115 protein-coding genes and 1 tRNA gene (2 of these 116 cut by a window edge) are annotated in these 111,746 nt (G+C 57.2%); 60 read left to right on the top strand and 56 right to left on the bottom strand.

What is annotated here, in order from left to right; all coding sequences use genetic code 11:
* From ABJN86_RS08375 to ABJN86_RS08355, 5 genes are all read right to left on the bottom strand, one after another.
* Nucleotides 1-241, bottom strand: partial view of a sugar ABC transporter substrate-binding protein gene (locus tag ABJN86_RS08375; RefSeq protein ID WP_348366258.1) — the 5' end (the start) only. The gene continues 1,067 nt to the left of window position 1, outside the view; the window shows 241 of its 1,308 coding nt (coding positions 1-241); its start codon is at nucleotides 239-241; its stop codon lies off the left edge, out of view.
* Between the two features lie 328 nt (nucleotides 242-569).
* A tRNA-Thr gene (locus ABJN86_RS08370) sits at nucleotides 570-645 on the bottom strand.
* A 52-nt stretch (nucleotides 646-697) separates the two neighbouring features.
* Entirely contained in the window at nucleotides 698-2,182 is a 1,485-nt protein-coding gene (locus ABJN86_RS08365) for a heme biosynthesis HemY N-terminal domain-containing protein (protein WP_348366256.1), read from the bottom strand.
* Between the two features lie 10 nt (nucleotides 2,183-2,192).
* Entirely contained in the window at nucleotides 2,193-3,416 is a 1,224-nt protein-coding gene (locus tag ABJN86_RS08360) for a hypothetical protein (protein ID WP_348366255.1), read from the bottom strand.
* Between the two features lie 100 nt (nucleotides 3,417-3,516).
* The gene (locus ABJN86_RS08355; RefSeq protein ID WP_348366253.1) at nucleotides 3,517-4,188 is read right to left on the bottom strand and encodes a uroporphyrinogen-III synthase; all 672 of its coding nucleotides are present in this window, start codon (nucleotides 4,186-4,188) and stop codon (nucleotides 3,517-3,519) included.
* A gap of 49 nt (nucleotides 4,189-4,237) precedes the next feature.
* Between ABJN86_RS08355 and tsaD the strand changes: the two genes are divergently transcribed.
* From tsaD to ABJN86_RS08310, 9 genes are all read left to right on the top strand, one after another.
* Entirely contained in the window at nucleotides 4,238-5,335 is a 1,098-nt protein-coding gene (tsaD, locus tag ABJN86_RS08350; protein ID WP_348366917.1) for a tRNA (adenosine(37)-N6)-threonylcarbamoyltransferase complex transferase subunit TsaD, read from the top strand.
* Nucleotides 5,332-6,303: an NAD(P)H-dependent glycerol-3-phosphate dehydrogenase gene (locus ABJN86_RS08345; protein ID WP_348366251.1), complete on the top strand. Its 972-nt coding sequence runs from the start codon at nucleotides 5,332-5,334 to the stop codon at nucleotides 6,301-6,303. The genes tsaD and ABJN86_RS08345 overlap by 4 nt, the downstream gene beginning before the upstream one ends.
* Nucleotides 6,275-6,547 (top strand): YciI family protein, encoded by a 273-nt coding sequence (locus tag ABJN86_RS08340; protein WP_348366250.1) that lies wholly within the window; start codon nucleotides 6,275-6,277, stop codon nucleotides 6,545-6,547. The genes ABJN86_RS08345 and ABJN86_RS08340 overlap by 29 nt, the downstream gene beginning before the upstream one ends.
* The gene (locus ABJN86_RS08335) at nucleotides 6,547-6,963 is read left to right on the top strand and encodes an EVE domain-containing protein (protein ID WP_348366248.1); all 417 of its coding nucleotides are present in this window, start codon (nucleotides 6,547-6,549) and stop codon (nucleotides 6,961-6,963) included. The genes ABJN86_RS08340 and ABJN86_RS08335 overlap by 1 nt, the downstream gene beginning before the upstream one ends.
* Before the next feature lie 253 nt (nucleotides 6,964-7,216).
* On the top strand, nucleotides 7,217-8,212 hold the full coding sequence (locus ABJN86_RS08330; RefSeq protein WP_348366247.1) for a TRAP transporter substrate-binding protein: 996 nt from the start codon (nucleotides 7,217-7,219) through the stop codon (nucleotides 8,210-8,212).
* Between the two features lie 91 nt (nucleotides 8,213-8,303).
* Nucleotides 8,304-8,834, top strand: coding sequence for a TRAP transporter small permease (locus tag ABJN86_RS08325; RefSeq protein WP_348366246.1), 531 nt, complete (start codon nucleotides 8,304-8,306; stop codon nucleotides 8,832-8,834).
* A 2-nt stretch (nucleotides 8,835-8,836) separates the two neighbouring features.
* Nucleotides 8,837-10,117 carry a TRAP transporter large permease gene (locus tag ABJN86_RS08320; RefSeq protein WP_348366244.1) on the top strand — a complete coding sequence of 427 codons (1,281 nt, stop codon included), beginning with the start codon at nucleotides 8,837-8,839 and terminating at the stop codon, nucleotides 10,115-10,117.
* Between the two features lie 84 nt (nucleotides 10,118-10,201).
* The gene (locus ABJN86_RS08315) at nucleotides 10,202-10,879 is read left to right on the top strand and encodes a GntR family transcriptional regulator (protein ID WP_348366242.1); all 678 of its coding nucleotides are present in this window, start codon (nucleotides 10,202-10,204) and stop codon (nucleotides 10,877-10,879) included.
* A gap of 80 nt (nucleotides 10,880-10,959) precedes the next feature.
* The gene (locus ABJN86_RS08310; RefSeq protein WP_348366240.1) at nucleotides 10,960-11,352 is read left to right on the top strand and encodes a DUF1761 domain-containing protein; all 393 of its coding nucleotides are present in this window, start codon (nucleotides 10,960-10,962) and stop codon (nucleotides 11,350-11,352) included.
* Between the two features lie 281 nt (nucleotides 11,353-11,633).
* On the opposite strand, the gene ABJN86_RS08305 is transcribed toward ABJN86_RS08310, so the two are convergent.
* The 3 genes from ABJN86_RS08305 to ahcY form a co-directional block, all read right to left on the bottom strand.
* On the bottom strand, nucleotides 11,634-11,975 hold the full coding sequence (locus ABJN86_RS08305) for a DUF2853 family protein (protein ID WP_348366238.1): 342 nt from the start codon (nucleotides 11,973-11,975) through the stop codon (nucleotides 11,634-11,636).
* Between the two features lie 136 nt (nucleotides 11,976-12,111).
* On the bottom strand, nucleotides 12,112-12,810 hold the full coding sequence (locus tag ABJN86_RS08300) for an extensin family protein (protein WP_348366237.1): 699 nt from the start codon (nucleotides 12,808-12,810) through the stop codon (nucleotides 12,112-12,114).
* A 30-nt stretch (nucleotides 12,811-12,840) separates the two neighbouring features.
* Nucleotides 12,841-14,226, bottom strand: coding sequence for an adenosylhomocysteinase (gene ahcY, locus ABJN86_RS08295; RefSeq protein WP_348366235.1), 1,386 nt, complete (start codon nucleotides 14,224-14,226; stop codon nucleotides 12,841-12,843).
* Nucleotides 14,227-14,334: 108 nt separating this feature from the next.
* On the opposite strand from ahcY, the gene ABJN86_RS08290 reads away from it, so the two are divergent.
* From ABJN86_RS08290 to ABJN86_RS08280, 3 genes are read left to right on the top strand one after another with little or no spacing between them, the layout of a single operon-like run.
* Nucleotides 14,335-14,925, top strand: a complete 591-nt coding sequence (locus ABJN86_RS08290) for an HD family hydrolase (protein WP_348366233.1) — start codon at nucleotides 14,335-14,337, stop codon at nucleotides 14,923-14,925.
* Nucleotides 14,922-15,410 (top strand): GNAT family N-acetyltransferase, encoded by a 489-nt coding sequence (locus ABJN86_RS08285; RefSeq protein WP_348366232.1) that lies wholly within the window; start codon nucleotides 14,922-14,924, stop codon nucleotides 15,408-15,410. The genes ABJN86_RS08290 and ABJN86_RS08285 overlap by 4 nt, the downstream gene beginning before the upstream one ends.
* Nucleotides 15,407-15,823 carry a VOC family protein gene (locus ABJN86_RS08280; RefSeq protein WP_348366230.1) on the top strand — a complete coding sequence of 139 codons (417 nt, stop codon included), beginning with the start codon at nucleotides 15,407-15,409 and terminating at the stop codon, nucleotides 15,821-15,823. The genes ABJN86_RS08285 and ABJN86_RS08280 overlap by 4 nt, the downstream gene beginning before the upstream one ends.
* 179 nt (nucleotides 15,824-16,002) lie before the next feature.
* On the opposite strand, the gene ABJN86_RS08275 is transcribed toward ABJN86_RS08280, so the two are convergent.
* Nucleotides 16,003-16,875, bottom strand: a complete 873-nt coding sequence (locus ABJN86_RS08275; protein ID WP_348366229.1) for a LysR family transcriptional regulator — start codon at nucleotides 16,873-16,875, stop codon at nucleotides 16,003-16,005.
* 103 nt (nucleotides 16,876-16,978) lie between these two features.
* Here ABJN86_RS08275 and ABJN86_RS08270 point away from each other — a divergent pair, with 103 nt between their 5' ends.
* On the top strand, nucleotides 16,979-17,143 hold the full coding sequence (locus ABJN86_RS08270) for a hypothetical protein (protein WP_348366227.1): 165 nt from the start codon (nucleotides 16,979-16,981) through the stop codon (nucleotides 17,141-17,143).
* A gap of 33 nt (nucleotides 17,144-17,176) precedes the next feature.
* Here the strand turns inward: ABJN86_RS08270 and ABJN86_RS08265 are convergent, their stop codons facing one another.
* The 3 genes from ABJN86_RS08265 to ABJN86_RS08255 all read right to left on the bottom strand — a co-directional run bounded on the left by ABJN86_RS08265 (nucleotide 17,177) and on the right by ABJN86_RS08255 (nucleotide 18,766).
* Nucleotides 17,177-17,500 carry a hypothetical protein gene (locus ABJN86_RS08265; RefSeq protein WP_348366226.1) on the bottom strand — a complete coding sequence of 108 codons (324 nt, stop codon included), beginning with the start codon at nucleotides 17,498-17,500 and terminating at the stop codon, nucleotides 17,177-17,179.
* Nucleotides 17,500-18,054, bottom strand: coding sequence for an ActR/PrrA/RegA family redox response regulator transcription factor (locus ABJN86_RS08260; RefSeq protein ID WP_348366224.1), 555 nt, complete (start codon nucleotides 18,052-18,054; stop codon nucleotides 17,500-17,502). The genes ABJN86_RS08265 and ABJN86_RS08260 overlap by 1 nt, the downstream gene beginning before the upstream one ends.
* Nucleotides 18,055-18,145: 91 nt before the next feature.
* Nucleotides 18,146-18,766 (bottom strand): SCO family protein, encoded by a 621-nt coding sequence (locus tag ABJN86_RS08255; protein WP_348366223.1) that lies wholly within the window; start codon nucleotides 18,764-18,766, stop codon nucleotides 18,146-18,148.
* 96 nt (nucleotides 18,767-18,862) lie between these two features.
* On the opposite strand from ABJN86_RS08255, the gene ABJN86_RS08250 reads away from it, so the two are divergent.
* From ABJN86_RS08250 to ABJN86_RS08210, 9 genes are all read left to right on the top strand, one after another.
* On the top strand, nucleotides 18,863-20,251 hold the full coding sequence (locus ABJN86_RS08250; protein WP_348366222.1) for an ActS/PrrB/RegB family redox-sensitive histidine kinase: 1,389 nt from the start codon (nucleotides 18,863-18,865) through the stop codon (nucleotides 20,249-20,251).
* A gap of 65 nt (nucleotides 20,252-20,316) precedes the next feature.
* Nucleotides 20,317-21,897, top strand: a complete 1,581-nt coding sequence (locus tag ABJN86_RS08245; protein ID WP_348366220.1) for a PAS-domain containing protein — start codon at nucleotides 20,317-20,319, stop codon at nucleotides 21,895-21,897.
* 43 nt (nucleotides 21,898-21,940) lie between these two features.
* Nucleotides 21,941-22,471 (top strand): tRNA (adenosine(37)-N6)-threonylcarbamoyltransferase complex ATPase subunit type 1 TsaE, encoded by a 531-nt coding sequence (tsaE, locus tag ABJN86_RS08240; protein WP_348366218.1) that lies wholly within the window; start codon nucleotides 21,941-21,943, stop codon nucleotides 22,469-22,471.
* Complete coding sequence (locus ABJN86_RS08235; protein WP_348366216.1) at nucleotides 22,468-23,484, top strand: phosphotransferase; 1,017 nt, start codon at nucleotides 22,468-22,470, stop codon at nucleotides 23,482-23,484. Before tsaE ends, ABJN86_RS08235 begins: the two co-directional genes overlap by 4 nt.
* A complete protein-coding gene (locus ABJN86_RS08230; protein ID WP_348366214.1) occupies nucleotides 23,477-24,172 on the top strand; it encodes a nucleotidyltransferase family protein in 696 nt (231 codons plus the stop codon). The genes ABJN86_RS08235 and ABJN86_RS08230 overlap by 8 nt, the downstream gene beginning before the upstream one ends.
* The gene (gene addB / locus ABJN86_RS08225; protein ID WP_348366212.1) at nucleotides 24,165-27,101 is read left to right on the top strand and encodes a double-strand break repair protein AddB; all 2,937 of its coding nucleotides are present in this window, start codon (nucleotides 24,165-24,167) and stop codon (nucleotides 27,099-27,101) included. Before ABJN86_RS08230 ends, addB begins: the two co-directional genes overlap by 8 nt.
* Nucleotides 27,098-30,436: a double-strand break repair helicase AddA gene (gene addA, locus ABJN86_RS08220; protein ID WP_348366210.1), complete on the top strand. Its 3,339-nt coding sequence runs from the start codon at nucleotides 27,098-27,100 to the stop codon at nucleotides 30,434-30,436. The genes addB and addA overlap by 4 nt, the downstream gene beginning before the upstream one ends.
* A gap of 63 nt (nucleotides 30,437-30,499) precedes the next feature.
* Nucleotides 30,500-30,820 (top strand): thioredoxin, encoded by a 321-nt coding sequence (gene trxA / locus ABJN86_RS08215; RefSeq protein ID WP_348366208.1) that lies wholly within the window; start codon nucleotides 30,500-30,502, stop codon nucleotides 30,818-30,820.
* A 172-nt stretch (nucleotides 30,821-30,992) separates the two neighbouring features.
* Complete coding sequence (locus ABJN86_RS08210) at nucleotides 30,993-31,592, top strand: ferric reductase-like transmembrane domain-containing protein (protein WP_348366207.1); 600 nt, start codon at nucleotides 30,993-30,995, stop codon at nucleotides 31,590-31,592.
* 54 nt (nucleotides 31,593-31,646) lie between these two features.
* Here the strand turns inward: ABJN86_RS08210 and ABJN86_RS08205 are convergent, their stop codons facing one another.
* Entirely contained in the window at nucleotides 31,647-32,972 is a 1,326-nt protein-coding gene (locus tag ABJN86_RS08205; RefSeq protein WP_348366205.1) for an ammonium transporter, read from the bottom strand.
* Nucleotides 32,973-32,995: 23 nt separating this feature from the next.
* Nucleotides 32,996-33,334: a P-II family nitrogen regulator gene (locus ABJN86_RS08200; protein WP_348366203.1), complete on the bottom strand. Its 339-nt coding sequence runs from the start codon at nucleotides 33,332-33,334 to the stop codon at nucleotides 32,996-32,998.
* 256 nt (nucleotides 33,335-33,590) lie between these two features.
* Between ABJN86_RS08200 and ABJN86_RS08195 the strand changes: the two genes are divergently transcribed.
* Entirely contained in the window at nucleotides 33,591-35,807 is a 2,217-nt protein-coding gene (locus tag ABJN86_RS08195) for a PBP1A family penicillin-binding protein (RefSeq protein WP_348366202.1), read from the top strand.
* Here ABJN86_RS08195 and ABJN86_RS08190 read toward each other — a convergent pair.
* Both ABJN86_RS08190 and ABJN86_RS08185 read right to left on the bottom strand, forming a co-directional pair.
* Complete coding sequence (locus ABJN86_RS08190) at nucleotides 35,804-36,397, bottom strand: ABC transporter substrate-binding protein (RefSeq protein WP_348366200.1); 594 nt, start codon at nucleotides 36,395-36,397, stop codon at nucleotides 35,804-35,806. The two genes, ABJN86_RS08195 and ABJN86_RS08190, sit on opposite strands and share 4 nt — an antisense overlap.
* Nucleotides 36,390-37,142 (bottom strand): VacJ family lipoprotein, encoded by a 753-nt coding sequence (locus ABJN86_RS08185; protein ID WP_348366198.1) that lies wholly within the window; start codon nucleotides 37,140-37,142, stop codon nucleotides 36,390-36,392. Before ABJN86_RS08185 ends, ABJN86_RS08190 begins: the two co-directional genes overlap by 8 nt.
* Before the next feature lie 197 nt (nucleotides 37,143-37,339).
* Between ABJN86_RS08185 and ABJN86_RS08180 the strand changes: the two genes are divergently transcribed.
* Genes ABJN86_RS08180 through ABJN86_RS08160 form a run of 5 tightly spaced genes read left to right on the top strand, consistent with a single transcriptional unit; the run spans nucleotide 37,340 to nucleotide 42,839 of the window.
* Nucleotides 37,340-39,076: a type I secretion system permease/ATPase gene (locus tag ABJN86_RS08180; RefSeq protein WP_348366196.1), complete on the top strand. Its 1,737-nt coding sequence runs from the start codon at nucleotides 37,340-37,342 to the stop codon at nucleotides 39,074-39,076.
* Nucleotides 39,073-40,374, top strand: coding sequence for an HlyD family type I secretion periplasmic adaptor subunit (locus tag ABJN86_RS08175; protein WP_348366195.1), 1,302 nt, complete (start codon nucleotides 39,073-39,075; stop codon nucleotides 40,372-40,374). Before ABJN86_RS08180 ends, ABJN86_RS08175 begins: the two co-directional genes overlap by 4 nt.
* Nucleotides 40,375-40,386: 12 nt before the next feature.
* Entirely contained in the window at nucleotides 40,387-40,851 is a 465-nt protein-coding gene (locus ABJN86_RS08170; RefSeq protein WP_348366193.1) for a RidA family protein, read from the top strand.
* Nucleotides 40,848-41,603, top strand: coding sequence for a glycerophosphodiester phosphodiesterase family protein (locus ABJN86_RS08165; protein WP_348366191.1), 756 nt, complete (start codon nucleotides 40,848-40,850; stop codon nucleotides 41,601-41,603). Before ABJN86_RS08170 ends, ABJN86_RS08165 begins: the two co-directional genes overlap by 4 nt.
* A gap of 51 nt (nucleotides 41,604-41,654) precedes the next feature.
* Nucleotides 41,655-42,839: a GNAT family N-acetyltransferase gene (locus tag ABJN86_RS08160; protein WP_348366189.1), complete on the top strand. Its 1,185-nt coding sequence runs from the start codon at nucleotides 41,655-41,657 to the stop codon at nucleotides 42,837-42,839.
* A 119-nt stretch (nucleotides 42,840-42,958) separates the two neighbouring features.
* Here ABJN86_RS08160 and ABJN86_RS08155 read toward each other — a convergent pair whose 3' ends face one another.
* Complete coding sequence (locus ABJN86_RS08155; protein WP_348366188.1) at nucleotides 42,959-43,447, bottom strand: peroxiredoxin; 489 nt, start codon at nucleotides 43,445-43,447, stop codon at nucleotides 42,959-42,961.
* Between the two features lie 78 nt (nucleotides 43,448-43,525).
* Here ABJN86_RS08155 and ABJN86_RS08150 point away from each other — a divergent pair, with 78 nt between their 5' ends.
* The 8 genes from ABJN86_RS08150 (at nucleotide 43,526) to ABJN86_RS08115 (ending at nucleotide 51,617) form a co-directional block, all read left to right on the top strand.
* Nucleotides 43,526-44,728 (top strand): FAD-dependent oxidoreductase, encoded by a 1,203-nt coding sequence (locus ABJN86_RS08150; protein WP_348366187.1) that lies wholly within the window; start codon nucleotides 43,526-43,528, stop codon nucleotides 44,726-44,728.
* A complete protein-coding gene (rsmD, locus tag ABJN86_RS08145) occupies nucleotides 44,725-45,291 on the top strand; it encodes a 16S rRNA (guanine(966)-N(2))-methyltransferase RsmD (RefSeq protein WP_348366185.1) in 567 nt (188 codons plus the stop codon). The genes ABJN86_RS08150 and rsmD overlap by 4 nt, the downstream gene beginning before the upstream one ends.
* Nucleotides 45,292-45,407: 116 nt before the next feature.
* Complete coding sequence (gene recQ, locus ABJN86_RS08140; RefSeq protein ID WP_348366183.1) at nucleotides 45,408-47,447, top strand: DNA helicase RecQ; 2,040 nt, start codon at nucleotides 45,408-45,410, stop codon at nucleotides 47,445-47,447.
* Between the two features lie 45 nt (nucleotides 47,448-47,492).
* On the top strand, nucleotides 47,493-48,287 hold the full coding sequence (gene yaaA, locus ABJN86_RS08135; protein ID WP_348366181.1) for a peroxide stress protein YaaA: 795 nt from the start codon (nucleotides 47,493-47,495) through the stop codon (nucleotides 48,285-48,287).
* Nucleotides 48,288-48,402: 115 nt separating this feature from the next.
* A complete protein-coding gene (locus ABJN86_RS08130) occupies nucleotides 48,403-49,887 on the top strand; it encodes an FAD-binding oxidoreductase (protein WP_348366180.1) in 1,485 nt (494 codons plus the stop codon).
* A 3-nt stretch (nucleotides 49,888-49,890) separates the two neighbouring features.
* On the top strand, nucleotides 49,891-50,298 hold the full coding sequence (locus ABJN86_RS08125; protein ID WP_348366178.1) for a DUF4383 domain-containing protein: 408 nt from the start codon (nucleotides 49,891-49,893) through the stop codon (nucleotides 50,296-50,298).
* Nucleotides 50,295-51,356 (top strand): hypothetical protein, encoded by a 1,062-nt coding sequence (locus ABJN86_RS08120; protein ID WP_348366176.1) that lies wholly within the window; start codon nucleotides 50,295-50,297, stop codon nucleotides 51,354-51,356. The genes ABJN86_RS08125 and ABJN86_RS08120 overlap by 4 nt, the downstream gene beginning before the upstream one ends.
* A complete protein-coding gene (locus ABJN86_RS08115; protein ID WP_348366175.1) occupies nucleotides 51,357-51,617 on the top strand; it encodes a hypothetical protein in 261 nt (86 codons plus the stop codon). It abuts the gene before it with no gap.
* Here the strand turns inward: ABJN86_RS08115 and ABJN86_RS08110 are convergent.
* Nucleotides 51,614-52,234 carry a hypothetical protein gene (locus ABJN86_RS08110; protein ID WP_348366174.1) on the bottom strand — a complete coding sequence of 207 codons (621 nt, stop codon included), beginning with the start codon at nucleotides 52,232-52,234 and terminating at the stop codon, nucleotides 51,614-51,616. The genes ABJN86_RS08115 and ABJN86_RS08110 overlap by 4 nt on opposite strands.
* 138 nt (nucleotides 52,235-52,372) lie before the next feature.
* Nucleotides 52,373-54,190 carry a translational GTPase TypA gene (gene typA, locus ABJN86_RS08105; RefSeq protein WP_348366172.1) on the bottom strand — a complete coding sequence of 606 codons (1,818 nt, stop codon included), beginning with the start codon at nucleotides 54,188-54,190 and terminating at the stop codon, nucleotides 52,373-52,375.
* A 260-nt stretch (nucleotides 54,191-54,450) separates the two neighbouring features.
* Between typA and ABJN86_RS08100 the strand changes: the two genes are divergently transcribed.
* Nucleotides 54,451-55,308 (top strand): SGNH/GDSL hydrolase family protein, encoded by an 858-nt coding sequence (locus tag ABJN86_RS08100; protein ID WP_348366171.1) that lies wholly within the window; start codon nucleotides 54,451-54,453, stop codon nucleotides 55,306-55,308.
* 4 nt (nucleotides 55,309-55,312) lie between these two features.
* Here ABJN86_RS08100 and ABJN86_RS08095 read toward each other — a convergent pair whose 3' ends face one another.
* The 7 genes from ABJN86_RS08095 to dapE form a co-directional block, all read right to left on the bottom strand.
* Entirely contained in the window at nucleotides 55,313-56,086 is a 774-nt protein-coding gene (locus ABJN86_RS08095; protein ID WP_348366169.1) for an L-iditol 2-dehydrogenase, read from the bottom strand.
* A 31-nt stretch (nucleotides 56,087-56,117) separates the two neighbouring features.
* Nucleotides 56,118-57,452 carry a lytic murein transglycosylase gene (locus tag ABJN86_RS08090; protein ID WP_348366168.1) on the bottom strand — a complete coding sequence of 445 codons (1,335 nt, stop codon included), beginning with the start codon at nucleotides 57,450-57,452 and terminating at the stop codon, nucleotides 56,118-56,120.
* A 64-nt stretch (nucleotides 57,453-57,516) separates the two neighbouring features.
* Nucleotides 57,517-59,760: a ribonuclease R gene (gene rnr, locus ABJN86_RS08085; protein WP_348366166.1), complete on the bottom strand. Its 2,244-nt coding sequence runs from the start codon at nucleotides 59,758-59,760 to the stop codon at nucleotides 57,517-57,519.
* A gap of 30 nt (nucleotides 59,761-59,790) precedes the next feature.
* Nucleotides 59,791-60,753 (bottom strand): YHYH protein, encoded by a 963-nt coding sequence (locus tag ABJN86_RS08080; protein WP_348366164.1) that lies wholly within the window; start codon nucleotides 60,751-60,753, stop codon nucleotides 59,791-59,793.
* 2 nt (nucleotides 60,754-60,755) lie between these two features.
* A complete protein-coding gene (locus tag ABJN86_RS08075; protein WP_348366162.1) occupies nucleotides 60,756-61,397 on the bottom strand; it encodes a PEBP family protein in 642 nt (213 codons plus the stop codon).
* A gap of 94 nt (nucleotides 61,398-61,491) precedes the next feature.
* Entirely contained in the window at nucleotides 61,492-62,064 is a 573-nt protein-coding gene (locus ABJN86_RS08070; RefSeq protein WP_348366161.1) for a TIGR04282 family arsenosugar biosynthesis glycosyltransferase, read from the bottom strand.
* Entirely contained in the window at nucleotides 62,057-63,205 is a 1,149-nt protein-coding gene (gene dapE, locus ABJN86_RS08065) for a succinyl-diaminopimelate desuccinylase (RefSeq protein ID WP_348366159.1), read from the bottom strand. Before dapE ends, ABJN86_RS08070 begins: the two co-directional genes overlap by 8 nt.
* Before the next feature lie 296 nt (nucleotides 63,206-63,501).
* Here dapE and ABJN86_RS08060 point away from each other — a divergent pair, with 296 nt between their 5' ends.
* Nucleotides 63,502-65,082 carry a Hint domain-containing protein gene (locus ABJN86_RS08060; protein WP_348366158.1) on the top strand — a complete coding sequence of 527 codons (1,581 nt, stop codon included), beginning with the start codon at nucleotides 63,502-63,504 and terminating at the stop codon, nucleotides 65,080-65,082.
* 136 nt (nucleotides 65,083-65,218) lie between these two features.
* Entirely contained in the window at nucleotides 65,219-65,866 is a 648-nt protein-coding gene (locus ABJN86_RS08055; RefSeq protein WP_348366156.1) for a Hint domain-containing protein, read from the top strand.
* On the opposite strand, the gene ABJN86_RS08050 is transcribed toward ABJN86_RS08055, so the two are convergent.
* From ABJN86_RS08050 to ABJN86_RS08040, 3 genes are read right to left on the bottom strand one after another with little or no spacing between them, the layout of a single operon-like run.
* On the bottom strand, nucleotides 65,863-66,198 hold the full coding sequence (locus ABJN86_RS08050; protein ID WP_348366155.1) for a hypothetical protein: 336 nt from the start codon (nucleotides 66,196-66,198) through the stop codon (nucleotides 65,863-65,865). The two genes, ABJN86_RS08055 and ABJN86_RS08050, sit on opposite strands and share 4 nt — an antisense overlap.
* Before the next feature lie 57 nt (nucleotides 66,199-66,255).
* The gene (locus ABJN86_RS08045) at nucleotides 66,256-66,681 is read right to left on the bottom strand and encodes a thioredoxin family protein (RefSeq protein ID WP_348366153.1); all 426 of its coding nucleotides are present in this window, start codon (nucleotides 66,679-66,681) and stop codon (nucleotides 66,256-66,258) included.
* Nucleotides 66,682-66,697: 16 nt separating this feature from the next.
* Nucleotides 66,698-67,411: a cytochrome c biogenesis protein CcdA gene (locus tag ABJN86_RS08040; RefSeq protein WP_348366151.1), complete on the bottom strand. Its 714-nt coding sequence runs from the start codon at nucleotides 67,409-67,411 to the stop codon at nucleotides 66,698-66,700.
* A gap of 199 nt (nucleotides 67,412-67,610) precedes the next feature.
* On the opposite strand from ABJN86_RS08040, the gene ABJN86_RS08035 reads away from it, so the two are divergent.
* Nucleotides 67,611-68,657, top strand: coding sequence for a transporter substrate-binding domain-containing protein (locus ABJN86_RS08035; protein WP_348366150.1), 1,047 nt, complete (start codon nucleotides 67,611-67,613; stop codon nucleotides 68,655-68,657).
* Between the two features lie 3 nt (nucleotides 68,658-68,660).
* On the opposite strand, the gene dapD is transcribed toward ABJN86_RS08035, so the two are convergent.
* Nucleotides 68,661-69,488, bottom strand: coding sequence for a 2,3,4,5-tetrahydropyridine-2,6-dicarboxylate N-succinyltransferase (gene dapD, locus ABJN86_RS08030; protein ID WP_348366148.1), 828 nt, complete (start codon nucleotides 69,486-69,488; stop codon nucleotides 68,661-68,663).
* Between the two features lie 87 nt (nucleotides 69,489-69,575).
* On the opposite strand from dapD, the gene ABJN86_RS08025 reads away from it, so the two are divergent.
* Nucleotides 69,576-70,385 (top strand): TIGR00730 family Rossman fold protein, encoded by an 810-nt coding sequence (locus ABJN86_RS08025; protein WP_348366146.1) that lies wholly within the window; start codon nucleotides 69,576-69,578, stop codon nucleotides 70,383-70,385.
* 3 nt (nucleotides 70,386-70,388) lie between these two features.
* On the opposite strand, the gene ABJN86_RS08020 is transcribed toward ABJN86_RS08025, so the two are convergent.
* The 4 genes from ABJN86_RS08020 to ABJN86_RS08005 form a co-directional block, all read right to left on the bottom strand.
* On the bottom strand, nucleotides 70,389-71,273 hold the full coding sequence (locus ABJN86_RS08020; RefSeq protein WP_348366145.1) for an esterase-like activity of phytase family protein: 885 nt from the start codon (nucleotides 71,271-71,273) through the stop codon (nucleotides 70,389-70,391).
* The gene (gene mepA, locus ABJN86_RS08015; RefSeq protein ID WP_348366143.1) at nucleotides 71,246-72,082 is read right to left on the bottom strand and encodes a penicillin-insensitive murein endopeptidase; all 837 of its coding nucleotides are present in this window, start codon (nucleotides 72,080-72,082) and stop codon (nucleotides 71,246-71,248) included. Before mepA ends, ABJN86_RS08020 begins: the two co-directional genes overlap by 28 nt.
* Nucleotides 72,083-72,108: 26 nt before the next feature.
* Nucleotides 72,109-73,512: an MFS transporter gene (locus ABJN86_RS08010; protein WP_348366142.1), complete on the bottom strand. Its 1,404-nt coding sequence runs from the start codon at nucleotides 73,510-73,512 to the stop codon at nucleotides 72,109-72,111.
* A gap of 100 nt (nucleotides 73,513-73,612) precedes the next feature.
* Nucleotides 73,613-74,140 carry an acyl-CoA thioesterase gene (locus ABJN86_RS08005; RefSeq protein WP_348366140.1) on the bottom strand — a complete coding sequence of 176 codons (528 nt, stop codon included), beginning with the start codon at nucleotides 74,138-74,140 and terminating at the stop codon, nucleotides 73,613-73,615.
* Nucleotides 74,141-74,267: 127 nt separating this feature from the next.
* On the opposite strand from ABJN86_RS08005, the gene ABJN86_RS08000 reads away from it, so the two are divergent.
* Nucleotides 74,268-74,555 carry a YggT family protein gene (locus tag ABJN86_RS08000; protein ID WP_348366138.1) on the top strand — a complete coding sequence of 96 codons (288 nt, stop codon included), beginning with the start codon at nucleotides 74,268-74,270 and terminating at the stop codon, nucleotides 74,553-74,555.
* Between the two features lie 16 nt (nucleotides 74,556-74,571).
* Here the strand turns inward: ABJN86_RS08000 and msrA are convergent, their stop codons facing one another.
* From msrA to ABJN86_RS07985, 3 genes are all read right to left on the bottom strand, one after another.
* On the bottom strand, nucleotides 74,572-75,222 hold the full coding sequence (msrA, locus tag ABJN86_RS07995; protein WP_348366136.1) for a peptide-methionine (S)-S-oxide reductase MsrA: 651 nt from the start codon (nucleotides 75,220-75,222) through the stop codon (nucleotides 74,572-74,574).
* 84 nt (nucleotides 75,223-75,306) lie between these two features.
* Nucleotides 75,307-76,365, bottom strand: a complete 1,059-nt coding sequence (locus ABJN86_RS07990; RefSeq protein WP_348366134.1) for a M48 family metallopeptidase — start codon at nucleotides 76,363-76,365, stop codon at nucleotides 75,307-75,309.
* A 3-nt stretch (nucleotides 76,366-76,368) separates the two neighbouring features.
* On the bottom strand, nucleotides 76,369-77,433 hold the full coding sequence (locus tag ABJN86_RS07985) for a YjgN family protein (protein WP_348366132.1): 1,065 nt from the start codon (nucleotides 77,431-77,433) through the stop codon (nucleotides 76,369-76,371).
* A 77-nt stretch (nucleotides 77,434-77,510) separates the two neighbouring features.
* Here ABJN86_RS07985 and ABJN86_RS07980 point away from each other — a divergent pair, with 77 nt between their 5' ends.
* Together ABJN86_RS07980 and ABJN86_RS07975 are read left to right on the top strand one after the other, a co-directional pair.
* Nucleotides 77,511-77,660, top strand: coding sequence for a hypothetical protein (locus ABJN86_RS07980; protein ID WP_348366131.1), 150 nt, complete (start codon nucleotides 77,511-77,513; stop codon nucleotides 77,658-77,660).
* Nucleotides 77,657-78,358: an HAD family hydrolase gene (locus ABJN86_RS07975; RefSeq protein ID WP_348366129.1), complete on the top strand. Its 702-nt coding sequence runs from the start codon at nucleotides 77,657-77,659 to the stop codon at nucleotides 78,356-78,358. The genes ABJN86_RS07980 and ABJN86_RS07975 overlap by 4 nt, the downstream gene beginning before the upstream one ends.
* A 142-nt stretch (nucleotides 78,359-78,500) precedes the next feature.
* Here the strand turns inward: ABJN86_RS07975 and ABJN86_RS07970 are convergent, their stop codons facing one another.
* Nucleotides 78,501-79,727, bottom strand: coding sequence for an argininosuccinate synthase (locus ABJN86_RS07970; protein ID WP_348366127.1), 1,227 nt, complete (start codon nucleotides 79,725-79,727; stop codon nucleotides 78,501-78,503).
* Between the two features lie 144 nt (nucleotides 79,728-79,871).
* Here ABJN86_RS07970 and ABJN86_RS07965 point away from each other — a divergent pair, with 144 nt between their 5' ends.
* Nucleotides 79,872-80,627, top strand: a complete 756-nt coding sequence (locus tag ABJN86_RS07965) for a hypothetical protein (RefSeq protein WP_348366125.1) — start codon at nucleotides 79,872-79,874, stop codon at nucleotides 80,625-80,627.
* Nucleotides 80,624-81,871 (top strand): threonine ammonia-lyase IlvA, encoded by a 1,248-nt coding sequence (gene ilvA / locus ABJN86_RS07960; protein WP_348366123.1) that lies wholly within the window; start codon nucleotides 80,624-80,626, stop codon nucleotides 81,869-81,871. The genes ABJN86_RS07965 and ilvA overlap by 4 nt, the downstream gene beginning before the upstream one ends.
* Here ilvA and ABJN86_RS07955 read toward each other — a convergent pair.
* Nucleotides 81,863-82,192, bottom strand: coding sequence for an Hpt domain-containing protein (locus ABJN86_RS07955; RefSeq protein ID WP_348366121.1), 330 nt, complete (start codon nucleotides 82,190-82,192; stop codon nucleotides 81,863-81,865). The two genes, ilvA and ABJN86_RS07955, sit on opposite strands and share 9 nt — an antisense overlap.
* Before the next feature lie 107 nt (nucleotides 82,193-82,299).
* On the opposite strand from ABJN86_RS07955, the gene ABJN86_RS07950 reads away from it, so the two are divergent.
* Nucleotides 82,300-83,616, top strand: a complete 1,317-nt coding sequence (locus tag ABJN86_RS07950; protein ID WP_348432223.1) for a SpoIIE family protein phosphatase — start codon at nucleotides 82,300-82,302, stop codon at nucleotides 83,614-83,616.
* Between the two features lie 9 nt (nucleotides 83,617-83,625).
* On the opposite strand, the gene ABJN86_RS07945 is transcribed toward ABJN86_RS07950, so the two are convergent.
* A complete protein-coding gene (locus ABJN86_RS07945) occupies nucleotides 83,626-84,066 on the bottom strand; it encodes an NUDIX hydrolase (RefSeq protein ID WP_348366118.1) in 441 nt (146 codons plus the stop codon).
* Between the two features lie 100 nt (nucleotides 84,067-84,166).
* Between ABJN86_RS07945 and ABJN86_RS07940 the strand changes: the two genes are divergently transcribed.
* The 7 genes from ABJN86_RS07940 to ABJN86_RS07910 are packed head-to-tail and all read left to right on the top strand — an operon-like array spanning nucleotide 84,167 to nucleotide 92,423.
* A complete protein-coding gene (locus ABJN86_RS07940; protein ID WP_348366116.1) occupies nucleotides 84,167-85,165 on the top strand; it encodes an Hsp33 family molecular chaperone HslO in 999 nt (332 codons plus the stop codon).
* A complete protein-coding gene (locus ABJN86_RS07935; protein WP_348366115.1) occupies nucleotides 85,149-85,751 on the top strand; it encodes a CoA pyrophosphatase in 603 nt (200 codons plus the stop codon). The genes ABJN86_RS07940 and ABJN86_RS07935 overlap by 17 nt, the downstream gene beginning before the upstream one ends.
* Nucleotides 85,748-86,893, top strand: a complete 1,146-nt coding sequence (locus ABJN86_RS07930) for a CCA tRNA nucleotidyltransferase (protein ID WP_348366113.1) — start codon at nucleotides 85,748-85,750, stop codon at nucleotides 86,891-86,893. The genes ABJN86_RS07935 and ABJN86_RS07930 overlap by 4 nt, the downstream gene beginning before the upstream one ends.
* Nucleotides 86,890-87,480 carry a LysE family translocator gene (locus ABJN86_RS07925; protein WP_348366112.1) on the top strand — a complete coding sequence of 197 codons (591 nt, stop codon included), beginning with the start codon at nucleotides 86,890-86,892 and terminating at the stop codon, nucleotides 87,478-87,480. Before ABJN86_RS07930 ends, ABJN86_RS07925 begins: the two co-directional genes overlap by 4 nt.
* A 39-nt stretch (nucleotides 87,481-87,519) precedes the next feature.
* Nucleotides 87,520-89,361: an ABC transporter ATP-binding protein gene (locus ABJN86_RS07920; protein WP_348366110.1), complete on the top strand. Its 1,842-nt coding sequence runs from the start codon at nucleotides 87,520-87,522 to the stop codon at nucleotides 89,359-89,361.
* Nucleotides 89,358-91,229 (top strand): ABC transporter ATP-binding protein, encoded by a 1,872-nt coding sequence (locus tag ABJN86_RS07915; RefSeq protein ID WP_348366108.1) that lies wholly within the window; start codon nucleotides 89,358-89,360, stop codon nucleotides 91,227-91,229. The genes ABJN86_RS07920 and ABJN86_RS07915 overlap by 4 nt, the downstream gene beginning before the upstream one ends.
* Nucleotides 91,230-91,235: 6 nt before the next feature.
* Complete coding sequence (locus ABJN86_RS07910) at nucleotides 91,236-92,423, top strand: class I SAM-dependent RNA methyltransferase (RefSeq protein ID WP_348366107.1); 1,188 nt, start codon at nucleotides 91,236-91,238, stop codon at nucleotides 92,421-92,423.
* Here the strand turns inward: ABJN86_RS07910 and dxs are convergent.
* The 6 genes from dxs to ABJN86_RS07880 are packed head-to-tail and all read right to left on the bottom strand — an operon-like array spanning nucleotide 92,420 to nucleotide 97,632.
* The gene (dxs, locus tag ABJN86_RS07905; RefSeq protein WP_348366105.1) at nucleotides 92,420-94,348 is read right to left on the bottom strand and encodes a 1-deoxy-D-xylulose-5-phosphate synthase; all 1,929 of its coding nucleotides are present in this window, start codon (nucleotides 94,346-94,348) and stop codon (nucleotides 92,420-92,422) included. The two genes, ABJN86_RS07910 and dxs, sit on opposite strands and share 4 nt — an antisense overlap.
* 12 nt (nucleotides 94,349-94,360) lie before the next feature.
* Nucleotides 94,361-95,221, bottom strand: coding sequence for a polyprenyl synthetase family protein (locus ABJN86_RS07900; protein ID WP_348366103.1), 861 nt, complete (start codon nucleotides 95,219-95,221; stop codon nucleotides 94,361-94,363).
* A 4-nt stretch (nucleotides 95,222-95,225) separates the two neighbouring features.
* Nucleotides 95,226-95,468, bottom strand: a complete 243-nt coding sequence (locus tag ABJN86_RS07895; protein WP_348366101.1) for an exodeoxyribonuclease VII small subunit — start codon at nucleotides 95,466-95,468, stop codon at nucleotides 95,226-95,228.
* The gene (locus ABJN86_RS07890; RefSeq protein ID WP_348366099.1) at nucleotides 95,461-96,402 is read right to left on the bottom strand and encodes a histone deacetylase family protein; all 942 of its coding nucleotides are present in this window, start codon (nucleotides 96,400-96,402) and stop codon (nucleotides 95,461-95,463) included. The genes ABJN86_RS07895 and ABJN86_RS07890 overlap by 8 nt, the downstream gene beginning before the upstream one ends.
* A 9-nt stretch (nucleotides 96,403-96,411) precedes the next feature.
* Entirely contained in the window at nucleotides 96,412-97,119 is a 708-nt protein-coding gene (locus ABJN86_RS07885; protein WP_348366098.1) for a response regulator, read from the bottom strand.
* Complete coding sequence (locus ABJN86_RS07880) at nucleotides 97,120-97,632, bottom strand: MarR family transcriptional regulator (RefSeq protein ID WP_348366096.1); 513 nt, start codon at nucleotides 97,630-97,632, stop codon at nucleotides 97,120-97,122.
* A 150-nt stretch (nucleotides 97,633-97,782) separates the two neighbouring features.
* Between ABJN86_RS07880 and ABJN86_RS07875 the strand changes: the two genes are divergently transcribed.
* The gene (locus ABJN86_RS07875; RefSeq protein ID WP_348366095.1) at nucleotides 97,783-98,652 is read left to right on the top strand and encodes a branched-chain amino acid aminotransferase; all 870 of its coding nucleotides are present in this window, start codon (nucleotides 97,783-97,785) and stop codon (nucleotides 98,650-98,652) included.
* Here ABJN86_RS07875 and ABJN86_RS07870 read toward each other — a convergent pair.
* The 4 genes from ABJN86_RS07870 to ABJN86_RS07855 all read right to left on the bottom strand — a co-directional run bounded on the left by ABJN86_RS07870 (nucleotide 98,649) and on the right by ABJN86_RS07855 (nucleotide 101,353).
* Nucleotides 98,649-98,837 carry a hypothetical protein gene (locus tag ABJN86_RS07870; RefSeq protein WP_348366093.1) on the bottom strand — a complete coding sequence of 63 codons (189 nt, stop codon included), beginning with the start codon at nucleotides 98,835-98,837 and terminating at the stop codon, nucleotides 98,649-98,651. The two genes, ABJN86_RS07875 and ABJN86_RS07870, sit on opposite strands and share 4 nt — an antisense overlap.
* A gap of 80 nt (nucleotides 98,838-98,917) precedes the next feature.
* Nucleotides 98,918-99,253 carry a DUF1294 domain-containing protein gene (locus ABJN86_RS07865; protein WP_348366092.1) on the bottom strand — a complete coding sequence of 112 codons (336 nt, stop codon included), beginning with the start codon at nucleotides 99,251-99,253 and terminating at the stop codon, nucleotides 98,918-98,920.
* A gap of 3 nt (nucleotides 99,254-99,256) precedes the next feature.
* Nucleotides 99,257-100,201, bottom strand: coding sequence for a DMT family transporter (locus ABJN86_RS07860; RefSeq protein ID WP_348366090.1), 945 nt, complete (start codon nucleotides 100,199-100,201; stop codon nucleotides 99,257-99,259).
* The gene (locus ABJN86_RS07855) at nucleotides 100,202-101,353 is read right to left on the bottom strand and encodes a HupE/UreJ family protein (RefSeq protein ID WP_348366088.1); all 1,152 of its coding nucleotides are present in this window, start codon (nucleotides 101,351-101,353) and stop codon (nucleotides 100,202-100,204) included. It abuts the gene before it with no gap.
* On the opposite strand from ABJN86_RS07855, the gene ABJN86_RS07850 reads away from it, so the two are divergent.
* The gene (locus ABJN86_RS07850) at nucleotides 101,352-102,158 is read left to right on the top strand and encodes a DUF4198 domain-containing protein (RefSeq protein ID WP_348366086.1); all 807 of its coding nucleotides are present in this window, start codon (nucleotides 101,352-101,354) and stop codon (nucleotides 102,156-102,158) included. The two genes, ABJN86_RS07855 and ABJN86_RS07850, sit on opposite strands and share 2 nt — an antisense overlap.
* Before the next feature lie 87 nt (nucleotides 102,159-102,245).
* On the opposite strand, the gene ABJN86_RS07845 is transcribed toward ABJN86_RS07850, so the two are convergent.
* Nucleotides 102,246-102,953 carry a glutathione S-transferase family protein gene (locus ABJN86_RS07845; RefSeq protein ID WP_348366084.1) on the bottom strand — a complete coding sequence of 236 codons (708 nt, stop codon included), beginning with the start codon at nucleotides 102,951-102,953 and terminating at the stop codon, nucleotides 102,246-102,248.
* 72 nt (nucleotides 102,954-103,025) lie between these two features.
* Between ABJN86_RS07845 and ABJN86_RS07840 the strand changes: the two genes are divergently transcribed.
* Together ABJN86_RS07840 and ABJN86_RS07835 are read left to right on the top strand one after the other, a co-directional pair.
* Complete coding sequence (locus ABJN86_RS07840) at nucleotides 103,026-103,751, top strand: YafY family protein (protein ID WP_348366082.1); 726 nt, start codon at nucleotides 103,026-103,028, stop codon at nucleotides 103,749-103,751.
* 279 nt (nucleotides 103,752-104,030) lie between these two features.
* Nucleotides 104,031-104,372, top strand: coding sequence for a DUF2794 domain-containing protein (locus ABJN86_RS07835; RefSeq protein ID WP_348366915.1), 342 nt, complete (start codon nucleotides 104,031-104,033; stop codon nucleotides 104,370-104,372).
* On the opposite strand, the gene ABJN86_RS07830 is transcribed toward ABJN86_RS07835, so the two are convergent.
* From ABJN86_RS07830 to ABJN86_RS07820, 3 genes are all read right to left on the bottom strand, one after another.
* Nucleotides 104,369-105,196: an NlpC/P60 family protein gene (locus ABJN86_RS07830; protein WP_348366081.1), complete on the bottom strand. Its 828-nt coding sequence runs from the start codon at nucleotides 105,194-105,196 to the stop codon at nucleotides 104,369-104,371. The genes ABJN86_RS07835 and ABJN86_RS07830 overlap by 4 nt on opposite strands.
* Nucleotides 105,193-106,590, bottom strand: coding sequence for a leucyl aminopeptidase family protein (locus tag ABJN86_RS07825; protein ID WP_348366079.1), 1,398 nt, complete (start codon nucleotides 106,588-106,590; stop codon nucleotides 105,193-105,195). Before ABJN86_RS07825 ends, ABJN86_RS07830 begins: the two co-directional genes overlap by 4 nt.
* Before the next feature lie 77 nt (nucleotides 106,591-106,667).
* Entirely contained in the window at nucleotides 106,668-107,048 is a 381-nt protein-coding gene (locus ABJN86_RS07820) for a hypothetical protein (RefSeq protein WP_348366077.1), read from the bottom strand.
* 143 nt (nucleotides 107,049-107,191) lie between these two features.
* Here ABJN86_RS07820 and ABJN86_RS07815 point away from each other — a divergent pair, with 143 nt between their 5' ends.
* Nucleotides 107,192-107,839, top strand: coding sequence for a carbonic anhydrase (locus ABJN86_RS07815; protein ID WP_348366075.1), 648 nt, complete (start codon nucleotides 107,192-107,194; stop codon nucleotides 107,837-107,839).
* Nucleotides 107,840-107,842: 3 nt separating this feature from the next.
* Here the strand turns inward: ABJN86_RS07815 and ABJN86_RS07810 are convergent, their stop codons facing one another.
* The gene (locus ABJN86_RS07810; RefSeq protein ID WP_348366074.1) at nucleotides 107,843-109,495 is read right to left on the bottom strand and encodes a mucoidy inhibitor MuiA family protein; all 1,653 of its coding nucleotides are present in this window, start codon (nucleotides 109,493-109,495) and stop codon (nucleotides 107,843-107,845) included.
* 66 nt (nucleotides 109,496-109,561) lie between these two features.
* Entirely contained in the window at nucleotides 109,562-110,584 is a 1,023-nt protein-coding gene (locus ABJN86_RS07805) for an aspartate-semialdehyde dehydrogenase (protein WP_348366072.1), read from the bottom strand.
* Between the two features lie 151 nt (nucleotides 110,585-110,735).
* On the opposite strand from ABJN86_RS07805, the gene ABJN86_RS07800 reads away from it, so the two are divergent.
* Nucleotides 110,736-111,746, top strand: the 5' portion of a protein-coding gene (locus ABJN86_RS07800) for an ABC transporter ATP-binding protein (protein ID WP_348366070.1). It continues 909 nt past the right edge of the window; 1,011 of the gene's 1,920 nt are visible here — the first part of the coding sequence; its start codon is at nucleotides 110,736-110,738; its stop codon lies beyond the right edge, outside the window.

The following is a 111,746-nucleotide window of genomic DNA, read 5'->3' as shown; positions in this document are numbered from 1 at the left end:
CGAACTGGCCACCTTTGGTGGTGATGTCCGTAGTAACGCGGGAACGCAGTGTGCCCTCGTCCAAAGTTACCCAGTTCAATGTAATGCCTGGGTTGGCTGCCTCAAACTCTGGTGTGAGTTTTTGCATTTCGACCATGTGGCCGTTGTTTACAGTAGCGATAGTCAGCTCACCGGCAGTGGCAACAGATGCACCAGCTACACCGAGGGCTAGGCCCAGCGCTGTGTTACGAAGAGATTTCATGTTTTCCTCCCTGAAATCACGGTTATCTAATTCCGTACTCACTAGGGTGCGTTTTCCCTCGCGTGATAGCAAATACCTTTTTCGCAAGGGTTGATACTTTTTTTACGTTTTAAAGAGGCATACGCCGAAAAAACTGGCATAAAAATATAACTTGAGGCGCTAACTGCCTCAAGTTCGACCAATTGCGTGTTCAAAATGTATCAAATCCGAGTTTGAACAATATGTCGCATACGACAACAGAATCACCTGATTCTTTCGTCATGGACCAAAAAACTTCACTAAGGCTTCTGGCAACAGCACCCCAAACCCTCGTCAATTTATTGCAAACTGGTGCCCCAAGACGGACTTGAACCGCCGACCTTGTCCTTACGAAGGACCTGCTCTACCAGCTGAGCTATTGGGGCCGCTAAAGGGGCATCGGGGTGAGGATTGCCCCTCCCCCCAACTCAAAAAGCCTTAGCTGGCCTTTTCTACCTCACCATCAGGTGTGGCTTCAGCACTCGCCTCAACGACCACAACGTCGTCGTCTGATACGATCTTCGCGTCCTCACCGGTGGGAGAGTTTTCAGGCGCACCAACGATCAGAGGCAACATTGCTGTACCTGCAGGCATCGTCACCGATGTCTCAGGCGCGTCCTTCCAGCTCAGCGTATCGAGGCTGCCACAGCTTGAGCATGTCGGCGACCAAACAGAATGAACGCTCAGGCAATTATCGCAAACCCACTGCGGGCCTCGTGGCGCAGATAACGCACGTGTAAGCCAGCCACGCACAACGGCATCATCCGATCCCTCACCACGTTCGACCGCCGCCATAATGGTCAGCACACGTGCGGTTGGGCTCGTTTCTGCCAAGTCGCCAATGGCGCGGCGCGCCTCGGGGAATTGCTCGGCGGCAATGTTCAGTTCAGCCAGCAACATCTTCGTCTCGGCGTGGTCAGGCAGCGCCTTAGTAAGTGCCCCAAACCGCTTGATGCGAGCTTGTGGGGTCTCATCAGGTGCAATCTCGGCAAAACCGGCAGCCAAATCTGGATGCGGACGTGCCGCCCAGGCCTTCTTGAGAACACGCGCAGCGTACTTCGGCTTGTCTTGCTCAATGTATCCACGGGCAGCCAATATGGCGGCGGGGATCAAGTCAGGCGACAGGCGGTTTGCCTCAATTGCGGTTTCACGCGCTTTAACACTAGAGCCTTCATCCATGTCCTTGGCTTCCGACAAGGCAAGAACAGCCTCGCGGCGGCGATGCACGTCACGCGGCAGGTTGCCGTGCTTCAACTTGGCATTCAACGTCTTGCGCGCGCCTGACCAGTCTTCGTTTTTGGCTTGCAGTTGCAACAAAACATCTTGGGTCTCTTCGTGCTTTGGCTTCAACGCGAACGCTTTTTCCGCCAGCTTAAGTGCCGTTTCGGTGTCCCCCTCAGCCAGCCTTTGCTTCATGATGCCGCGCACCCCCACAAAACGGGTGCGCTCGTCGGCCAAAAGATGCTTGTAAACGGTCTGCGCTTTTTTCGTATCACCCGCGGATTCGGCGGCTTGCGCGGCCAGCAAGTTGGTCAGCTCTGGCCGGGCTAGGTACTTCTCGGCCTTCGCGGCTTTCGCCATTGCCGTGCGCCCCTCGCCGGACGCCAAGGCCATCAAGCCATCCGCCAGCGCCTCGTAGCCTTTGCGCTCGCGGTTGCGGGTGAAGTAGCGGCTGATCGCGGTCTCATCCCCGTTCAGGAAGCGGAACGTCGCAACCAGCAGGCCGACCACTTTGAGCAAAACCCAGAACGCGGCCAACATGACCACAAGGCCAATGATCGTCATCAAGGGGGTGAGGGTGAATTCGGTATTCGCCACAGACACCCGAACACCACCACTGGTTTCCAGCAGCATGCCCAACCCTAAGGTGATTGCCACAATGACGGCCACAAACACGAGAATTTTCACAAGAGACCAAAGCATAATAACTATCCTAATTCGCGTTCAGCGCGTCTGAGAGGCTGTTAAAGGCGGCAAGCGCATCGCGACGCGTCGCGGCAACCCCTGCCCAATTTTCAAGTGCGGCCTTACCCTCAGCGGGCAGCGCTTCGATGGTGTTCAAAGCAGCATCCAGATCACCCGCCTTGATCGCGGCTTCAGCGCGAGACAAAACCGCATCAGGGTCGTCGCCATCGCGAGGCGTCAAAGACCGCGCCCCAAGCTGATCCTTAATAAAGAATGCCAGTTTGTCGGTCGCGCTCTCTCCAGCCGTCGCCTTTAAGGACGCCGACAGCGCGTCACGGGCGCCTTGCTCGAATTGCTCCTCAAGAGCCGCCGCCGTAAGAATGCCGGTCTCAGCATTTGTAGCAAGTACTTCCGGCACATCCACCGCCGCCGCGACCTCAGGCACAATCGCAGCAAACGGCGCGCCGTTCTCTAGGGCAGTGCGCAAAGCGTTCAAGGCCCCACGCGCTTTCGCCTTAGCTTCGGCTTCAGCCGCGTTTTCTTGTTGGGCCTGCGCGGATGCAATCTGGTCTTGCGTCAAGGTGCGCATCTTTTCCAGAGTGGTTTCCAGCAGCTCCATCTCGGCACGTTGCGCTTCAAGCGTTGCCTGAACATCTTCCGGCAACGGAGCGACCTCCCGCGTTGGGATTTCATCAATACGGGTGCTCAAAGCCGCGCGCGCGTCGGTATTTTCCGACTGGGCGGCATCCAGAGCTGCTTGCAGTCCCGATATCTTCTCAGATTGCTCGGCCAGCAGGGCCTCAAACTTGTCGCCTCCGCCAAACACTGGCCATTCGGCGGCCTTGAAGTAGATCGCGCCACCAAATCCAATCACTGCGGCTAGCGCACCGCCAAGCAAAGGGCCCAAAAAGCCGCCGCGACGCTCGACGGCAGCCTGTACAGGTGCCGCAGCTTCTTCGACTTCGGCTTCAACAACCTCGTCCGCCTCAACCTCTTCAATGGCATCTATTGCTTTGTCGGTTTCGGCGTCGGCGGCCTCAACCACCTCATCAGAGATCACGGCATCCTCGACGGCTTCCTCGACATCAGGGTCCCCCAATGTCACGCCCTCAACCTTGGTGTCGGCCATGGCCGCGTCTAGCTCGTCAAATTCGGCGTCTTTAACCACGCCAGAAATAGCGCTCGCCTTGGACGAATCCGCCTTTTGTTCAGACACGTCGGTCTTCGACGGAGTTTTTTTCTTGCGTGCCAAGCGCCTATTCCTTCTTCGCTTCATGAGCAGGGCGACTCTTACAAACCGAGCGCCACGCCCGACCTTAAACCAACAGTTTGCTAACCCTCAAGCAGAACACCTACTTTCGTGCCGCTTCAATTGCGCGCAACATCGATGGGCCGTCCGGTCTGTCTGCAATTTGGGCAACCACCAACCCCAAATCCCTACAAGTCTGCGCAACCGCGTCACTCATGGCAACGATGGTCACCTGACGGCCTAAGCTGCGGGTTAACTGTTCAGCGAAAAATGCGGCGCTTCGAGGGGAAAATAACGGAACAATCACCCTATCTACACCCTCCAGAATCGCGCGCGCCTCCCCGCTTAGGGGTTCAGTCACCTGCTCATAGACCACCATCGGAGCAACCAAATCCCCCAGGTCACCTGCAACGTCACGCCCTCTCGCGTGAACCAAACTCTGCCCTTGCGCGCACTGTATAAGCAGGCGTTTCAAATCTTCGACATCACCGCCGGCGCTGGTAGCATCAAACCCAGCATCCCCGGCAGTCTGTGCGGTTCTATCCCCGACGCAGTAGGCCTGCCCCCGCCAAGCCTGAGCCTTCGCGAATCCTGCAACGCCGTTCTCGGATGTAAAAACGACCGCATCAGGTGCAGACAACAAGGGCTGCACATCCACCCAAATTGTTTGCGTCACTGGGGATATGAGGACCGGCGCAGGTAGCATGGCCGCAAACCGTTCGGACGCCGCCCTAGGGCGGGTCAACAACACGGTGGGTGGGATTGTCTGATCCATGCCAAAGGTGTTAACCGTTGCCAAAGCCCCGCACAACAGGCCCAAACCCTTGGCGAATTCCCTCACTATACTAGGCATCGAAAGCAGCTGCGACGACACCGCCGCCGCCGTAGTGCGTCAAACGGACGGCCAAGCGCCCGAAATCCTGTCGAACGAGGTCTTCGGCCAGACAGAACTGCACGCCGATTTTGGCGGCGTTGTCCCCGAGATCGCGGCCCGCGCCCACGCCGAGAAACTCGATGTTATGGTTGAGGCGGCCCTCAAAGCGTCCGGCGTCCTCCTAAAAGACATCGACGCCATCGCCGTCACCGCCGGTCCGGGCCTTATCGGCGGCGTCATGTCGGGCGTGATGTGCGCCAAGGGCCTAGCGGCTGGCGCTGACAAACCATTGATCGGGGTTAACCACTTAGCGGGCCACGCCCTGACGCCCCGCCTGACAGATCAGTTGGCGTTCCCCTACCTGATGCTTTTGGTCTCGGGCGGGCACTGCCAATTCCTGATCGCGCATTCTGCCACCAAGTTCCAACGCCTCGGCGGCACGATTGATGATGCGCCAGGCGAAGCCTTCGACAAGGTCGCCAAGCTTATCGGGCTGCCACAACCCGGCGGCCCATCCATCGAGGAGGCTGCAAAGTCTGGCGATCCCAAGTCCCACAAACTGCCCCGCCCCTTATTGGATCGGGCGGGTTGCGACATGTCATTTTCGGGGCTGAAAACTGCGGCACTACGCGCACGCGATGCGCTAGTTGCTGACCAAGGTGGGTTGCACCAACAAGATCAGGCCAATCTATCTGCCAGCTTCCAAGCCGCCGTCGCGGACGTGTTAACCGAAAAAACCCGCCGCGCCCTTGCACAGTATCTAGAGCTAGCGCCCGCCGCACCCGCCATTGCCGTTGCAGGGGGCGTCGCGGCCAACCAGACAATTCGCGACAACCTATCTAAACTTGCCGATGATCACGGCGTCCGCTTCACCGCCCCGCCGTTGAAGCTGTGCACCGATAATGCCGCGATGATCGCATGGGCAGGTATGGAGCGCTTCCGCCTGCAACTTATAGACGACCTAACTCTCACTGCGCGGCCTCGATGGCCGCTCGACACGGCTGCCCCCGCAATGTTGGGATCAGGCAAAAAAGGAGCCAAAGCATGAGCAAAATAGTAATCGCAGGTGCAGGCGCATTTGGCTCCGCTTTGGCTGTCGCTTTGGATATGGCTGGCCGCGACGTGACGTTGGTGGGCCGATCCGTCGATAAGTTCCAAGCAAGCCGCGACAACCCGCGCCTTAAAGGTGTGCCGATCCCAGACAGCATCGCTCTCTCCACAGAGCTGGCTGTCACATCAGAGGATCTGCTCCTGCTTGCCGTGCCAACGCAATCCCTGTCAGGCTATCTCGCGGATACGCAACCTGCTCCGCGTGCCGCCATTGCATGTTGTAAAGGTGTGGACCTCGCAACGGTACGCGGGCCAACGGCAATCATCGATGATCTGGTTGACGCGCCATCCGCCATTCTAACCGGCCCAAGCTTCGCCGCTGATATCGCACGCGGCTTGCCCACAGCCCTTGTCATCGCGACACAAAGCGACATCGGGCCGGAACTGCAGGAGCACCTCTCCACGGATACCCTGCGCTTATATCTATCCGACGACCCTATCGGCGCGGAACTTAGCGGTGCGTTGAAAAACGTTATCGCTATTGCTTGTGGCATCTGTATGGGCGCTGGCCTCGGCGAAAGCGCCCGCGCGGCGTTGATGACACGCGGCATGGCGGAGATGTTGCGCATGGCCGTTGCCATGGGGGCAAAGCCTGAAACCTTGGCAGGTCTTGCCGGTTTTGGTGACCTCGCCCTTACTTGCGCGTCCGAGCAATCTCGGAACTTTGCCTTCGGCCTGTCGCTTGGCGGCAAAGGCCCTGCCCCAACAGCGACCACCGAAGGACGCCACACTGCCCGCGCAATCGTGAAGCTGGCTGAAGATAAAGGTGTTGATATGCCCATCGCCAAAATGGTCGCGGGGGTGGTAGAAGAGAAACTAACACTGGAACAAGCGCTGTCGCTCCTTTTGTCGCGGCCGCTGACAAAGGAATGGCCCTATGCTTATCGCACTGATCTGCACCGATAAACCCAATCACTTGGAAACCCGTAAGGCTAACCGCGATGCGCATGTAGCCTACCTTAAGTCCTCCGAATGCGTGCGGCAGGCTGGCCCTTTCTTGGATGCCAATGGCGATATGTACGGATCTTTGATCGTGCTGGAGCTGCCCGACATGAATGCGGGCCACGCTTGGGCTGCGGCTGATCCATACGCCAAAGCGGGTCTGTTTTCCGAGGTTCGCTTGGAACAATGGAACAGGGTTATCGGGTAATGCGCTACTGGCTGTTCAAATCCGAGACATCCACTTGGTCATGGGACCAGCAGGTCGCGAAAGGGGATGCGGGCGAGGAATGGGACGGTGTGCGCAACTATCAGGCCCGTAACTACATGCGGGAAATGAAGCTTGGGGATCGCGGATTCTTTTATCACTCCCAAAAGGATCGCGAGATCGTAGGGATTGTGGAGGTTTGCGCCGAGGCCCATCCCGACAGTAGCACCGATGATGACCGGTGGGACTGCGTGGACATCAGAGCCATCGAGCCTTTGAAGCGCGGCGTGCACCTTGATCAGGTCAAGGCCGATGACAGGCTGGATGAGATGGCACTGGTCAAAAGCTCGCGCCTGTCTGTGCAACCAGTCACCAAAGCCGAGTGGGACATCATCTGCGAGTTGGGCGGTTTGTCATAAGGATTCTCTTGATTGGCCACATTTGAATTTCAGAGATTCTCCTCGCGCCTAACAACTGGGCTTGCAAAGCCGGCAAAACGAATAGAAATTTCGTTTAAAATCAATTCACTGAAATAAAGTGATCGCAAACAATTTGACGCTAAATTTTCATTGGTATACTAGAATACATTATGCAGTTGACGTCGCGCTGGGGAGAGCGAGTCTCGTCGGACAGGCGTCAATACGCGAACACCAAGCGATCAGGGAGGATCGAATGACTTTTGTATCTAAATTTAACACTACTGTAGCCAGCGCCGTAGTTGGCGGTTGCGTTGCAGTCGCCGCGACAACAGCCGGTGCAGCTGAACTTCGTGGCTGGAACGTACACGTAGAAGATTACCCAGTTTCCATCGCTATGGAATCCTTCATGGCTGAGGTAGCTGAGCGTACAAACGGCGAAGTTACTGGTAAAACATTCCACAACGGCGTTTTGGGCAACCAGCCTGACGCAATCGAGCAAATTCGTCTCGGCGTAATCGACTTTGGTGAATTCAGCCTTGGACCAATGGGGACTTCTATCCCAGAAACCAACGTTGTTTCTCTGCCGTTCATCTTCAAAAGCATCCCACAGATGTATGAGCTGATGGACGGTGAAGTTGGCGAAGCTATCGGCGCTGGCATGATGAAAAAAGGTATGGTTCCACTGGGTTGGTACGACGCGGGCGCACGCTCCTTCTACAACTCCAAGACCCCTATCAATACACCTGCTGACGTTGAGGGTCTGAAGATCCGCGTTATGAGCAACGACTTGTTCGTAAAAATGGTTGAATCCATGGACGGCAACGCAACACCAATGGCGTTCGCTGAGGTTTACCAGTCGATCAAAACAAGCGTTGTAGACGGTGCGGAAAACAACCCACCATCCTACGAGTCCACCAACCACTTTGAGGTTGCTAAGTACTACTCGCTGACAGAGCACCTGATCATCCCAGAATGCCTGTGCATGAGCTTGAAGACTTGGGAGAAAATGACTCCAGAGCAGCAAGAGATCCTCAAAGACGCTGGTCACAAAAGTGCGTTGCAACAGCGTGAGCTGTGGCAGGCTCGTGAAGCAGCAAGCATGGAAAAAGTCCAAGCTGGCGGCACAATCGTGAACACAATCGCAGACAAAGCGCCATTCCAAGCTGCAATGGCTCCTGTTTACGAAGGCTTCTTGGCTGACAACCCAGATTTGACTGAACTGGTTAACCTGATCCGTAACGCTAACTAATTTGGCCTTACGATAAGCCCGCCGCATCATGGTGTGCGGCGGGCTTTTTACAACCTATCCCCTAAAATTTCTAATTCTCTCGGAGACACTGATGTCGGATCAATCCCCTTTTATTCAGCGCCTAGAGCTGGCTTTAGATTGGGTACGCTCCTTGTGCATCCTGATCTCTTCCATCGCGCTCGTGGTTCTTATTACCACCTTTGGCTGGCTGGTCTTCGGGCGCTACGTCTTGAACGTGACCCCAACTTGGGTGGAGCAACTGGCGCTTTTGCTGATCTGCTACATCGCATTTGTTGGCGCGGCTGCAGGCGTGAATGAAGACACCCATATCGGCGTGAGCCTGTTCCGCGATATGATGCCTGTCACGGTCCAAAAGACGATCATTATCTTCATCGACATCATCCTAGCGGCTTTTGGCGCAATCATGCTGAGCGCAGGTGTGACGTTGATGCAATTTGGCTGGGACTCGAACCTGCCGATGCTTGAAATTCCGGAAAGCTTCCGCACGTTGGCGATCACGTCATGTGGTGCGTTGATCTTTCTGTTCGCAGGCTCTCGTGGCCTTATCCGTATTCTTACTTTCTCGGCTTGGTTGCCGGAAGCTGACTTGAAGGAATCCTAAGCGTGGGTTTGGCTATTCTACTTTGCGTCTTCGGCGTAGGCGTTGTTATCGGTGCACCTGTTGCATTCGCTATGGGTTTCGCGGCCCTCGCTGCATTCTGGTACGAGGGATTCCCTCTGCTCATCACTTTCCAGCGGGCTACGGCTGGCGTGTCGGTCTTCTCGCTGCTCGCCATTCCGTTCTTCGTCTTCGCGGGCGAGATCATGCTCCACGGCGGCATTGCAGGTCGCTTGGTTAAGTTGGCATCCGCTTTGGTCGGTCACCTCAAAGGTGGCTTGGCGATGGTGAACATCTTCTCAAGCATGTTGTTCGGCGGCATCTCCGGCTCCGCTGTGGCAGACATCTCGGCGCTTGGTTCTTTGTTGATCCCTGTGATGAAGGAACGTGGCTACCGCCCTGACTTCGCGGTCAACGTGACCGTAACCTCCTCTATCGCGGGCATCGTGATCCCGCCAAGCCACAACATGATCATCTTCGCGGTGGCGGCGGGTGGCGGTATCTCCGTGTCCAAGCTGTTCCTTGCTGGCGTTGTTCCGGGCATCCTGATGTGCGTCTGCCTTGCGATTGCTGCTTACATCTTATCCGTGAAGCACAAGTACCCCTCCGAGCCATTCCCTGGTTGGGCAGAGGTTCGCCGCAGCTCCTTCGATGCGATCCCCGGTTTCTTTACGGCTGTAATCATCGTTGGCGGCACATTGTCCGGCATCTTCACAGTTACCGAATCCGGTGCTTTCGGGGCCGTCTACGCGGTGCTTCTCACGAAGTTCTACTACAAAGACCTTAGCTGGGAATCTTTCGTCAAATCCGTCACCGGTGCCGTGCGCACAACGGCGATGGTTATGATCTTGATCGCCTTTGCTAGCTCTTTCGCCTACCTGCTCGCCTTGTATCAGGTTCCCGCCAAGCTCAGCACGGCTTTGGTGACGATCTCCGACAATCCAATCATGATCTTGTTGATGATCAACCTGATCTTGCTGATCCTCGGCATGATCATGGACATGGCAGCTTTGATCTTGATCTGCACACCTATCTTCCTGCCTATCGCTAAGGGCTTGGGGATGGATCCAACGCAGTTCGGTATCATGATGCTTATCAACCTTGGTTTGGGTCTTTGTACTCCGCCGGTTGGCACCTGCCTCTTCGTTGGCTGTGCGGTCGGTAAGATCAAGATTGAGCAGGCGTTGAAATCCATCTGGCCTTTCTATGTTGCAATTTTTGGTGCATTGATGTTGGTCACATTCGTTCCTCAAGTATCTTTGTGGCTGCCGTCCCTCAGCGAGTAAGACGGCACCCCATTAAGGTGGGACGATGAATTAATCACGGCTGCTCTTTTGCGTAGCCATAACGTTTAAGACAGGACCACCTGTATGGCACAGTTTATCAACTTGGAACGTCGCACAAACGTCGATGAAATCTTCGACAAGTTGTACAGCGATATCGTGACACTTAAACTGATGCCGGGTACTAAAATATCGGAAGCCGAGATCGCCAGTCAGTTCTCGGTTTCCCGCCAACCCGTTCGGGACGCTTTCGCCCGTTTGGGCAACATGGATTTGCTTCTAATTCGGCCCCAAAAGGCCACCGTGGTACGTAAGTTTTCCGCCAATGGCATCGCTCATGCCCGCTTCATCCGCACCGCAATCGAGGTCGAGGTTCTGCGAAATGCCATCGTCAAATGGCCGGAAACAGATACCACCCGCATTCGCGACATTATGGACGAGCAGGCTAAGGCCATTCCGACAAAAGACACCAATAGGTTCCACGAGCTGGACTTGGAGTTTCACAACGCGCTTTGTGTCGCCGCAGGCTTTGAGACCGCGTTTGAGATAATCTCTGAGATGAAAACCCGTGTAGACCGCCTTGGGCGCTTGTCGCTTGAACAACCCACCGAGATGAACGTCCTGTTGGCAGACCACCGGCGCATTATTGCAGCACTTGATGACAATGATACCGCGGCCTTGGATCACGCCATTCGCAAGCACCTAGGTCGCCTCGATGCCTTTATCGGGCGTATCCAGCAAGAGCATTCAGAGTACTTCGAGTAACGCCCCAACTCATACGAAACATTGGGCAAATCTCACTGCCCCTGCTATCTTCCTGAGACGGTTATTCAGGAGAACTAATTATGGGCCTATTTTCAGTAATTCTGGCAGCTTTTGCGGCGTTTGCCTTTGGCGCAGTCTGGTACATGGCGCTTGCCAAGCCGTGGGCCGAAGCCGCGGGCATAAAGATTGACCCTAATGGCAAGCCCGAGAACCAGACTATGACGCCCTACATAATGGCTGGGGCCGCTATGATACTCGTTGCCGGAATGATGCGGCACGTGTTCGCCGCCTCCGGCATCGACGCGCCCGTATCAGGTTTGGTAACAGGTCTAGGCATCGGGCTATTCTTTATCTCCCCGTGGATCATGATCAATAACGGCTACGGCGGGCGCCCATTCAAGTTAACGCTTATCGATGGCGGTTATGCGACCTTCGGATGTGCGATCATCGGGTTGGTCTTAGGCCTGTTCTAGGCGTAGCCAAGCGACATCAGACAAACAAAAAGAGGGTCCCGCCCCCACGGAACCCTCTTTAACCCCACGCGTTTGGTTTCTCGCACCACGTGACTGTGAAACTGATCTGGCCTCGATGGCTCAGCACCTTATGCCTAGCCTGCTCGCGGAAACATTACAAATAAACTATCCGCGCAATTCGAGCCCCATTTCGCTCAATTTTTCCTAGACGTCGGCCTAGAATGCAAGGCGCCCGCTCGGAAAACCGGCGGGCGCTCAAGTCTTTACAAAGGTTCGCAGGCTTAGCCGTACACGGACTCTTTGTTGAAGTGCTTTGTCAGCATGTAGTAAACCACAGCGCGGTACTTGTTGCGCTCGGATTTGCCGTAAACTTCGATAACCGAGTTGATTGCTTCCATCAGCTGTGGGCTGTCGGACAGGCCAAGCTTCTTGATCAGGAAGTTGTTTTTAACCGTTTCAAGTTCTGCAGGCTGGCTACCGGCGACTGTAGAAGCGTCAGCATTGTAGATCGCTGGACCACAACCGATAGTAACCTTAGTCAACAGGTCCATATCAGGCGTCATGCCGCATTTGTTTTTCAGATCGTCTGCATAAACCGCGATCAATTCGTCACGTTTTCCCATTGAATATCTCCCACCAATGATCGGCCACTATGGCCCTGTATTAGGCCCCAACCGGGCCTTCAAGCGGACAATACGTACTAAACCAGCCAATCCAAAGGAAAAAATCACTATCTTTTCCCCGCAAGCAAGAACTGACTTAACGACACGTCCCCCATCCCTGATTTTGAAGATGGAAATGATCCGCATGAAGCGCGTTAAACTCAGGTCCCAGAACAGTCGAGAACCACTCGCACCCCGCATCGCGGATCGCCCGCATGAAGCCTTGTGCCCCCTCACTGCCTTCCCAACCCGCCAATAGATCGACTGTTGTGCCATCCTCCAAAACCACCCCGCGAATATCGATGGAGGCGGCCGTGGCATGCGTGCTCATCCGGTTTGTTGCCCCACGAATAGCGCGACAATTGTAGCTGCCGATGTGGCGCAATTCGCGCACGCTTTGGCCTAAATGCTCTTGTGCAGCGGGTTGCACCCCATGCCGCTCCCACATGGCCAGCCTCAGGGCTGTTTGGCACGCTGTCTCGACACCGCGGATGCTTGCAGCCCCGACGCCAGTTAGTTTCACTCGGTTCGCAATGCCGCAACGCTCATCCGATCCAACAAGTGGCGACATGCTCTCGAACTGCCCCGATTGCGACAGCAAGCTGAGGCAAGCATCAGGATCATCCCACACACGGCGCAGCTTGAAGTGGGTAACCGGCGTCACCGGATCGCTGACCACCAATTCGCGCAAAGGGTTCCATTCGCGTGGCACAAGGCTTTGCGGGTCCGTAAAGGCCCAGTGAACGCCAAACGCCATCGCAGCGAAAACCGCGATGGCGCCTAGAATGTTCAGCAATATGCGTAAAGTGGCGATAACGCCGCCTCCTTAGTAGCGGTAGTGCTCTGGTTTGAACGGGCCGTCTTGTGGCACGCCAAGGTAGTCGGCCTGCTCTTTGTCCAGCTTCGACAATTTAACGCCGATACGGTCAAGGTGCAGACGCGCCACCTTCTCATCCAAATGCTTCGGCAGGATGTAGACGTCGTTCTTGTAGGAATCGTTGTTGTTCCACAATTCCATCTGCGCCAACACTTGGTTGGTGAAGGAAGCGGACATCACGAAGGACGGGTGGCCAGTGGCGTTGCCAAGGTTCAGCAAACGACCCTCGGACAGCAGGATCAGACGGTTGCCGGATGGCATCTCGATCATGTCCACTTGCTCTTTGATGTTGGTCCACTTGTGGTTCTTCAACGAGGCCACTTGGATCTCATTGTCGAAATGACCGATGTTGCCAACGATCGCCATGTCCTTCATCGCGCGCATGTGCTCGATGCGGATCACGTCCTTGTTGCCGGTGGTGGTGATGAAGATGTCGGCGTCGCCAACAACGTCTTCCAGCAACACAACTTCAAAGCCGTCCATCGCGGCCTGCAATGCGCAGATCGGGTCAACTTCGGTGACTTTCACACGCGCACCAGCACCGCTCAGGGACGCCGCAGAGCCTTTGCCCACGTCGCCGTAGCCCATCACAACCGCAACTTTGCCGGCCATCATGGTGTCCGTGGCGCGGCGGATGCCGTCTACCAGAGATTCTTTGCAGCCGTATTTGTTGTCGAACTTCGACTTGGTGACAGAATCGTTCACGTTGATCGCGGGGAACGGCAGCTGGCCTTGCTTCACCAATTCATACAGGCGGTGAACGCCGGTTGTTGTCTCCTCGGAGACGCCTTTGATCTGGTCGCGCATCTTGGTGAACCAGCCCGGCGTCGCCGCCATGCGTTTCTTGATCTGCGCTTGGATCGCCTCTTCTTCTTCGGACTCAGGAACGCCGAACGCTTCGCCGCCCTCAATGCGGGCACCCAGCAAGATGTACAATGTTGCGTCGCCGCCATCGTCCAAGATCAGGTTCGGGCCGTCTTCAAACATGAAGGATTTATCGAGGTAGTCCCAATGCTCTTCCAAGCTTTGGCCTTTAATCGCAAATACCGGCACGCCAGATTGCGCAATTGCTGCTGCCGCGTGGTCTTGCGTGGAGAAGATGTTGCAGGACGCCCAGCGAACATCCGCGCCCAAAGCAACGAGTGTTTCGATCAAAACGGCGGTTTGGATGGTCATGTGCAAAGAGCCCACAATACGCGATCCGGCCAAAGGCTTTGCCTCGCCGTACTCGGTGCGCAACGCCATCAGGCCCGGCATTTCTGTCTCTGCGATGTTCAATTCCTTACGGCCAAATTCCGCAAGGTTGATGTCTTTTACTACGTAGTCATTGGCCATGTGACCTGCTCCTGCAATCGGTGATTATTGGGCAAATAGCACCCCACACCCCTCTCGACAACGCCTGATGCCCGTGGAACAAAACAACACGCAACAAAGGGCCGCCCTATGAAACAACCCCGCGCATGGCAAAGGATGCTATCTGGCCGCAGGCTGGACCTGCTGGACCCCACGCCAATGGACATCGAAATCGAGGACATCGCACACGGATTGTCCTTCGTCGCCCGCTGGAATGGGCAGACAATGGGCAACTTCGCCTACTCGGTGGCCGAGCATTCCGTGCTGGTGGAGCGTCTCTATTCCGCTGCCAACCCCAAGGCGCCGGTGAAGTGGCAATTGGCCGCCTTGCTGCATGATGCGCCGGAATATGTGATCGGGGATATGATCTCACCCGTGAAGGCATCCGTGGGGCCGGGGTATGAGGAGCTAGACGACCGCCTTACCGCCGCTATTCATATCCGCTTTGGCCTGCCCGCCGCTATTCCCGTCGCGGTGAAGAAGCAGATCAAGAAGGCCGACAAGCTGTCCGCGTGGCTGGAGGCGACGCAAATCGCAGGCTTCTCGGTGGAGGAAAGCAACAAGCTTTTCGGCACCCCAAGCGGCCAAGTCCCGTTGCCAAACACGCTGGTTCCCCGTCCCCCGATGGAGGTGAAGGCCGAGTTTATTCAGCGGTTCGAAACGCTATCGGAGGCATTATGATCGTTCGCAAAGCCACCCCGCAAGACCGCGCCGCAATCACCAACATTTTGAACGAGGTCATCGCGATTGGCGGCACCACCGCCTATGAGGCCCCCAAAGAGGCCCAGTTCTTTGACCGCTTCATCACCCCTAAAGACAACCGCACATTCATTCATGTGGCCGAGGCTGATGGCGAAGTTGTGGGCTTTCAATGGATGAACCCCGACGCCGATGGCATGGGGATGATCGCCACTTTCGCGCAGGCCGGAACCACGCAGCGCGGCATCGGCTCGGCCTTGTTCAAGGAAACGCTGAGGTGCTGCAAGGACGCAGGCTACACCCTGCTGGACGCCACCATTCGCGGGGACAACACCGGCGGCTTGGCCTATTATTCTAAGGTGGGTTTCAAGGACCATTCGGTCACCCGCGCCGTGCCGCTCAGCGATGGAACGCCAGTAGATCGCGTCCACAAGCGGATGGAACTGGGGAAAGCCGACACCCGATGATAGCTTATGTCACTGTAGGCGCGGACGACATCGCCAGCGCGGAGCGGTTTTATTCTGCGTTTCTACCAGCCCTTGGCTACAGGCTGGAAGAGTATCAAGGTGATCTAAGCTACATATTGCCCGTGCCCGATGGGACGCCTCCTGTGTCACCAGATTTCTACGTCAAATCCCCCTTCAATGGCGAAGGCGCCTCGGCTGGGAACGGCTCCATGGTCGCCTTTGCCGCACGCAGTCAAAAACAAGTTCGCGACCTTCACGCAGCAGGGCTTAGTGCTGGTGGTTTCGACGAGGGGCAACCTGATTTTCGCGCCTCGTATAGCGCTCATTTCTATGTTGGCTACCTACGCGACCCCCATGGAAATAAGATCGCATTGTTTAGCGACAACCCAGATGAACCAGGACGACCCGACTAACCGGATGACCAGCGGGTGAGTTGGAGGTAACCCATGGGTTACCCTACAAATATGCGCGTTAACCAATTGAGCCAGCGCCAACAGCGCCCATCCCGTTTGACGTTTACACCTGTTATGAAACCGTAAATTCAATCACATCAAAACCCCGCTGATTTTGATTTGATTAGGCTTACGAAGCTCTACTCCGCAACGGCCTTCAACCAGCGAATGAAGGTTTTCAATCCCTCACTACGCGCCACCGGACGGGTGACCAAATAGTAACCTAAGGCGGACAGCGGCGCCTCGTGAAGACACAGCAAGCTGCCACGTTTCAAGTCAGCCTCTACCAAGGCACGGCCTTGGATCGACAATCCTGCACCAGATCTGGCGGCAGATAGGACCATGGCATTTGTCGGCACCTTGGTGACTGAGCTGTGCGATAAATCCAGCCCGACCTCCTGCGCCCACACCTGCTGTTCGGGCCGATGGGTTTCAAACACCCAAGGCAGCGCGTTCAACTCCTTCATGGTGCCACCTGCACCTTTGGCCGCAAGCTCCGGCGCACCCACAATCACATAGTTGGCGTTAACCAACATCTGGGCCTCCAGCCCGGGCCAAACCCCGCGACCATAGCGAATAGTCAAATCAAGCCCGTCACGACGCATGTCCACAACTGTGTGTGATGGTTGTAGGGACAGCTCGATCTCGGGATGCTCCCTCCAGAATGCGCCGATACGCGGCATCAACCAGTTCTCGGCAAATGTAGGGGTCATCCCGATTGTCAGCGGTCTACCTTGGGTTGCCGCCCGCAAATCCCGCACGCCCGACGCGATGGTGGAAAACCCGTCCCCTAGGGACACCGACAACGCCCGCCCAGCCTCGGTCAACCCCATGCCCGCGCCTTGCCGAAATACCAACTCGCACCCGAACTCTGTCTCCAGCCCGCGCACGTGTTGGGCAATTGCCGCATGGGTGACGTTCAGCTCTCGGGCGGCAGCGGAGAAGCTGCTTAAACGGGCCGTCGCCTCGAACGCCCGCAGCGCGGCTAGGGATGGAATGTCACGCCAATCCATCAGGCAATTGAAAGTTGAGCTAACATGATGGAAATCATACTGACGTGCATTGCAAAGGCAAGGGGCGGATAGTCAGGCATCACTTCATAGAAGGACTAAAAGAATGCTTAACCTACTTTCCTCCGTTATTCTTCGCGCAATTGAAGAGCGCAAAGAGTTTCCCGACCACCTGAAAGATCACGCCGACCGCTATATTCGCAGCCCCCGCGCGCAACGGCGTGACGGCGTCAGCCGACGCACTGAGACACACGGGCCTTACCTGTGGTAGATGCGGACCTTAAGTCGATGATCGCAGGTGTGGCTAGCAGCTAACCCCAGCGCGACTCGTGGCGGAAACCCAGCCGCGAAATTCCCCATTCGCGAACACCAATACCGTCCCATCGGGCCATTCCACTTGCTGCCCGCCGTTTGCGCAGTCTTGCGACGCGGCGGGCTTCGCACCGACCAGTTTGCTCATTGCGGGAATGGTGGAGTGATCCGTGCGTCCGAAGTCGATCCGTTGCGTCCGATCAGACAGCTGTACACCAGCAGCGTCGAGCGTGAACGGTATGGGATCAGGGCGCGGAGCGCTTGGCACAGTGGGTGCGCAGGCTGCCAGCACCAACACCGCCAGCACCGCACGCATTACTTAGGCGACCGTTTTGCAAGGATGCGCTGCAACGTACGGCGGTGCATGCTTAGGCGGCGCGCGGTCTCGGAGACGTTGCGGTCGCATAGCTCGTAGACACGTTGAATATGCTCCCAGCGCACACGATCCGCAGACATTGGATTTTCTGGCGGCGGCGGCAACTCGTCACCGGTTGCCAGCAGCGCATTGGTCACATCATTGGCGTCAGCGGGTTTCGACAGGTAATCAGTGGCCCCGATTTTCACCGCAGCCACAGCGGTGGCGATGGCCCCATATCCGGTCAGCACCACGATCTTGGCGTCAGGGCGTTTCTCACGCAGCACTTCGACCACATCCAAGCCGTTCCCATCCCCAAGCCGCAAATCGATCACAGCATAAGCGGGTGGGCGGGCCGTTGCGATTGCGCGCCCAGCAGCTACGGTCTCGGCGGTCTCTACGGCAAAACCGCGTTTTTCCATGGCGCGGGCCAATCGGCGTAGAAACGGCTCATCGTCGTCTACGAGCAGCAAAGTGTTGTCATCGCCAATCTCTTTCAGCGCATTTTCAACCATCACATGTTCCTTCCGCAGCATTCGCTTACACAAGGTGTAGGTTGCAAATGGGTGCGGCGTCAAACACTACCGCGCCGCCCAACATGCGACATTAACTACTTGCACCAGCGTAGCAAGCGACCGTCTCGGCCATCTGCTCTGGCGTGGAGTCGCGGCGGAAAAACTCCACAAAGCCCTTCTCGGGCAACACCAGATACGTGAAGGTTGAGTGGTCCACGAGATAGTAATCAGGATCACCCGGCTGCTTTTTGTAGTAGGTTTTATATGCCTGAGATGCGGCTTTGACTTGCTCGGCCGACCCTGTAAGCCCCAGCATTTTAGGGTGCATCACATCAGTATACTCACCCACCACTTCGGGCGTATCGCGCTCCGGATCGATGGAGATGAACAATGCACCCGCATCAACACCCATGTCCGCCAAAATATCCAATGCCGACGCATTTCGAGCAGTATCCAAAGGGCAGACGTCTGGGCAGAACGTATAGCCGAAGTACACCAACGTTGGATCAGTTATGACGTCAGTATCAGTTACTGTCGCGCCAGTTTCGCTCACCAACTCAAAGGGGCCGCCAATATCCCCGCCAGCAATCGCCGAAGAACTACAGGACGCGAATTCGTCCTCTGCACCGCGATTGAGCAGCACATAGGCCGCAGTGCCACCCAACATTGCGACGACAAGACCAAGTGCTGTGGCCGAATAGATTTTGTTCATGGGGTACTCCGCAAGAGAAATCATACCGTTAGTTGATCCACGATCCCGCCACATGTATCAATCGGTCATTATGACGCTAACGCTCAAATCTTCGCGATGAAAGAGACCTCGCTTAACCTCTCAACAGGTAGCGCACGCGATGGCGTAGTCCGCCTGCGCACGCTCATTATCTTGCGCTGGTTCGCAGCCATCGGCCAAACCTTCGCCCTAGGCGTCGCAAGTTTTTACCTAGATCTCCAAGTCGAGCTTGGCCTTTGCTTTTTGGCGATTGGGGCCTCGGTTCTGACAAATATTGTGGCCCAGATCGTCTACCCCGAGAACCGACGCCTTCCCGAAGCCGAAGTCCTAGTCACCCTGCTTTTCGATATCAGCCAGTTGGCCTTCCTTCTGTATCTAACCGGAGGGATGAACAACCCATTTGCCCTGCTCATGCTGGCCCCTGTCACTGTCTCCGCCATGACACTGCGCGCACGATCCACATTCTTTCTTGGAGGGTTGGCCATCGCACTTGTGACCTTGTTGGTCTTTTACAACCTACCGCTTCGCAGCGACTCGGGCTTCGTTTTGAGAATGCCGCAGCTGTTTGTTGCGGGGTTTTGGGTCGCCATGGTCACCGGCATCGGCTTTCTTGGCATCTATGCCGCCCGCGTAACCGCCGAAATAAGCTCCATGAGCAAAGCGCTGCTTGCAACCCAAATGGCCTTGTCCCGCGAGCAAAAGCTAACCGACTTAGGCGGGGTCATCGCCGCCGCCGCGCATGAACTGGGCACCCCCTTGGCCACGATCAAGCTGGCCAGCGCCGAGTTGGTGGACGAACTGGACGATCCAAGCCTGCGCGAAGATGCGGAGCTAATTCGCGATCAGGCTGACCGGTGCCGCGACATTCTGCAATCCATGGGTCGTGCGGGTAAAGACGACCTGCACTTGCACACCGCGCCCCTAAGCTCGGTGGTGAAAGAAGCGGCCGAGCCACATATGAACCGTGGCAAGAGTGTACATTTCAAGTTCGGATCAGGGACCCCTAATTCTGGAAGAATGCCAAACGCTTACCGCCGCCCAGAAGTAATCCATGGCCTGCGCAATCTCGTCCAGAACGCCGTAGATTTTGCCGATGCTAATGTTTGGGTTGAGGTGAAATGGACAGATAGAGACGTCACCTTGCGCGTTCTCGATGACGGCCCTGGCTACCCTTATGATTTGCTTGGCCGAATAGGTGATCCCTTCATCAAACGCGGCGGCAAGCGGGAGAAAGACGCCTCCCGACCCGAATATGAAGGCATGGGGCTTGGGCTCTTCATTGCCAAAACCCTTTTGGAGCGTTCGGGGGCCAAGGTTGGGTTTACAAACGGGTCAGATCGCCAGCGAACCTCCACAGTCCCACGCTATGGCGCCATTGCCGAGGTAATTTGGCCCTCAGACGCCTTGATCGAAACACAAGATGGCCCATCCAAAGCCTTGGGCGAAAATAAACCCATCGAGATTTAATCAAGCCTTAATGAATCTCCGGTCAATTCCTCTGCATACCAATGTCAGCATCAAAGGCGGCACTGATGGCAGAATTACTATTCGAACTTTCATTAACGCTCGTGTTGGGGGCCATTCTTGGCGCCATGGCGCTTTACGCATTCAACAAAGCAAATGGCACGAGACGCCCCGCGAGCCCACGTCAAATGGAATTCACGTTTAAGAATCGGGAGCTTGTTGGCGCATGCCACCGCGCCCGCAGGTCCCTAAGCTTGGAAGATCTGGACCAAGATATTTACTCCGAATTGATCGACCGCCTGTCCGTTGTCTTTCCGACGCTTGAGCAACGCCTAGACGATTCTTTGCGCCACGACGCAACCTTCACCCTAAGTGAAGCCACCCAAAACGGCCCTGCGGTACTCCATGTGGAGGCTCATGGCAGCTGTTTAAAATTGCAGCTCTCAGGAATAGAGGCCCCGCTTTCGCGAAAAACGCTCATGGATACCGAACAAGCAACCGCGATGTCCGCCGAGCTTGCAGTTCTTCGCGCCACAGCTGAGGCGGCCCCTTACCTGTCATGGCGCGAAACCTCGGATGGGACTGTCAGCTGGGCGAACAATGCCTATACGAAAGCCGCCGAAACCGCAGACATCCCTGATGCCGCAACATCATGGCCGCCCCCCCGACTGTTTCACGGCGGCCCTATCACCGTGAATGGCGACCCCGCTCAGTTAAAGCGGACCACGTTGGCCATGACCTCCGGCGAGCAAAGAACCTATGAAGTCGCCCGATTTGGAGATGACAGTGGCACGATCAACTTCGCAAGCGATGTTGGCACCACCGTGAAAGCCGAAGAATCCTTGCGCAGCTTCGTACAGACATTGACCCAAACCTTTGCGGCCCTCCCCATTGGGTTGGCGATCTTTGATCACACCCGATCATTGGTCATGTTCAACCCCGCCCTAATGGAACTAACCAACCTAGAGGCCAGCTGGCTGACTGCCCGACCGACGCTCTATGACTTCATCAACCAAATGCGAGAAAAGCGCATGCTGCCTGAACGCCGCAACTTCGCGGATTGGCGCAAGAAAATCACCGAGCTGGAAGAATCCGTCGCCGAGGGCACCTACTGCGAAACATGGGCGCTTCCTTCGGGACAAACCTATCGCATAACCGGCAGACCCCATCCTGAAGGTGCGATAGCATTTCTGTTAGAAGACATCACCGCCGAGATGAGCCTGACACGTAAATTCCGCCGCGAACTGTCGATGAACCAGACCTTATTGGACCATTTGCCGGAAGCGCTGGCGGTATTTGGTGACGACGGCATGATCTCCATGACCAACGCCGCCTATCACGAGCTTTGGGAAACCGACCCAGAGGACACGTTAAGCCAGTTAAACATCACGGACGCGACCCGTCTTTGGCAGGCCAACAGCAACCCCAGCCCAATGTGGGGCGACGCGCGAGACTTTGTCGGTCAGCGCGGCGAGCGCAGCGAATGGTCCGACACTGCCACCCTGTCAAATGGGAAATTGGTAACCTGCAGTTTCGAGCCATTGGCCGGAGGGGCAACGCTGGTTTCCTTCTCTCCGACACATCAGATGAACACACCACCAGCGCAATCCTCCACACAAGCGAAACAACTGGCGTCGGTTTCTTCTTGATCATGGCTTGAAGGCGCTGTCCGTTGGCGTAAGACTGCACGTCATGACAGCGCCCGCCACATCTATACGCAATGCCCCAAGCACCCTAAGCCAATGGGATTTGGATCTAGCGTCCCCGCAAGCAACATCTGCCCTAGCTACGGCGCTGGCGGGTCTCGCGAAAGCGGGGATGTGTGTATTGCTAAACGGCCCTGTAGGCGCTGGCAAAAGCTACCTTGCCCGCGCCACCATTCAGGCCCTGATGGTGCAAAACGGGACTATCGAAGACGTCCCCTCCCCGACATTTACATTAGTTCAATGCTACGAATTGGGCGCGTTGGAAGTCTGGCATGCCGACCTTTACCGCCTGACCAACCCAGATGAGTTGATTGAGTTGGGCCTAGAGCAAGCCTTCGAGCACGCGTTGAGCCTGATTGAATGGCCTGATCGACTGGGCGAGTTGACACCCGACGGGGCCATTGAAATCACCCTGATCCCAGACGCAGATGACCTGGACCGGCGCGCGGCCCAAATCACGGGCCCCGAACCACTTATGTCCCGCTTGAAGCAAGCGATGGAGCCCATACAGAAATGACCCAATCCCGAAGCGATTTAGCAAGGGCATTTCTTGCCACGACCAACTGGAAAACCGGCATCTGCTCGCCTTTGGCAGGTGACGCATCCAACCGCAAATACGAGCGTGTGAGAGCGGATGGCAAACCCCCTGCAGTTTTGATGGATGCCCCACCCGAGAAGGGCGAGGACGTGCGACCCTTCACGGCCATCGCACGACACCTAAACGGATTGGGGCTGAGTGCGCCGACAATTTACGCAGAAGATGCGCAGCACGGTTTTTTGTTGATCGAAGACCTAGGCGACGCGCTTTTCGCCCATGCGGTGGCCGCTGAACCCAGCCTCGAGTTAGAACTGTACAAAGCCGCCATAGATGCGCTGATCGTCGCACAAAAAGCATCCGCACCCGAGCTTGCTCCTTACGACGCGCAAGCCATGGTGGAGACCGCGATGCTGGTCACAGATTGGTACATGCCACAGGCCACCGGACGTGACACGCCCGGCTCTCTTCGCGCCGAGTACGAACAATTGGTGCGCGACATGCTAGACCGCTTGATGATCGGCAACACAGTGCTGGTGCAGCGCGATTACCACGCCGAAAACCTGCTTTGGCTGCCTACACGCGAAGGCGCTGCACGGGTGGGTTTGCTGGACTTCCAAGATGCTATGCTGGGACATCCCGCCTATGATCTGGCCTCCCTTTTGAAAGATGCCAGACGGGATGTGACCGAGGATGTGCAGCGCGATGTGTTGGCCTACTACATCGACCAAACGGGCGAGGATGATACCGCATTTCGTGCCGCATATGCAGCCTGCTCGGCTCAGCGGAACCTGCGTATTCTGGGTGTCTTTGCCCGCCTTTGCGTTCGCGACAAGAAGCCGAATTATCCGGATTTAATGCCTCGGGTTTGGGACAATCTGATGGGTGATCTATCCCACCCAAATCTGAGCGCATTGCGCGATTTCATTACCACGCATGTCCCCACACCAACCCCTAAGATCATCGCAACTATCAAGGCTGCGGCGCATGACTAACCCGACCGCCGCTATGGTCTTTGCCGCCGGCTTTGGCACCCGCATGGGCACCTTGACCGATGACCGCCCCAAGCCATTGATCGAGGTCGCCGGACGCCCCTTGCTGGATCACGCCTTGGCCGCAACCCGTGGGGTCTCGGCACGGGCAATCGTCAACACGCATTACAAGGCGGACATGGTCGAAGCGCATTTAGCGGCACACGACGACGCCCAAGTCTTGGTAGAGCGGCCCGACATTTTGGAAACCGGCGGTGGGTTGAAAGCCGCATTACCGCTGCTGGGGACTGACCCCGTTTTCACCTTGAATTCGGACGCGGTTTGGGCCGGGCCGAACCCACTGGACTGCCTGCAAGACACGTGGGACCCGACGCAAATGGGTGCGCTACTACTGCTCGTCCCGCTGGAGCGAACTGTGGGCTACACCCGCGCCGGAAACTTTGCCGCCGACGCCAGCGGACGGTTAACGCGCGACGCAAGCGGCATGGTCTACACAGGCGCACAAATCCTGCACACGGATGGGTTGGTATTGATACCAGAGGCCAGCTTCTCGCTGAACGTTTTGTGGGACCAGATGATGCCAGAGAAGCGCGTGTTCGGCGTTGAGTACCCCGGATATTGGGCCGATGTCGGCACCCCCGAGGGCATAGCATTGGCCGAAGCCATGTTGGAACAACACGGCGATGTTTGACCCGATCAAGCACCCCCGCGCCTTTGCGCTGCCTATGGGCGTCGACTTCCCCGCGAGCTTGGTGGACGGGTTGCGCCGCCGCATGAAGGACCGCGCGCCCCATGAGATGGCGCATGTGCAGCTGTTCGTGAACACCGCGCGGATGCAGCGCCGCATTCGATCGTTATTCGCGCATTCGGGCGCGAGCTTTCTGCCGCAGTTGAAACTGGTGACTGACTTGGGGCGCGATGACATTGGTGCCGAAGTCCCTGATGCGGTGAACCCATTGGTGCGGCGTTTGGAGCTGGCGCAACTGGTCCGCCGACTGATCGAGACTGAGAAAGACTTCGCCGCGAAATCCCACACCTTTGATCTGGCTGACAGCCTTGCCGGATTGATGGAGGAAATGCAGGGCGAAGGCATCCACCCTGAGGCGCTGGCAGATCTGGATGTGGAGCGCCATTCGGCCCATTGGGAACGTAGCCAGAAGTTCCTGCAATTGGTGACGAAATACTTCGGCTCCGACGCCCCCTTGAACGCCGAGGCCCGACAACGTGTGGTGGTGAACCGGCTGATCGCGCGGTGGGAACAAACCCCGCCGAGCCACCCGATCATTATCGCAGGCTCCACCGGATCGCGGGGCACGACACGCCTGCTGATGGAGGCCGTCGCCAAGCTGCCCCAAGGGGCGGTGATCCTGCCCGGGTTCGACACTGACATGCCCGCGCGGGTATGGGCGCAACTGGACGATGAACTGGTCAGCGAGGATCACCCGCAGTACCGCTTTCATGCGCTGATGCGTGCGATGGAAATCACCAAAGACGACGTGCCGCTTTGGACGAAAACGCCCGCAGCCTCGCCGCCGCGCAACGCATTGGTGTCCTTGGCCATGCGCCCCGCGCCGGTCACCGACGAATGGCTTGTTGAAGGCCCAAAACTGGACGACTTGGCGGGGGCCACCGGCGCAGTCACCTTGCTAGAAGCCCCGACCCCGCGCCAAGAAGCCTTGGCCATCGCGTTGCGACTGCGCAAGGCCGCCGAGGACGGGAAAAGTGCGGCACTGATTTCCCCCGACAGGATGCTCACACGCCAAGTGACCGCCGCATTGCAACGCTGGGGGATTGAGCCGGACGACAGCGCGGGCATCCCGCTGTCCCAAACGCCGAGCGGGCGCATATTGCGCCACACGGCGGAGGTGATGGGGCGCAAGCTGGCCTCTGACAAACTGCTGGCGCTTTTGAAGCACCCTTTGGTTGCGGCGAGCATGCGTGGGGGTCACCTGAAGCACACCCGCGACATGGAGCTGGGCCTGCTGCGCGGCGGCCCCCCGTTCCCGACCCGCGACGACGTTCTCGCGTGGGCCGCGGCGCGAAAATCGGACGAGGACGTTCAGGCATGGGCCAATTGGCTGTGGGATATTTTCGACGCCTTCGCCAACAGTGAGGCGGGCGAGCTGGCCGACCTGACCGAGCACCATATCGCCCTGACCGAACGCCTATGCGCTGGCCCCAATGCGGATGGTGCGGGCGCTTTGTGGGACAAGGCCACCGGCGAAGAGGCCACACGCGCCATCACCGAGATGCGCGATGCCGCGCACGCCGGTGGTGACATGAGCTGCGCGGACTACGGCGACTTTTTGCACTTCGTCTTGAACCGCCACGAGGTGCGCGACCCGAATGCCCCGCACACCGGCATCATGATTTGGGGAACATTAGAGGCGCGTGTTCAGGGCGCGGATATGGTGATCCTTGCCGGATTGAACGACGGCATTTGGCCGGAACTTCCCAAGCCCGACCCGTGGCTAAACCGACAGATGCGCCGCGACGCGGGGCTGCTATTGCCGGACCGCCGGATTGGGCTATCCGCGCATGACTTCCAACAAGCGATTGCGGCACCAGAGGTGTGGCTGACCCGTGCGAGGCGGAACGCGGACTCTGAAACCGTGCCATCGCGCTGGATCAATCGCCTGACCAACCTGCTCAACGGATTGAAGGACGGCGGCACACAAGCATTAGACGCCATGCGTGAGCGTGGGGCTGAATGGATCGAGCTGGCCGAGGCCCTTGATCGCCCACGCGCGGACACGCCGCCCGCAATGCGCCCCTCGCCAATTCCACCCATTGAGGCACGCCCAAAGTCGCTGCCTGTGACACAGGTTGAGACCCTAATTCGCGACCCTTACGCGGTTTATGCCCGCTACGTTTTGCGCCTGCGCCCGCTGGATGATTTACATGCCTCCGCCGACGCGCCGTTGCGCGGCTTGGCCTTGCACGACGTGTTTGACCAATTCATCAAAGACACCGCAAGCCACCTGCCCGACAATGCCGTGGAGATCCTGTTGACCATGGCGGCCGAGGTGTTTGAGCAAAAAGTGCCATGGCCCGCGACCCGCGCAATGTGGAAGGCAAGCTTGGCCCGCGTCGCCCCTTGGTTCGTCACCACCGAGCACAACCGCCGCCAATTCGCGCGACCCAAGTTCCAAGAGGAAAAGGGCGCCGTCGCATTGGACGGCTTGAACTTCACGCTGGAAGGTCGTGCCGACCGCATTGACGAAGCCCCTGACGGCGCGTTGATCCTCTATGACTACAAGACCGGAACCCTGCCCACAAAGCCGCAACGAGAGCACTTCAACAAGCAACTTCCGCTGCTGGCCGCGATTGCGGATCGGGACGGTTTTAAGGGTCTAATACGGCGCAAAGTGCTGCAAGCGGACTACATTGGGCTTGGCTCCGACCCCAAGCAGGAAGGGGACCGCTTTGAGCATGGCGACTTGGACAAAATCTGGGACGAGCTGACCGCATTGATCGCGGCCTACATGGAGCCTGACAAAGGGTTCTCGTCACGGCGCGCCGTGTTTGAAACCCGGTGGGAGCAGAGCTACGACCACCTCGCCCGCTTTGGCGAATGGGACGAAACGGATGAAGCCGTCACGACGGAGGTGGGCCAATGAAGCGTGATGCAGCCACAATGGCGCAGGTCGCCGCCGCGGACCCGAAGGCCTCCACTTGGCTGGCGGCGAATGCGGGATCGGGCAAAACACGGGTGCTGACGGACCGCGTGGCGCGGCTGCTTTTGGACGGCGTACCGCCGCAACGCATTTTGTGCCTAACCTACACCAAAGCCGCCGCGTCAGAGATGCAAAACCGCCTGTTCCAACGCTTGGGCGACTGGGCGATGATGCCAGACGCCCAATTGCGCGACAGCCTGACGGCATTAGGGGCCGATAACATTGCCCCCGACGTCTTGTCAGATGCGCGGCGTTTGTTTGCCAAGGCCATCGAGACACCGGGCGGGCTGAAGATCCAAACCATCCACTCGTTCTGCGCCTCCCTATTGCGCCGCTTCCCGTTGGAGGCAGGGGTATCCCCCGCCTTCGCGGAAATGGACGACCGCGCGGCCAAAGCGCTGCGCGAAGACGTCATGGAAGAGGTCGCCATTCAGGCCCCCGACGCCATGGCCGCCTTTGCCCAGCACTTCTCTGGCGGAGAGACCGACGGGTTTTTACAGGAACTTTTGGGGCGCAAGGAGCTGTTTGCCGCTGCCGCCACTGACGCCGAGCTACGCGCGGCAGGCGGCTTGGCCGAAGGCGTCACCGAAGCCACGCTCCTAGACGCGGTTTTCCATGGCGGGGAGGCCGACCTGCTGCGAGATGTGGCCTCCGTATTGCAAGGGTGCACGGGCAAGTCAGACGTAGCCTTGGGCCAGAACCTAGCCCGTCTGAATTGCACGACCCCAAGCTTGGCCCTGCTGCCACGGTTTGAGAAATTGTTCCTTGGCGCATCTGGCAAATCCGCGGGCTTGCCGAAAGCCCATCCGCCGACCAAAGGCGCGAAAGAGGCGCTTGGGGCCTTGTTAGACCCTTTCGATGCCCTGCGAATGCGCGTGTCGGACGCCCGCCCCATGCGCCAAGCCTTGGCCGCCCACCACCGAACCGCCGCCCTGCACACCTTCGCGCAAGCCTATTTGCCGAGGCTAGAAGCCCACAAACAGAACCGCGCTTGGCTGGACTTCGATGACCTGATCTTGAAGGCCCGCGCATTGCTCACCGACCCTGGCGTTGCCGCTTGGGTGCTGTTCCGCTTGGACGGCGGAATTGACCACATTTTGGTAGACGAAGCCCAAGACACCGCCCCCCGCCAATGGGACGTCGTCCGCTTGCTGGCGCAGGAATTCACCGCTGGCCAAGGCGCGCGCCATGACACCGAACGCACCATCTTTGTGGTCGGCGACCAGAAGCAGTCGATCTACTCCTTCCAAGGCGCCGACCCTGATGCCTTTGAGGCCATGCGCACCCACTTTGACGACGCGTTGGGCGCCATTGGGCAACCATTGCAACGTCAAGATTTGCTACATTCATTCCGCTCATCAAAGGCAGTGTTAGGCTTGGTCGACGCCAGCTTCACCGGCGATCTTAAGCGCGGCATGGGCGACAAAGTTGAGCACCTAGCGTTCAAAGAACACCTGCCCGGACGCGTGGACCTCTGGGACTGGGTTGAGGAGACCAAGAAGGCCGACAACAAGGACTGGTTCAACCCGATTGACACGGTCAGCGACGACCACCACTCGGTCGTCTTGGCACGCCAGATTGCGATGACCATCAAGGACCGCTTGCTGCACGGCCAAATCACAGAAGTGAAGCGCGTGGACGGGCAGGACAAACAGGTGACCCGCCGGATTGAAGCGGGCGATTTCTTGATACTCGTACAGCGCCGATCGACCCTATTCCATGAGATTATCCGCGCCTGCAAGGATTTGGGGCTGCCAATGGCGGGGGCCGACCGCCTGCGCATCGGGGCTGAAATTGGGGTAAAAGACCTGACGGCATTGCTGCGATACCTCGCGACGCCGGAGGATGACTTGTCACTTGCTGCCGTTCTGCGCTCGCCCTTGTGCGGCCTGACAGAGGCTGAGCTATTCGACCTCGCCCACGGGCGCGGTAGCTACCTGACCCGTGCGCTGGGAGAGCAAAAGGAGCGCTTCGCCCATGTTGATGCGATGCTGCGTGATCTGCGAGACAACGCCGATTACCTAAGGCCCTACGACTTGTTGGAGCGCGCCCTCACCCATCACAATGGCCGCGACCGTTTGCTGTCGCGCCTTGGCATGGAGGCCGAGGAAGGCATCGCCGCGCTCTTGGATCAAGCGATGGCCTATGAGCGTGCGGACATCCCCTCCCTGACCGGTTTCTTGGAATGGCTGGCCCGCGACGAGGTGACGATCAAGCGCCAGATGGACAGCGCGGGCAACGCCATTCGGGTAATGACCGTCCACGGTGCCAAGGGGTTGGAAGCGCCGATTGTTATTCTGCCCGACACGGGTCAAATCAAGAACTCGGTCCGCGACGACATCTTGCAACGCGGCGGCACCGCCCTTTGGAAAGCCAAATCCGAAGACCTACCGCCCGCCCAAGTTGAGTTGACCAACGACATCAAGACCCGCCAACGCGAAGAAAAGATGCGGCTGCTTTACGTGGCGATGACGCGGGCCGAAAGCTGGCTGATTATTTGCGGTGCAGGCAAAGTGGCCAAGCTGGAGGACGGCGGCTGGTATGCGGTGGCGGAGGCCGGAATGGCGTCGATGGGGGCCGAGGACGGGCGAATTGAGCATTTGCACTGGCCGGATGATCTGGAACGACGACCGGATTCTACAGAGCCGGAGCGGACGTCGCTTCCCGATTGGGTGGGCACCAAGGCTGCGGAGCCGCCCAAATCCACCGACCCGATTTCCCCCTCCAAGCTTGGAGGCGCGAAAGCCCTGCCCGACCCAAGCGGCAAAGCCTTGTCGGAAGACGACGCCAAACTGCGCGGCACGGCATTGCACAGGTTGTTGGAACATCTGCCACAAGCGGGCGACCCAACCGACCTTGCCAACCGACTTGGCAGACATGGGCCCGATGGCGAGGACTTGTTGCCCATCGCATTGAGCGTAGTGAACGCCCCTGCGCTTAGTCCTATCTTCGCACAAGGCGCACTGGCAGAGGTGACTTTGACCGCCAAACTGCCCTCGTTGGGTGGTCAGGCCGCCTTGGGCACTATTGACCGCCTGATCATTGAGGACACTCGAATCCTAGCGGTGGACTTCAAATCAAATGTTGTGGTTCCAGCATCGCCCGAGCAAACACCATCAGGGATTTTGGCGCAGATGGGGGCATATCTGGAAATGCTTGAGCAGCTCTATCCGCAAAAAACTGTAGAGGTAGCAATCCTTTGGACCCAAAGCGCCCAACTGATGCCACTTCCACACGACATCGTGAGGTCAGCCTTGGCCTCTGCCCATACATCTTGACGTCCCCTTTTGGGGTACCTACGTTCTGTTCAACCTTAATAACACCCATTTGGAGCGCTAAATATGGCTACCGTCGCAGCAACTGATGCAACTTTCGACGCCGAAGTCCGCAACTCGGACATTCCCGTAATGGTCGACTTCTGGGCCGAATGGTGCGGCCCATGCAAACAAATCGGACCAGCTTTGGAAGAGCTGTCTGCCGAGTACGAAGGCAAAGTCAAAATCGTCAAAGTGAACGTTGACGAAAACCCGAACTCTGCCGCCGCCGTTGGCGTGCGCTCCATTCCGGCGCTGTTCATGTTCAAAGACGGCGAAGTTGTTTCCAACAAAGTTGGCGCAGCACCGAAATCCGCATTTGACGGCTGGATCAAAGAAACCATCTAAGCCAACTCAAAGCATCTATTTAGAGGGGCGTGGTCATGCGACTGCGCCCCTTTTTCATGCCCTGCGCCTTAATGACAAACAAACACATTTGCTTGTGAGTTCTTATCTACCGTTTACGCATGCAGACATTGCTGGCCAAACTTGTGACACCCAACAAAAGGTCTAACGCCAGATGTCGCGAATACTGAACTCGATACCCCTGCTTTATGTCTTGATGCTGCTGCCCGGAAGATTGTCCATCTTGGATATGTTCGACGCGAGTTGGTACTATCCCCAGATGATGCGAGAGAGCGGCGAGCTGTCGGTTTGGTACCTGATCGCGTCGCTTGCTGTGACCCCAACCCTCCTGCTGATCAGCCGCATCGGATATGGCAAGAAGTTTGGGATTTGGCTGCTGCGCAGACGCAAGCACATGGGCCTCGTCAGTTTCTTTTTTGCCATGGTGCATCTGGTCCACTACGTCCGCGAGATCGCGGATCTGCCATCCATATGGATTGAAGCGCTGGAGTTGGAGCTGACAGTGGGTTGGGTTGCCTTGATCATTATGTTGGCGTTGGCTCTAACCTCCAACCGCGCATCAACCCGCAAGATGGGCAAGTCGTGGAAGACGCTGCACCGCTTTGTCTACGTGGCCGCAGCCATGACCTTCTTGCATTGGTATCTTGTCGATCAGTTCATTCAGGAGCTCACCCTCTGTGCGGTAGTTCTAACGGCTGTCAAACTGGTGCACGTCGGCTTCAAGACGCTGCCCGCCAAACTGCGGACCCAATAAAAAAGCCCGAACCGTTTCCGGTCCGGGCCTTCTTCTAAGTTGTAAGCTCAACGATTAGTTGGTGAACTCTGGGTAAGCTTCCATGCCCAGCTCGGCCATATCGAGACCTTGAACTTCTTCTTCCTCAGTGACGCGGATACCGACAGTCATCTTCAAGATGAACCAGATTGCGCCAGAGACCACGAAGGTAAAGATACCAACCACAAGGATCGCATAAAGCTGTGTGCCGATGCTTGTCGTCTCGCCATGGTTTGTCAGTACAACAGCGATTGTGCCCCAGATACCTGCAAACAGGTGAACAGGGATCGCACCGACCACGTCATCAATTTTCAGCTTGTCGAGGAATGGAACCGCGAAGACCACGATTACACCGCCAACAGCACCGATCAGAGTTGCCGCACCCAAGGATGGTGTCAGCGGCTCAGCCGTGATGGACACCAGACCGGCCAGTGCGCCGTTCAGTACCATCGTGAGGTCGACCTTCTTGTACAGAAGCTGTGTCAAGATCAGCGCAGCGATCGCACCACCGGCAGCAGCCGTATTAGTGTTCGAGAAGATGCGGCTGATGTCGGCCACGTTGCCTGCTGTGTTCATGTACAGCTGGGAGCCGCCGTTAAAGCCGAACCAACCGAGCCACAGGATGAATGTACCCAATGTCGCCAAAGGCAAGTTGGAACCCATGAATGGAACCGTGCGGCCTTCTTTGTATTTACCGATACGTGGTCCAAGGGTCAGCGCGCCAGCCAAAGCAGCCCAGCCACCAACGGAGTGCACAACAGTGGAACCCGCGAAGTCTTGGAAGCCCATACCGTCCAAGAAACCGCCGCCCCATTTCCAAGAGGCTTGGATTGGGTAGATGAATGCTGTCAACGCGATCACGAAGAACAAGAAAGGCCACAGTTTGATGCGCTCGGCCAATGTGCCCGAAACGATCGACGCTGTTGTCGCGCAGAACATCAACTGGAAGAAGAAGTCGGAACCAACCGACGCATATGTCAGGTCTGGCTCAGCACCTTCTAGGCCAACTGGCTCGAGGCCTGCCGTGGAGAACGCACCAAGGATGCCGTCGATTGTCCAACCGTCGCCCGGGTACATCAGGTTGTAACCGATCAGGTAGTAAGCAATCGCCGCCAGCGAGAACAACGCAATGTTCTTAGTCAGCTGCATAGCCACGTTCTTGGAACGCACCAAACCTGCTTCCAACATAGCGAAACCAGCCGCCATCCAGAAGACGAGGAAGCCCGCCACGAGGAACATGAATGTATTAAAGATGAAGCCCACCTCGGAGGAAACCGGGAGGACCTCCGCGTCTTGAGCGAGACCCATGGTTGGCAACGCGGTCAGCGCAGCAACGATGGGTAATGTTTTTGAGAGTGTCATTTGTGTAGTTCCCCTTGCAGCGCTTACAGCGCGTCTTCGTTCGTTTCGCCTGTGCGCACACGGACGGCTTGCGTCACGTCGAGCACGAAAATTTTGCCGTCGCCGATTTTGTCGGTTTTTGCTGTGGACGCGATTGTCTCGACCACTTGGTCAGCCATGGCGGCGGAAACAGCGATTTCCAGCTTCACCTTGGGTACAAAGTTCACGGCGTATTCCGCGCCGCGGTAGATTTCGGTGTGGCCGGATTGAGAGCCAAAGCCCTTAACTTCCGTTACCATCATTCCGCGCACGCCGATGGATGTCAGCGCTTCGCGGACTTCCTCCAGTTTGAACGGCTTAATTGCTGCAATGATCAGTTTCACTGTCTTCCCCTTCGATTTCGCCCCCATTTCGGAGCAAGTCTGCGGATAGATCAGTTCGTGACGTAGGCGGCAGCAACGATTCTGGCCTTGTTTTTGGGCGGACAGCCGCCCCACGTCATATTTTTTTGCACAAATTTTAGCCGCTGCTTAATTTATGAGCGGCACAGGGATCAATCCTTTTAGGACTTCCCCTCCACATCCGTCGCTTCACCCTCTATATTGAACTCAACAAAAAGCAGCCTTGAAGCGCAGGTACATGAGCAACTCCGGACGTAAAAAGCCCACCTTGGTGGCCGATAAGCGCTATAGCAAAGCGCCCGCAGCAAAACCGAAACCAAAGGCCAAACCCAAAAAGCGGGTGGCCAAGCGCAAGGCTGCGCCCAAGAAACGCGGCCTCATCGGCTGGCTCTTGTTCCCGTTTGTGTGGACCTTGCGCCTGATTTGGCGCCTCACGTGGCGGATCACCGCCGTTGGGGCAATCCTGCTCGCGGCTGCCGTTGCCTATACCTACGCACAACTTCCCCCGGTTGAGACTTTGCTAGACGGGCGGACACGTGGCTCGGTTACCTTGCTGGACCGCGAGAACGTCGTCTTCTCATGGCGCGGCGACAACTTTGGCGGTGCCGTGCGCGCAGAATCCGTTGCACCTGCATTGAAGAACGCGGTGGTCGCGACCGAGGACAAACGTTTCTTCTGGCACGTGGGCATCTCGCCACGCGGCGTCGCATCCGCGATGCGCATCAACATGCGCGAAGGCCGCAAACCTTGGAAAGGTCACGGCGGCTCGACCCTGACGCAACAAACCGCCAAGCTACTGTGCCTTGGGGTGAGTTTCGACCCAAAGAGATGGAAGAACGAAACCGAGTACGAAGCTGACTGCCGCCGCACCACCTTGGCCCGCAAAGGCAAAGAGGCGCTTTACGCGCTGGCGATGGAGGCCAAGTACTCCAAGAACGATATCCTCTCGATCTACCTGAACCGCGCCTATCTGGGCGGCGGGGCCCGTGGATTTGAGGCTGCATCGCAAATCTACTTTGGCAAACATGCCTCTGAGGTCAGCGTACCAGAAGGCGCCATGCTGGCAGGTTTACTGAAGGCACCGTCGGTCTACTCCCCAACCAACAACCTGCAACGCGCCCAAGACCGCGCGGCCACGGTTTTGAAGCTCATGCGCGAGCAAGACTACATATCATCGGCTGACGAGGTTGCCGCGAACGTGGCCCCTGCCACCCTGTCCAAAGCCGCCCAAGACCGCGCTGGCGGATATTTCGTGGATTGGGTCATGGACACTGCCCCCGACTTCTTAGCCAAGGACACGACCGAAGATGTGATGATCCGGTCCACCTTCGACACCCGCTTGCAAAAATCTGCCGAAGACGCATTGGATTTCATCTTTGAGAATAAGGTGCGCGAAGGCTCCAAAGCACAGGCGGCCATTGTGGTTATGTCCCCTGACGGGGCCGTGCGCGCAATGGTCGGCGGACGCCAAGCCAAAGTATCCGGCGCATTTAACCGCGCCGTGCAGGCCAAACGTCAAACGGGCTCAGCCTTTAAACCGTTCGTTTATGCCGCCGCGATGGATTTGGGGTTCCAATACGACTCCGTGGTTGAAGACGCGAAGGTCTGTGTTAACTCCCCAGGCTCCGGCAACTGGTGCCCAGAGAACTACACCCGTTCATTCAAAGGCGACATGACTCTGACAGACGCCTTGGCGCAATCCATCAACACCGTTGCGGTTAAAGTGTCCGAAGAGGTCGGCCGCGACAACGTGCGCCGCGTCGCCGAAGCTTTTGGCATCGACAATGAGCTGGCCAAAGGCCCAGCACTCGCACTTGGTGCATCAGAAAGCACTTTGCTGGAAATGACCGGCGCTTACGCAGGCATCCTGAACGGTGGCCGCGCAGTTTCGCCCTACGGCATCCGCGACCTACGCCTTAAAGGCGACCAAGAGGCGCTGTTCGGCCAAGGCGGCGGTTACGGCGACCGCGTGATTTCCGAGAGCGCAGCCCAACAACTGACCTACATGATGTACCGCGTTGTCGAAGACGGCACAGGCCGACGCGCCAAACTAGGCGACCGCGAAGCTGCAGGCAAAACCGGCACCACCAACGCCGCAAAAGACGCGTGGTTCATCGGGTTCACCGCGCAGTATGTGGTGGGCGTTTGGATGGGTTACGACGACAACACCCCGCTTAACGACGTGACCGGCGGAGGATTGCCTGCAGACATCTGGAAAGAGACAATGACGCGGGTGACAGCAGGCCTACCCGCTGAGCCACTGCCGCGAATCCGTCCTGCGAACCCACCACGCGTGACCGCGCCAGAGCCGGTTCAACAACCGCAAGTGGCGCAGGCCCCACGTGGGAACAATGGGAACAACCGCAATACGCAGCGTCAGCAAGATGTGGAAAATGTCGCCGACCAGATCATCCGTGATGTAGGCAAACTAATCGGCAGTCTCTTCGGCAATTAACTCAGCTTGTTAAGATCTGCCGTTAACTTGCCGATGTCGCCGCGACGTTTGTCCAGCATCGCGCCAATCTCGGCGCGCTCTGACGTCAGCGTGTTCACACCTTCAATGATGATATTGAAGATCTTTGGCTGGCCAGATTTGTCCGACACCAACCAAGACACCTTGAACGGCGCAGAGCCGCGCAGCTTCGCGGTGGACCGAACTTCAATGTTGCTTTTGGACTTGCGAGAGCCTTCGACAATGATCTTACCGCCAACGAACTCGTTGAAACGATTGCCATATTTGCGGGTGAAATAGCCTTTGAAAGCCTTCACATATGCGTTGATCTCCGCCTTGCTGGCACTGCGGCGTGCAGGGCCAAGCGTGGTGAGCGCGATGATATTCACGTCGGCGTAGCGTTCAAACACGCGCTGGAAGTCGCGTTGCATGGCGTTCGCGGATTTCCCGGACGCGATAATTTTGTTGATGTCACCAACCGCCGCATCGACCAGCTTCTCAGCGGTAGAGCCCGTCAGGGCAAAGGCAGGGAGCGGCAGTGTCGTCGCAGCAATTGCCGCGACAAACGCGCGACGGGAAAACAAATTATTCATCACCAAAAACTTCCTCATATGGGTCTTCGAAGTCCGCCTGCTCCCCGCGAGACAGCGTGAAGCGTCGGTTTTGCAAGTATAGAAGCTGCGCCTGCGCGTAGCTATCTGCACTTTCATATAAGACCGAATCTACCAGATCGGAATACTGGTAGCGATCACCAAAGCGTGCAGCGACACTTGCGCCGGTTCCCGCTGCGCGCAACGCACCTTCGGTGCCAAAGTTCAACGGATTCAGCAGCAAGTCGACAACACGCCCCGCGGCATGGCGTTCCGTAGATGGACCAACCAAAGGCAACTCCAGATACGCCCCCTCAGGCGCGCCCCAAACATGCAAGGTTTCGCCAAAGTCGGTAAAACGATTCTCCAGACCAGCATCGGTCGCGACATCCAACAAACCACCAAACCCGAAGGTTGTGTTCACAAGGAAGCGGAATGTGTTGTGGCCAGCGTCCTCAATACGGAACTGCAATATGTTGTTAAGCACCTGCCCTGGTAGGTTCAGGTTCGACGCAAAATTCGACACCCCCTTGCGCACAGGCTTGGGGATAATCGTTCCATACCCTTGGGAGGCGGGACCGACAAAGGCGCGGTCGAGCGAACGGTTGATAGCATGGGTGCTACGGTTCTGCTCCTCAATAGGATCATTAACGCCGACGCCAATTGGCGCGGCTGTACAGCCAGCTAAAACCAGCACCAGTGGAATTACGCTCATGCGCAGGCCCAAAGCTTGAATCAATCTTGCCATTCTTCCCCCATTAGGGTCATCTAAATCGTCGGATGAAACGCTATATTAGCAGATGTGGCAAAGCACTAGATGTTCAAGTAACATCCTCTCAATCTTTTGAAGATTGAGTGCATAAAGGCACATTCATCTACCCTTACTCACGGTTCATGAGAGCAATCGTGGCAATTGGAGCCAAAAATGGGATTAAAATCCGCCACATGAGACGAGAGAAAAATTACCAAGGCAAAGCCGAGCTTGTCGCCGCACGCAGCGAGAGCCGCCCGCTGTTCATCGCGGCGTTCGTGTTTAGTATTTTTGTAAACTTGCTGATGCTCACAGGCCCGCTCTACATGTTGCAGGTCTATGACCGCGTTTTGGGATCTAGATCAGAGGAAACACTGGTCGCCCTATCGATCCTTGTCGTATTCCTTTACGCCATGATGGGCATTCTGGACTACGCGCGTGGCCGCATCCTTGCGCGGATCGGGGCGCGATTTCAGGGAAAACTGGACCGCCGCGTGTTCTCCGCCATGCTGCGCAAGTCGAACTTCTCCCCTAAATCAGGCGATAACAACACCGGTCTTCGCGATCTGGAAGCCGTTCAATCCTTACTGTCCTCGCCCGCCCTGCTGGCCTTCTTTGACATGCCTTGGACCCCGTTCTTCTTTGCCGCGATTTTCATCTTCCATCCATGGCTCGGCTTTCTAGCTGTTGCTGGCGGTGCTTTGTTGGTCGTTCTGGCCCTAATAAATCAACGCGTCACCCGTCAGCCCCAATTGGAAGCGGGGCTAACAGGCCTGCAAGCCAACCGCCTGTCCGACGAGATCATGGACGAAACCGAGGTCATCGCGGGGCTTGGCATGCGTGAAGCCAGCTTTGACCGCTGGCAAAAATTCCGCTCCGATTCCCTATTCCATACGATGCAGAAGTCCGACCGCGCAGGGGGCGTGACAGCAACCACCAAGACACTCAGGCTATTCTTGCAATCAGCCATGTTAGGCCTTGGCGCCTATCTCGTGTTGCAGAATGAAATGACCGCTGGCGCCATGATCGCCGGGTCTATTTTGTTGGGCCGCGCGCTCGCGCCGATAGAAATGGCCATCGGTCAATGGGCGTTGGTCCAACGCGCCTCATCCGGCTGGCAAAGCCTACAAGCCCTGCTGACCGAAGTCGCGAACCTACCACCACGCACCCCATTGCCGCGACCCAAGGCAGATTTACGCGGCGAACAAGTGACCGTCATCCCCCCTAGCGAGAAGCAAGCCACCTTGCGCATGATCTCATTCGAGCTGCCTGCGGGGCAAGCTATGGGCATAATCGGAGCATCTGGGGCAGGCAAGTCCACGCTGGCCAAAGCGCTCACTGGCATCTGGCCGACTGCAGGTGGCAAGATACGCTTAGGCGGCGCTGCGTTGGACCAATATGAGCCAGACGCCTTGGGCGGGCACATCGGTTACCTGCCGCAAAAGGTGACGTTATTTGACGGCACCATCGGCGAAAATATCGCACGCCTAAGGCGCGACGCCGACCCCGCTGACATCATCAAGGCAGCGCAAAAGGCGGATGCGCACGACTTGATCTTGCGCCAACCCCAAGGCTACGACACGCCGATCTCAAACACACGCGGCCGCTTGTCTGGCGGAGAGTTGCAACGCATCGGCTTGGCCCGCGCATTGTTTGGAAGCCCTGTGTTGCTGGTGTTGGACGAGCCGAATTCAAACTTAGACAATGATGGGTCCGCGGCACTCAATAATGCCATCCGGACAATGAAGTCTGAAGGTGGCTCCGTCATCATCATGGCCCACCGCCCCTCCGCGATCACGGAATGCGAGCTGCTCATGGTATTGGAGCAAGGGCAACGCCGCGCCTTTGGCCCACGAGACGAGGTGCTCAAGAATACCGTAGCCAACCACAAAAACATCACCAAAACCAAAAAGCCCGGAGGCGTGACATGAGCAATGCCGATAAGTGGTCCGCCAGAAAACCCGTCTGGATTGGCGTTCTTTCTCTCTTTATCTTGCTTGGCGGATTTGGCGTCTGGTCCATTCAATCCAGCATCGCGGGCGCCATCATAGCGCCCGGAAAGATTGAAGTTGATCAGAACCGGCAGGTTCTTCAACACCCAGATGGCGGCGTGGTGGCAGAAGTCTCCGTGCGCGAAGGAGCACGGGTCGCAAAAGGCGATGTGCTAATCCGTCTAGATGCCACACGCCTGCGGTCAGAGTTCCTGATCGTTGAGGGGCAATTGTTTGAATTCGTCGCGCGCAATGGCCGACTTAAGGCCGAACGTGACGACGCAACTGAAATCACCTTTGACCCGCTTTTGGTTGAGTCCGCGATAAACCGCCCACAGCTTCAAGAACTGATCGACGGCCAGCAACGTCTGTTTGAAACCCGCAAAGACTCCGCCCGCCAGTCCATTGAACAGCTGGAAAAACGCAAAAGCCAGATCGGCAATCAGGTCGACGGGGTTCGTGCCCAGCAACAAGCGTTGGAAACGCAACTTGCCTTGTTGGAACAAGAACTGGACGCGCAGCAGGACTTGCTGGACAAGGGCCTGGCCCAAGCCAGCCGCGTCTTGGCCCTGCGCCGCGAAGACGCTCGACTGCGCGGCACTGTGGGGGAGCTTGCCGCCTCCACCGCTGAAAGCGAAGGGCGCATAACCGAGATCGACTTGGAAATCCTAAGCCTCGACACCCAGCGCAAGGAGGAGGCCATTACTCAGCTTCGCGACCTGCAATACCGTGAATTTGAGCTACGGGAACAACGCCTGTCATTACTAGATCGCTTATCTCGCTTAGAGATCACCGCGCCCGTGTCCGGTTTGATCTTCGGTCTGACCGTTTTTGCCGAACGCGCCGTGATCCAACCCGCAGATGCTTTGATGTTCATCGTGCCGCAAGATCGCCCCATGGTCATCACAGGCGAAGTGGAACCCATCCACGTGGATGAAGTCTTCCTTGGCCAAGACGTGACACTCCGCTTCTCGACCTTTGATGCACGCACCACGCCCGAGGTTTTTGGCACCGTTTCATCGGTCTCCGGCGATGCGTTTCGCGACGATGCCACAGGCCGCAGTTTCTACCGCATTGAGATGACCCTGAAAGAAGGCGAGATGGCCCGCTTGGGCGACATCGATCTTGTTCCGGGCATGCCCGTTGACGGCTTCATTCGCACCGCGGACAGATCACCGATGACATATCTTCTGAAACCTTTTACGGATTACTTCAATCGCGCCTTCCGCGAGACCTGAACGGAGATCCTTATGTCAAATTACGAAACCCGCCTCGCCGAAATGGGCGTTACCCTTCCTGATGCACCTGCACCTGCTGCCAACTATGTTCCCAGCGTCATCGTCGGCGACACCGTTTATGTGTCCGGTCAGATTAGCCAAAACGACGATGGCTTCATCACAGGAAAAGTCGGCGCAGACCTAACCGCCGAGGAAGGTGCCGTCGCCGCGCGCACATGTGCAATCTCCCTTCTGGCACAACTGAAGGCTGCCTGCGGTGGTGACTTGGACCGCCTCGTCCGTGTTGTGAAGCTAACCGGCTTCGTCAACTCCACCTCTGACTTCGTAGACCAGCCTAAAGTCATCAACGGCGCGTCTGATTTCTTGGTCGAAGCCTTGGGCGACGCTGGGAAGCACTCCCGCTCCGCCGTGAGCGCAGGTGCGTTGCCATTCAATGTAGCTGTTGAGATCGAAGGTATCTTCCAGATCAAACCATGAAGCTACCAGCCACCTTCTTCACCCGCCCCATCACGCACCGCGGTTTGCACGACAGATCCAAGGGCGTGATTGAAAACTCTATGTCGGCTTTCCAAGCCGCCATAGACGCGGGCTATGGCATTGAGCTGGACGTCCAAATGTCGTCCGACGCCCAAGCCATGGTCTTTCATGACTACGACATGGCCCGCCTCACTGGCGAACGCGGTCCAATCCAAATCCGGACCACCAAGACGGTGCAGGGTATGACGCTGAAAAATAGCAGCGATACCATTTTTGACCTTCCCGCCGTTTTGGAACTGATCGACGGCCGCGTGCCTGTGTTGATCGAGATAAAGGACCAAGATGGCGCGATGGGGCCAAACATCGGCCCGTTGGAGAAAGCCGTCGCAGATGCCCTAAAGGGCTATCAAGGGGACGCCGCCGTGATGTCGTTTAATCCGCATTCCGTCACCCATATGGCCGAATTGGCGCCTGAGCGCCCGCGCGGATTGGTAACTGGCGCTTTTAGGCCGAAAAACTGGGCGCCGTTACCCGAAAAGATCCTTGATCGCTTGCGTGGCATCCCAGATTATGAGGCCTGCCAAGCATCGTTCATATCTCATTCAGTGGCAGACCTGTCTCGCCCGCGCGTGGCGGAGCTGAAAAAGCAAGGGGCGGACGTGCTGTGTTGGACCGTCAAGTCTCAAGTCCAAGCCGACTCGGCAGCCAGCGTGGCGAATAACATTACCTTCGAGGGGTTCACCCCAGCTTGACCTCTCACCATAAAAGCCCATCTTTAGTCCATGCAGGGTGGGCCCGATAACATGAGCGACGCACAGGTCGAGATCAGCGTAATTTCCAGTCTATCCCAAGTCGACGCCGTCGATTGGGACGCCTGCGCTTGCCCCGAAGACGCTGAGGGCCGCCCCATCGACCCTTTCACCACCCACCGGTTCTTGCTCGCGTTGGAACGCTCCGGCTCCGTTGGCAGGGGGACGGGTTGGCAACCACAGTACCTATTGGCCCGTCTAGATGGCGAAATGATCGGCGCGGCCCCGCTCTACGCCAAAAACCACTCTCAGGGCGAATACATCTTCGACCACAACTGGGCGGATGCGTTTGAGCGCGCAGGTGGCAATTACTACCCCAAGCTGCAACTCGCCGTGCCCCACACGCCCGCCACAGGGCGCAGGCTGTTGGTCAAACCCGAGCATGAGAGCATCGCCCAATCCGCCTTGGTGCAGGGCGCGGTACAATTGGCCGCACAAAATCACGTCTCCTCCCTGCACATAACCTTTTGTACGGAAGACGAGGCCAAGGCCGGCGCGCAAATGGGCCTAATGCCAAGGGTCAGCCAGCAGTTTCACTGGGTGTCGGACGGCTACGCCAGCTTTGACGATTTCCTTGGCTCCCTGTCCGCGCGCAAACGCAAAAATATCCGCCGCGAGCGGGCGCAAGCCTTGGACTTTGGCGGCACTATTCACGCGCTAACTGGCGACCAAATCCAGCCCGAACATTGGGACGCCTTTTGGCAGTTCTACCAAGACACAGGCGCACGCAAATGGGGCACCCCCTACCTGACTCGTGCCTTCTTTGACGAGGCGCAAGAAACCCTAAAGGATGACATGCTGTTGTTGCTGGCAGAGCGCGACGGGCACTACATCGCAGGGGCGCTGAACTTCATCGGGCGCGACACGCTTTATGGCCGCTACTGGGGCTGCCTTGAGGATCATCCCTGCCTGCACTTCGAGCTGTGCTACTACCAAGCCATCGACTGGGCGATCACCAATGGCCTGACCCGCGTCGAGGCTGGCGCACAAGGCGCGCATAAACTGGCTCGTGGCTACTTACCCGTCGCCACCCATTCCCTACACTGGATCGCCGACGATGGTTTCAGCGACGCGGTGCAACAGTTCTTGAACGCGGAACGCGCCGCTATCGATGAAGACATCGAAATCATGACGGAATACGGACCGTTCAAAAAGACGGGCACCGAGGTTGATCCCTGACACGAATGGCGGGGCTGAACCGGAAATAGGGATCACGCTGTGAATAGCTTAAAGAGCAGCCCTGCCCCATATAGATGTGGTTAGTTTAGGCCCCACCAAACCGGTAGGGCCTTCTTCTTTTAGATGCTTTCCAGCAGCGCCTCGCCGCCCGAAACCTCGCACACGCCGGGGTTTTCTTCGGCCTGGAACACCTTCACCACACCATCCTCGGCATACATCGCATAGCGCTTGGAGCGTGCGATCAGGCCCGCAGGTGGCGCGTCGAAGTCCATACCAATAGCCTTCGTGAACTCGGAGCCCGCATCCGACAGCATTGTCAGGCCAGCATCACTGGCCCCAGTCGCTTCGCCCCACGCCTTCATCACGAAGGGGTCGTTGACGGAGACGCAAATAATTTCATCCACGCCTTTCGCATCGAAATCACCCTTAGTACGAATGAAGCTAGGCACGTGAGCAGAGTGGCACGTCGGAGTGTAAGCCCCTGGAACTGCAAAGATAACGACCTTGCGGCCCTTGCTCAGCCTTGCAAGCGAAACCGCCTCAGGCCCCTCTGCACCAAGGCGAGTAAATGTTACGTCTGGCAGTGTATCACCGGTTGAAATGGCCATGTTATTTTCCCTGATTGAATTTTGGTTACTCATGCATATAGGTTCCCCCCAACGATAGACCAGAAGAAGGCAGTCCAAATGAGCCATATAATTGTAATCGGTGCGGGACAGGCTGGATCATCGCTCACCGCTAAGTTGCGCAATTCTGGTTTTGACGGCGAAATTACCCTTATTGGCGCGGAATCCGTGCCCCCCTACCAACGCCCCCCGCTTTCCAAAGCGTATTTGCTGGGCGAGATGGAAAAAGAGCGCCTGTTTTTGCGTCCCGAACAGTTCTACGCCGACCAAAACATCACCCTTCGCCTTGGATCACCTGTAACCGGCATCGATCCCACCGCCAAAACCATAAGCATTGCGGGCGAGACCCTGAAATATGACCAACTGGCCCTGACCACCGGATCCAACCCGCGCCATTTGCCCGCCGATATTGGCGGGGCCTTGAACGGCGTGCATGTTGTGCGCAGCCTTGACGATGTTGATGCGATGGGCGCCGACATGGCACCAGGCAAACGCGCCTTGATCATCGGTGGCGGCTATATCGGGCTGGAGGCTGCCGCTGTTGCATCCAAGATGGGGCTTGAGGTCACCGTGATTGAAATGGCCGACCGCATCCTCAAGCGTGTCGCCGCCCCTGAGACCGCTGGCTACTTCCGCAAGCTACACGAGGCACACGGCGTCGATATGCGCGAAGGCGTGGGGCTCGAACGCCTGTTGGGCGAAAGCCACGTCAAAAGCGCGCGTCTGACCGATGGCAGCGAGTTGGAGGTTGATTTGGTAGTCGTCGGCACTGGGGTAACCCCGGGCGACGCATTGGCGAAAAAAGCTGGGTTGGCTACTGAGAATGGGATTGAAACAGACGCCCATGGCCGCACGTCCGATCCAAGTATTTGGGCCGCCGGAGATTGCGCGTCCTTCCCGTGGCAAGGCGAACGCATCAGACTTGAGTGCGTCCAAAACGCCATCGAGCAGGCCGAACTTGTGGCCCAGAACATGATGGGCGACGCCAAAGAATACGTGCCGATGCCGTGGTTCTGGTCCGACCAATATGACGTGAAGCTGCAAATCGCGGGCCTGAACACCGGCTACGACAAGATCGCCGTGCGCCACGTCGAGGACGCCGTGTCCTACTGGTACTACAAAGGGGATAGATTGTTGGCCGTCGACGCCATGAATGATCCGCGCAACTTCATGATCGCCAAGCGCCTTATCGCAGCAGGCAAAAGCCCTTGCCCCGACTTGGTCGTCCGGCCCGAAACCGACATGAAAAGCCTACTAAAGTGAGGATCATCGGTGGTATTCATCGCTCGGTTGCCCTCACGCCCGTAGGCAAGGGCGACGAGGCCGCGCACCTGCGCCCCACCACCGACCGCATTCGTGAAAGCCTGTTCAACGTGCTGGGCGGGGGGCGCTACGGCGACCCATTGGACGGCGCGCGGGTGTTGGACTTATTTGCAGGCACCGGCGCGTTGGGGCTTGAGGCTTTGTCGCGTGGTGCGACGCAAGTATGCTTTATCGAGAAGGGCCGCGCGGGCTACAAGCTGCTCATCAAGAACATCGCCAAACTGCGTGCGGGCGAAGTGACCAACGCCCTGACGTGGGACGCGACCCGCCTGCCCGAAAACCCCTACAAAGCTTTCGACTTGGTGTTTCTGGACCCTCCATACGGCAAGGATCTAGGCGCGAAGGCCCTGATTTGCGCCAAGAACCAAGGCTGGATATCAAAGGACGCGTTGATCGTTTGGGAGGAAGAGGCCCCCCAGAACGCGCCCGAAGGCTTCACCGTCCTAGAGCACAAGAAATACGGCTCGACCCATATCACGTTCTTGGAACCCGCCGCGGGCTAGAAACAAGATACGGCCCTCAGCGACCCCAATTGCCACGGCTAGGGGATTGTTAGCTTGTGCAATATATGGAAGATTCACCGAAAATCGAGCAAACGACCAAAACAGGCGCACACTTCATGACTGACCCGCAAAAGCTGCTGGCCGAAATCTTTGGATTCGACGAATTCCGCACCGGTCAGCGCGAGATTGTGGACGCGGTTTGCGCAGGCAAAAACACCCTCGCCATCATGCCAACCGGCGGCGGCAAATCATTGTGTTTTCAACTGCCCGCCCTTGCCCGCGACGGCCTAACGGTGGTGATCTCGCCGCTGATTGCCTTGATGCGCGATCAGGTCCGGTCTTTGCGTGCGGCCGGTGTCTCGGCTGGCGCACTCACCTCCGGCAACACGGGTGAGGAAACGGATCAGGTTTTCGACGCCCTTCGGGGCGGCACGCTAAAGCTGCTCTACATCGCACCAGAGCGCCTCGCGTCCGGCGGCACCCGCGATATGCTAAGCCGCGCGAACTGCTCCATGATTGCCGTGGACGAGGCGCATTGCGTCAGCCAATGGGGCCACGACTTCCGCCCCGACTACCTGCGCATCGGCGAGTTGCGCCGCGCCTTGGACGTGCCACTCGCCGCCTTCACCGCCACCGCAGACGCCGAAACCCGCGAAGAAATCGTCACGCGCCTGTTCGACGGGGAACGGCCCGAGACCTTCATGCAAGGCTTCGACCGCCCCAACCTGAACCTGTCGTTTGAGGTCAAAGACGGCCCCCGCCGCCAAATTCTGGACTTCGCCAATGCCCGCAAGGGCCAATCCGGCATCGTTTACTGCGGCACCCGCGCCAAAACCGAAACCTTGGCGCAAGCCCTGCGCGAGGCGGGGCATTCGGCCTGCCACTACCACGGTGGCATGGACCCCGAGGACCGCCGCGAGGTGGAGCGGCGTTTCTCCCAAGAAGACGGGCTTGTGGTGGTCGCCACGGTTGCCTTTGGCATGGGCGTCGACAAACCCGACATCCGCTGGGTCGCCCATGCGGACCTGCCCAAATCCGTCGAAGGCTACTACCAAGAAATCGGTCGCGCGGGCCGCGATGGCACACCCGCCGACACGTTGACGCTCTATGGCCCCGACGACATCCGCTACCGCCGCCAGCAAATCGACGAGGGCCTAGCGCCCGACGACCGCAAGGCCGCCGACCACGCCCGCCTGAACGCGCTGCTCGGCTTGGCGGAGGCGTTGGAATGCCGCCGCAAGCCGCTGCTTGAATACTTCGGCGACACCGACATCACCTGCGGCAACTGCGATCTGTGCGAGAAGGCGCCTGAAACCTTCGACGGCACGGTTGCCGTACGTAAAGCCTTGTCAGCAATTTTGCGCACAGGCGAATACTTCGGCGCGGGCCATTTGATCGACATCCTCTTGGGCAACTCCACCGACAAGGTGAAGGCCCGCGGCCACGACGAGCTGCCAACCTTCGGGATCGGTGGCGAATACGACAAACGGGGCTGGCAAGCGGTGTTTCGCCAAATGATGGGACGCGACTTGATCCGCCCCGACCCGTCGCGCCACGGAGCCTTTCGCATGACCCAAAACGCACGCCCCATCTTGCGCGACGAGGCCACGATCACCCTGCGCAAGGACACCATCCGCAAGGGGGCCAATCGGCCCGCCGTGAAAACGCTGGTCTCGGAGGAGGACGCGCCGCTGCTCTCCGCGCTCAAGGCCAAACGCCGCGCCTTCGCCGAAGCCGCCCGTGCGCCCGCCTATGTGATCTTCAACGACAAAACCCTGATAGAGATGGCCGAAACCCGCCCCAGCACACTGGACGAATTTGCCCGCATCTCGGGCGTAGGGGCCAAGAAGCTGGAGAGCTTTGGCGCGGCCTTCTTAGAGGTCATCAACGGCGCCCCCGCACCAGAGCTGCACCCAAGCCGCCGCAAATTGGCGGGGCGTGACAGTGGCGCGCTTTATGACCAGCTTCTGGAGGCCCAAGCCAACCTTGCCCGCGGGCCGGAGGGCTATGACAAACCACTTAGCTGCTCGGCTTCGCTGATTGCCAAAGTGGCCGAGGTGAAGCCAAGCGACACCAGCTCCATGACCCGCCTTTTGGGCGAACGCCGCGCGGAACGTTTTGGTGAGGCGTTCCTAAATGTGTTGAAAGCCTCTTGAGGCCACGGCGCGGGCGACTACACTAAGCCACAAAGGAGACCACCCATGCTGACCGTGATTTCACCTGCCAAGAAACTGGACATGTCCGCCGTAGACGTCACCCCGACCCTGCCGGAGTTCCAAACCGACGCCAACGCCTTGGCCGAAGTCGCGCGTGAATTGTCCGTGGATGACCTGCGCAAGCTTATGCACATCTCGGAGAACCTCGCGACGTTGAACCGCGATCGCTTCCGTGAGTTCGCAGATGCCAGCACGCCTGAGAACGCAAAAGCCGCGATGTATATCTTCGCGGGCGACACCTACACGGGCCTCGAGGCAAAAAGCTTGGATGCAGATGAAGTGGCCTTCGCCCAAAACCAGTTACGTATCTTGTCGGGCCTATACGGCCTGCTGAAGCCGCTGGATGCGATCCAACCCTACCGCTTGGAAATGGGCAGCCGCCTGAAAACCCCACGCGGCAAGTCGCTTTACGAATACTGGGGCAGCACCATCAGCGAAGCCCTGAACGAGCAGGCAAAAGAGCAGCAGACCGACACATTGATCAACTGCGCCAGCCAAGAGTACTTCGGCGCGGTAAAGCCTGACGCCCTGACCCTTAACGTGGTCACCCCACAGTTCTACGAGGACAAAGCGGGCGGCCCAAAAATCGTCAGCTTCCACGCCAAGAAGGCCCGCGGTGCTATGGCCCGCTTCATCATCCAAAATCGCCTGACCAAGCCGGACCAAATCCGCGACTTCGACACCGGCGGCTATGCGTATCAGCCCGACACCTCCACGCCCGAGCGCCCCGTATTCTTGCGCACAGAAGCCGCACTGCAGGCATTTCAAAAGGCGTCGTGATGACTCTTTTTGCTATGCGAATAGAATCCGCTTAATCTGTCCACATCCCTTATAAATCCCGCGCGCCGGTTTCCGGCTAATAGACGGGCCAAACCACAAGGGCAGAGGACAGAAGATGAGCAATTCCAGACGGGCATTCCTGCTCGGCACGGGCGCATTGGCTGGGGCTTATGCAACCCGCAAATATTATACGACGCCTGATCCCGCTGGCCGCCTTTTAGGCGGGATGGTGACTGACCCGCTGACGCTGAATGACGCATCTGAGCTGTCCGCTACCCGTGTGGCCAAGCATCTGACTCTAACTGACCGCTTCGAGACACCGCAGATCAACGCCCTACGTTCAGAGTTAGCAGACGCGAAACGCGCGGGCCGCCCCGTTATTGCCTCCGCCGCGCGCCACTCGATGGGCGGGCAAAGCATGGTACGTGCGGGCACCACGATCACCATGTCGCATGAATGGATCGAGCTGGATAAAACCGCGCTTACCTACCGCTGCGGCGCTGGCACCCGTTGGTCCACTGTGATCGCAAAACTGGACGCGGAAGGGTTCTCGCCCGCCGTGATGCAATCCAACAATGACTTCGGGGTGGCGTCCACATACTCGGTCAACGCGCACGGCTGGCCCGTGCCCTATTCGGGCATGGGGGGCAGCGTCGTTAACCTGCGCATGATGCTGGCGGATGGATCGCTTATCAGCTGCTCCCGCGACGAGAACGCTGACATCTTCTTTGCGGCCATGGGTGGTTATGGCCTGTTAGGTGTAATCATCGATATGACCATCAGAATGGTTGCTAACACGCGCCTGCAACCGACTTTCGAGAAGATGGACGCCGAGGAATTCGGCCCACGCTTCGTCCAAGCCATCAAAGGCGGGACTGGCGCGCAAATGGCATACGGGCGCTTAGATGTCAGCAAGGACCGCTTTTTTGAAGAGGCCTTGATGGTCACCTACCGCCCGACTCAAAACCAAAGCGATTTACCTGCCGCTCCGGGCTCTGGCGCCATGGCCAAGGCCTCGCGGTCCCTGTTTCGTGCGCAGCTTGGCTCCGACAGCGCCAAGCACCGTCGCTGGTGGTTTGAAACCGGCCTAGGTCCTTGGATCGGCAACGGGGAGACGACCCGCAACACCCTGCTGAATGAACCGGTGATCACGCTGGATGACCGCGATGACACCCGTGCCGACATCCTGCACGAATACTTCATTGCGCCTGAAAAATTCGCAGGTTGGATTAATGCCTGTCGCGAAGTGATCCCGTCCAGTTATCAAGAGCTGCTGAACATCACGCTGCGCTATGTCGCCCAAGACAGGGAAAGCTGGCTCAGCTACGCGCCTGCTGACCGGATCGCTTGCGTTATGCTATTTTCGCAGGAGAAGACCCACCGCGCCGAGGAAGATATGATGCGCATGACCCAAGAACTGATCGACCGCACGCTGAATTTGGGCGGTAGCTACTACCTGCCCTACCGCCTGCATGCGCGTCCCGATCAAATGGCGAGGGCCTACCCCGGCCTGCGCCCTTTCGTGGCCAAGAAACGCGCCATGGATCCCACCAACATGTTCCGCCACGCGATGTGGGACACCTATATGGTTAGGGCATAAATCATGACCACACTGCGCCTCATCACCTTCGGCTACTTCGTCTCGCTATTGATCGCGGCATCGCTGAACTACCTGCCCATTGCGGGCATCATCGACGATCAGGGCTACGCCTTCGGCATCTTCGCGTTGGATGTGTTTGACGATCTGTTGCATGTCGCCTCGGCGCTCTGGGCGCTTGCGGCTGCGTTGATCTCACACCGTGCCAGCCGTATCTTCTTGACGTATTTCGGCGCACTCTACTTTGCCGACGGTTTACTGGGTCTCGCCACCGGATCGGGGTTCCTCGACGCGGGCATCCTAATCTACGGCTTTTACGAATACCCCAGCTTCTTGATCAAACTCGCTGCCAACATCCCGCACCTGTTCTTGGGCGGCTTCGCCCTTGCCGCTGCCATGTTCGGGCGCAAATGAAACGGCTGTTAAAATGGTCGGGGCTATTCCTGCTAGGACTGGTCCTGATAATCGCCACGCCAATCGCCTATGTGGAGACCATGTGCCGTGGCACCGCGTTGGAACAGGCGGAGGCCAAATACATCACCGACCCCGCATGGCAACGCGCGGAAGCGCGCACCTACCTCACCTACCCCGAATGGCACATCGTCTACGCCTACGAGGGCTACGCAGAGGTCTTGAACCGCGCCGACCCCCATAACTTTCCCTATACCCAAGCGATCAGCGGCTTCTGGTCTTCCCTATGCGCGCTGACCGAAAAGGCGGATGAGTTGGGCGAGGCGGGCACAGACGCCAAGCTGACGATCTACACTATCGGGGCCAGCTTCACGCTCGAGATGCTGTTCAAAGCCGCCTATGAAGAAACCATCGGGCGCGTTGCGTCTTGGACCTCAGATACCTCGCCTCAGGACAAGGTCGAGATGGCGATGGCCACGGATTACGCCACCTTCCTGCAAGAAGTTCCGTGGTACAAATACGATTTCGACGGCTGGTACGACAAGTTAATGGCCGCCCCCAAGGAAGGGTTCCGCTCCTATGAGCGCCGCGTTGCGTTAGGGATCGAATGGAAAGCCAAGGCCGCCTACGCCCGCGTCATCGCCAAGGCCGCAGGTGCCTTGGGTGCGGATGAGTTAACCATGCGCATTGCCATCCAAGGCGCGTCACCAATCTATCTGGAAAGCTTCCCAGAGATCACAATCATCCGAACTGACGGCGACACAATTATCGCCGAAGTACCGCGATATCGGACCTTTACCAAATTGGTAGAACGTTTGCTTATCCCCCTCAGCCAAGACCGTGCTCGTATCGTCGAAATTGCGGGGAATGATGATATTTTGGTCAGCCTTCAATCTAGAAAAGACCCTAAGCTACCCACTCACATGGAGATATTGTCGGTCACCAAGCGGCCCGGCTCGAACGGCAGAACTCGTGTTTTGATCGCGATGAAAGTCGATCAGTTGGAGAGCCTTCGCCCGTTGTTAAAGCTTAGCTCGCTAGAGCATATCTACGACTATTAGATGCGCCCGTTCTTGATCATATGCACCTTAGCGACCGCGTGGTTCACCCTTGCCCTTGGTGCTATGCTCACCGGAACGATTGCAACAGCAGCCGTCCCAAAAGGGACGCGCATACCTGCAAATGTCGCGATTGTGGGCAGCGCACCAGGGCTGTTTATCGTGCGCAGTGATGATCCAGACTACGTGCGCGACCTCTATAGAAACGGCGCTAAACTGGTGCTACCTGCCCGCAAGAAGACTTGCTTGGCGCTGCAAGGTTAGCAGCCCAAGAAGCCGCAATCGCGGTACTTCACGACCGCCTCAAACGTCTTTGGCAAGGTGCCGGAGGGCTGCAAAACCTCCACGGTGGGGATCACCAATTCAACTGTCGTTCCGTCCTCGGAGATCGCACCGTTCGAGCTCTCAATCTCCAACCCATGCAATCGCACGACGATCTCCGAGCCCTCAAGCCCGCTGGCCATCATCGCGAACATCGGGTTGTCGGGTGTCAACTCTGCCGGTCTGCCTTCGATGTTCTCAAAGTCCAGCGGCACGGATAGTTTCAAACGCTCGTCGTCCAAGCGAACCAACTCCATCTCGCCTAGAAACGGGTCTTCGGCCTTGGCAGTTTCGGCTTCCGCAATCGCCTCGTCGATGGTCGATGTGTCGCTGCTTTTGCACGAAACACTGTCAGGCGTTTCAACTCGTTCAGCGTCTGCGGGGCAAAGGCCTTCTGCTTGCGGGCCAACCAATTGCAGCATGTCGAACAGTTGGCGTCCCAACACCATGGTGGTGTCGGCAGTGATCACCTCGTCCTCGCCAATTTTGATGTCAGCTTCAACATCAAGACAAGCGCTCAAAGGCAGCATCAAAATCAGGGCAAATTTGCGCAAAAACATAAGGGAAACTCCACATAACAATTCCGACCAACTTGCCCGATTTCACGCCCCTTGGAAAGAACCAGCTTACGGTCCTGCCCCAACGAAAAAGGCCCCGACATTTCTGTCGAGGCCTTTCTACAAATTTTAAAGCAGCGCTTAGGCCGAACGAGACGCGCGTTTGCGCTCGTGAGGGTCAAGGTGGCGCTTGCGCAGACGGATGGCGTTCGGGGTAACCTCAACCAGCTCGTCGTTGTCGATGTAGGCAATCGCCTCTTCCAGCGACATGCGCACAGGTGTTGTCAGGCGAACCGCTTCATCCGTACCCGAGGCACGCACGTTGGTCAGCTTCTTGCCTTTCAACGGGTTCACTTCCAGATCGTTTTCACGGGAGTGCTCGCCGATGATCATGCCTTGGTAAACCGCTTCTTGGCTACCGATGAAGAACTTGCCGCGGTCCTCAAGGTTGAAGATCGCATAAGCCACGGCAACGCCGCTTTCCATGGAGATCAGAACACCAGCGCGACGGCCAGGAATGTCACCTTTGTGCGGTGCCCACTCTTGGAAAACACGGTTCAAAACGCCAGTACCGCGCGTGTCGGTCAGGAATTCGCCGTGGTAGCCGATCAGGCCGCGCGAAGGCACGTGCGCGATGATGCGGGTCTTGCCAGCACCGGCGGCTTTCATCTCGGTCAGGTCGCCCTTGCGGGTGCCTGTCAGCTTCTCGATCACAACGCCGGAATATTCGTCATCCACGTCGATGGTGACTTCTTCGATAGGCTCATGCCGTACGCCGTCGATTTCTTGGAACAGAACTTGCGGGCGAGAGATCGAAAGCTCGAACCCTTCACGGCGCATGTTCTCGATCAAAACGCCCATCTGCAATTCGCCACGACCAGCAACCTCAAAAGCGTCGCCGCCCGGGGTGTCGGTGATCTTGATGGCGACGTTGGATTCGGCCTCTTTCATCAGGCGGTCACGGATAACGCGCGACTGCACCTTCTTGCCGTCCTTGCCAGCCAGCGGGCTGTCGTTGATGCCGAAGGTCACGGTGATGGTTGGCGGATCGATCGGCTGCGCAGGGATCGCTGTATCCACATCCACGGCGCACAAAGTGTCGGCCACGGTTGCTTTGGTCATGCCTGCAAGTGAGACGATGTCACCGGCTTCGGCCACGTCGATGGCCTCTTGTGTCAAACCACGGGACGCCAGAATTTTGGTGGCGCGGAATTGCTCGATCTTGGTGCCGTCACGCGACAGCGCTTTAACCGTTTCGCCAACTTTCAGCGTACCAGTTTCAACGCGGCCCGTCAGAAGGCGGCCAATGAACGGGTCGGAACCCAATGTCGTTGCCAACATGGAGAACGGCTCGTCGCGCTTCTCGATTTGCTTAGGCGGGGACACGTGCTCAACGATCAGGTCCATCAATGCGGACAGGTCTTTGCGTGGGCCGTCCAATTCCATGTCGGCCCAGCCGGAGCGGCCAGAGGCATACATGGATGGGAAGTCCAGCTGCTCGTCGGACGCATCAAGGCTCGCGAACAGATCAAAGCATTCATCCAACGCGCGGTCAGGTTCCGCGTCGCCTTTGTCTACTTTGTTCAGCACAACGATGGGGCGAAGACCCAAGGCCAGCGCTTTGGACGTCACGAATTTGGTCTGAGGCATCGGGCCTTCAGCCGCGTCAACCAGCAGCACAACACCGTCTACCATGGACAAGATGCGCTCCACCTCGCCGCCGAAGTCGGCGTGACCTGGCGTGTCGACGATGTTCAGGCGGATGCCTTTCCATTCAACTGAGGTCGCTTTGGCGAGAATCGTAATCCCGCGTTCGCGTTCCAGATCGTTGCTGTCCATGGCGCGTTCGGCCACGGCTTGGTTCTCGCGGAACGAGCCAGATTGCTTAAGCATTTCATCCACAAGCGTCGTTTTGCCGTGGTCAACGTGAGCGATAATCGCAATATTGCGAAGGTCCATTAGACTAGCCTTGTAAGGAGTATTTGCGCGCGACCTAACGCACCCGCCCCATAAAAGCCAGCCTATTCGCGGCAACGCGGCAATTTGGGTCGCCGAATGCGGTTATATGGGGCCACAACTGCGGAATGTGCCCGACTGACTACTCACTCTAAAAAGTGATGTCAGCGTGTCCACGGCGGCAGTTGCGGCAGGTGACTGCCCCGCATAATCTGCTCACAGGTTTCCGCATGACTAACCTCAATTGAAAACGTGAGCACAATATGGCCAAATCAATCCACCATCTTTTGTTCGCTCTGTTCGCAATCGTCGCCCCCGCATCAGGGTTCGCGCAATCAAAACCTGACGTCTTAATTCTTGGCGATAGCCAGATTTCCTTTGGTGCTGGTGCCGTCTATCTGGATTTCTTCGATAATCTAAATCGGCATTGCGGATCGGTCATGAGCAAGGCTCAGTTGAGCGACCTTGGGAAAGCGCGCACGTTGGCCCTTGGCGTCCGGTCAACATCCTTGCATTCGTGGATCGCGCGCAGCGGCGCATCCAAGGGGACAATTTGTGATGTTGATAAGAAATACGGCGTGAATGCTGGAGTTTATGGGGTCAACGGCAACTCTGAGCGCAAATTCATCCAGATCGGCAAAGAGCGCGGTTTTCGCTATTGTGCGCGCAATGAAAGCGCCTTTGAGGGTGCTTTTAAAAATCCCGCCAACCATCCGAAATTGTTGGTTTTGAATTTTCTTGGGAACTCCGAGAAAAGATGGTCAGAAAGCCAAAGTGCTGCGGACGCCGATGTGCGCAAAACCTTGCAACAAATTCCCAGCGATGTGCCTTGTGTGGTGCTCACCACCGCGCCAGTTTTTTCCAAGCAGACAAATGACAAGCGAATGGCCGCTCAAACACGTTTGGAACGAGCGTTGGAGAAAGCAGGATCAAGGTGCCAGTTGGTGAAGGGGTATACCTCACAAACCCGCAACGCGATTGAGGGGAAGTCACAGTATTTTCGCCGCAACAAAAGCGGCAAGATCATTGATCCGCATCACCCCAGTGAAGCCGCGATCAGGCAGTTCATGAAGTCAACCGGTCCCAAAATTTGCGAAGCAATGGCGTCTGTTTTGAAGTAGCCGATCAACTCATCCACTGCCCGCCATCGACGTTATACGTCTGCGACACGATGTAGTCCGCATCAGACGACGCCAAGAACACCGCCATGCCTGTCAAATCCTCGGGCACCGCAAAACGTCCTGCGGGCACGCTCGCCTCCACTTCCGCTTTCTTCTGGCCAAGAGGTTTCCCTTCCAGCTTGGCGAACATCGCATCCACATGTTCCCAATGCGCGCCATCCACCACGCCGGGGGCTATGGCGTTGACGTTGATCCCTTCTTTGATCAGGTCCAACCCTGCTGATTGCGTGAGCGAGATCACCGCCGCCTTGGTCGAGCAATAGACTGCCACCAAGGCCTCGCCCCGACGACCCGCCTGTGACGCCATGTTGATGATCTTGCCGCCATGCCCTTGGCTGATCATCTGCCGCGCCGCCGCCTGCATGGTAAAGAGCGTCCCCGCCACGTTAACCGCATAGAGCCGATCATAGCTGTCACGGGTAATGTCCGCAGTCCGCGAGGCATCAAAAAGTGCCGCGTTGTTGATCACTATGTCGAGCTTTCCCGCATGATCCACGACCGCACCAATCGCGGCATCAATACTGCCTTGGTCGGTCACATCCATCTGCACCGCATAGGCCGCATCGCCCAGCTCGCTTGCGGTTTGCTGCGCCGCTTCTAGGTTCACGTCCGCAATCGCAACCGTGGCACCCTCATTAATATAAGCCTGCGCAAAGCCGCTCCCGATACCGCGCGCAGCACCCGTGATCAGTGCCGACTTCCCGTCCAAACGCTTCATGTTAGTCGCCCTTAACCAGTTGAAATGTATCTCACCGAAGCCGCTTGAGAATATCCAGCGACGCATATCCGTCCGGCACCAAGCCAACGGAGCGTTGGAACCCCCGCACAGCCTCAATCGTCAACGGCCCGATACGGCCATCAATCTTCTTGGTGTCAAAGCCCTTGGCCGTCAGCAGGCGTTGCATCTCTTTGCGCTCCGCAAACTTCAACGCGCGGTCCCCACGGGGCCACGGCGATTGGATTGCGGGCTTGCCTTTGATGCGGTCCGACAAATGCCCTACCCCAATGACATAGGCGTCGGCGGTGTTATAGCGCTCGATCACCTCGAAGTTCTTGAAGATCATGAACGCAGCACCCTTTGCCCCCGCAGGTAGCAGGATCGACGCCTTGCCGTGATTTGGGATGGCATTGCCCTTGATATCCGTGAAGCCCAACGCGCCCCATTGCGCAGGCGACTTCAACACATCGCGTTTGGCCATGGCGTAGTCAAAACCGGATGGAACGCGCACTTCCACGCCCCAAGGCTGCCCCTTCACCCAGCCGAATTTCGCCAGATAGTTGGCCGTAGATGCCAGCGCGTCCGTCGGGTCACTGCCCCAGATGTCGCGCTTGCCGTCGCCGGTGAAGTCCACCGCATATTCCAAGTATGACGTTGGAATGAACTGCGTATGGCCCATCGCGCCGGCCCATGATCCCGTCATATTGCGCGGGGCCACATCCCCCGCCCGCAATATTTGCAAGGCCGCGATCAACTGCTGCTCGAAGAACTCGGTGCGCCGCGCGTCATAGGCCAGTGTCGCAAGTGAGCCGATCAAATCCTTGGAGCCTGTGAACGTGCCGTAAGCGCTCTCGAGCCCCCAAATCGCCGCGACGACTTCCTTGTCCACGCCGTATTTCGCCTCGATCCGATCCAGCGTGGCGCGGTGTTTGGCGACGGCTTTCTTCCCGTTGGCAATCCGCGCGTCGCTGGCGGCGGTGTCTAGGTAATCCCACAGGGTCTTGGTGAATTCCGACTGGTTGCGATCCCGTTTGATCACATCCGCGTCGTAGCGAACGCCTTGGAACGCCCTGTCATAGGTCGCACCAGAGATGCCCTTGGACAAAGCCCGGGGGCGGAAGGATTTGATCCAGCCAGAAAATTCGGAATTCGACGCTGCCAGCTCTACCCGAGGGGCCGTCGCAGGGGCCGCTTCTCGCACGACGGGGCGCTTGGAGCGAACCACCGCCAAGTGGGAGGGCGCAGGCCCCACGACCAATGCCGCTTGCACCACCTGCGCGTCAAAGTCGGGGCGCGCCAATGGGCGCTCCGAGGCGGTCGCCATTTGCGCTGCAAATACCGCAGCTACACCACATAGAATTTTCATTTTGGACACCTGCTCGTGTTCTCGATTTGGAAACACTGTACCCAGATCGATCGCCCGTGCCTAGCTACGTCCGCTTGCGTTTAAGCTTCTTCTTCAGCTTGGCCCCTTTGGCCTTGTATTTGCCAGTCTTGCGGCCTTTGGGCGGCCCGCTACGCCCACGCCCGCCCGTCTGAGGCAGGGGCTTTCCGTTCAGCTCCAGCAGTTCCAGCACCAATCCGCCGGTGACAGGTGTGGCCTCGGCCAATCGGGCAAGAACCCGCGCACCAAGGCCGATCACCACGCCAGATTTCTCGCCACGCAAGGTTTGCGCGTCGCGGTCATAGGCGAAGTATTCGCGCCCAAGCGTGCCAATCGGGATCAACCCGTCAGCGCCGGACCCGTCCAGTTTCACAAACATACCGAACTTGGCGATGCCGCTGACACGGCCCTCGATCTCTGTCCCGACGCGTTCGGACAAATAGGACGCCAAATAGCGGTCGGTCGTATCCCGCTCCGCCACCATGGAGCGGCGCTCGGTGGTGGAAATATGCTCACCCGTGGCCTTCAGATCATCGTCCACCAGCCCGTCATCGCCAAACTTATGCGAGGACACCAAGGCCCGGTGCACGATCAAATCCGCATAGCGCCGGATGGGCGAGGTGAAATGCGCATAGTCGCGCAAAGCCAGCCCGAAGTGCCCAAAGTTCTGCGGGCCATAATACGCTTGGGTCATGGATCGCAGCGCCGAGATGTTGATCAACTCCGCCTGATCTGTCCCTGCCGCCTGTTCAAGCAGGCGGTTCAAATGCCGTGTTTGCAGCACTTGCCCTTTGGCCAAGCTCAGCCCGCTGGCCTGAACTACCTCGCGCAGGTTGTCCAACTTCTCGGGCGATGGCTCCTCGTGCACGCGGTACAAAAGTGGCGTGTCGCGGGCTTTAAGTTCTTCAGCGGCGCAGACATTGGCCAGCACCATGAATTCCTCAATCAGCTTATGCGCGTCCAATCGGTCGCGGAACGCCACGGAGGTCACTTTGCCGTCCTCGTCCATCATGATCTTGCGCTCTGGCAGGTCCAGTTCCAAAGGCTGGCGATGCGCCCGTGCAATTTTCAACGCCTCATAGGCCTCATACAGCGGCGCGATCACGACTTCCATCAAGGGGGCGACCTTGTCGTTCGGCTTGCCGTCTTGGCCGCCTTGGACCTCTTCGTAGTTCAGCGCAGCGGGGGAGCGCATCAACCCGCGCGTAAACCGATGTGACAGCTTGGCGCCGTCCGCGTCCAGCACCATGCGCACGGCCATACAAGGGCGCTCAACCCCCTCGTGCAGTGAGCACAAGTCGCCGGATAACGCGTCGGGCAACATCGGCACCACACGGTCAGGGAAATAGGTGGAGTTGCCGCGTTTGCGGGCCTCCACATCCAGCTTCGATCCAGGCTGCACGTAATGCGCCACATCGGCAATCGCCACCCAAACCACATGCCCGCCCTTGTTGGCGGGGTCGTCATCCGCGTGGGCGTAGCATGCATCGTCATGGTCCCGCGCGTCGCTGGGGTCAATGGTCACCAATGGCAGGTCGCGCAGGTCTTCGCGCTTGCCTAACTCGACGGGCTTCGCGGCCTCCGCTTCCGCCACTACATCTTCGGGGAATGCGTCAGGAATGCCGTGTTGGTGAATGGCGATCAGCGACACGGCGCGTGGGCCGTTGGGGTCGCCTAACCGCGCTAGAATTCGCGCCGTTGGCAGGCCCATGCGTGACTTCGGCCCCGTTTGTTCCGCCTCGACCAGCTCGCCGTCTTTGGCTCCTTCTACGGCTCCGGCAGGTACGCGCCATTCCTTACCGTCGCCTTTATCAATGGGCGTCACGCGGCCACCCTCGGCGCTCACACGGAAGATGCCCAAAATCTTGTTGGGACCGCCGCCGATGCGCCGGATCAGCCGTGCCTCATAGGCATAGTCTTCGCCGGTAACTTTGGTCAGGCGGCACAACACACGGTCGCCTTCGGCCAAAGCCACATCGCCAGACTTCGCGATGAACAAAATGCGCGGTGGATTGTCTCCGGCCTCGACGGCTTCCAAAAACAGGTCCCCATCCGCATCAGACGCGCCCACACGGCACACCGAGACCGGAGCCAAAGCCCCGTCCTCGCGGAACGTCTTGCGCCGCTTCTCTAGATGCCCCTCACCCTGCAGCTCTTTGAGCATGCGCTTCAGGTCAATCCGCGCGGCACCCTTAATCCCGAAGGCTTTGGCGATGTCGCGTTTGTTGGTCTTCGTGGGGTTGTCCTGAATGAAGGACAAGATGTCGGCTTTGGTGGGAAGATTTTTCATACCCTCGCCTATCACGCCCTACAGGCGGTGTCAGCGGCAGTATTCGCCGCTCACCACTTCGCCGTCATTGGTAACCGTGCTTGTCACGAAGTCATAGCATTCTGGCGTATCGGACGGGGCGTATCGGATGTAGTAATCCTTACCCCCATAAGTATAATTCATGCTCCGCTCCCCATTCTCAGTTTCCGAAAAGACAAGCTTCTCCACGCCACCACGCGGCGGACGACCTGGAGCGGCACCACCGCCACCCGCCACCGACAGTGGGGGAATGCGCGGCAACCGATCAAACTCAGCGACCTTTCCCATCAAGCATTGCACAATATATGGGGCATCTTCTGACGTGTGGTAACGGTACCCGAACGTGTCATCTGACTGTCCGTTGCATATATCCAAATCACCCGCAGCAATTACGCTTCCATCGGGATTGTTGTCGCCAAAGATCGGGAAGCCGTCGAAACCCCAGCCAATGATCGCATCATCACCAGCGTTCTCCATCTGCTCGATCATGCAAGTTGGCTTGGCGTGGTAATGATAGTCATCCCCACGCCCCGCGTGACCACCGCAGACATCCAGTTGGCCCGTTTGAACGGTGTCATGCCGCGCTTGGTGGTGCGCCAGATCGCTTTGGCTCATTTCACCGCCGCCCGTGTAATCGTAGATCGGCACGCCATTTACCGCGACACCAAGGGCCGCATCGCGGGTCAACGGCGCGTCCCCCAGTTCCGGCGCAAGGATGACAGGCGCGGCATAAGTTCCTGGGACAGGCACCTGTTCATTGGTTCCGACAATCCCTGTCATCTTTTCATGGTCGGGATATGTGTCAGACGTGATGACCGCATGAGTATCGGTGCAACTAACGACCACGCGATCCGCAAAGCCCGCATCTTGGACCGAGGCTGCGACGGCAGCGCAATGGTCTTCATGAGCTTGCGCCATGCCGCCCGCGACAATTGTAAAAAGCGCGGTGGCGGCGAAAAGTTGGGCGTGTTTCATAATCATTCCACCGTTAAGCGGCACAAGACCGTATTGCTTTGCTCTAGGTCCGGTCCCCAGATCAATTTGGCGGATTGGTCCCAGGTAATTCTGTCGTAGCCATCCTTCGGTCGGACGTCAGACTCGGAAAACACACTTGCATTCGGCCAGTCGGAAGCGTCAAACGCAGCAGTATCCCAACCATCGGGGGCGGCAACTTCCTCAAACCCGCATGCGCCTTCGCCCGCAACGGGGTTGCGTTCTTTCTCGCAGGATTTGTTCAACGGCGCGGTGTGGACGACCATACAGTGCCAGCCCTCATTGCTGACCGCCACCATCTCGCCAGCAGCGTTCTTGATCTGCACTATCACCCCCCCGTCGCCCATTTGCTGACGACGAGATCCGATGTATTCCAAACCTGTGTCGTTTTCTTTGAAGTCTTTGGCTACCAGCCCAATGACGAACGGCGGCTTCGCCTCGAAAACAAAGCTCTCGGCGTTGAACGACCGCTCGGTGGTGATGGATACGCTGTCTTCGGCAACCTGTTGGCCGTCGATCCGCATCTCGAACCAGTTGTCGGCCCAAACGTCAGCGGAATATGTGTCCGCCACAAGAGCACCAGTAGACAGAAAAACTGCCGCGAGAGTTATAGTCGTTTTGCGCATATTGAGCCCTTTGCCAGCGTAATTCATCTATCTAACGAAGCTAGCGAGAATTTACGTCGCAACAATTACATTTTTTTAATCCGCGGGAAATGGCTCAGCTCGGCAAGTCGTCTGCTGTGTCGACATCTCGCAATGTCGCGACATAACCGACGCTCGCACCGCGCAACGATGCCACGCTATCGGCCAATGCGTGCTCGGTTGACCAGCGCACCCCGTCGAACAGTCCCATATGGCGGCGCATCCGCTTCAAACCCACCAACCAGTATCCACCGTCAGGCGCAGGGCCAAACACGGCCTCGCTCCGCCCCAACTCGGCGAACGCCTCTGCAATCCGTGGCTTTGTCACATCGGGGATATCTGCGCCGATAACGCAAACCGGCCCGTTAGGCATCGCCTCAAAGGCGGCGCCCATCCGGTCCCCCAGATCGCCCCGCCCCTGCGCCCAGCGCGGCAAATCGCTAGGCCAAACCCGCGACACCAAGCCCTCTGCATCCGGCGATACCGCCAGCACCAAGTCCCAACGCGGGTCACGCAAACGGCGTAGCAACGCGCGGGTTTGGTGGCGGAACCACCACGCGGCCCCAACCATGCCCAGTCCCCGCCCCAGACGCGTTTTCACACGGCCCGGATGCGGCTCCTTCACCATCACGACCAGAGTTTTACGCAAAGTAGTCTCGCAAAATTCGGGTGTAGATGCCCTTGAGCTGATGCACCTGCTCCACCATCACCCGCTCGTCCACTTGGTGCATGGTTTTGCCAACAAGGCCAAACTCCACCACGGGGCAGTGGTTCTTCACAAACCGTGCGTCCGACGTCCCACCCGAGGTGGACATCTCCGGCACAACGCCCGTTTCACCTTCTACGCTTTTGGCGACCAATGCCGACAGTTCACCCGGTGGCGTCACGAAGCTTTCGCCCGATACTTGGGTGACCATGTCCACCGTCGCGCCGCTCTCGGCGGCAATCTTATCCGCCTCGCCGCGCAGCCAATCGATCAAACTGTCAGACGTGTGGTCGTCGTTAAACCGGATGTTCACCGTCGCTTTGCATTCTGCCGGGATCACATTGTTCGCCCCGTTGCCGGTATCAATCGTCACCACGGCCAAGGTTGAGGCGTCGAAGTGGTCCGTGCCCTCATCCAACACATGGCTCGCCAAGCGGTCCACTAAACGCGCCATCACCGACACGGGGTTCAACGCGCGGTGCGGATAAGCCGCATGACCCTGCACGCCCTTCACGGTGAAATACGCGGTCATGGAGCCGCGACGCCCGATCTTCATCATCTCGCCCATCTCGTTTGGGCAGGTCGGCTCGCCCACAAGGCAGGCGGTCATGGCTTCGCCCTCGGCCTCCATCCAGTCCAAAAGGGCCACGGTGCCGTCGATGGCCACGCCCTCCTCGTCACCCGTAATCGCCATGATCACCGCGCCGTCTGGCGGGGTGTTGATCACGAAATCCACAGCGGCGGCGGCAAAGGCGGCCACACCCGATTTCATGTCCGTGGAGCCGCGCCCATACAGGTATCCGTCCTTAATTTCTGCACCGAACGGGTCCATCGTCCATGCGCCCTCGTCGCCCACAGGCACCACATCCGTATGCCCGTTAAAGCCAAAACTGCGTGCGTGGCCTTTATTTCCCCAGCGCGCATAAAGGTTGGAAACCTCGCCGCGATCTACACGGGTGCATTCAAATCCGGCGCCCTCAAGCAAGGCCTGCAAGGTGGTCAACGCGCCACCTTCAACGGGCGTGACCGAGGCGCAGCGCACCAGTTGTGCGGTAAGATCAACGGGGTCAATAGGTCGGGTCATGTGGCTCTCCGTTCAGTTTGAACCCTTCTAGCCTGCCCAGCAGGTGAGGCGCAATCGCAACAGAACTGTCGGAAATGTGACAAAACTCAGGTCAAACCATGACCTTAAGCAAAAATTCCTTCCCTCAAGTCAAATTCCGTCATTAACAATGTATTAATAAAAATTAAGCCCGAGGCAGGGTATGCGATCCGCAAAAGGGTCGTTCGAGCGTTAAGTTTATCGAGTTGCATATTGTCTTGAAGGATACTTTTCTTCAGACCCTTACGCTCGCCTGATCTCTGGCAACGGAGGCAGTAATGGTTGCGGCATCGGAACTTCCGATCAACGAAAGCGCGTCTGCGGTGCAGATGGCCAATGAAATATTCGGCAACGGGTCAGTCGTGGTCGGCGCCAGCTATTCAGGTTGGTCGCAGTCTTCTGGCATCTACTCGAATGGCGATAGCGTCGCACCGGGTGTAACCCCCAGCGACACCGGCGTCATCTTGTCCACGGGTCGAGCATCGGATTTCACCAACTCAAATGGCGATTCAAACCAAGACACCAACACATCTACCAACACACCAGGTATCAACAATGATGCCCAGTTTAACGCGCTGGCTGGCACCAATACCTTTGATGCGTCAATCCTAACAGTCGATTTCATCCCTGACAGCGATACGCTGTCGTTGCAGTTTATCTACTCGTCCGACGAGTATCCTGAATTCGTCAACTCCATTTACCAGGACACTGTAGGCGTTTGGGTGAATGGGGCTCCTGTGTCTTTGGCCGTTGGCAATGGGTCAGCTGACATCGGTAACGTGAGCAGCAGCAACAACGTGAACCTCTACCAAGACAACACAAATGACGCCTTCAACACCGAGATGGACGGCTTCACTGTCACACTAACGCTGACCTTGAACGTGAACCCCGGCGTTGTGAACTCGCTGCGCATTGGCATCGCGGATGTCTCCGACAGCAACTTCGACAGTAACTTGCTGATCGCCAGCGGCTCTATTCAAAACGACGTGCTCGCTCACGACGATGCTTATGATGTGGTGCAAAACGGTACTCCCACGCTGGATGTCTTGGCGAATGATGTCGAAGAAAGCGGTGGCACGCTGACCATTACTCACATCAATGGCCAAGACGTATCTGTCGGCAGCACGGTGATCTTGGCCACTGGCGGGCAGGTTACGCTGAACGCCGACGGCACATTTGGTTATGTGAATGACGCCGATATCGAAGAGATCAACTTCACCTACACAACCGAGAACAGCGCAGGGGTATCCGACACCGCCTTTGTCACCGTTAACACCATCCCTTGTTTTGTGGCTGGCACTTTGGTTAACACCCCGTCCGGCCCGCGCGAAGTAGAACAGCTCTTCCCCGGTGACTTGGTTACAACCAAGGACGAGGGCCCGCAGCCGGTACGTTGGATCGGGTCGCGCAAGGTTGTCGCCACCGGCGATCTGGCCCCAATTCGCATCGAGGCTGGTGCATTCGGGGACCATGACACTTTGTCCGTGTCGCCACAGCACCGCGTCTTGATCACTAACGAGATGGCCGAAATTCTCTTTGGTACCAAGGAAGTGCTGGTCGCGGCCAAGGACCTTGTGAACGATCAAACTGTGCGGCGGGACACCTCGAATGCCGAGGTTACTTACGTTCACATCCTGTTCGACACCCATCAAGTTGTCTACTCCGAGCGGCTTGCCACAGAAAGCTTCCTGCCCGGCCCTCAATCGTTGCGTAGCTTCGAGCATGATGTTGTGAATGAAATTTGCACAATTTTCCCTGAAATTGATCCCGTAACAGGCCATGGGTACGGGGCGTCGGCGCGCACCTCTCTCAAAGGTTTTGAAGCACAATTGCTGCTTTCTCAGGGCTATGCGGCCTAGTATTACCCCCAAATACGGCAACAATGCCTTGGTTATTCCTCTGAATAGCCACAGCGCCTCCACGCTTTGGGCAAGGAGCACCTCTACTCATACCATATCCAAAGGTCCTCGTGGCCATGTATGGAGGTAGTAGGTAATGAAGCAGATTAGTGTAAAAATAGACGGGCAAATGGCCATGTTAGGCCGTAAAGAATCGTCAAAAGAAGTCGCAATGTTGGCGAATGGCCGCAATGCGTATGAAGCGGGTACTCAAACCGCATTTTCAAACGTCAATGATCTTCCAGAAGCACCAGCAAACACTGGCATGATGGCAGAAACTCGTGTGGGCACCCCTGACGGGCCGCGCCGCATCGACGAATTGCACGCAGGTGACGTGGTGTTTGACGCCCAAGGCGGCGAAGCACGGGTCAAGAATGTGTTGACCACGGACGCGCCGCGGAATTCGTACATTCTTCGCGCTCCTTATTTCGGGTTGAACCAAGATGTTGTCTTGGCCCCAGAGCAGAAGATCGTAATCACCACCGACATCGCAGAATATCTGTTCGGTGAGGAAACCGTCATTGTCCCTGTTTGGGCATTAAACGACGGGCGTAAGGTTGGGCACTTTGAGACCCGGTCTTCAGATCGCATGTATCAACTGCAACTCGACACGCCTGAGGCATTGTCAGTTGGCCGTTGTGCAATTTCCGCGCTTCACAAAGACGGTGCCACTGAAGGCCGAGTACTTAGCAATGAGGAAGCCCGTTGCTTCGCCACTGAGTACCACTCAGGCTTCCAGAACTAATCATCACCCTCATAGAACGCGGTGGTTTGCGCCACCACGACTGAGTTCTCTTCGAGCGCGCGCTGCATCAGTGCGCGCTCTTCGTCCTCAATGTCATGCCCTTCAGCCAACCGGTCGTTCAATGACCCGTATCCCGTGACATCCAAAGGCGCCAATCCAGCCTGCTTCATCAAAGCCACGGTCTCGCGCACGGCCTCCGCTTCATCCACACCGCTGGAGTAGCACATCAAGGCTGCCCCCGACGCGTGCTCGGGCAGCCCGTCCCCGTCCTTGCGGCCGACTTCGATCAAAAGAGTATAGACGTGGTGTGTGCGTTTGGTTTTCTCAGACATGGCGCCTTCTCTAGGGCCATGTCTAACAGTCTACAAGCGTCGATCTGCGTCGCAACCTTAGGCTGTTTGCGACGCAGCAAGCGCCTTATCCATCAACTTCTTGATGCTAGAGGTCGACGTGCCCGCCACAATCCGTCCCAACTCCTTGTTGCCTTTCAACGCAATCAAGGTGGAGCGGCGAGGAATGTTGCGATCACGGGCAACAGGCGAATTGCCGTACGCATCCCAATCAACACGCACAAAAACGATGTTCTCGTCATAGGCGGCATTCTCTTGTCGCAGCTCATTGATCACCCGTTCTTGCACCGAGCAGGTCGAGCACCAATCAGCCGCGAAATCCACAAATACAGTTTTTCCCGCCTTCAACGCCGCTTTGATCGGGTCCCTTCTGTCGAATTCTATAGTCTTCAGGTCAGCGGCAAATCCAGTTGCAGGCAATGCCAGCGCGGTGGCGATGGTCGCAAGAAAAGAACGTCGGTTCATGGTAAGCACTCCGGTTTCAAATGGATACAGATAGGGTCACAAGCCATTCAGGCAGGTTTTGAATGGCCCAGTAGTCAATCATATGGTTGATGCGGAACAAGATCATAAGGCCCACGGCAACAAAGACCCCACCCAAGATGGGTTTCGACTTTGAGGCCAGTGCCTTCAAAGCAATCGCCCGCCCACGGATCAACTCTTGCCCGCCTAGGCCAATCCCTAGGATCAATGTCGATACGCCCAATGCAAAGCCAACCATGATCAAGAAGGCCCAAAACAGGCTCTCCCCTTGGCTCGCCAGTGCAATAGCACCACCCAGTGTTGGGCCAATACATGGGGACCAAACAGCGCCTAGCAGCAAGCCGCCCAAAAACTGCCCCTGAATGCCACCGGTATTGCTTTGGGCAAGTGATCCATCCGCTTTGGCCGACAAGCCAGCCATAGCAACCTCGAACCGCGACGACAGTGGGGGCAGCAATAAGATTGCGCCGAAGATCAACATCGCGATGGCGCCCGTGTCGGCGAGCACCCGTTCTGTCAAGCCGATGGCCCGCCCAAAGGTGGCGACCACCATCCCGAAGGTCACAAATGACACGCTCATGCCAGCGGCAAGCGCAATTGGCCCGCGCCGATCCGCATTCAATGCCGAGACCAAAACGATAGGCAACACCGGCAAAACGCACGGGTTAATAAGGGTCAGAAGGCCCGCAAGGTAGGCAAAGATTAGCTCCATCTGGCGCACAATACCCGATGCCGAAGGTCGCGGAACACTGCAAGGTGCGCCGCGCGTTCACAAAAGTGTCAACTAGGCGACTTGGGAGAACTGAAACACCGCCCGTTTTCCACTAAAGATGTCAAGTTAGGCTCCAGATACTTGCATTTCCGTACGTTGCGGGTCCAGTAAGGCCAATACCCGCGAAAAGGCCCACTTTATGCGCATTCTATTGACTATACTCCTCTCGCTCGCACCACACCTTGCTTGGGCGGAAGACCCAATATCGATTGCTACAGTTACGCGAACCCCCTTCTCTATGGAGGATAACGGCAAGGACGTGGGCTTCTCGATTGATCTGTGGGATATGGTCGCCGAAGATCTCGGGTTTGAGTACACAATTACGCGCACCGACACTTTTGGCGAAATGTTGGATTTGGTCACAAACGGTCAAGTGGATGGCGCTATTGCGAACATCTCGGTCACCGCTGAGCGCGAAATAAAAATGGACTTTACCAAGCCGATTTTCGACAGCGGATTGCAGGTCATGGTCCACGAAGACAGCGGTAAGACGTCGCTGTTCTCGACCATTTTCGTCCGCGACATTGGATTTGCCATACTGGCCGCGGTGGCGCTTTTGTTTGGCGGCGGCATGTTGATGTGGGTGTTCGAGCGTGGCCGCTCCGAGTTCTTCAACCGCCCTGTGCGCGAGGCGATGTTCCCCTCGTTCTGGTGGGCGCTGAACCTTGTGGTAAACGGCGGCTTTGAAGAACGGATGCCAAACTCTCGGCCTGGGCGCTTCTTCGCGGTAATCTTGGTGGTTTGTTCCCTATTTCTCGTGTCGATCTTTGTGGCCAAGATCACGGCTGCTATGACCGTGAATGCGTTGCAAAACAGCATTGAAACTCTCTCGGACTTAGACGGCAAGCAGACCGGTACACTCGCAGGGTCCACAGCCAGTGCCTTCCTGTCAGATCGCGACGTTGCGCATTTGCAATTTGACTCGCTCGACAAATTGTTGAGTGAGTTCGACGAGAATGAACTGGATGCTATTGTCTTCGATAAGCCTATTTTGGCCTATCACATTGCCAATTCCGCCAAAGGGAAGGCTCGGCTTATTGATCGGACATTTAGGCCTGAAAACTACGCGATGGCTCTGCCCACTGATAGCCCGCTGCGCGAACAAATAGATCAAAGCCTTTTGAAATTGCGCGAAAACGGTGAATATGACCGCCTCCGCGCAAAATGGTTTGGTACGACGTACTAGCGCTTAGTCGCGCAGCAACTCGTTGATGCCTGTCTTGGAGCGTGTGCGCTCGTCCACTGTCTTTACGATAACCGCGCAGTACAGGTTCACGCCGTTCTTGGACGGCATGGAGCCAGACACAACCACCGAGTAAGGCGGCACTTCGCCGTACATCACTTCGCCGGTTTCGCGGTCAACGATCTTGGTCGACTGGCCGATGAACACGCCCATGCCCAAAACCGCGCCCTCACGCACGATGCAACCCTCTACCACCTCGGAGCGCGCCCCGATAAAGCAGTTGTCCTCAATGATGGTCGGGCCCGCTTGCATAGGCTCCAACACGCCGCCGATGCCAACGCCGCCAGACAGGTGCACGTTTTTGCCGATTTGGGCGCAGGACCCAACGGTGGCCCATGTGTCAACCATCGTGCCTTCACCCACGTGCGCGCCAAGGTTCACAAAAGACGGCATCAACACCACGCCAGGCGCGATGTAGGCGGATTTGCGTACGATACAGTTGGGCACGGCGCGGAAGCCCGCTGCCTTCCACTGGTTGTCGCCCCAGCCTTTGAACTTGCTGTCGACCTTGTCCCACCAGCCAGCGCCTTGTGGGCCGCCGTCTTGCTGCTCCATGTCTTTGATGCGGAAGCCCAGCAGAACGGCCTTCTTGGCCCATTGGTTTACATGCCAAGAGCCATCGTCTTGCTTCTCAGCCACGCGCAGCTTGCCGCTATCCAAGGCGTTCAATGTATCCTCGATGGCGTCACGTGTTTCGCCTGTAGTGGATGGCGTGATCGTGTCACGTGCTTCCCACGCGGCCTCGATGGCGGTCTCTAGTTGAGCGTTGGACATGTAGGCATTCCTCAATCGTGTCTGGTTTCAACGGTTGATCGGCTATAAACCAAAAAGACGCATACGCGCAATCAAGAGGCAGACGATATGAAAGACGACAACCGCAAACACCCCATGCGCCATTCCCGTCAGGACATGGAAGAGGTCAAGCAAATCCCCGACACCCCGCAAACGCGGTCTCCCGCCTATGCGCTGGCCTTTACGGATGATGACTTCATGTGCCGTGACGAATTGCGTCCCGTGCGGTTGCAGTTGGAACTGCTCAAGCCACAACTGATGATGGACGAGGCCGGTATCGAATCGACCATCGTTCTGTTCGGTGGCGCACGCATCCCAGAGCCATCCAAGAAAGACACCGCCCGCACCTCCACGCTGGCCGAGTTGTCCAAATACTACGAAGAGGCCCGCCGCTTCGCCCAAATCATGACCGAACGCTCCGACGGCAATCACAACGTGATCTGCACAGGTGGCGGCCCGGGTGTGATGGAAGCTGGCAACCGCGGCGCGCTTGATGCGGGCGGGCGCTCCGTTGGGCTCAACATCGTGCTGCCGCATGAGCAGGCCCCGAACGAATTTGTGACGCCAGAGCTGTGCTTCAACTTCCACTACTTCGCGATCCGCAAAATGCACTTCTTGATGCGTGCCAGCGCCGTCACCGCCTTCCCGGGCGGCTTCGGGACATTGGACGAATTGTTTGAGGCCCTGACGCTGATCCAAACCGGCCGCATGCAGCGCGTGCCGTTTGTGTTGTTCGGGGAAGCCTTCTGGCGCTCCATCATCAACTGGGAAGCCCTGTCCGAGGCAGGCACAATCGCGGCCGAGGACTTGGACCTGTTCCACTTTGTAGAGACCGCCGAGGAAGCCATCGCCATCATCGACGCACACCAAAAAGGCTAGCGCCTATTGGGTCAGACGGTATTCAACCAGCTCGGTACGCTGAAAAAACTTAAAGTTATCGTCGGCAATCATAGTCACATGGATCACCCCTTCGGGGGTGGCCCACACCGCAATACCTTCCAGATTGTCATGCGACCCGCCGGTCGTTTCCAGCAGTTCGCGCTCATCCGTGAAGGCGTTGCCCTCTAGCTTGAAACTGCGTACCCGCGTGGCGAACCCGTTCAGGCCCTTTAGCTCTCGCTCCAGCAGGTAAAAACGCCCATCAGGGCCAAAATCCGCGCCAACTGGTAAAAACCCGTCTCGTCTAGGGATGCGAAGCTGCCGATCCCAGCGCCCACCTCGAAAACGGAAAACAGGAAACGGGCGGTTCAAATCACCTGACCGCTCGGGCAGTGTGTAAAGCACACCCGCCTTGTCGATAGCCAAGGCTTCCAGCGAGGAGTTGCTTTGCAATGCCCCCGTCCACGGAATGTCAGGCAATCGCCGCGCCGCATCATTTAGCCCACTGTAAGCCAGAACGCGGTGAGTGCCCTCAAATGATATGTAGATCGTCCCGTCGGGCGAAATCGCCGCCCCCTCCGCATCTGTCCGGAAGCTGCGCAAAGGCGCTCCCTCGGAATTTTGGAGTAGCTCAAACCGGAGATTTTCCAAGCCACGGATGCGGCCATCGCGCCGAACCACGCGCCCCTCAGCGATCAAGCCCTTGTCGCTCGTCGTGATAAATTGCACGCCATCGCGGCTTAGCTCCAATGAGGAGAAGCCGCCAAAGCCATCCACTTGGCTACGCCAACCGAACCGGCTGACAAACTCCAAGGATTGCCCGTATGCAATTCCCGAAGAAAGCGCCAGCGCGGCAAGCGCTAGTTGGAGTTCAGGACGCCAACGCATGCTTTAGGCAAATCTGCGACCCGCAACTCACGTCGCACTTTGGCGGTCGTTTTGGGTGGGTTTTTCGGAGGGGGCGGCGGGTTCAAAATGTTGTTCACCCATTGTTGTGCATCCGCGCAGCCATCACCCGCTGGCGGGGCCGCTTGGTTGACGCAGTTCGTTGATCCAGCTGGGCAGCTAAGCCTAACATGGAAATGGTAGTGATGCCCCCACCAAGGCCGGATTTTGCGCAACCACGCCCGCTTGCGCTTGCTGCGGGCTTTCTCGTCCTTGCACATTTGCACTTTGGCGCCGGGGAACACAAAGATACGCGCAACCCGCGGGTCACTTGCGGCTGCTTTCAGAATTTCGTGGTGCGCGCGGGTCCAGTTTTTGTTCACAAACGCACCCTCGGCGCGACGCATGGAAATCGCCGAGATGTTTTCGCGCTGGTTGCGGTTCAAATTCACGCGGCCAACAGGGTTCATCCAAATATCGGCATCCAAACCAATTTGGTGGCTGCGGTGCCCCGTCAGCATCGGCCCGCCACGCGGTTGCGAGAAGTCGCCGAAATACAAGCCCTTCCAGCCCTGCTTAACCGCAACTTGGCTCAGCTTCTTGCTGAAATCGATAAGTTCGGGGTGCCCCCAATTTCGGTTGCGCGACAGGCGCATCGATTGCCAAGTCGGGCCGGTTTCCGGCATCTGGACAAGACCCGCCGCGCAGCCATTCGCATAGGAGCCATGCGCGGCCGCCGGTTGATTAGAGCCGTCTCGCTTGGCCCCGAAATGTTGCTTGGCAAGTTGCTGCGCATTCGCAGTACCAGCCATGCAGCTTATCGCTAAAGCTACGCCAACTAAGCTTCGGATTCCCATATTGCGTCGTCCTCTCCGTCCGGTTTTACCCAGATTAGCAGGACCAGCCCCAAAAGGAAGAGCCCGATAAGCGGGGTTACACCAATCCGCTGCGATCCCGATAGCGCGGACGTCGCCGCAATCAAGGCAGGCGCAAGAAATGAAGTCGCCTTGCCCGCCAATGCGTAAAGCCCGAAGGCCTCGGTCATACGCGCGGGGTTGGCTTGGCGTACCATCATCGTACGTGACGCGGATTGGATCGAACCACCCGCTGCCCCCACCAAAATGCCCGCAAGATAGAACGCAATGTCCGACGCTGTGCGCCCTGCAACGAGACCCTCGTCAGACACCATCACTCCGTAGATCGATGTAGGCGTGATCATCACAATGGAAATCGCGGCAATTATAAGCGCCACAATGGATATCAAAATCACCGGCTTTGGTCCAAATCGGCTGTCGGCGCGGCCACCCAAATAGGCGGCAATAGCGCCGCCAATAACCGCTAGAATGCCAAACACACCGGTGTCGACAACGCTCCAACCCAAAACGCCCACCGCATAAAAGCCACCAAACGTGTACATCCCGTTCAGCGCGTCGCGGTACAGCATCGAAGACGCGAGGTAATTCGCAAGGCTTGGGCTTTTAGGCAGCTTTCGAATGGTGCGCCCCAATTCAATCAAGGCGGTCTTCGCCACACCTTTCACGCGGGCCGGTTGCTCTTTTGGTTCGCGCACCCACATGTAAAACGGGATCATAAACACCAAGAACCAGATCGCCGAAAAGACACCGACAAAGCGCGTTCCCTCGCGGTTCTCGTAATCTAGGCCCCCCAATGGATGCTGCCCGATCAGTGTCAAACCTTCGCTGTTTTCCGCCAAAAACAGCAGGGCGAAGACCAGCGCCATCAGGCCGCCAAGATACCCGATAGCCCAACCCGAGCCGGATATACGTCCGATTTCTTCGCGGCTCCCCAGATCCGGCAGCATGGCATTCGTGAAGATGGTCGCGAACTCCATGCCGACCAACCCAATGATGAACGCCCCCATGACCAGTGTCATGTTAAAGCCTTCCGGATAGGCAAACCAAGTGCTTGCCGCACCGATCGCATATAGCAGCGAGAACGCCCAAATATACGGAAGCCTGCGCCCGCTGTTGTCCGCCAATGCACCAAGAACCGGCGCGGATACCGCGATGACCAGCCCCGAGATCGCCAGCACCCAGCCCCACGCGCTTTGCGCACTGGCCTTTGCAAGCTCCTCTTCCAAGCCACTGGACATATACTGAGCGGTCACGACTTCGGCGAAATAGGGGCCAAATATAAAGGTAAGAAGCAGCGTGTTATACGGCTGGGAAGCCCAGTCGAACATGAACCATCCCCAAATGCGCTTCTTTGTAGGTATCGTCATTGTAGTTTTTCCCAGCATAGTCCCATTGAACTAGTGCCAACCGGCTTGCCAAGGCAAGGAATAACTTACCTTTTGGAACAGGCGAGGCGCGACTTCTGCATCAAAACGGCGGCCAAGGTCGCTGGGATTCGGCTTCTACCCAAGCAGTGACCCAACCGGGGAATTCTGGGGCCTCCACTTCCACATCCAAAGACTTCATTACTGTCTGAGGGTTAACTATGCCGCCCTTCCCCGTCACCGCTGATCTGTACAAGATATGTGACGTTGCCTCGCCTCGCACCCACATCGATTGTTCCAGATACAGAAATCGATCATCCCAGCACACCGCGCGTGATCGCATCTCAATCCGGTCAAACATTCGAACGCGGCGGCGATACCGTACCGACGCCCCCGCCATGGTCAAACCCCATCGATTTTCTTTCAGCATTTTGAGCAAACCAACGCGCATCCCCAACGGCATTCGCCCCATGTCATAAATGGTGAGGGTGCGCCCGTTGTTCAGTTCGCGCCAAAGATCCAAATCCCACGGCCAGCAGATGTGGTGCGAGACATGGGTGTCCGTCAGGCCAAGCGGCGGGTCATTGCGGTGGCGAAGGAATTGAAAAATCAGGCGAAGGAATGGGTACATGTCAGCTCCTTGATTGCCGCGAAAAATGCCCTAATTTCACTTCGCGTCAACTACGACATCGCGTCACACCTTGCGCACGGACCGCGCGGGGCTTACCTACTTCGCAACCTTTGAGCGGAGAGCCTAAATGACAAGCCTGTTTCAAATCCTGATGATGATACTCGGTGTGGCCCGCACGGTCATCTTCATCCACTTCATTATGAGCTGGCTCATTAGTTTCGGCGTGCTGAACATCCGCCAGCCGATCGTCGCGCAAATTTGGGAAGGGTTGAACCGATTGCTAGAGCCGCTCTACGGCCCGATCCGCCGTATGCTGCCACAGATGAGCGGCATTGATCTAAGCCCCATCGTTGCATTGCTGGGCATTTACGCGCTGCAAATCATTCTATCGAACAACGCCGCGCTCTTTTACTAAGCGCGGCGCTTAATGCTTAGTGGGTGAATGCAGCCGCATTGCCCCAAAGCTGTTTCACGCGCTGATCACGTCCGCAGGCATTGCGGTACTTCTTGTAAGCCACAGCCTTCGTGCGCGGCCCAAAACGGGTGATGATAAGCTTGTCTTGCTTATAGTAGTCCTGATGGTAGCTAGACGCAGGATAGAAAGACGACGCGTTGTGAATTGGCGTTACGATCTTCTTGCCCAATGCGGCTTCAGCCTCGGCCTTAGCTGCCTCTGCGGCTTTGCGCTCCGCCGCGTTGTTCACGAAAATAGCGGTGGTGTAGCTATGGCCGCGATCACAAAACTGCCCACCGGCATCCGTCGGGTCAATCGAGCGGAAGAACAGATCATACAGCTTCTTTGGCGAGGTTTTGGAGGGGTCGTAGTCAATCTGAACCGCCTCAAGGTGGCCTGTGCCGCCCGCCGTCACCTGCTTGTAATCGGGATTCTTGGCCTTACCGCCAGCAAAGCCGGACACGGCTTCTTTCACGCCCGGCACGCTCTCGAAGTCGCTTTCAACGCACCAGAAGCACCCACCGGCAACGGTGATTTTGGCGGCTTGTGCCTGCTGGGCGGACACGCCGCCAAGTACGGCAAGTGTCAAAACTGCAGCGCTACGACGAAACATTGCGAAGGGGGTCATTGGGATAGCTCCTGTGGATTTATTACCCCCAGAGGTAACGTTCCCACCCCTAGTTTCAATTAAAGTTCACGTGAAGCGATGTGACTAAAGGCCGTTGATATACTCTTCAATGGCATCAACCCGCTCAGCACTTGATGGGTGCGTGGACTTCCATTGCGGGGGCTCGGAGCCGCCGAACCTTCCATCCAAATCCTTGAAGAACCGTTTCAATCCAGCAGGGTCAAATCCGGCAGCGTTCGACAATCTTAGTCCGAACTCATCGGCCTGAGTTTCCTGCGCACGGCTGAACGACAGCGACAACAATACGTTGCCCTCCAACACGACGTCTTCCAAAATTGGCCCCACATCGCCCGCCAAAAACGCGATCAGCACATACATGCTCAGTGACCGGTATATACGCTTTAGCCCGTGCTGCTCCACCACATGGCCGATCTCATGGCCCAGCACGCCCGCAATAACGTCGGCATCGGGGAAGTCTTCCACGAAAGCGTCCGTCATCACCATCGTGCCACCTGGCAAGGCGAAGGCGTTCGGCCCCATGCCCGGCACATTGCGGAACAGCAAATCAAAGCTGTGCTCTTGCTGCACGTCATCTGGCAGGGAGCTAACAAGCCTATGGTAGATCTTCTCCACCTCGGTCTTTTGATCATCTGTCAGCCTCGATGGTTCCGCCATGGCGAAATCAATGGTCTGTAAGCTGCCAACATCGATCTGTTCAATCACGGCGGGCGGCGTCACCGCAATCGCGGCCGAGGCCATGATGTCCAACCCGTAGCGCCACAGAACCCACGCCGCTGCGAGGCACAAAGCAACAACGCCAAACAAACGTCTGTTGAAGCCTTCGTAGTGGTGCAAGATCGAGCCACGCGTTTGACCTGTTAAGGCCTCAATCGCCGCGTGGTCAGTTGTCTCAAAAACCGTGCCGTCGGGGAAGGTCAACTTGCGCGGGAGCGACCCCAGCGGCGCGTCAATTTTCAGCTCTGACAGGTGAGCGCTGCCCAATACAGCCCGCTCATCATTTTGGATATCCACCCAAAGGTCTTCACCACCTTCACGCGTGACAAGCCGCGCAGGCTGGCGATAGGAGGTACGCGCCGCAAAAGCATGGCCTCGAAGGCCCGGAAGTTGCGGCGCGTCACCCATGACTTAAATCGGCAAGCCGACGTCGATACCTTCAAGATCGGTAAATGCGTCACCCATTGCGCCGCCAGCTTTTTGCTGTTGGGTCACAAAGTCATCCATCGAGCCGCCCGGAATGAAGCCCGTGTGATCCGCCAGATAGCGCGCCATACGAACCTGCGCCCAAGGCAGCATCAAGAACAAGGTGAAGATCACAACGACCATGTTGGAGACAGCCAACCACAACAACGCAGGTGCGGTCACGTTCGATACAAACTTGTGGCCGCCTTCAAGGCTGGTGTTGTTGTAGACCGCGTTCCGCGTCAGCGCTTGGTACAAAAATGTCGCTGGCAAAAATGCTACGAAAAAGAGGACGTAGAATAGCGCAATCATGGGTGCCCCTTGTGTCGAACCATTCTCCAAGCTGTCCATCGCATAGGCAAACTCTGTGAAGTTAAAACCCGTCAAGCTGACACCAACGAGGCCCACAACGACGATCCACGCGATTGCAACAAGAAGCGCTTTGTAGAAAGGCCCTAACCCGACCTCCATGCTGAATTTTGCTTGGCCAAGCTTGTGGTTGTTGATCGAGAAGCGCTTGAGCGCACGATCCCAAATTGGGAAGGTTGTGTACAAGGTCAGCGCCATCAAGAGCGGATAGACAAGGAACACGAGGAAGGCTTGCCCAACGCTGCCAACAAAACCAAAGCGCACGTTAGAAAAACTGGTCATCCGCGCGTTAAACGCCAAGGAACGTACGATCAGCCATGGGTATGCAACCAACAACCCAAGCAACAGCACGATCCCAATGATCGGACTAATCGTTGTCAGGACCTGAAGAACAACAACGGCCACAATCACGATTAAGCGGCCTATAAAGATTTGCTTGCCCGTCGCGTGATAGTCGAAGTTACGGCCTTCGATATATGTATGGTTATGGAAGTATTTCTTCGTGCGGACCTTGGCCCAAGCGGAGTAAACGCCCAGCGTCACGATGCTCAAAAGTAGGTTAACGATCCAAATGCCAAACCACTCTTTGGCATTCCCTGTAAACTGAAACGGCTTTGCGCCTGATGGTAAACTATCACTCATGGTAAAATCCTCTATGTACAATGACGTCTTTTTTTCGACGTTCTTACCTCAGGTCAACATGTTTGTGAATCCTTTGTGTGAATGATATTTTCGCTGGCCCAATCCCAAAAATCAGGCTCTATGCTTTTCAGGAGATACATATGCCAGATCACCAAACCACCCTCCAAGCCGAAGAAGACGCCCGCAACGACGCGATTCTGATCTATGTGGACGGGCAAGCCAAATGAAGATCGCCATGTGGTCTGGCCCGCGCAACCTGTCGACAGCGATGATGTACAGCTTTGGCAACCGCCCCGACATGGAAGCGATGGACGAGCCGTTTTACGCGCCATACCTCAAGGCGTCGGGCATCAATCATCCGATGGGCGCGGAGATCATGGCGGCCCATGAAACCGACCCCGTCAAGGTTGCCGCAACCTGCGACGCGCCGCCTGAGCAGCACCGCTACATGAAGCACATGCCCCACCACATGCTGGACGGGGTTCCATTGGATTGGGCGGCGGATTGCGTGAACATCCACCTGATCCGCCACCCTGCCCGCGTCATTGCCAGCTATGCCGCCAAACGCGAGAACCCAACGCTGGAGGACATCGGCTACTCCCAGCAAACCGCGTTGTTTGAGCGCATCGGCGGCTATGTCATCGACAGCCACGACATTCGCGAAAACCCGCAAGCGGCGTTGCGCACCTTGTGCGAGGTCATCGGGCTGCGGTTCTGTGACGCGATGCTGTCTTGGACCGCTGGTCCCAAAGAGTTTGACGGGGTGTGGGCCGCGCATTGGTATGGGGCGGTGCATCGCTCCACGGGCTTTGCGGGGGCCGAAGGTCCATTGCCGGAATTGAGCGCCGAGGCCGCCGAACTATGCGAAAAAGCGCTGCCGCACTACGAGGCGTTGAAAACCCGCAAGTTGCTATTCAAATCATAATTGGCGGGGTTTTGATCTGATTGCGTTTACAGGTTCTCAACACCCGTAAACGCAATTCAGAAATATGGTGGCGGATCAGCGGATAAAAGTTAACGCCAAACCGCGTGAGGTAACCCATGGGTTACCTCAGCTTTTAGTTAAATTACGACTTCAAACGCTTGTCACGTGCCGCCAGTAGCTTCAAACGCAGCGCGTTCAGCTGGATGAAACCAGCCGCATCCGTTTGATCATATGCGCCTGCATCTTCTTCAAACGTCACATGCGCCTCGGAATACAGCGAGTGATCGGACCAACGCGCAACCGTGCGGGCAGAGCCTTTGTAGAGCTTCAGACGCACCGTGCCGGTGACGTGCTCTTGGCTTTGATCGATCAAAGCTTGCAGCATTTCGCGCTCTGGCGAGTACCAGAAACCGTTGTAGATCAGCTCTGCGTATTTTGGCATCAGCTCGTCTTTGAGGTGCGCCGCACCGCGGTCCAAAGTGATCGACTCGATGCCGCGGTGGGCTTCCAGCAGCAATGTGCCGCCCGGTGTCTCGTAGACGCCGCGCGACTTCATGCCGACGAAACGGCCCTCAACCAGATCAAGACGGCCACACCCGTGCTTGCCGCCCAGCTCGTTCAGCTTGGTCAGGATCGTCGCAGGGCTCATCGCCTCGCCGTTGATGGACACCGCGTCGCCGCTCTCGAAACCAACTTCGACGAACTCCGGCTCGTTCGGCGCATCTTCAGGGTGCACCGTGCGTTGGTAGACGTAATCAGGCGCCTCATCCGCAGGATCCTCCAGCACTTTACCTTCGGAGGAAGTGTGCAGCAGGTTCGCATCAACCGAGAAGGGCGCTTCGCCGCGTTTGTCTGTCGCGATCGGGATTTGGTTCTGCTCGGCGAATTCCAGCAGGCGCGTGCGCGAGGACAGGTCCCACTCACGCCAAGGCGCGATCACTTTGATGTCGGGGTTCAGCGCGTAGGCCGCCAGCTCGAAGCGCACTTGGTCGTTGCCCTTGCCAGTTGCCCCGTGGGACACGGCGTCAGCGCCGGTCTCGGCTGCGATCTCGACCAGACGTTTGGAAATCAGTGGGCGCGCGATGGAGGTGCCCAGCAGGTACAGGCCTTCATAAACCGCGTTGGCGCGGAACATCGGGAAGACAAAGTCACGCACGAATTCTTCGCGGATGTCTTCGATGTAGATGTTCTCGGGCTTGATCCCCAGCAGCTCGGCTTTCTTGCGAGCTGGCTCCAGCTCTTCGCCTTGGCCAAGGTCAGCGGTGAACGTCACCACTTCGCAATTGTATTCGGTTTGCAGCCATTTCAGGATAATGGACGTATCGAGGCCACCGGAATAGGCGAGCACTACTTTTTTAGGGGCGGACATTGGGCGTCTCCGGCTAAGCTAAAGGTCGCCAAGGGCGATAGCGCCAATGTCACAGGGGCGCAAGGGCGTGCGTGCCCCCGATTGACGCCAAAGCGGTTTACCCGCAGGGTCTGCGGAAAATCAAAAAGCAAACCCAGAGGCATTATGCGGCAGGCAATCGATTTCTTTAGCTATGGGGTCACCCAACTGTTCACCAACTTTGGCGCGGCACTTCGCCTGACGGGCCTCATTTGGATCGCGGCCAAGCTAATTATCGTCGCGCTCGGTTTAATAATGATCGGAACGGCCGACACCGCAACTGGTTTGGCCCCTGATGCAGAGGGCGAAATCCCTGGCTTGGCGGCCACCTTCACAGTCATGTCTTTCCTTATTACTTTTTTGGCAACCGCTTGGATTTCCCTTATGTGGCACCGGTTTTGCCTTGGCGCCGATACCCCACAAGGCGCGGTTCCATCGCTTAAAGGCCTACCGTTCACCAACTATCTATTCAGCTTGCTGCTGCTGGTGGTTGTGATGGCAGGGGCTGGGCTGATACTTGGATTTGCCGAGCGCGCCCTACAGCCAGTGCTTCCATTCACGGCTGCGTTGGCTCTTCCATTGGTGATAATTTTTATCATCCTTTGGCTTTTCTTGCGGCTTGCGACCATCTTGCCCGCGACGGCAGCAGGCCAAGTTTTGTCGATCAAGCAAGCCTGGAGCGGATCGCGTGGGAAATCAATTTGGCTCCTCACCGTTCTGGCATTCATAATGGCAATAATTCTGACACTGCCAACAATCTTGATTCCCAGCTTACCGATTCTCAAGGTCATCATCAGCTTTGTGACCTCTTGGCTGGCGGTCTTGATCGGCACGGGCTGGCTGGTCGCCATTTTCAGGACCATCCCACTGGAACGAAAATGACACTGTTCAAAGATGCGGCCGAGGCTGCGACCCGCGAGATGCGTGGAGTATTCGAATCGACGCCATTGCAACTCAACGACTACCTGTCGGAGCTTTACGGCGCGAAAATCTATCTGAAACGCGAGGACCTATCTCCGGTACGGTCCTACAAAATCCGTGGCGCGTTCAACGCCATGACAAAGCGCCGTGAAAGCCACCCCGAACAGCAGAACTTTGTATGCGCCAGCGCGGGAAACCACGCCCAAGGGTTTGCCTACACGTGCCGCCATTTCGGCGTAATGGGGGAGGTTTTCATGCCGATCACCACCCCTCAGCAGAAAATAGACAAGACCAGAGCCTTCGGCGGCGACTTCGTGAAAATCCGCCTGATCGGGGACTACTTCGACCAAACCCTAAAAGCCGCCCAAGAGCATTGCACCCAAATCGGCGCGCATTTTCTGGCGCCCTTCGACGACCCAGATGTAATAGAGGGCCAAGCCTCGGTCGCAGTAGAGATTGAAGCCGAATTAGGCGCGGTCCCTGATATGCTACTTTTACCCGTCGGCGGCGGCGGCCTATCAGCTGGCGTGACGCGGTACTTCAACGAGGCTGGCGCGAAGATCGACTTTCGCTATGTCGAACCCGTGGGCGGCGCGTCGTTAACCGCAGCATTGGCGCAGGGCGAGCCGGTTAACCTGCCCCAAGTCGACACATTTGTTGATGGCGCAGCGGTGGCGCAGATTGGCCACCACACATTTGAGCAGCTCAAACAGGTCGACCCCCAGCATGTATTGTTGGCACCGGAGAATCGCATCTGCGGCACCATGATCCGCCTTCTCAACGTCGAGGGTATCGTTCTGGAACCCGCCGGCGCCTTGGTTATCGACGTGTTGGACGAGTTGGCCAGCGAGGTTAAAGGCAAGACCGTGGTCTGCGTGACCTCCGGCGGGAACTTTGACTTTGAGCGGTTGCCCGAAGTGAAGGAGCGCGCCCAGCGCTATGCGGGCTTGAAGAAATACCTAATCCTACGCATGCCCCAACGCCCCGGAGCGTTGAAGGATTTCCTAGGGCTGCTCGGGCCCGACGATGATATCGCGCGGTTTGAATACCTCAAGAAATCTGCCCGAAACTTTGGGTCTGTTTTGATCGGCATTGAAACCAAAGACCCCGACGCCTTTGCCCGCCTTTTCCAATCTATGACCGACGGCGGGTTTGAGCATCGCGACATCACTAACGACGATATCTTGGCGGAGTTCTTAATCTAACGCCTTTGCGATTAGCTCCGTCTTGGATAGCTGGTATTCCGCTGCCAGCTTTCCCGCTGACACGGCGAGATTACCGTTCTCCATCTGCTCACACAGCAATCGCAGGCTCTCAAAACCCAAGTTTGCAGCACTGCCTTTCACGAAATGCAAATCATCCGCGACGGATGCTCCGGCATCGCCTTGCATGGCGTCGAGCTTTTCGCCAACCTCTTCCAGAAACAGGGTGACGATCTCTTCGAAATCTTCCGCACCCAGTTCATCTTTCAGCTCATTTACCCGCGACCAATCCAACATCATTCTATCCGGCGTTTCTTCGTTCATGGATGATCTTGAACCCGACAAATTAACGATCCGTGATTGAGACAATTGTAGTGAATGCAATTGTAAGTTTCACCTTCCTTTAAGTCTTTCGACGCTCTGTAGGCCGCATGTTAAATGTAGTTCCCACGAACAAAGCCGTGACAGTCGCTGAACAATCCTCCCCCATCGGGTGGGACGACGTCAGTGACACTAACCCTGCACTTCCACAACGGGTTCTCGTGGTGGATGACAGTAAGATGCAGCGACGGCTGCTCACCGCCAACCTACGAAAGTGGGGATACGAGGTTTTGGAAGCAGCCTCGGGCCAAGAAGGTTTGGCCATCTGCCAAGAACAAGATGTATCCCTGATCTTGAGCGATTGGGTTATGCCTGAAATGTCAGGTCCTGAATTTTGTCGCGCCTTTCGCGAACTCGCGCAGGACAACTACGGATACTTCATCTTGTTAACCAGCAAGGGCAGCAGTGATGAAGTCGCGCAAGGTTTGAACTCCGGAGCGGATGATTTCCTGACCAAACCCGTTAGCTCTGGCGAACTGCGCGCCCGCCTTCGGGCCGGAGAACGGGTGTTGAAAATGCAAGCCGCGTTGATCGACAAAAATGAAATCGTGAATTCCACGTTGAAACGCATAGAAACCCTCTATGACGCCTTGAACCATGATCTTTCGGAAGCGCGACACCTTCAGCAATCCTTAGTTCGCGAAACCGACATCACCATCCCTGAAGGACGCATCGGCTTGAACCTAACCCCTAGCGGCCATGTCGGTGGTGACTTGGTGGGGAAATTTCGCATTAACCCGCATAGCGTTGGGTTATTCTCACTTGATGTGTCCGGACATGGGGTAACATCTGCCTTAATGACTGCGCGTCTTGCGGGATATTTAAGCGGCCTCAGCCCAAGTCAAAACATGGCCATTCGTCAGGTTGGATCTGGCGAATTCATCGCGCGTGATCCAGCAGATACAGTCAGCGATTTGAACGAACTGCTCCTCCGAGAACTCGAAACTGAGCATTATTTCACCATCGCCTTATGCATCGTGGATTTAAAGACGGGGGAGATGCACAGTGTGCAGGCAGGACACCCGCATCCTGTTCTGCAACGGCAGGGCGAAAATGCACAGTTGTTAGGTGAAGGTGGGATGCCGGTTGGATTAATCCCCCAAGCCCCCTTCACATCTTTCAAAGTACAACTTCAACCCGGAGACCGCGTGGTCCTTCACTCTGATGGGATCACTGAGGCCGAAGACCCGCAGGGAAACATGTTTGAAGAAGAGGGGTTCCTATCCTTCTTGGAAGACACCCGTTACGCAGAAAACCATGACCTACTGAATCAATTACTGACCAAACTACGGACCTACACCCGTAAGGACGAATTTGATGACGATGTATCGGCACTTATTTTTGACTATCACGGCCCTGCGACATGAATGTTGCGGTTAAAGCCCGAACACGGATTTCACGAAATGCCGGTCCCCCTCATTTCCCAACAACCGCGCCGCATCGCTGGGAGACATCCAAAGCGCGGTGTGTCCTTGCTCCAGCGGGGGGCCTTTGCATAGAACTGGGCGCGCCAAATAAATGCTGCACAACTTCTCGGCCCAGTAACCATAATCTGGCATGTAAACAAATCGCCGGAACGCGCCAAGCTTACGGGGGCTGGCTATCGTCCAACCCGTTTCCTCCATCACCTCGCGGTGCAACGCGGGGATCGGGTGCTCGCCGGGATCGATACCGCCACCTGGGAGTTGCACCTCCGGCTCCTCCCCGTCTTGAATTGTTGTAAGCAAATCTGTCCCATTCCACAAAATGGCATAGGCCCCCGGCCTGCGCCGGTAGGGTTTACCGGGCTGAAAACTCTCGCCAAAACGCCTGATCATATTACCACTCCGTCATGCATCTGACGCGCCCCCCTTGGGGAATGGATTGTCGCGCCTATCTAGACACGGTATGCCAACCCCTTAGGCGTAAGGAAACCCCATGACCCTTGGACAAAAAATTGCGTGGGACGACACAGTCCTCCCATTCCAGCTGGATAAAATCGACATCCGTGGCCGCGTGGCACGGCTAGATGGCGTGTTGGACGGCGTGTTGGAACAACATGACTATCCCCCATTGGTCGAGGCCATGGTGGCCGAAGCCGCATTGCTAACGGCCTTGATCGGGCAAACGATCGACTTGCGTTGGAAATTGTCGATACAAATTCGCGGCGACGGCCCATTGCGCCTGATCGCGACGGATTACTACGGCCCGACCGAAGAGGGCGAGCCTGCCCGCATTCGCGCCTACGCCAGCTATGACAAAGAAACGCTCGACTTGAAGGCTGATCCGTTTGGCCAAATTGGCAAAGGCTTCTTTGCGATACTGATCGACCAAGGCAACGACATGAAGCCCTACCAAGGCATCACCCCGCTGGCGGGTGGCAGCCTGTCGGCCTGTGCGGAGACTTACTTCGCGCAATCCGAGCAGCTACCCACGAAGTTTTCGCTGACCTATGGCCGCTCCATCGAGCCGGGCGAGGTGGAAAGCTGGCGCGCAGGTGGCGTCATGTTGCAACACATGCCGAAAGCCTCGCCGTTGATGGCGAAAGGCGAGGCCGAAAGCGAAGACGGGCTGCTCACCGCGAACGACATTCTGGATGGCGACGATGGCGACAATTGGAACCGCGCTAGCATCTTGTTGGATACGGTTGAGGAATTGGAATTGATCGGACCAAGCATTGCGCCGACCGACCTATTGTTCCGCCTGTTCCACGAAGAAGCCCCCGTCGTGTATGACGCGCAGCCGGTCAAATTCGGCTGCACCTGTTCAAAGGAAAAGGTGCAGCAAAGCCTGTCGATTTACTCGGCCCGCGACCTTGCACATATGACCAAGGAAGACGGCACATTGACCGCCGACTGCCAGTTCTGCGGCGCGCATTACGTGATGGACCCGAAAGCCATGGGCTTCGAGGCACAGCCCCGTGACGACGGCAAGTGATCAAATCAAACTCGTGGAGGCTGCGCTGGCGAACCCCGGCGCGGCCACATCTGACTTTGATCTGAACCCAAACATCTCCTTGCCCGACAACCGCGTCTTGCGAGACGCCGCCGTCCTTGTTGGACTGATGCCATCCCACGACGGCGCGCGAGTTGTGCTGACCAAACGATCCTCCGCGTTGAAGCATCACCCCGGGCAGATTGCCTTTCCGGGCGGCAAACGTGATGGAGATGAAGACTTGACCACAACCGCCCTGCGCGAAGCCGAGGAAGAGATCGGGCTGGACCGCAATAAGGTGCGTCTGATTGGAAGTCTGCCCACCCATGAAACCGTGACCAGCTTTCAGGTCACCCCACATGTGGGCGTGATTGACGGCCCGTTTGACGCGGTGGTCGAGGCCGGTGAAGTCGCGGAGATGTTCACCGTACCATTGGCCCATGTTTTGAACCCCGATAATTATATTATTGAGGGGCGACGCTGGCGCGGACAACGGCGACATTACTTCGTGGTGCCTTACGGGCCCTACTACATTTGGGGTGCTACGGCGCGGATGTTGCGATCCTTGGCCGAGCAGGTTCAGCAATGACCCGCATCACCGGAAACTGGATAGATACCCCCGCAACCCAAGCGGTCTTTGATCTGTTGGAGACCACCGGCCACCAAGGGTATTTCGTCGGCGGCTGTGTGCGAAATGCCTTGTTGGGTGTCTCCGTTTCCGACATCGACATCACCAGCGCCGCGACGCCTGATTTGGTGGTAAATGCGGCCAAGGATGCTGGGCTAAAGGTCATCCCCACCGGCATTGATCATGGCACGGTGACCGTCATGTCAGGCGACATCGCGCATGAAATCACCACCTTTCGACGCGACGTAGAAACCGATGGGCGGCACGCGGAAGTGGCGTTCTCTGCGTCGATGGAAGAGGACGCGGCGCGGCGGGACTTCACCGTGAACGCGCTATATGCGGACCGCACCGGCGTGGTGTTTGACCCCGTGGATGGCCTGCCTGATTTAGACGCACGACGGTTCAAATTCATCGGCGACGCCGACGCGCGGATCGCCGAGGACTACCTGCGCATCCTTCGCTTTTTCCGCTTTCACGCGTGGTATGGCGACGCGGCGGCTGGCTTGGACGCGAACGCATTGGCGGCTTGTGCCGCAGGTGTGGACGGGTTGGAGGGGCTGTCCGGCGAACGCGTTGGCAGCGAGATGTTGAAACTTTTGAGGGCACCAGACCCCGCACCCGCCATGGCTGCAATGGCGCAGGCGGGCGTGTTGGCGCGCGTCATGATGGGCGCTGATGCGAAGGCCCTGCCGATCTTGGTGCATCTGGAAGCGGGCCGCGCACCAAGTGCTGCGCGGCGTGTGGCATGCGTGGGCGGCTTCGGCTTGAAAGAGGCTTGGCGCTTGTCAAATGCGGAGGCCAACCGGATTGATGCGTTGCGGGGCATGGTCGGGGACATCACGGGGCTGCCCGAGATCGCCTACCGCCACGACGAAACGCTCGCGTGGGATGTGGCGTTGCTACGTGGGGCGTTGTTTGAGCAACCACTAGCGCCCGACACGGATGTGTTAATCGAGCGTGGTGCCAAGGCCAGCTTCCCTGTGAAGGCCAACGACTTGATGCCGAAGTTTGAAGGCCCAGCCTTGGGCGCGAAACTTAAAGATTTGGAGGCCCGCTGGATCGCCTCTGGATTCGGCCTAAGCAAATCAGAGTTGCTTGCATGAGCTTTGATCCGCTTTACGCCTTTGTGTTTGCGGGCCTGTTTTCACCCGGTCCAAATGTCATACTGCTGACCACATCGGGCGCGCGGTTCGGGTTTAGGCGCACCTTGCCGCATGTCTTGGGCGTGGCGGCTGGCGTTGGAATTACCTCGGCGCTGACTGGCTACGGCATCGGCGCATTATTGCTGGCCCATCCTGCGTTGACCTTCGCGTTGAAATGCTTGGCCGCTGCGTGGATATTGTGGATGGCGTGGAAGCTGTTCCGCTCTACCAGAGGGCCGCAAGCACAAGATCAAGGACGCGACCGACCCTTTACCTTCATCGAAGCCGTCTTGTTTCAATGGGTGAACCCGAAGATTTGGGCAATCGCGATGGCGGCCTCCTCTGGCTACGCGGTTGGCTTGTCACCCATACAAGAAGCGGTCAGGCTTGGCACCGCGTTCTCGGGCATTAACCTGTTTGTGTGCCTGTTTTGGACATTCGCCGGATCGCTTTTAGCCGTACTGATGACAAAGCACGCGTGGTGGCGCGGATTTATGAGCATAATGGCCTTTGCATTAGCGGCTTCGGCTGTCATGGTTTTCCTATAGCTCGCAGCCGACACCATAGAGGCTGCCACAGAGGTTTCAATGTTTCGGTTTCTAGAGAATTTGGTGGACCCATATGGTCCGTATGACGAGGTGGACGCCCCGCCGCGCAAGCTTTGGCCGTTCCTGTTGTCGTACTCGCAACCGTTCAAAAAGGTGTTCGTCTGGGCCGCCTTGCTGTCGCTTGCGGTGGCGGTGGTAGAGGTTGGGCTGATCTATTATATGGGCCGCGTCGTGGACATTTTGTCCTTGGGTGAGCCGTCTGAGGTACTGAGCCAATACGGCACTGAACTGATCCTAGCCGCCCTGTTTATTGTGTTCCTGCGCCCGCTGATACAAGCCGCCGACGTGGGCATCCTGAACAACGCCATTTTGCCGAACTACGGCACCTTGTTCCGCTGGCGTGCCCATAAGCATGTCTTGCGCCAATCCGTGGGCTGGTTCGAGAACGACTTCGCGGGCCGCATCGCCAACCGTATTATGCAGACACCACCCGCTGCGGGGGAAGCCGTTTTTCAGGTGTTCGACGCGATCACCTTCTCGCTGGCCTATGTCGTGGGCGCGGTCATCTTGCTGACGGAGGCGGACCCGCGCCTGGCCATCCCCTTGGTGATTTGGCTAGGGCTTTACGCCTGCTTGGTGTCGTGGACGATGAAACGTGTGGGGCCTGCCTCCAAGGCATCGTCGGACGCGCGGTCCATGACCACGGGGCGGATTGTGGACAGCTACACCAACATCCACTCGGTCAAACTATTCGCGCACCATGACGGCGAGGTGCAATTCGCCAAGGAGGCGATAGAGAAGACCCGCCAAACCTTCGCCCGCGAGATGCGGTTGTTCACCATCATGGACGTCATGCTGGTCACCCTAAACGGCCTTTTGATTGTGGGCGTCGTCGGCTGGGCAATTTGGCTGTGGTCCCTAGGGCAAGCCAGCGTCGGGGCGGTTGCTGCGGCCACCGCGCTGACCTTGCGACTGAACGCCATGACGGGGTGGATCATGTGGGCGTTGTCGACATTCTTCCGCTCCCTTGGGGTCGTGTCGGAAGGGATGGAGACCATCGCGCAACCCATCGCTTTGGTCGACGCCAAGGGGGCCGAACCGCTGGCGCTAACGGACGGAGTGGTCGAATTTAAGGGTCTAACACACCATTATGGTCGTGATCATGGCGGATTGGACGCCTTGTCGCTGCGCATTGCCAATGGCGAAAAGGTGGGGCTGATCGGGCGCTCGGGGGCAGGGAAATCCACCCTTGTGAAGCTGCTTTTGCGTTTCTACGACCCCGAGGGGGGACGCATTGAGATTGACGGGCAGGACATCACCCGTGTGACCCAAAACAGCCTTCGACAGGTGACGGGCATGGTGAGCCAAGACAGCTCGCTGCTGCACCGCTCCGTGCGCGACAACATCCTTTATGGCCGTCCCGACGCCTCCGAGGCCGACATGCTCGAGGCCGCCAAACGCGCGGAAGCGCATGAGTTTATTCTGGACCTTGCCGACCCTGAAGGGCGCACCGGATACGACGCCCATGTGGGTGAGCGCGGGGTCAAACTGTCGGGTGGGCAACGCCAACGTATTGGGCTGGCGCGGGTGATCTTGAAAGATGCCCCCATCCTCGTGTTGGATGAAGCCACGAGCGCCTTGGACAGCGAAGTAGAGGCCGCAATTCAAGACACGCTTTACGGCGTCATGAAAGGGAAGACCGTCATCGCTATCGCACACCGTTTAAGCACCATCGCCCATATGGACCGGATTGTGGTCCTCGACGGTGGTAAAATCGCCGAGGAAGGCACACATGAAGAACTGCTGGCCAAAGCGGGGCTTTACGCCGGCTTCTGGGCGCGTCAATCAGGCGGCTTCTTGAACACGGAGGGTGCGCAATGATGGACCTATTGCTCGCGAAGTTAGAGCCACTTCTGAAGCGCTTGGGCGACGCCATTGACCCGTTCAAGGAAGCGGGTGGGCCACCGCCGCGCACGCTGTGGGAATTCGTCAAATGGTGCCTTGCGGGATCTTGGCCCGTGCTCATCCTTGCCGCCGTATTCTCTGCGCTTGCAGGCACAATGGAGGCGGTCACGGCCATGCTTTTGGGCTGGGTCATTGACGCCGCAGCCACCACAGGTCCGGTCGGGTTCTTTTCCCAAAACTGGCCGTTGGTCGCGCTGTTCATTGGCTTCTTCTTGATCCTGCGCCCGCTGTTCTTTGGCATGAGCGCCGCCTTCAACGGCATCGTCGTGCCGCCCAATGTGTACCCGTTGATCCAAAGCCGGTTGCACCGCTGGACCCTTGGCCACTCAGTCGACTACTTCGACAGCGACTTCGCGGGGCGCATCGCACAAAAGCAGATGCAAACCGCACGTGCGTTAACCGATGTCACCGCCGAGACGATCAACGTGGTGGCCTTTGCTTTGGCCTCCATTGTGGGGTCGGTTCTGCTGCTAAGCACCATCAGCGGCTGGGTCGCGGTGACCTTGGCGGTCTGGCTGGTGGGCTACATCCTCATGATCAGCTGGTTCATGCCACGCATCCGCAAACGCTCCGCCGCGCGGGCGGGGGCGCGTACCATGGTGACGGGGCAAGTCGTGGACACGATCACCAACATCAAGACCGTCAAGCTGTTCGGGCACTCCAAGTTCGAGGACCAATCCGCCCTAAGCGCCATGGGTGTCCTGCGCGACCGCGCGTTGGAATTTGGCCGACTGTCCACCGGCTTCCGCTTTGCCCTGATGACCACCGCGGGCGTGCTGCCGGTGCTACTGATCGGCGGCACGGTAATGCTGTGGCAGTCCGGCGTGGCCACCACGGGCGACATTGCCGCCGCTGGCGCGATCTCGATCAGGATTGCGCAGATGACGGGTTGGGTGAGCTTCTCGCTGATGGCCATGTACGCCAATGTGGGCGAGGTCGAGGACGGGATGCGCACCCTAACCCCGCCCCATGCGCTGCTGGACAAACACGGCGCGAAAGCCTTGGATGTGCCTTCGGGCGAGGTGCTATTCGACCAAGTCACCTTCCGCTATGGCCGCGAGCTGGGCGGTATTGACGACGTGACATTGACCATTCCATCCGGCGAAAAGCTGGGGCTGGTTGGGGCATCGGGCGCGGGGAAATCGACGCTGGTGAGCCTGCTTTTGCGCCTCTACGACCCCGAGACGGGGGCCGTGCGCATTGACGGGAAAGACGTATCCGCCGTGACCCAAGAAAGCCTGCGCCAGAGCATTGGGATGGTCACGCAGGAAACCTCGATGTTCAACCGCTCTGCCCGCGACAACATCATGTATGGCCGCCCCGACGCCACCGAAGAGCAAATGATCGACGCCGCCCGCCGCGCCGAGGCGCATGAGTTCATTTTGGACCTAGAGGACCACAAAGGGAACAAAGGCTACGGCGCCTATCTGGGCGAGAGGGGCGTCAAGCTGTCGGGCGGGCAACGCCAACGGATCGCCTTGGCCCGCGCCTTGCTGAAGGACGCGCCGATCTTGGTGCTGGACGAAGCCACAAGCGCGTTGGACAGCGAAGTAGAGGCCTCCATCCAATCCGCGCTAGAGAACGCAATGCAGGGCAAAACCGTCATCGCCATCGCCCACCGCCTAAGCACCATCGCCCGAATGGACCGGATCGTTGTGCTGGAAGCTGGGCAAATTGTGGAGGATGGCACCCATACGCAGCTGCTAGAGCAGGACGGACTTTACGCTCGCTACTGGCGGCGACAGTCGGGCGGGTTTATAGGGATTGCCGAAGCAGCCGAGTAAGCACCCATGACACAGACCATTTTGCGACTGAACCACAAAGGCGAAGGCGTCGTCGAGACCGGCGCGCCAATCCCGCGCGTGCTGCCTGACGAGGTGGTGGAAGACGGGCGCATTGTGACGCCGTCGACGGACCGCGTGGCCGCCCCTTGCCGCCACTACAAAAGCTGCGGCGGCTGTGCGATGCAGCACGCCAATGACGACTTCGTGGCGGATTGGAAAACGGATGTGATCCGATTGGGACTATCTGCGCGCGGGATCGAGACGGACATTCGCCCGATCCTGACCTCACCCACACAATCGCGCCGCCGCGCCACCTTGCATGGCCGCCGCACCAAAAAGGGCGCCATGGTCGGCTTCTTTGGGCGCGGATCGGATGCACTGATCGAAGTGACAGACTGCAAGCTATTGGATCCCGCCTTGATCGCCGCCTTCCCCGTGTTGGAGGAACTAACAATCGCCGCCGCCTCGCGCAAAAGCACCGTGGGGCTGGCAGTGACCCTGTCCGAAAACGGCTTGGACATAGACATCAAAGACGCCAAGGAATTACAGCCGCAAAGCATCTTGGAGCTATCGGCCTTGGTCGAGCGCCACAAACTGGCACGCCTGAGCTGGGACGGCGAGGCCGTGGCCACCCGTGAGCCAGCCATTCAGACCTTCGGAGCAGCCAAAATCAGCCCCCCGCCGGGCGCGTTTTTGCAGGCGACGGCGCATGGGCAAACCGTTCTGGGTGACTGCGTGACCGAAGCCTTGGGCGACGCCAAACAAGTGGTGGATATGTTCGCAGGGTGCGGCACCTTCACATTGCCCGCCGCCGAGAAGGCGGAAATCTGGGCCTTGGAGGGCGAGGAAAGCCTGATCGCCGCGATGGACGCCGGCTGGCGCATGGCGACGGGTTTGAAAAAGGTCACGAGCGAAACCCGCGACCTGTTCCGCCGCCCGCTGCTGCCGCAAGAGTTGCGCAAAACGGATGCGGTTATCATTGACCCCCCACGCGCGGGCGCAGAGGCACAATCGATTGAGCTGGCCCAAAGCAATGTGAAACGGATCGCGGCAGTGTCTTGCAACCCGATCACCTTCGCGCGGGACGCGGAAATCCTGATCAAGGGCGGATATAAGCTAGACTGGGTTCAGCCTGTCGATCAATTCCGCTGGTCGTCCCATGTGGAACTCGCCGCGCAGTTTACCAAGGCTTAAGCGCGGCGCGTAGCTATGTCGGCGATGCCCAAAACCTCTAGCACCTTCGTCTCGATCTGAGGTGCGTTGAGTGCCGCAGTCGCATACATATCCTCGGGGCTGGACTGGTCGATAAAGACATCCGGCAACACCATAGAGCGATACTTGAGCCCGCCATCGAATACACCGTTTTCGGCCAAAAGCTGCGCCACATGAGAGCCGAAGCCGCCGACGGCGCCTTCCTCGATTGTGATCAAAGCTTCGTGGGTTTGGGCCAAGTTAAGAATAGCGTCTTGGTCCAGTGGTTTGGCGAAACGCGCATCGACAATCGTGGGCGTGATGCCCTTCGCGGCAAGGTTTTCAGCAGCGATCATCACCTCTGACAAACGGGTCCCGAAAGATAGAAGCGCCACGCGGCTGCCGTCTTGGATCGGGCGGGATTTGCCGATTTCCAGTACTTCGCCCTTTTCCGGCATCTCGACGCCCGCGCCTTCACCACGTGGATAACGGAACGCAATCGGGCCATCATCATAGGCAACAGCGGTGGCAACCATATGGACCAGCTCGGCCTCATCGGCGGCGGCCATGACCACCATGTTAGGCAAGTTCGCCATAAAGGCGATATCGAAACTGCCTGCGTGAGTGGCCCCATCAGCGCCGACCAATCCGGCACGGTCAATCGGGAAGCGCACGGGCAGGTTTTGCAATGCCACGTCATGCACAATCTGATCATAGCCACGCTGCAGGAAGGTGGAATAGATCGTGCAAAACGGCTTCATACCGCCGGCAGCCAGACCGCCTGCGAATGTGACCGCGTGCTGCTCGGCAATACCAACATCAAAGGTGCGCGACGGGTAGCGTTCTGCCATCAGACTGAGGCCCGTGCCATCGGGCATTGCGGCGGTAACCGCGACGACCTTGCTATCCTCAGCCGCGTGATCGACCAGCGCCTTGCCGAACACAGACGTGTAGCTGGGCGCGTTGGAGGGGGACTTCTTCTGCTTCCCAGTAATGAAGTCGAACTTTGCCGTGGCATGACCACCGTCGGCGGCACTTTCGGCGGGCCCGTAGCCCTTGCCCTTTTTCGTGATCACATGGATCATCACAGGCCCATCGGCGCGGAGCTTTACGGTCCGCAAAACGGCCATCAGTTGTTCCATGTCGTGGCCGTCAATGGGGCCGACATAGGAAAAGCCGAGCTCTTCAAACAATGTACCACCCACCGTGGCCGATTTTAGCAATTCCTTGGCGCGGCGCGCACCTTCTTGGAATGGCTCGGGCAGCAGGGACACCGCACCTTTGGCGGCGGCTTTGAACTCTTGGAATGGCGCACCCGCATAAAGACGCGACAAGTAGGACGACATAGCGCCCGTGGGGGGCGCAATGGACATCTCGTTGTCATTGAGAATGACGATCATACGCTTCTTCAGGTGGCCCGCGTTGTTCATCGCCTCAAACGCCATGCCCGCACTGATAGACCCGTCGCCGATCACGGCAATACAGTCGCCAAGCCCATGTTCAGGCGCACCACCAAGATCGCGGGCGACCGCCATGCCGAGGGCGGCAGAAATCGACGTAGAGGAATGCGCGGCACCGAACGGATCATAGGGCGATTCCGTGCGTTTGGTGAAACCAGACAAGCCGTCTTTCTGGCGAATAGTGCGAATGCGTTCGCGACGGCCAGTAATGATTTTGTGAGGATAGCATTGATGAGACACATCCCAGATCAGGCGATCCTTAGGGGCCTCGAACACCGCGTGAATGGCGACGGTCAACTCAACCACACCCAGACCCGCCCCAAGGTGGCCGCCGGTTTCAGACACCGCGTGAACCGTTTCCAGACGCAATTCATGCGCGAGCTGGGTCAGCTCCGCGTCGGACATGCCTTTCATGTCGGCGGGTGTGTTCACCCGATCCAGCACTGGTGTTTGCGGTCTATCGCTCATCTAAGTCGTCCCTCACGTGTCGCGGTCTATGACGAACCGCGCCGCTGCTTTTAAGTTGTTGGCGCTGTCGCCGTAAGGGGAAAGCGCGTCGCAAGCCTGCACGATCAGCTCGCCCGCGCGGGCCTTTGCACCCACCATACCCAAAAGCGACACAAATGTAGCCTTCCCAGCGTCAGCATCTTTTTGCAGGCGTTTACCTGCCTTCGCGGCATCGCCCTCAATATCCAAGATGTCATCAGCGATTTGGAAAGCAAGACCAATAGCTTGGGCATAATGGCGCAGTGGGGTTGGATCGGCCTCGGCTAGGATCGCGCCTGCCTGACCCGACCACTCGATCAATGCGCCAGTTTTACCGGCCTGCATTCGCGTAATCTCATCCAAAGTAAGGGGCGTTTCCGCTGTCTCGGCAGCTATATCCATAGCCTGACCAAGCACCATTCCAGCCGCTCCGGCTGCCTTGGCCATTGAAGAGATCAACGCCACACGCACCTGCGCAGGCGCTTCGAGTTCAGACAGAACCTCAAACGTGAGAGTTTGCAGCGCGTCACCCGTCAGAACCGCCGTGGCCTCGTCCCATTGAACGTGGACCGTTGGCATACCTCGGCGCAGGTCATCGTCATCCATGCATGGCAGATCATCGTGCACAAGGCTATTGGCATGGATCATTTCAATCGCGGCGGCCGCTTGGTCGGCCACTTGTGGCGACACACCGTGAAGATGCGCACCTTCCATCACTAAGAATGCCCGCAACCTTTTGCCACCCGTACAAGTGTAGCGCATGGCGTCAGCGATAACACCTTCATGCGGGCGCATCACCTGATCCAGAGCCACTTGCACTCGGGTTTGCGCATCGATCAGAGCATCTTGAAACATTAAACTATAGACCTTCGACGGGTGTCGCCCCTGCGGCTTGGCCGTCGGAGCCAAGCGTGATTTGAGCGACTTTTTCCTCAGCCTCTTTCAGCTTGGTCTCGCAGCGCTTTTTCAGCTCCGCACCGCGCTCGTAAAGCTTGATACTATCTTCCAACGGCACGTCGCCACGCTCCAGCTGGCCAACAACCTGCTCTAGCTCGGACATTGCTTGCTCGAAGCTCATTTCGTCTACATTCGTGTCAGCCATGGGTGCCTCGTTCTATCAAAACTTCCAGATGTGCGCGTGTGGATGCGGCTAAGGCATCCAGATCATATCCGCCCTCCAAAGTCGAGACGATGCGACCCTGAGCATGCGTATCGGCGATATCGCACAAAGCATGCGTAGCGTAAACGAAATCCGCCTCGTCCCAATTCAAATTCGCCAACGGATCACTACGGTGCGCATCAAAGCCCGCCGAAATCAACACCAGCTGCGGCTTGAAGTCATTGAGCGCAGGCAAGATCACGCGATCATAGGCTTTGCGAAGCTCCGCACCCCCTGAATTAGGCTCCAAGGGGACGTTAAGGATATTGCCAGAAGCGCCAGTTTCATGAGCCGCACCAGATCCGGGATAGAGCGGCATTTGGTGGCTGGAGATGAACAGCGCGCGGCCCTCGTCCCACAGCAAATCTTGCGTGCCATTGCCGTGGTGGACATCGAAGTCCACAACCGCGACGCGGTCCAAGCCGTGCACATCCAACGCATGTTTCGCCGCAATGGCCACATTCCCAAACAGGCAGAACCCCATAGGTGTTTGCTTCTCGGCGTGGTGACCCGGCGGACGCATGGCGGCGAAGGCATTTTGAACCTCTCCACCCAACACCATGTCGACCGCTTTGGTCATCGCCCCGACCCCGCGATAGGCCGCCTTCAACGAGCCCGCCGACATATGTGTGTCAGCGTCCAGTGAAACCGAGCCCGCGTCCGGCGCAGATGTGTTGACCGCATCTATATGCGCCTGAGGGTGAACACGCAGGATGTCAGCGTCCCGACCCAATGGCGCGTCAACACGGGTCAGGTCAGTTTGATCCATCGCATCAAGGGCAGCGTAGATCGCCATAAGGCGGTCAACACGTTCAGGATGGCCTGAGGGCGTGACATGCTGCAAACAATCGGGATGGGTCAAAAGGGCGGTGGACATTTGCGATCCTCAGTCAGGTGCCAGCATGTAGCCGGAGCCACGCACGGTTTGCAGGTAACGGGGCTGCTTGGGGTCCATCTCGATTTTGCGGCGCAATCGGGTAATCTGAACATCAACCGCCCGTTCTTGCGCCTGACCACGGTCGCGGCCCAAATCTTCGACCAATTTCGCGCGGCTCACCGCCTCCCCCGGACACCCGGAGAAAATCCTCATCAAGGCCACTTCAGTGGCGGTCAGACGGATCAACTCCTCGTCGCGCCACATTTCCCCACGCTCAATGTCGTAGCGAATATCGCCAAGGGTTAGCGATTTCGGAGCCTCGATGATCTCCTCAGCCTGAGGAATGCGGCGTAGAATGGAATTAATACGAAGGAGCAGCTCCTTGGGCTCAAACGGTTTGGGCAGATAGTCATCCGCCCCCGCTTCAAGTCCGGAGATCCGGTCGCTGCTTTCGCCCTTGGCCGTCAGCAACAAAATCGGAGTATCGCGCGTCTCGCGCAATTCGCGGGTGAAGGTGATCCCGTCATCCCCCGGCATCATGACGTCCATAACGATCAGATCAAAATCCAACCCTTCGAGCAACCGACGCGCATGATCCGCGTCTCGGGCTGACGTGGTCCAAAAGCCGTTCCTAGTCAGGAATTGCTGGATCAGCTTACGAATGCGTTCATCATCATCAACGATAAGCAAATGGGCGTCATTTAGAGATTGGGACATCTACGCGCCCTCCTTGATCGTTTGAAAATGCCTACGCATTTCGGGATCCATAATCTGTTCCAGCACCTGACGAAACCCCGCAACTGCCTCAGGGCCGGCATCCCGGTAGGCGGCGCGCATACGGCTTCGCTGCGCCTCCGACAGTTCTTTTTCCAACTCTTGCCCTGCATCTGTCAGATAGAGGTGTCGCTCTCGGCGATCTTGCTTGCCCACGCGGCTTTCAACCAATCCATCCACGATGAGCGAGCGCAACACGCGGTTCAAAGATTGTTTCGTGACACCCAGAATATCGAGCAGGTTATTCACCGTATTGCCGGGGCTGCGTTTGATGAAGTGAATGGCGCGGTGGTGAGCACGGCCGTAGGAGTATTGCTGCAAGATGCGATCCGGATCAGCGGTGAACCCACGGTAAGCAAAGAACATTGCTTCAATTCCGCGCCGCAGTTGGTCGTCGGTCAAAAACAACAGACCTTCCCCACTTTTGGGCGTTTGACCCGTCCCTCGGTCCGACATTTGACGGCTCCCTCATGCTTCCTGCTTTCGGTTAGTTTATGTCAGCCTTGTTGACTTTCCAAGTATCGAATGATAGCGAATCGTGACTTTAATGAAATATTGTGTCCGAAACGGACCCATCATACGCAATAAATGAAAAGGATTAGACCGATGGCTGGTGGATATGACGATCGTGACGGCGTCATCTGGATGGATGGCAAGCTGGTGGACTGGCGTGGAGCCAACGTCCACATCCTGACCCACGGGCTGCATTACGCGTCTTCTGTATTTGAAGGTGAGCGTTGCTATAACGGTAAAATCTTTGAAAGCCGCAAGCACTCTGAGCGTTTGCTCTACTCGGGCGAGCAGCTCGACATGCCGATCCCTTACACCGTAGACGAGATCGAAGCCGCGAAATACGAAGTGCTAAAAGCCAACAACCTGACTGACGCCTACCTGCGCGTAGTATGCTGGCGCGGTGCGGGCGAAGACATGGGCGTCGCGTCCTCCAAGAACCAAGTGCGCATGGCCGTGGCCGCGTGGGAATGGGGTGCCTATTACGGCGACGCCAAGATGAAGGGCGCCAAGCTCGACATCTCCAAGTGGAAGCGCCCTAGCCCCGAGACCATTCCGTGCTTCGCGAAGGCGTCCGGCCTCTACATGATCTGCACCATGTCCAAGCACGCGGCGGAAGCCAAAGGCTGCTCCGACGCAATGATGTTCGACTACCGCGGCTATGTGGCCGAGGCGACTGGCGCGAACATGTTCTTCGTGAAAGATGGCGAAGTGCACACGCCAAAGCCTGACTGCTTCCTGAACGGCATCACCCGCCAGACAGTTGTTGGCATGCTAAAAGATCGCCAAATCACGGTTCATGAGCGCCACATCATGCCAGAAGAGCTGGAAAGCTTCGAGCAATGCTGGCTAACGGGGACAGCCGCCGAAGTGACCCCTGTTGGGTCCATCGGCGACTACAACTTCGAAGTCGGCGCAATTGCACGCGACATCGCAGAAAGCTACGAGAAGCTGGTACGGCTTTAGGTCCTGATCCCACGCTCTATTCTGAAATACTGCGAAGGCCGTACCGGATTTTTCGGTGCGGCCTTTTTGCGGCGCTGCAACGCGAGGGTTGCGGGGCTTGGCATATCGTTGCGTTGCATAGCAAAAACGAAACGCGTGCCGGCCTGCGCCGCTGACGGGGATTGCTTGTCGAGGACGTGTCTCATGCAAGGGTCTCCTTATGTATTGCGAGACAACCATAACACAAATTTCTAGAAATTTGCAGGGGCCACCTGCGCAACCGCTGTCAAAGCAGTGATCTGACCTGCTCAACAGCGGCCCAAAGAAGCCCGCGCACCTGTGGGAACGCTATGAGGACAATGATCGCAACCTGCGCCCAAATGATCAAATTCAACTGCCGCGCAAAGGGTTGTTTAGTCGTTTTATGACGCAACCGCCGCTGCGCATATTTGGCGGCCAGCGTGCCCCCGACGGCAGCCCACATCAGCAGATTGGATTCGCGAATTCTGCGCCCACGGGTCTTGGCGCGACGTTTATCGAAGGCGAATAAAACGAAGGTGAAGACGTTCACCAGTGCCAGATATGCACCCAAAATCGCGAAAGGAAGGAAGGACTCAGGCATGCCCTACCCCTGCGGCGTCATGGCTTTGCGGGCTTGCTTGCGCTCTTTTCCCAGCTTGCCTTCGCGCCAAATGATCAAGATGCCCGCGCACACAATTAGTGCGATGCCAACCAGCATCACGGCAGTCGGCACCTCAGAGAAGACGAAGTAGCCGATGGCGAGCGCCAACACGATTGAGAAATACTCAAACGGCGCCACGACAGATGCATCCGCATAGCGGTAACTGGATGTCAGGAATATTTGCCCGATGCCACCAAACAGACCCGCCCCGATGAGCGCTGCGGCCTCTGGCCCAGTTGGCCAAACCCAACCGAAGGGCAAGGTGAGAATAGACAGACAAGACGCGGTGACTGAAAACCAGAAGACAATGGCGGAGGTCGGCTCCGTCATGGTGAGCTTGCGCACGAAAACATGTGCCAAGCCGGCCAAGATCGCGGACCCAAAGGCCAGCAACGCCCCGATTGCCAGATATGGATCCCCGGCCCCGTCAGAAAACACCGTCAAACGCGGCGACATGATGATCAAAACCCCAACCATCCCAAGTGCAACCGCCGTGAGGCGAAACGCCCGCACTCGCTCGCCCAAGAACATGGCCGCGAAGATCACCACGAGAACTGGTTGGGCATACTGGATGGCTTTCACTTCGGACAGGGGCAACAATCCCAGCGCAGCAAAGCCCATAGACATGGCCGTCACGCCGACAAGCCCGCGCCAGAAGTGGCCTTGGGGATTATCGGTTTTCAACCCTGTGCGCAGCTCCCCGCGCAACGCGATCCAACCAAGAATGATGGGCAATCCAAAGAACGAGCGGAAGAACACCGTCTCCCCCGGAGGGACGCGCACGGAGGCGATTTTGATCAACGTGGCCATCGCCATGAAGCAAAACACTGCGCCCAGTTTGGACAAAATTGCGACCAGAGTATTGGGCTTGGGTGCGGGGGTGGCCATCTAGAGGAACACCCGCTCCACTGCCCAATACGCTCCGACTACCGCGATGAACACGGAGGCCGGTATTGAGATGCGGGCGCGATACCACGGCTTTTTGCCGAACCATATGCCGACGGCCAAAAACGCGAGGGTGATGACCGCAAGTTGGCCGACCTCCACCCCGACATTGAAGCCAATGAGGCCCACGACAAATCGGCCTTGCGCCAACCCGAATTCACCGAGCACCGAGGCGAAGCCAAGTCCGTGAAGCAAGCCGAATGCGAAAATGACAATCGGGCGCCACCATGTGATGCGACTGGTGAATATGTTCTCCACCGCGACGTAGACAATTGAGGCCGCAATCAGTGGCTCCACTACAGCAGGGTTCACAGCAACATAGCCGAGGCTTGCAAGCGCCAAAGTGATAGTGTGTGCCACCGTGAAGACAGTGATTTGCGTGACCAATGGACGTATATGGAGCGATAGAAAGAACAGCCCCAAGACAAACAAAATATGGTCGAGACCCTTGGGGATAATGTGGTCAAAACCCACCACGATGTAGCGCAAAAAGACCGATACGGCAGATTCAGACGCGGCACCAACACGGGGAAGTGGCTCACTTAACGCGCCATTTTCCAAGTACCCCGCGTAGGCGTCATCACCACCTTCGGCTTGACGCACGATGATCGGGCCATTGGCGGCTTGCCAGCCAAAACGCAGATCACTGGCGTCACTGGGGAGCGCGCCTTTCAAGATGATGGTTGTGTCCCGTGGCAGCTCTAGGTTTGGTTGATCCGCGACGTCCACGCTGACCAACTCCAAAGCGACGGGGGCTTCGCCCGCAAGCGTGGTGAACCCAGACGCGATATTTGGCCAAGCGGCACGAAACTGCTCATCCAAGTCGGTTGCAGACAGCGCACGTAGCGCGTCGTATTTATCAGCATCGGGGGCTTCATTGGTGTCTTGCAAGCCTTCCAGATTAATACCCGCAATCAGTGGCTCGGCGGTAATACGGATGGAAATGTCCACCGCATCGTCGCCCAATGTTACGTCGGCGATTGCTGGCCTAATTTCGTGCGCAGCCATCTGAGTCGTCATTGTGATCAGCGCGAGCATTGACATCGCGCCCAGTTGGATCAGCATGCGTCTGAACGTGATAGAAGGATTTGACATGTTGCCTCGTCGTATTTGTACTGCTGCCGCATTATTCCTGTGGGCAACTTCCGCGCAAGCCCATGAATTCTGGATTTCGCCTAACAACTACGTGACCCAGAAAGGCGGCGATATTCAAGCCCAACTTCGGGTTGGCCAAGAGTTTGGCGGCGCAAGTTACGGGTTCAATGAAAACCGGTTTGAGCGCTTTGAAATGATATCGGGTGATCAGGTCATTCCAATCACCGGTCGGTTAGGCGACACCCCCGCCTTGAATATGCCCGCGCCCGCTGAAGGGCTGGTCACAGTTGTTCATGAAACAGGCGACAACCAGCTGACCTACGAGGGAATGGAGAAGTTTACCAAATTTGCCAAGCATAAGGACTTCGAATGGGCCGTGGAGCAGCACGCGCAACGTAACCTGCCAGAGGAGCGATTTACTGAGCAGTATCGCCGCTATGCCAAAAGCCTGATCGCCATTGGCAACGGGGAAGGCGATGACCGAGAAGTCGGAATGAAGACCGAGATCGTCGCCTTGGCCAACCCATACACCGATACGTTAGAGCAGTTTCCCGTGAAGGTTCTGCTGGACGGAAAACCGCGGGCAAATGTGCAAGTGGAGCTGTTCGAGAAAGGACCTGACGGCGAGGTGGAGATCACATTGCACCGGACTGACGACAATGGCGTGGCAACCTTTCCGGTTTCCGCTGGCAACGAGTACTTGGTGGACGCTGTCGTATTACTTCCCATGGATGCGGACGACCCAACGTCAAACCCTGTGTGGGAAACCGCTTGGGCCGCGCTCACCTTTCTTGTCCCAAACTAAGGGGCCATTTCCTTGATGTGTCACCATGAAAAGCGTTTTGGCTGTCGAGGCGGAAAGCCTATTCTACCTCGATACTTTGTCCTACTTTCACCCAACAAGGTCGGAATAAAGAGCGTCACGCCCGCGTTGCAGATAGTTTTCCACCCAATCGCAACGGCGCAATAACACCCTGAGTTCAGTCTTGGCGGGCAGCCGGTCTATCATGCTGAGAATGGGCAAAACCGATGCATCTACTCCAGTGGGAGTGCCTCCTAGAATAAAGTCGTTAACCCCAAGAACCCGGCCTATTGCATCCAGATCATTGGCCACTTTTTTCAGACGTTGTTCGGAAGACATCCGGGCGACCCCATTACTCAAAAGGGCCGCTTTCACCGATTTCCGCGCCTTGTGTGCGATCAATTTTCGGATGGGACTAGGGACCTCAGCGAAGAAAATAGGCCAGATTTTGGGCCAACATTGTTCATCCAACCAGCGGTCATGAACTAACGCCAGCCGCAAGTTATCTTCTGCCAATCTAACGAGCGAATGCCCGATCGCTTTTTGCTGATCCGTACAGTTGGGATAGAAATCTGCACCTTGCTCAACAAGCCATTCCTGAATGAACTCACTGTCCGGAACAAGACCAGCACCCGTGCGCAACACCGGCAACTTTCCATGCGGCATAGGCGCTGGGTTTGAAACATCTTCACGCTCCCAACGTTGCCCAGACATTTGCAAAAGAACCATTGCCTTGACGCAAAACGGGCTGTGGCTTGGCTCCCCAAAGCTTGTAGGGAAAGTAATAATTTTGAGCATCGCGTATCCTTTTTTCTGTTGGTCCCATCTGTAGCGGCATATCATGACAAAAACTGACATGAGGACGCGGCAATGAGCAGGATATTTAGGTTGCATCAACTATTACAAACTATCCGCAACGAGACACCGCCTGTAACGGCCGAAAGGTTGGCAATGGTGATGGAAGTCTCGGTTCGCACAATTCACCGTGACGTCGCTACTTTACGTCAACTAGGCGCAGGTATTGATGGCGCTGCCGGTTATGGTTTTACGCTGGGCGATGATGTCTCAGTCCCCCCGCTTTCGTTTGGCAATGATGAGCTTGAAGCTTTGGTCTTGGGATTGCGCGAGGTCGAGGAGATTGGCGACACCGTTTTATCGGGAGCAGCGCGGCAAGCCTTAACTAAGTTGAAGGCACGCTTACCCGAATCCCAATCAAAGCGATTGCGGCATGCTGTGTTAACAGCAAAGCACTTTCGAAAACGCCCTGAAATTTTAGTGGATGTAGCTGCAATCCGTCAGGCCACCTGGGAAGAGAAAGAAATTGGTTTTAATTATCGCGATGCCCAAGGCGTTTCGACCGCGCGACAGGTACGCCCATTGTCGATCACATATTTTGAACACAACACCTGTCTGATCTCTTGGTGCCTACTACGCAAAAACACCCGCGTGTTTCGTTTAGATCGAATGGCCGATTTACTGGTCACAGAGACCAGCTTTCGACCCAACAGGGTCGCACTTCTCCATCGCGCCATAGAACACATCCGCGCGACCCCGTTTTCTGGCGGCGAACAAGGGAAAGCAAAAGCGGTCACCTGAGTGACGCCACTGGCAACTGGACTGTGCAACTAGACTGGAAAAGCAAAACCCCCGATCTGACCATCAGATCGGGGGTGCTTGTTCTTGTAGCACCCGACACGGCGATCTGGGTGGGGGCTGATCACACCGCGTCGGGCTTGAGTTTACACTCGCTACATCCACATGTATCGCGGCCAACTTGGGCGACTTCAGGGGCGAAGCGTGAAAATGCCTAGGTCTTCGTACGGCAATTTAAAGGCAAGGCTTGATTTGCGACGAAACGCGGCCCACCATGAGGCCATGAACCAAAACGCCCCAATACCGTTCCGACAAAACCAAGCCGACAAAGTAGCCTTTCACCGCCGAGAGCTTGGAGACATCCTATCCGTCTACGGCAGAATGGTCGCCGCAGGAGAGTGGCGTGACTATGGCATCGCGATGATGAAAGATGTGGCCGTCTTCTCGATCTTTCGCCGTGCGGCTGAGCATCCGATTTATCGAATTGAGAAACGCCCCAAGCTGGCGACCAAGCAACAGACCTATGCCGTGATCAACATGGACGGGCGCATCCTGAAACGTGGCGCAGACCTACGCCAAGTGCTTCGCGTTTTAGAGAAAAAGCTTATCCGTCCAGTCGATTAAATTCGCTTAATCGAAGTCACCGGCCCATCGCCTGCAGCCTCAATCCGCACGATGGCCTCTGACAGGGGTTCATAGGCGACGGCCATATGGTGGGCATTTGCGTGCAGGATCATATTGTCACCTGACACCCAAGCCACATGCCCTTTCCAAAACACCAGATCGCCGCGCTTTGCGTCCTCAAGCGACACAGGCACCCCCAGCTCGGCTTCTTGCATATCGCTGTCGCGCGGGCACTCTTTCCCGCAAGCGCGCAAGGCAATTTGCACCAAGCCAGAGCAATCAATGCCCTGACGCGTACAGCCGCCCCACAGATATGGCGAGCCAAGGTGCAGGTCCGCCATTGCAACGGGATCATCCATGCGCCGATCATTTGGCAAAAGATGCATGGTCGGCACGAAACCACCGTTTGAAAGACGAGACCAAGTGCCCTCCTCCTCCATCACCTGCACCTCAGAGCCCAGAAAAAGCGCACCGGTGTTCATGAGCTTCATGTTCGGACCAGGATACAAATGGGTACAGGGCATAGACACCCAGTGACTGGAATCGTGCGGGCGATCCAACAGCTTTTCCTGCACGTAACCGCAGTAGCCATCATGAACCGCCTGCCCGAATGCAAAGCCATTGCGGCGCTCCAGCACGTTGAACAGATCGCCGTAGATTAACTGCGATGTGCGGCGACCTTCCGGCCGACCGGTAACATCCGCGAAGGCAGCGCCGCATTGGCACATCTCACCATCGACATATTTGGGCGCTTCAACCTCCCCCTCCAGATAGCTGGCGGCAATACGGGCGTTCGCAGGGGTAATGCGTGTGTCGTGTGTCATAGGTTTAAAGCCTTGGGTAATGAGGCGAGAATTGCACGTGCCCCCATCCCGACGCCGCCTTTCGGGCGAGCAGGGGCGGAAGACGGCTGCCATCCGTAGATGTCGAAATGCGCGAAGCGTTCTGTGTTCGTAACAAACCGGCGCAAGAAAAGAGCGGCCGTTATAGTGCCCGCAAACCCGCCTTTTGGCGCATTGTCCAAATCCGCAATCCCCGGCTCAATAATTGCTTCATATGGGTCGTGGAACGGCAACTCCCACACTGGATCACGCGCCACTTTAGCCCCCTCGCGCAAAGCGTTGGCAAAGGGCATGTCATCAGTGAAGAACGGCGAGATATCAGGTCCGACTGCAACGCGGGCTGCACCCGTCAGTGTAGCCATACAAATCATCAAATCGGGGGGGGTCTCATCTGCCAGTGCAAGCGCATCGGCGAGGACCAAACGACCTTCGGCGTCGGTGTTGTTGACCTCAACCGTAAGACCCTTGCGCGACAACAAGATGTCTTGAGGCCGGAACGCATTGCCATCGATGGCGTTTTCAACCGCAGGTATCAGCACACGCAACTGCAACTTTAACCCCAGCGCCATAATCATGTGAGCCAAACCAAGGACCGTGGCGCTGCCGCCCATATCTTTTTTCATCAGCCCCATCGATGATCCCGGCTTGATGTTCAACCCGCCGGTGTCAAAGCAAACCCCCTTGCCGACCAAAACCAGTGTCGGGCCCGTATCCCCCCATGTCATGTCAATCAGGCGTGGCGGAGTGATGGAAGCCCGCCCAACGGTATGGATCATCGGGAAGTTATTCTTCAACAGGTCGTCGCCTGCTGTGACTTCAATCTTCGCGTCGTGCGTTTGGGCCAAATCACGCGCTGCGGCTTCCAAATTATCGGGGCCCATATCAGAAGCAGGTGTATTAATTAGATCGCGCGTCAGAACTTCGCCCGCCGCAATGCTTTCCATTCGGTGTTGATCCAAACCTTCGGGGCAGATCAAACGGGCCTCATGGGGCGGTTGCGCGCGGTAGGTCTCGAATCGGTATTGCGACAGCAGCCACGCAAAGGCGTGTTCTTCCAGATCTTCAATGCTGTGGTCGCTGGCCAACTGATAGGTTCCGGCGGGTAGCTTGCCAGCCACGGTTGCCATAGAAAATCGGCCACGAGCCCGTGACTTGGCATCACCTAGACCAGCCAGCGCAATATCAATGCCGCCCGCATCGTCTGGAACAACACAAACCGCACCAGAGCCCGCCGCAAAGCCCTGCGTCTCTACCCAAGTGCGCAGCTTTTGCGGTTGCCCCTCTAGCCAAGGTTCAAGTTCGTCTTTGGCAAACGCAAATAACTTGATCGCATCTGTGGTTGTTGCGGCGAACTTGAGCCGTGTGTGATTTATCATGGTGCTTGCCCCGCTGTTGCGTCAGTAACCTACTGCCTGCAAAGTAATCCGCAAGTAGAGGGGCTAATTAGTCAGGACTAACCTGACAAGTCTTGCATATCCCACACAGCACTCAGGGATCGGTCCGCGATCCGTCGTAGCCTGTTTAGAGTTGCAGCCAAGGAAATACTATCACTTGCGCGCGCACAGGACGCGACATCATCGGCGACACGAGAAAATGTTGTCATCCCAATTTTCTGAGCCTTGCTTACGAGAGTATCAGCATTCGCGATCAACCTCTCAACATCTTGCGCGGTGAAGGCCCGATCCAACTCCATCATTCCGTTGGCGAGTTCTTCCATTGTCGTGGTGATCAACTGCTCTGCTTTCATCTCGCCTAACTCTACACAGAGTTCCACCAACCGATCAGGATCAACACGCACCGGTTCACGCAAATCGAGTTCTAATATGTCTTCCATCATTGGCCCTTTTCCCCTACCCAAAAATCACACGAGACGACCTTCCATTCTGAAGCTGAACAAACACTTTCAGCCCCGTCCATATTTCCCTCGAATTTCGGCTGAATTGTCCCTACATAGGCCAGAACTAAAGGAGACCCGATATGCCGACAGTCAAACCACTGCCTTCGTACCTGATCACCCGCTATCACGGCTGGAAAGCCACCACCTATTCCGACAATGAACCTTGGTACCGCAATCTGGCGGACAACGGGCAAAACCCGCGCGCCATGGTCATCTCATGCTGCGACAGCCGCGTGCATGTGACCTCGATCTTTGGCGCCGAACAGGGTGAGTTCTTCATCCACCGCAACATCGCCAATCTGGTGCCGCCCTACAGTCCCGATGGCGAACACCACGGTACATCCGCGGCGATTGAATACGCTGTTGGCGCGTTGAAGGTGGCGCATATCATCGTGGTTGGTCACTCCAACTGCGGTGGCGTTGCAGGGTGTCACGACATGTGTACCGGCCATGCGCCTGAGTTGGCCGAGAAGACCAGCTTCATTGGTCGTTGGATCGAAATCCTGCGTCCTGGTTATGAGCGCGTGAAACACATCGAGGATGAGGCCGAGCGCCGCACCGCGTTGGAAAAAGAGGCGGTGGTCGTCTCCTTGGAAAACCTCGAAACCTTCCCGTTTGTGACCGACGCGATCAAGCAAGGCAAACTCAGCTTGCATGGTTTGTGGACCGACATCGGCGAGGGAGGTCTGGAACATTACGTCCCAGACCAAGGGTTTAAATCCGTTTAACCTTTAAGGTCGCCAATTCATTTGGCGGCCTTCTGGCCAATCCATTTCCACATTCACGCGCACGGTTTTCTTCTCGCCCGGGCCAACTTCGAGGTTCCACACGGAAACCCCGCGCTTTTGTTCAAAGTCGCGCTCATCCGGTGATGGGCGGGCGTTGACTGAGACACTTAAATCTTCTTGTTCCGAATAGGGCAGCGCGAAGATTGTTTGGACGTCTTCCTCGTCGGCCAACAAATTCTCGACTGTGAACTCCATTTGCTGAACCCGTGTATTGCTGGAAGTCAGGAATCCACGATCGCCGGTGTCATTATCAAGCAGTTTGTAATCAAGCCGCAGCCCTTCGAGTGTGCCAAATGACACCTCGGCTTTGTCACCCGCTGCGACCAATGGCAAATGCGTGCGACCTACGAAAACGCCGTCACGCGACACAGACGCCTGACCCGGCAGGAAGGGTTCTTGCGTGGAGTTGGTGAATTCCGCCATCAAGAATGCGGTTTTGTCGAAACGCGGGGCTGCGCGGTTGAATTCGCGAGCGTCGAAGGTGAAGTCATCTAGGGCGAGGATCAGCTCGCCACCACCAGACGCAAGGTTAACAGGCTGGGGGTAATCGTAGGTGACCGATAAGCCATCTATAACCGCAGTGGCGTGAACTGCTTCCGCGACTACTGGTGCTGGTGCCCCATGGGCCACTCGGGAAAGGTCGTAATTGCTCGCGGCCTGAGATTCTATTCTACTACTCGCATACCCAGCTTTACCCTTTGGCTGGGCAAGGAAGGCTTGTGATGGATGAGGCACCGACGGGTTCACCTGCGCAAAAGGATTGGCCGTAGACAGGGTCAGATCGATATCGGACCACAGTTCGCCCGAGGATTGCTGCATGATAACCTTACGCTCCATTGACACATTCGCATCGTCACCACGTGTCAGATCCAAGTCGTAGTCCGCACGCCAGCCCGCGTTGTAGATCAAACTGTCGAGCGTCATTTCAACTGGACCAGCAATCGCAGCTTCAACCGACAAAGCCAACATCGTCACGGAACCTGTAGGAGGGGCTAGACGGTTCAAATCCTGCTCGGCCTGTTGCACAAGTTTTCGCGCCTCATCGCGCACCTTCTCATCTGCACGCAATGCAATGGAGGCCGCGTATTGATCCTTCCAAGCGTTCTCTAATTCCTGTGCCACCATGTTGCTGGCTGCCCTCATCGCATCAGCGTCGGCACCTGTTAAGGCAGCCCCAGTGAGCGTGCGTAGATAGGCATTTTTCGCACCCTGCGCTTCCACTTTCGCCTGACCTTGAACCACGACATCTTCAAGCGTCAGCAATGCTTCTTTGGCAGCTTCTACCCGTGCAAATGCGGCAGATTGAGCAGGCGAATAGGCAGATGTGGGATCAGCTAGAAAGTTATGCAGAACCTCCATTGCACCAATCGTGACACCTTCGGGGGCGTTAATGCGGGGCGGACCGTCGCTGTTGTTTCCAGCATAAGGCACCAAAATTCGATGTTTTCCCTGCGGCAGATCGGCAGCAATCGCGCGAGTGATTGTTGCCCCCTGAGAATAGACAGTAGCGGAGGTGACGGGTGCCACCACAGTGAAATCCTCGGCGTAAGCAGCGGAGGACAAAAGGGCAGCGGAAATGGCTAGGGAACGGAGCATATAAAAAGGGCCTCAAATCAATTGATCTGAGGCCCAATGTTTCGTGTCAGGGAAGGCTTTGCAAGCCTAGCCTTTTTTCAGAACCCGAGCGCCAAGTGTTTCAGCGATTTGCACTGCATTCAGGGCAGCACCCTTGCGCAAGTTATCGCTGACGCACCACAGGTTCAGACCGTTATCGATGGTGCTATCCTGACGGATACGCGAAATGAACGTCGCGAAATCACCAACGCATTCAACAGGCGTTACATAGCCGCCGTCTTCGCGTTTATCGATAACCATGACGCCCGGTGCTTCGCGCAGGATGTCGCGGGCCTCGTCTTCGTCGAGGTGGTCTTCGAACTCGATGTTGATCGATTCAGCGTGGCCCACAAACACAGGAACGCGCACACAAGTGGCGGTAACCTTGATATCTTTGTCGACGATCTTCTTGGTTTCAACGACCATTTTCCACTCTTCTTTGGTGGTGCCGTCTTCCATGAATACGTCGATATGCGGGATCACGTTGAACGCGATCTGCTTGGTGAACTTGTTGGCTGGCTTGTCATCAACGGGATTGTAGATCGACTTAGTTTGATCCCACAGCTCGTCGATGGCGTCTTTGCCCGCACCCGATACCGACTGGTATGTCGATACAACAACGCGCTTGATGCGCGCGCGGTCGTGCAAAGGTTTCAGCGCTACAACCATCTGCGCCGTGGAGCAGTTGGGGTTCGCGATGATGTTCTTCTTGGAGTAGCCAAGCACCGCCTCTGGGTTCACTTCAGGAACCACCAAAGGCACGTCTGGATCGTAGCGGTACAGCGACGAGTTATCGATAACCACACATCCCGCCGCAGCGGCTTGCGGGGCGTATTTCTTCGTGGCTTCGGAGCCAACGGCAAACAGCGCGATGTCCCAGCCCGTGAAATCAAACGTATCAAGGTCTTTCGTCTTCAAGGTTTTCTCGCCGAACGTGACTTCGGTGCCGATCGAGCGACGGGAGGCCAATGCCTCGATTGCGTCCACTGGGAACTGACGTTCATCCAGAATGTTCAGCATCTCGCGACCCACATTGCCAGTGGCGCCTACGATGACGATTTTGTAACCCATGATCCCTTTGATCCTTCTATAGGTCTTGTTTCAGACGGGGCCTGATACTCTGTTGTGACGGAATGCGAAAGGGGGATGTTGCCTCTGGCTTGCCGCGTGATGCCCAACTGCGCTACACAGTGCGCCAAAGAAGCCAAATGCGAGCCATTTCTTGACCCATCCCACAGACCCAGACTTGGCCACATCGGCGCAATCCGGCAGGCAGCTTTTTGCCCGTCTTTGGCGCGGCTATCTGCGCAGGCATTGGGCGCTATTTTTGCTGGCGCTGCTGTTCATGATCATTGAAGGCAGCACGCTGGGCGCACTTAGTTACCTGCTGCAGCCAATGTTCGATCTGGTATTCGTCGAGGGCCAAGCCAGCGCCATTTGGTGGGTTGGAACCGGAATATTTGCGCTGTTTGTTATCCGCGGCATAACCGGCATCATTCACAAAAGCATCCTGACTGGCGTCTCGTTTCGGGCCTCAACCGAGGTACAAGTAGACCTGTTACGCCACACCCTATCCCTTGATAACGCCTTTCATTCCCGCACCTCTCCGGGGACGCTGATTGAGCGCGTGCAAGGGGACGTTACCGCCATTCAAAGCCTGTGGAATATGATTCTCGTCAGTGCAGGGCGCGACTTTATAGCGTTGCTGTCACTATTGGGCGTCGCCATATCCATCGACTGGAAATGGACGCTGGTCGCCATCATCGGCGCACCTATGCTGGTTATCCCCAGCCTCATCGTTCAACGATATGTACGCAAGAAATCCACCTACCTGCGCGATGTCGCGGGCAAGCGGACCACACGGTTGGACGAGGTATTTCATGGCATAACGCCAATCAAGCTGAACCGGATGGAAGACTACCAATCCGAGAACTTTGCTGATCTGTCAGACACTTGGGTGAGATCTACGATCAAAACAACCATCGGGCAGGCAACTGTGCCTGCATTGGTAGACTTCGCCGTTGGCTTCGGCTTTTTCTGCGTTTTGCTTTATGGCGGCCCGCAAATTATCGCAGGCGAAAAGACCATCGGCGAGTTCATGAGCTTCTTTACGGCCATGTCACTGGCCTTCCAACCAATGCGCCGGTTGGGCGGGGTATTGGGGTATTGGGAGATGATGATCGCCAGCCTCAGTCGCATCTTTGGCCTGTTCGACACCAAACCCGCAGTCGAA

The sequence above is a fragment of the Litoreibacter sp. genome (genome assembly GCF_039974535.1).
In the GTDB taxonomy this organism is placed as follows: Bacteria; Pseudomonadota; Alphaproteobacteria; order Rhodobacterales; family Rhodobacteraceae; genus Litoreibacter.
Note: the sequence above shows the minus strand (reverse complement) of the source record. Positions and strands in the feature narration are given on the sequence as shown.

Bases quoted from the DNA above. Each gene is read 5' to 3' on its own strand.
- ABJN86_RS08365 (WP_348366256.1), bottom strand. From the start codon at position 2,182: ATGCTTTGGTCTCTTGTGAAAATTCTCGTGTTTGTGGCCGTCATTGTG.
- ABJN86_RS08355 (WP_348366253.1), bottom strand. From the start codon at position 4,188: ATGGATCAGACAATCCCACCCACCGTGTTGTTGACCCGCCCTAGGGCG.
- ABJN86_RS08345 (WP_348366251.1), top strand. From the start codon at position 5,332: ATGAGCAAAATAGTAATCGCAGGTGCAGGCGCATTTGGCTCCGCTTTG.
- ABJN86_RS08340 (WP_348366250.1), top strand. From the start codon at position 6,275: ATGCTTATCGCACTGATCTGCACCGATAAACCCAATCACTTGGAAACC.
- ABJN86_RS08335 (WP_348366248.1), top strand. From the start codon at position 6,547: ATGCGCTACTGGCTGTTCAAATCCGAGACATCCACTTGGTCATGGGAC.
- ABJN86_RS08330 (WP_348366247.1), top strand. From the start codon at position 7,217: ATGACTTTTGTATCTAAATTTAACACTACTGTAGCCAGCGCCGTAGTT.
- ABJN86_RS08325 (WP_348366246.1), top strand. From the start codon at position 8,304: ATGTCGGATCAATCCCCTTTTATTCAGCGCCTAGAGCTGGCTTTAGAT.
- ABJN86_RS08315 (WP_348366242.1), top strand. From the start codon at position 10,202: ATGGCACAGTTTATCAACTTGGAACGTCGCACAAACGTCGATGAAATC.
- ABJN86_RS08310 (WP_348366240.1), top strand. From the start codon at position 10,960: ATGGGCCTATTTTCAGTAATTCTGGCAGCTTTTGCGGCGTTTGCCTTT.
- ABJN86_RS08305 (WP_348366238.1), bottom strand. From the start codon at position 11,975: ATGGGAAAACGTGACGAATTGATCGCGGTTTATGCAGACGATCTGAAA.
- ahcY (WP_348366235.1), bottom strand. From the start codon at position 14,226: ATGGCCAATGACTACGTAGTAAAAGACATCAACCTTGCGGAATTTGGC.
- ABJN86_RS08290 (WP_348366233.1), top strand. From the start codon at position 14,335: ATGAAACAACCCCGCGCATGGCAAAGGATGCTATCTGGCCGCAGGCTG.
- ABJN86_RS08285 (WP_348366232.1), top strand. From the start codon at position 14,922: ATGATCGTTCGCAAAGCCACCCCGCAAGACCGCGCCGCAATCACCAAC.
- ABJN86_RS08280 (WP_348366230.1), top strand. From the start codon at position 15,407: ATGATAGCTTATGTCACTGTAGGCGCGGACGACATCGCCAGCGCGGAG.
- ABJN86_RS08275 (WP_348366229.1), bottom strand. From the start codon at position 16,875: ATGGATTGGCGTGACATTCCATCCCTAGCCGCGCTGCGGGCGTTCGAG.
- ABJN86_RS08270 (WP_348366227.1), top strand. From the start codon at position 16,979: ATGCTTAACCTACTTTCCTCCGTTATTCTTCGCGCAATTGAAGAGCGC.
- ABJN86_RS08265 (WP_348366226.1), bottom strand. From the start codon at position 17,500: ATGCGTGCGGTGCTGGCGGTGTTGGTGCTGGCAGCCTGCGCACCCACT.
- ABJN86_RS08260 (WP_348366224.1), bottom strand. From the start codon at position 18,054: ATGGTTGAAAATGCGCTGAAAGAGATTGGCGATGACAACACTTTGCTG.
- ABJN86_RS08255 (WP_348366223.1), bottom strand. From the start codon at position 18,766: ATGAACAAAATCTATTCGGCCACAGCACTTGGTCTTGTCGTCGCAATG.
- ABJN86_RS08250 (WP_348366222.1), top strand. From the start codon at position 18,863: ATGAAAGAGACCTCGCTTAACCTCTCAACAGGTAGCGCACGCGATGGC.
- ABJN86_RS08245 (WP_348366220.1), top strand. From the start codon at position 20,317: ATGGCAGAATTACTATTCGAACTTTCATTAACGCTCGTGTTGGGGGCC.
- tsaE (WP_348366218.1), top strand. From the start codon at position 21,941: ATGACAGCGCCCGCCACATCTATACGCAATGCCCCAAGCACCCTAAGC.
- ABJN86_RS08235 (WP_348366216.1), top strand. From the start codon at position 22,468: ATGACCCAATCCCGAAGCGATTTAGCAAGGGCATTTCTTGCCACGACC.
- ABJN86_RS08230 (WP_348366214.1), top strand. From the start codon at position 23,477: ATGACTAACCCGACCGCCGCTATGGTCTTTGCCGCCGGCTTTGGCACC.
- addB (WP_348366212.1), top strand. From the start codon at position 24,165: ATGTTTGACCCGATCAAGCACCCCCGCGCCTTTGCGCTGCCTATGGGC.
- addA (WP_348366210.1), top strand. From the start codon at position 27,098: ATGAAGCGTGATGCAGCCACAATGGCGCAGGTCGCCGCCGCGGACCCG.
- trxA (WP_348366208.1), top strand. From the start codon at position 30,500: ATGGCTACCGTCGCAGCAACTGATGCAACTTTCGACGCCGAAGTCCGC.
- ABJN86_RS08210 (WP_348366207.1), top strand. From the start codon at position 30,993: ATGTCGCGAATACTGAACTCGATACCCCTGCTTTATGTCTTGATGCTG.
- ABJN86_RS08205 (WP_348366205.1), bottom strand. From the start codon at position 32,972: ATGACACTCTCAAAAACATTACCCATCGTTGCTGCGCTGACCGCGTTG.
- ABJN86_RS08195 (WP_348366202.1), top strand. From the start codon at position 33,591: ATGAGCAACTCCGGACGTAAAAAGCCCACCTTGGTGGCCGATAAGCGC.
- ABJN86_RS08190 (WP_348366200.1), bottom strand. From the start codon at position 36,397: ATGAATAATTTGTTTTCCCGTCGCGCGTTTGTCGCGGCAATTGCTGCG.
- ABJN86_RS08185 (WP_348366198.1), bottom strand. From the start codon at position 37,142: ATGGCAAGATTGATTCAAGCTTTGGGCCTGCGCATGAGCGTAATTCCA.
- ABJN86_RS08180 (WP_348366196.1), top strand. From the start codon at position 37,340: ATGAGACGAGAGAAAAATTACCAAGGCAAAGCCGAGCTTGTCGCCGCA.
- ABJN86_RS08175 (WP_348366195.1), top strand. From the start codon at position 39,073: ATGAGCAATGCCGATAAGTGGTCCGCCAGAAAACCCGTCTGGATTGGC.
- ABJN86_RS08170 (WP_348366193.1), top strand. From the start codon at position 40,387: ATGTCAAATTACGAAACCCGCCTCGCCGAAATGGGCGTTACCCTTCCT.
- ABJN86_RS08165 (WP_348366191.1), top strand. From the start codon at position 40,848: ATGAAGCTACCAGCCACCTTCTTCACCCGCCCCATCACGCACCGCGGT.
- ABJN86_RS08160 (WP_348366189.1), top strand. From the start codon at position 41,655: ATGAGCGACGCACAGGTCGAGATCAGCGTAATTTCCAGTCTATCCCAA.
- ABJN86_RS08155 (WP_348366188.1), bottom strand. From the start codon at position 43,447: ATGGCCATTTCAACCGGTGATACACTGCCAGACGTAACATTTACTCGC.
- ABJN86_RS08150 (WP_348366187.1), top strand. From the start codon at position 43,526: ATGAGCCATATAATTGTAATCGGTGCGGGACAGGCTGGATCATCGCTC.
- recQ (WP_348366183.1), top strand. From the start codon at position 45,408: ATGACTGACCCGCAAAAGCTGCTGGCCGAAATCTTTGGATTCGACGAA.
- yaaA (WP_348366181.1), top strand. From the start codon at position 47,493: ATGCTGACCGTGATTTCACCTGCCAAGAAACTGGACATGTCCGCCGTA.
- ABJN86_RS08130 (WP_348366180.1), top strand. From the start codon at position 48,403: ATGAGCAATTCCAGACGGGCATTCCTGCTCGGCACGGGCGCATTGGCT.
- ABJN86_RS08125 (WP_348366178.1), top strand. From the start codon at position 49,891: ATGACCACACTGCGCCTCATCACCTTCGGCTACTTCGTCTCGCTATTG.
- ABJN86_RS08120 (WP_348366176.1), top strand. From the start codon at position 50,295: ATGAAACGGCTGTTAAAATGGTCGGGGCTATTCCTGCTAGGACTGGTC.
- ABJN86_RS08115 (WP_348366175.1), top strand. From the start codon at position 51,357: ATGCGCCCGTTCTTGATCATATGCACCTTAGCGACCGCGTGGTTCACC.
- ABJN86_RS08110 (WP_348366174.1), bottom strand. From the start codon at position 52,234: ATGTTTTTGCGCAAATTTGCCCTGATTTTGATGCTGCCTTTGAGCGCT.
- typA (WP_348366172.1), bottom strand. From the start codon at position 54,190: ATGGACCTTCGCAATATTGCGATTATCGCTCACGTTGACCACGGCAAA.
- ABJN86_RS08100 (WP_348366171.1), top strand. From the start codon at position 54,451: ATGGCCAAATCAATCCACCATCTTTTGTTCGCTCTGTTCGCAATCGTC.
- ABJN86_RS08095 (WP_348366169.1), bottom strand. From the start codon at position 56,086: ATGAAGCGTTTGGACGGGAAGTCGGCACTGATCACGGGTGCTGCGCGC.
- ABJN86_RS08090 (WP_348366168.1), bottom strand. From the start codon at position 57,452: ATGAAAATTCTATGTGGTGTAGCTGCGGTATTTGCAGCGCAAATGGCG.
- rnr (WP_348366166.1), bottom strand. From the start codon at position 59,760: ATGAAAAATCTTCCCACCAAAGCCGACATCTTGTCCTTCATTCAGGAC.
- ABJN86_RS08080 (WP_348366164.1), bottom strand. From the start codon at position 60,753: ATGAAACACGCCCAACTTTTCGCCGCCACCGCGCTTTTTACAATTGTC.
- ABJN86_RS08075 (WP_348366162.1), bottom strand. From the start codon at position 61,397: ATGCGCAAAACGACTATAACTCTCGCGGCAGTTTTTCTGTCTACTGGT.
- dapE (WP_348366159.1), bottom strand. From the start codon at position 63,205: ATGACCCGACCTATTGACCCCGTTGATCTTACCGCACAACTGGTGCGC.
- ABJN86_RS08060 (WP_348366158.1), top strand. From the start codon at position 63,502: ATGGTTGCGGCATCGGAACTTCCGATCAACGAAAGCGCGTCTGCGGTG.
- ABJN86_RS08055 (WP_348366156.1), top strand. From the start codon at position 65,219: ATGAAGCAGATTAGTGTAAAAATAGACGGGCAAATGGCCATGTTAGGC.
- ABJN86_RS08050 (WP_348366155.1), bottom strand. From the start codon at position 66,198: ATGTCTGAGAAAACCAAACGCACACACCACGTCTATACTCTTTTGATC.
- ABJN86_RS08045 (WP_348366153.1), bottom strand. From the start codon at position 66,681: ATGAACCGACGTTCTTTTCTTGCGACCATCGCCACCGCGCTGGCATTG.
- ABJN86_RS08040 (WP_348366151.1), bottom strand. From the start codon at position 67,411: ATGGAGCTAATCTTTGCCTACCTTGCGGGCCTTCTGACCCTTATTAAC.
- ABJN86_RS08035 (WP_348366150.1), top strand. From the start codon at position 67,611: ATGCGCATTCTATTGACTATACTCCTCTCGCTCGCACCACACCTTGCT.
- dapD (WP_348366148.1), bottom strand. From the start codon at position 69,488: ATGTCCAACGCTCAACTAGAGACCGCCATCGAGGCCGCGTGGGAAGCA.
- ABJN86_RS08025 (WP_348366146.1), top strand. From the start codon at position 69,576: ATGAAAGACGACAACCGCAAACACCCCATGCGCCATTCCCGTCAGGAC.
- ABJN86_RS08020 (WP_348366145.1), bottom strand. From the start codon at position 71,273: ATGCGTTGGCGTCCTGAACTCCAACTAGCGCTTGCCGCGCTGGCGCTT.
- mepA (WP_348366143.1), bottom strand. From the start codon at position 72,082: ATGGCTGGTACTGCGAATGCGCAGCAACTTGCCAAGCAACATTTCGGG.
- ABJN86_RS08010 (WP_348366142.1), bottom strand. From the start codon at position 73,512: ATGACGATACCTACAAAGAAGCGCATTTGGGGATGGTTCATGTTCGAC.
- ABJN86_RS08005 (WP_348366140.1), bottom strand. From the start codon at position 74,140: ATGTACCCATTCCTTCGCCTGATTTTTCAATTCCTTCGCCACCGCAAT.
- ABJN86_RS08000 (WP_348366138.1), top strand. From the start codon at position 74,268: ATGACAAGCCTGTTTCAAATCCTGATGATGATACTCGGTGTGGCCCGC.
- msrA (WP_348366136.1), bottom strand. From the start codon at position 75,222: ATGACCCCCTTCGCAATGTTTCGTCGTAGCGCTGCAGTTTTGACACTT.
- ABJN86_RS07990 (WP_348366134.1), bottom strand. From the start codon at position 76,365: ATGGGTGACGCGCCGCAACTTCCGGGCCTTCGAGGCCATGCTTTTGCG.
- ABJN86_RS07985 (WP_348366132.1), bottom strand. From the start codon at position 77,433: ATGAGTGATAGTTTACCATCAGGCGCAAAGCCGTTTCAGTTTACAGGG.
- ABJN86_RS07975 (WP_348366129.1), top strand. From the start codon at position 77,657: ATGAAGATCGCCATGTGGTCTGGCCCGCGCAACCTGTCGACAGCGATG.
- ABJN86_RS07970 (WP_348366127.1), bottom strand. From the start codon at position 79,727: ATGTCCGCCCCTAAAAAAGTAGTGCTCGCCTATTCCGGTGGCCTCGAT.
- ABJN86_RS07965 (WP_348366125.1), top strand. From the start codon at position 79,872: ATGCGGCAGGCAATCGATTTCTTTAGCTATGGGGTCACCCAACTGTTC.
- ilvA (WP_348366123.1), top strand. From the start codon at position 80,624: ATGACACTGTTCAAAGATGCGGCCGAGGCTGCGACCCGCGAGATGCGT.
- ABJN86_RS07955 (WP_348366121.1), bottom strand. From the start codon at position 82,192: ATGAACGAAGAAACGCCGGATAGAATGATGTTGGATTGGTCGCGGGTA.
- ABJN86_RS07950 (WP_348432223.1), top strand. From the start codon at position 82,300: ATGTTAAATGTAGTTCCCACGAACAAAGCCGTGACAGTCGCTGAACAA.
- ABJN86_RS07945 (WP_348366118.1), bottom strand. From the start codon at position 84,066: ATGATCAGGCGTTTTGGCGAGAGTTTTCAGCCCGGTAAACCCTACCGG.
- ABJN86_RS07940 (WP_348366116.1), top strand. From the start codon at position 84,167: ATGACCCTTGGACAAAAAATTGCGTGGGACGACACAGTCCTCCCATTC.
- ABJN86_RS07930 (WP_348366113.1), top strand. From the start codon at position 85,748: ATGACCCGCATCACCGGAAACTGGATAGATACCCCCGCAACCCAAGCG.
- ABJN86_RS07925 (WP_348366112.1), top strand. From the start codon at position 86,890: ATGAGCTTTGATCCGCTTTACGCCTTTGTGTTTGCGGGCCTGTTTTCA.
- ABJN86_RS07920 (WP_348366110.1), top strand. From the start codon at position 87,520: ATGTTTCGGTTTCTAGAGAATTTGGTGGACCCATATGGTCCGTATGAC.
- ABJN86_RS07915 (WP_348366108.1), top strand. From the start codon at position 89,358: ATGATGGACCTATTGCTCGCGAAGTTAGAGCCACTTCTGAAGCGCTTG.
- ABJN86_RS07910 (WP_348366107.1), top strand. From the start codon at position 91,236: ATGACACAGACCATTTTGCGACTGAACCACAAAGGCGAAGGCGTCGTC.
- dxs (WP_348366105.1), bottom strand. From the start codon at position 94,348: ATGAGCGATAGACCGCAAACACCAGTGCTGGATCGGGTGAACACACCC.
- ABJN86_RS07900 (WP_348366103.1), bottom strand. From the start codon at position 95,221: ATGTTTCAAGATGCTCTGATCGATGCGCAAACCCGAGTGCAAGTGGCT.
- ABJN86_RS07895 (WP_348366101.1), bottom strand. From the start codon at position 95,468: ATGGCTGACACGAATGTAGACGAAATGAGCTTCGAGCAAGCAATGTCC.
- ABJN86_RS07890 (WP_348366099.1), bottom strand. From the start codon at position 96,402: ATGTCCACCGCCCTTTTGACCCATCCCGATTGTTTGCAGCATGTCACG.
- ABJN86_RS07885 (WP_348366098.1), bottom strand. From the start codon at position 97,119: ATGTCCCAATCTCTAAATGACGCCCATTTGCTTATCGTTGATGATGAT.
- ABJN86_RS07880 (WP_348366096.1), bottom strand. From the start codon at position 97,632: ATGTCGGACCGAGGGACGGGTCAAACGCCCAAAAGTGGGGAAGGTCTG.
- ABJN86_RS07875 (WP_348366095.1), top strand. From the start codon at position 97,783: ATGGCTGGTGGATATGACGATCGTGACGGCGTCATCTGGATGGATGGC.
- ABJN86_RS07870 (WP_348366093.1), bottom strand. From the start codon at position 98,837: ATGAGACACGTCCTCGACAAGCAATCCCCGTCAGCGGCGCAGGCCGGC.
- ABJN86_RS07865 (WP_348366092.1), bottom strand. From the start codon at position 99,253: ATGCCTGAGTCCTTCCTTCCTTTCGCGATTTTGGGTGCATATCTGGCA.
- ABJN86_RS07860 (WP_348366090.1), bottom strand. From the start codon at position 100,201: ATGGCCACCCCCGCACCCAAGCCCAATACTCTGGTCGCAATTTTGTCC.
- ABJN86_RS07850 (WP_348366086.1), top strand. From the start codon at position 101,352: ATGTTGCCTCGTCGTATTTGTACTGCTGCCGCATTATTCCTGTGGGCA.
- ABJN86_RS07855 (WP_348366088.1), bottom strand. From the start codon at position 101,353: ATGTCAAATCCTTCTATCACGTTCAGACGCATGCTGATCCAACTGGGC.
- ABJN86_RS07845 (WP_348366084.1), bottom strand. From the start codon at position 102,953: ATGCTCAAAATTATTACTTTCCCTACAAGCTTTGGGGAGCCAAGCCAC.
- ABJN86_RS07840 (WP_348366082.1), top strand. From the start codon at position 103,026: ATGAGCAGGATATTTAGGTTGCATCAACTATTACAAACTATCCGCAAC.
- ABJN86_RS07835 (WP_348366915.1), top strand. From the start codon at position 104,031: ATGAACCAAAACGCCCCAATACCGTTCCGACAAAACCAAGCCGACAAA.
- ABJN86_RS07830 (WP_348366081.1), bottom strand. From the start codon at position 105,196: ATGACACACGACACACGCATTACCCCTGCGAACGCCCGTATTGCCGCC.
- ABJN86_RS07825 (WP_348366079.1), bottom strand. From the start codon at position 106,590: ATGATAAATCACACACGGCTCAAGTTCGCCGCAACAACCACAGATGCG.
- ABJN86_RS07820 (WP_348366077.1), bottom strand. From the start codon at position 107,048: ATGGAAGACATATTAGAACTCGATTTGCGTGAACCGGTGCGTGTTGAT.
- ABJN86_RS07815 (WP_348366075.1), top strand. From the start codon at position 107,192: ATGCCGACAGTCAAACCACTGCCTTCGTACCTGATCACCCGCTATCAC.
- ABJN86_RS07810 (WP_348366074.1), bottom strand. From the start codon at position 109,495: ATGCTCCGTTCCCTAGCCATTTCCGCTGCCCTTTTGTCCTCCGCTGCT.
- ABJN86_RS07805 (WP_348366072.1), bottom strand. From the start codon at position 110,584: ATGGGTTACAAAATCGTCATCGTAGGCGCCACTGGCAATGTGGGTCGC.